This window comes from Streptomyces lomondensis (assembly GCF_014651035.1).
GTDB classification, from domain to species: Bacteria; Actinomycetota; Actinomycetes; order Streptomycetales; family Streptomycetaceae; genus Streptomyces; species Streptomyces lomondensis.
In genome coordinates, this window is record NZ_BMWC01000005.1 from 169,929 (window position 1) to 285,271 (window position 115,343).

Annotated in this window: 100 protein-coding genes (2 of these 100 cut by a window edge); 52 read left to right on the plus strand and 48 right to left on the minus strand. The window is 73.0% G+C overall.

The window, feature by feature from the left end:
* The 7 genes from IE255_RS19105 to IE255_RS19135 all read left to right on the plus strand — a co-directional run.
* Positions 1-491: the 3' portion of an ABC transporter substrate-binding protein gene (locus IE255_RS19105; protein ID WP_190051525.1), read on the plus strand. The gene continues 847 nt to the left of window position 1, outside the view; 491 of the gene's 1,338 nt are visible here — the last part of the coding sequence; its start codon lies off the left edge, out of view; the stop codon is at positions 489-491.
* Positions 492-500: 9 nt separating this feature from the next.
* Entirely contained in the window at positions 501-1,385 is an 885-nt protein-coding gene (locus IE255_RS19110) for a carbohydrate ABC transporter permease (RefSeq protein WP_190051526.1), read from the plus strand.
* The gene (locus IE255_RS19115) at positions 1,385-2,299 is read left to right on the plus strand and encodes a carbohydrate ABC transporter permease (RefSeq protein WP_190051527.1); all 915 of its coding nucleotides are present in this window, start codon (positions 1,385-1,387) and stop codon (positions 2,297-2,299) included. The genes IE255_RS19110 and IE255_RS19115 overlap by 1 nt, the downstream gene beginning before the upstream one ends.
* A gap of 92 nt (positions 2,300-2,391) precedes the next feature.
* Positions 2,392-3,993, plus strand: a complete 1,602-nt coding sequence (locus IE255_RS19120; protein WP_190051528.1) for a glycoside hydrolase family 43 protein — start codon at positions 2,392-2,394, stop codon at positions 3,991-3,993.
* A 184-nt stretch (positions 3,994-4,177) separates the two neighbouring features.
* Entirely contained in the window at positions 4,178-5,221 is a 1,044-nt protein-coding gene (locus IE255_RS19125) for a LacI family DNA-binding transcriptional regulator (protein ID WP_190051529.1), read from the plus strand.
* A 233-nt stretch (positions 5,222-5,454) separates the two neighbouring features.
* Positions 5,455-5,877 carry a RidA family protein gene (locus IE255_RS19130; protein ID WP_190051530.1) on the plus strand — a complete coding sequence of 141 codons (423 nt, stop codon included), beginning with the start codon at positions 5,455-5,457 and terminating at the stop codon, positions 5,875-5,877.
* A 191-nt stretch (positions 5,878-6,068) separates the two neighbouring features.
* Positions 6,069-6,548: a helix-turn-helix domain-containing protein gene (locus tag IE255_RS19135; RefSeq protein ID WP_190051531.1), complete on the plus strand. Its 480-nt coding sequence runs from the start codon at positions 6,069-6,071 to the stop codon at positions 6,546-6,548.
* Here IE255_RS19135 and IE255_RS19140 read toward each other — a convergent pair.
* Together IE255_RS19140 and IE255_RS19145 are read right to left on the minus strand one after the other, a co-directional pair.
* Entirely contained in the window at positions 6,530-7,069 is a 540-nt protein-coding gene (locus tag IE255_RS19140; RefSeq protein ID WP_190051532.1) for a peptidoglycan-binding domain-containing protein, read from the minus strand. The genes IE255_RS19135 and IE255_RS19140 overlap by 19 nt on opposite strands.
* A 254-nt stretch (positions 7,070-7,323) precedes the next feature.
* Positions 7,324-8,001, minus strand: coding sequence for a ThuA domain-containing protein (locus tag IE255_RS19145; protein WP_190051533.1), 678 nt, complete (start codon positions 7,999-8,001; stop codon positions 7,324-7,326).
* Positions 8,002-8,204: 203 nt separating this feature from the next.
* On the opposite strand from IE255_RS19145, the gene IE255_RS19150 reads away from it, so the two are divergent.
* A complete protein-coding gene (locus IE255_RS19150; protein WP_190051534.1) occupies positions 8,205-8,609 on the plus strand; it encodes a VOC family protein in 405 nt (134 codons plus the stop codon).
* Here IE255_RS19150 and IE255_RS19155 read toward each other — a convergent pair.
* Positions 8,589-9,278 (minus strand): DUF6597 domain-containing transcriptional factor, encoded by a 690-nt coding sequence (locus IE255_RS19155; RefSeq protein WP_190051535.1) that lies wholly within the window; start codon positions 9,276-9,278, stop codon positions 8,589-8,591. The genes IE255_RS19150 and IE255_RS19155 overlap by 21 nt on opposite strands.
* A gap of 81 nt (positions 9,279-9,359) precedes the next feature.
* Positions 9,360-10,304, minus strand: a complete 945-nt coding sequence (locus IE255_RS19160) for an AraC family transcriptional regulator (protein WP_190051536.1) — start codon at positions 10,302-10,304, stop codon at positions 9,360-9,362.
* A gap of 81 nt (positions 10,305-10,385) precedes the next feature.
* Between IE255_RS19160 and IE255_RS19165 the strand changes: the two genes are divergently transcribed.
* Entirely contained in the window at positions 10,386-11,255 is an 870-nt protein-coding gene (locus tag IE255_RS19165; RefSeq protein ID WP_190051537.1) for a Rossmann-fold NAD(P)-binding domain-containing protein, read from the plus strand.
* 33 nt (positions 11,256-11,288) lie between these two features.
* Here the strand turns inward: IE255_RS19165 and IE255_RS19170 are convergent, their stop codons facing one another.
* Entirely contained in the window at positions 11,289-12,455 is a 1,167-nt protein-coding gene (locus IE255_RS19170; RefSeq protein ID WP_190051538.1) for a YihY/virulence factor BrkB family protein, read from the minus strand.
* A 109-nt stretch (positions 12,456-12,564) separates the two neighbouring features.
* On the opposite strand from IE255_RS19170, the gene IE255_RS19175 reads away from it, so the two are divergent.
* From IE255_RS19175 to IE255_RS19240, 15 genes are all read left to right on the plus strand, one after another.
* Positions 12,565-14,199 (plus strand): acyl-CoA dehydrogenase family protein, encoded by a 1,635-nt coding sequence (locus IE255_RS19175; protein WP_190051539.1) that lies wholly within the window; start codon positions 12,565-12,567, stop codon positions 14,197-14,199.
* Between the two features lie 244 nt (positions 14,200-14,443).
* The gene (locus IE255_RS19180) at positions 14,444-15,745 is read left to right on the plus strand and encodes a GAF domain-containing protein (RefSeq protein ID WP_190051540.1); all 1,302 of its coding nucleotides are present in this window, start codon (positions 14,444-14,446) and stop codon (positions 15,743-15,745) included.
* A gap of 175 nt (positions 15,746-15,920) precedes the next feature.
* A complete protein-coding gene (locus tag IE255_RS19185; RefSeq protein WP_190051541.1) occupies positions 15,921-17,234 on the plus strand; it encodes a hypothetical protein in 1,314 nt (437 codons plus the stop codon).
* Positions 17,235-17,291: 57 nt separating this feature from the next.
* Entirely contained in the window at positions 17,292-17,864 is a 573-nt protein-coding gene (locus tag IE255_RS19190; protein ID WP_190051542.1) for a GNAT family N-acetyltransferase, read from the plus strand.
* 126 nt (positions 17,865-17,990) lie between these two features.
* A complete protein-coding gene (locus IE255_RS40380) occupies positions 17,991-18,074 on the plus strand; it encodes a putative leader peptide (protein ID WP_310591794.1) in 84 nt (27 codons plus the stop codon).
* A 128-nt stretch (positions 18,075-18,202) separates the two neighbouring features.
* Positions 18,203-19,900, plus strand: coding sequence for a nitrite/sulfite reductase (locus IE255_RS19195; RefSeq protein WP_190051543.1), 1,698 nt, complete (start codon positions 18,203-18,205; stop codon positions 19,898-19,900).
* Positions 19,897-20,076, plus strand: coding sequence for a hypothetical protein (locus IE255_RS39245; RefSeq protein WP_229906478.1), 180 nt, complete (start codon positions 19,897-19,899; stop codon positions 20,074-20,076). Before IE255_RS19195 ends, IE255_RS39245 begins: the two co-directional genes overlap by 4 nt.
* A complete protein-coding gene (locus tag IE255_RS19200; protein WP_190051544.1) occupies positions 20,073-20,783 on the plus strand; it encodes a phosphoadenylyl-sulfate reductase in 711 nt (236 codons plus the stop codon). Before IE255_RS39245 ends, IE255_RS19200 begins: the two co-directional genes overlap by 4 nt.
* Positions 20,784-20,806: 23 nt before the next feature.
* A complete protein-coding gene (gene cysC / locus IE255_RS19205; protein ID WP_190051545.1) occupies positions 20,807-21,343 on the plus strand; it encodes an adenylyl-sulfate kinase in 537 nt (178 codons plus the stop codon).
* Positions 21,340-22,275 carry a sulfate adenylyltransferase subunit CysD gene (cysD, locus tag IE255_RS19210; protein WP_190051546.1) on the plus strand — a complete coding sequence of 312 codons (936 nt, stop codon included), beginning with the start codon at positions 21,340-21,342 and terminating at the stop codon, positions 22,273-22,275. Before cysC ends, cysD begins: the two co-directional genes overlap by 4 nt.
* A 2-nt stretch (positions 22,276-22,277) precedes the next feature.
* On the plus strand, positions 22,278-23,612 hold the full coding sequence (locus IE255_RS19215) for a sulfate adenylyltransferase subunit 1 (RefSeq protein WP_190051547.1): 1,335 nt from the start codon (positions 22,278-22,280) through the stop codon (positions 23,610-23,612).
* Between the two features lie 226 nt (positions 23,613-23,838).
* Entirely contained in the window at positions 23,839-24,942 is a 1,104-nt protein-coding gene (locus IE255_RS19225; protein ID WP_190051548.1) for an aliphatic sulfonate ABC transporter substrate-binding protein, read from the plus strand.
* Positions 24,943-24,978: 36 nt separating this feature from the next.
* Complete coding sequence (locus tag IE255_RS19230; RefSeq protein WP_190051549.1) at positions 24,979-25,767, plus strand: ABC transporter ATP-binding protein; 789 nt, start codon at positions 24,979-24,981, stop codon at positions 25,765-25,767.
* Positions 25,754-26,650: an ABC transporter permease gene (locus tag IE255_RS19235; protein WP_190051550.1), complete on the plus strand. Its 897-nt coding sequence runs from the start codon at positions 25,754-25,756 to the stop codon at positions 26,648-26,650. The genes IE255_RS19230 and IE255_RS19235 overlap by 14 nt, the downstream gene beginning before the upstream one ends.
* 5 nt (positions 26,651-26,655) lie before the next feature.
* Positions 26,656-27,396, plus strand: a complete 741-nt coding sequence (locus tag IE255_RS19240; RefSeq protein WP_190051551.1) for a sirohydrochlorin chelatase — start codon at positions 26,656-26,658, stop codon at positions 27,394-27,396.
* Between the two features lie 33 nt (positions 27,397-27,429).
* Here the strand turns inward: IE255_RS19240 and IE255_RS19245 are convergent, their stop codons facing one another.
* Positions 27,430-28,254, minus strand: coding sequence for a GvpL/GvpF family gas vesicle protein (locus IE255_RS19245; RefSeq protein ID WP_190051552.1), 825 nt, complete (start codon positions 28,252-28,254; stop codon positions 27,430-27,432).
* A gap of 117 nt (positions 28,255-28,371) precedes the next feature.
* Here IE255_RS19245 and IE255_RS19250 point away from each other — a divergent pair, with 117 nt between their 5' ends.
* Complete coding sequence (locus IE255_RS19250) at positions 28,372-29,238, plus strand: transglutaminase-like domain-containing protein (protein WP_190051553.1); 867 nt, start codon at positions 28,372-28,374, stop codon at positions 29,236-29,238.
* Here the strand turns inward: IE255_RS19250 and IE255_RS19255 are convergent.
* From IE255_RS19255 to IE255_RS19275, 5 genes are all read right to left on the minus strand, one after another.
* Positions 29,210-29,758 carry a DUF1697 domain-containing protein gene (locus IE255_RS19255; protein ID WP_190051554.1) on the minus strand — a complete coding sequence of 183 codons (549 nt, stop codon included), beginning with the start codon at positions 29,756-29,758 and terminating at the stop codon, positions 29,210-29,212. The genes IE255_RS19250 and IE255_RS19255 overlap by 29 nt on opposite strands.
* 113 nt (positions 29,759-29,871) lie before the next feature.
* The gene (locus tag IE255_RS19260; protein WP_190051555.1) at positions 29,872-31,077 is read right to left on the minus strand and encodes a glycosyltransferase; all 1,206 of its coding nucleotides are present in this window, start codon (positions 31,075-31,077) and stop codon (positions 29,872-29,874) included.
* A 98-nt stretch (positions 31,078-31,175) separates the two neighbouring features.
* Complete coding sequence (locus IE255_RS19265; RefSeq protein ID WP_190051556.1) at positions 31,176-32,450, minus strand: ABC transporter substrate-binding protein; 1,275 nt, start codon at positions 32,448-32,450, stop codon at positions 31,176-31,178.
* On the minus strand, positions 32,450-33,283 hold the full coding sequence (locus IE255_RS19270) for a carbohydrate ABC transporter permease (protein WP_190051557.1): 834 nt from the start codon (positions 33,281-33,283) through the stop codon (positions 32,450-32,452). The genes IE255_RS19265 and IE255_RS19270 overlap by 1 nt, the downstream gene beginning before the upstream one ends.
* On the minus strand, positions 33,280-34,233 hold the full coding sequence (locus tag IE255_RS19275; protein WP_190051558.1) for a carbohydrate ABC transporter permease: 954 nt from the start codon (positions 34,231-34,233) through the stop codon (positions 33,280-33,282). Before IE255_RS19275 ends, IE255_RS19270 begins: the two co-directional genes overlap by 4 nt.
* A 160-nt stretch (positions 34,234-34,393) precedes the next feature.
* Between IE255_RS19275 and IE255_RS19280 the strand changes: the two genes are divergently transcribed.
* A complete protein-coding gene (locus tag IE255_RS19280; protein WP_190051559.1) occupies positions 34,394-35,257 on the plus strand; it encodes a phosphotransferase enzyme family protein in 864 nt (287 codons plus the stop codon).
* 14 nt (positions 35,258-35,271) lie between these two features.
* Here IE255_RS19280 and IE255_RS19285 read toward each other — a convergent pair whose 3' ends face one another.
* The 4 genes from IE255_RS19285 to IE255_RS19300 form a co-directional block, all read right to left on the minus strand.
* Positions 35,272-35,997, minus strand: a complete 726-nt coding sequence (locus tag IE255_RS19285) for a 3'-5' exonuclease (RefSeq protein WP_190051560.1) — start codon at positions 35,995-35,997, stop codon at positions 35,272-35,274.
* A gap of 141 nt (positions 35,998-36,138) precedes the next feature.
* Entirely contained in the window at positions 36,139-37,380 is a 1,242-nt protein-coding gene (locus IE255_RS19290; RefSeq protein WP_229906479.1) for a DUF5919 domain-containing protein, read from the minus strand.
* A gap of 90 nt (positions 37,381-37,470) precedes the next feature.
* Positions 37,471-38,844 (minus strand): copper amine oxidase, encoded by a 1,374-nt coding sequence (locus IE255_RS19295; RefSeq protein ID WP_229906480.1) that lies wholly within the window; start codon positions 38,842-38,844, stop codon positions 37,471-37,473.
* A gap of 57 nt (positions 38,845-38,901) precedes the next feature.
* Positions 38,902-39,723 carry a TrbL/VirB6 family protein gene (locus tag IE255_RS19300; protein WP_190051563.1) on the minus strand — a complete coding sequence of 274 codons (822 nt, stop codon included), beginning with the start codon at positions 39,721-39,723 and terminating at the stop codon, positions 38,902-38,904.
* 181 nt (positions 39,724-39,904) lie between these two features.
* Here IE255_RS19300 and glgX point away from each other — a divergent pair, with 181 nt between their 5' ends.
* Positions 39,905-42,037 carry a glycogen debranching protein GlgX gene (gene glgX, locus IE255_RS19305; protein WP_190051564.1) on the plus strand — a complete coding sequence of 711 codons (2,133 nt, stop codon included), beginning with the start codon at positions 39,905-39,907 and terminating at the stop codon, positions 42,035-42,037.
* Between the two features lie 115 nt (positions 42,038-42,152).
* Entirely contained in the window at positions 42,153-44,522 is a 2,370-nt protein-coding gene (gene treY / locus IE255_RS19310) for a malto-oligosyltrehalose synthase (protein WP_190051565.1), read from the plus strand.
* Between the two features lie 2 nt (positions 44,523-44,524).
* On the opposite strand, the gene IE255_RS19315 is transcribed toward treY, so the two are convergent.
* Positions 44,525-45,463 (minus strand): LysR family transcriptional regulator, encoded by a 939-nt coding sequence (locus tag IE255_RS19315; RefSeq protein ID WP_190051566.1) that lies wholly within the window; start codon positions 45,461-45,463, stop codon positions 44,525-44,527.
* Between the two features lie 84 nt (positions 45,464-45,547).
* Between IE255_RS19315 and IE255_RS19320 the strand changes: the two genes are divergently transcribed.
* Both IE255_RS19320 and IE255_RS19325 read left to right on the plus strand, forming a co-directional pair.
* Positions 45,548-47,077, plus strand: a complete 1,530-nt coding sequence (locus tag IE255_RS19320) for a dihydrolipoyl dehydrogenase (RefSeq protein ID WP_190051567.1) — start codon at positions 45,548-45,550, stop codon at positions 47,075-47,077.
* A gap of 140 nt (positions 47,078-47,217) precedes the next feature.
* Positions 47,218-48,468, plus strand: coding sequence for a M14 family zinc carboxypeptidase (locus tag IE255_RS19325; protein WP_190051568.1), 1,251 nt, complete (start codon positions 47,218-47,220; stop codon positions 48,466-48,468).
* Positions 48,469-48,520: 52 nt separating this feature from the next.
* Here the strand turns inward: IE255_RS19325 and IE255_RS19330 are convergent, their stop codons facing one another.
* Together IE255_RS19330 and IE255_RS19335 are read right to left on the minus strand one after the other, a co-directional pair.
* Entirely contained in the window at positions 48,521-49,903 is a 1,383-nt protein-coding gene (locus IE255_RS19330) for a M14 family zinc carboxypeptidase (protein WP_190051836.1), read from the minus strand.
* Between the two features lie 201 nt (positions 49,904-50,104).
* Positions 50,105-50,656, minus strand: coding sequence for an FHA domain-containing protein (locus IE255_RS19335; RefSeq protein WP_190051569.1), 552 nt, complete (start codon positions 50,654-50,656; stop codon positions 50,105-50,107).
* Between the two features lie 173 nt (positions 50,657-50,829).
* Here IE255_RS19335 and treZ point away from each other — a divergent pair, with 173 nt between their 5' ends.
* Positions 50,830-52,575: a malto-oligosyltrehalose trehalohydrolase gene (gene treZ, locus IE255_RS19340; protein ID WP_190051570.1), complete on the plus strand. Its 1,746-nt coding sequence runs from the start codon at positions 50,830-50,832 to the stop codon at positions 52,573-52,575.
* Positions 52,576-52,596: 21 nt separating this feature from the next.
* Here the strand turns inward: treZ and IE255_RS19345 are convergent, their stop codons facing one another.
* Positions 52,597-53,598, minus strand: coding sequence for an aminoglycoside phosphotransferase family protein (locus tag IE255_RS19345; RefSeq protein ID WP_190051837.1), 1,002 nt, complete (start codon positions 53,596-53,598; stop codon positions 52,597-52,599).
* 46 nt (positions 53,599-53,644) lie between these two features.
* Positions 53,645-54,772 (minus strand): aminopeptidase P family protein, encoded by a 1,128-nt coding sequence (locus IE255_RS19350; RefSeq protein WP_190051571.1) that lies wholly within the window; start codon positions 54,770-54,772, stop codon positions 53,645-53,647.
* 184 nt (positions 54,773-54,956) lie between these two features.
* Between IE255_RS19350 and IE255_RS19355 the strand changes: the two genes are divergently transcribed.
* Positions 54,957-55,712, plus strand: a complete 756-nt coding sequence (locus tag IE255_RS19355; RefSeq protein ID WP_190051572.1) for a phosphodiesterase — start codon at positions 54,957-54,959, stop codon at positions 55,710-55,712.
* On the opposite strand, the gene IE255_RS19360 is transcribed toward IE255_RS19355, so the two are convergent.
* The 3 genes from IE255_RS19360 to cyc2 form a co-directional block, all read right to left on the minus strand.
* Entirely contained in the window at positions 55,705-56,265 is a 561-nt protein-coding gene (locus tag IE255_RS19360) for a PDZ domain-containing protein (RefSeq protein ID WP_190051573.1), read from the minus strand. The two genes, IE255_RS19355 and IE255_RS19360, sit on opposite strands and share 8 nt — an antisense overlap.
* A gap of 208 nt (positions 56,266-56,473) precedes the next feature.
* Positions 56,474-58,357 (minus strand): O-aminophenol oxidase PhsA, encoded by a 1,884-nt coding sequence (phsA, locus tag IE255_RS19365; RefSeq protein WP_267974376.1) that lies wholly within the window; start codon positions 58,355-58,357, stop codon positions 56,474-56,476.
* A 116-nt stretch (positions 58,358-58,473) separates the two neighbouring features.
* Positions 58,474-60,636 (minus strand): germacradienol/geosmin synthase Cyc2, encoded by a 2,163-nt coding sequence (cyc2, locus tag IE255_RS19370; protein WP_190051574.1) that lies wholly within the window; start codon positions 60,634-60,636, stop codon positions 58,474-58,476.
* A gap of 180 nt (positions 60,637-60,816) precedes the next feature.
* Here cyc2 and IE255_RS19375 point away from each other — a divergent pair, with 180 nt between their 5' ends.
* Positions 60,817-62,055, plus strand: coding sequence for an endonuclease/exonuclease/phosphatase family protein (locus IE255_RS19375; protein WP_190051575.1), 1,239 nt, complete (start codon positions 60,817-60,819; stop codon positions 62,053-62,055).
* Position 62,056: 1 nt separating this feature from the next.
* On the opposite strand, the gene IE255_RS19380 is transcribed toward IE255_RS19375, so the two are convergent.
* From IE255_RS19380 to IE255_RS19390, 3 genes are all read right to left on the minus strand, one after another.
* Complete coding sequence (locus tag IE255_RS19380) at positions 62,057-63,247, minus strand: damage-control phosphatase ARMT1 family protein (RefSeq protein ID WP_190051576.1); 1,191 nt, start codon at positions 63,245-63,247, stop codon at positions 62,057-62,059.
* A 56-nt stretch (positions 63,248-63,303) separates the two neighbouring features.
* Positions 63,304-63,951, minus strand: a complete 648-nt coding sequence (locus tag IE255_RS19385) for a ScbR family autoregulator-binding transcription factor (protein ID WP_190051577.1) — start codon at positions 63,949-63,951, stop codon at positions 63,304-63,306.
* Between the two features lie 280 nt (positions 63,952-64,231).
* Positions 64,232-66,031 (minus strand): S8 family peptidase, encoded by a 1,800-nt coding sequence (locus IE255_RS19390; RefSeq protein ID WP_190051578.1) that lies wholly within the window; start codon positions 66,029-66,031, stop codon positions 64,232-64,234.
* A 361-nt stretch (positions 66,032-66,392) separates the two neighbouring features.
* On the opposite strand from IE255_RS19390, the gene IE255_RS19395 reads away from it, so the two are divergent.
* Complete coding sequence (locus tag IE255_RS19395) at positions 66,393-67,241, plus strand: lytic polysaccharide monooxygenase auxiliary activity family 9 protein (protein WP_190051579.1); 849 nt, start codon at positions 66,393-66,395, stop codon at positions 67,239-67,241.
* 12 nt (positions 67,242-67,253) lie between these two features.
* Here the strand turns inward: IE255_RS19395 and IE255_RS19400 are convergent, their stop codons facing one another.
* The gene (locus IE255_RS19400; protein WP_190051580.1) at positions 67,254-67,901 is read right to left on the minus strand and encodes a Tat pathway signal sequence domain protein; all 648 of its coding nucleotides are present in this window, start codon (positions 67,899-67,901) and stop codon (positions 67,254-67,256) included.
* 644 nt (positions 67,902-68,545) lie between these two features.
* Between IE255_RS19400 and IE255_RS19405 the strand changes: the two genes are divergently transcribed.
* On the plus strand, positions 68,546-69,217 hold the full coding sequence (locus IE255_RS19405; RefSeq protein WP_190051581.1) for a DUF6230 family protein: 672 nt from the start codon (positions 68,546-68,548) through the stop codon (positions 69,215-69,217).
* Positions 69,217-69,645: a DUF6114 domain-containing protein gene (locus IE255_RS19410; protein ID WP_190051582.1), complete on the plus strand. Its 429-nt coding sequence runs from the start codon at positions 69,217-69,219 to the stop codon at positions 69,643-69,645. Before IE255_RS19405 ends, IE255_RS19410 begins: the two co-directional genes overlap by 1 nt.
* Here the strand turns inward: IE255_RS19410 and tatA are convergent.
* Positions 69,642-69,857 carry a Sec-independent protein translocase subunit TatA gene (tatA, locus tag IE255_RS19415; protein WP_190051583.1) on the minus strand — a complete coding sequence of 72 codons (216 nt, stop codon included), beginning with the start codon at positions 69,855-69,857 and terminating at the stop codon, positions 69,642-69,644. The two genes, IE255_RS19410 and tatA, sit on opposite strands and share 4 nt — an antisense overlap.
* Positions 69,858-69,934: 77 nt before the next feature.
* Here tatA and IE255_RS19420 point away from each other — a divergent pair, with 77 nt between their 5' ends.
* Positions 69,935-71,488 carry an LCP family protein gene (locus IE255_RS19420; RefSeq protein ID WP_190051584.1) on the plus strand — a complete coding sequence of 518 codons (1,554 nt, stop codon included), beginning with the start codon at positions 69,935-69,937 and terminating at the stop codon, positions 71,486-71,488.
* Here IE255_RS19420 and mgtA read toward each other — a convergent pair.
* On the minus strand, positions 71,479-73,959 hold the full coding sequence (gene mgtA / locus IE255_RS19425) for a magnesium-translocating P-type ATPase (protein ID WP_190051585.1): 2,481 nt from the start codon (positions 73,957-73,959) through the stop codon (positions 71,479-71,481). The two genes, IE255_RS19420 and mgtA, sit on opposite strands and share 10 nt — an antisense overlap.
* Positions 73,949-74,296, minus strand: a complete 348-nt coding sequence (locus IE255_RS19430) for an ArsR/SmtB family transcription factor (protein ID WP_190051586.1) — start codon at positions 74,294-74,296, stop codon at positions 73,949-73,951. Before IE255_RS19430 ends, mgtA begins: the two co-directional genes overlap by 11 nt.
* Before the next feature lie 400 nt (positions 74,297-74,696).
* Between IE255_RS19430 and IE255_RS19435 the strand changes: the two genes are divergently transcribed.
* The 5 genes from IE255_RS19435 (at position 74,697) to IE255_RS19455 (ending at position 79,766) form a co-directional block, all read left to right on the plus strand.
* On the plus strand, positions 74,697-75,707 hold the full coding sequence (locus IE255_RS19435) for a substrate-binding domain-containing protein (protein WP_190051587.1): 1,011 nt from the start codon (positions 74,697-74,699) through the stop codon (positions 75,705-75,707).
* A gap of 191 nt (positions 75,708-75,898) precedes the next feature.
* Positions 75,899-78,388 (plus strand): sensor histidine kinase, encoded by a 2,490-nt coding sequence (locus IE255_RS19440; RefSeq protein ID WP_190051588.1) that lies wholly within the window; start codon positions 75,899-75,901, stop codon positions 78,386-78,388.
* Between the two features lie 14 nt (positions 78,389-78,402).
* Positions 78,403-78,834 carry a roadblock/LC7 domain-containing protein gene (locus IE255_RS19445; protein WP_003993789.1) on the plus strand — a complete coding sequence of 144 codons (432 nt, stop codon included), beginning with the start codon at positions 78,403-78,405 and terminating at the stop codon, positions 78,832-78,834.
* A gap of 1 nt (position 78,835) precedes the next feature.
* Positions 78,836-79,195 carry a DUF742 domain-containing protein gene (locus tag IE255_RS19450; RefSeq protein ID WP_190051589.1) on the plus strand — a complete coding sequence of 120 codons (360 nt, stop codon included), beginning with the start codon at positions 78,836-78,838 and terminating at the stop codon, positions 79,193-79,195.
* Positions 79,182-79,766: a GTP-binding protein gene (locus IE255_RS19455; protein WP_190051590.1), complete on the plus strand. Its 585-nt coding sequence runs from the start codon at positions 79,182-79,184 to the stop codon at positions 79,764-79,766. The genes IE255_RS19450 and IE255_RS19455 overlap by 14 nt, the downstream gene beginning before the upstream one ends.
* 10 nt (positions 79,767-79,776) lie before the next feature.
* Here IE255_RS19455 and IE255_RS19460 read toward each other — a convergent pair whose 3' ends face one another.
* The 7 genes from IE255_RS19460 to IE255_RS19490 form a co-directional block, all read right to left on the minus strand.
* Entirely contained in the window at positions 79,777-80,694 is a 918-nt protein-coding gene (locus tag IE255_RS19460) for a hypothetical protein (protein ID WP_190051591.1), read from the minus strand.
* A gap of 125 nt (positions 80,695-80,819) precedes the next feature.
* A complete protein-coding gene (locus IE255_RS19465; RefSeq protein WP_190051592.1) occupies positions 80,820-81,776 on the minus strand; it encodes an ABC transporter substrate-binding protein in 957 nt (318 codons plus the stop codon).
* A gap of 77 nt (positions 81,777-81,853) precedes the next feature.
* Positions 81,854-82,519 (minus strand): ABC transporter permease, encoded by a 666-nt coding sequence (locus IE255_RS19470; protein WP_190051593.1) that lies wholly within the window; start codon positions 82,517-82,519, stop codon positions 81,854-81,856.
* Positions 82,516-83,232: an ABC transporter permease gene (locus IE255_RS19475; protein ID WP_190051594.1), complete on the minus strand. Its 717-nt coding sequence runs from the start codon at positions 83,230-83,232 to the stop codon at positions 82,516-82,518. Before IE255_RS19475 ends, IE255_RS19470 begins: the two co-directional genes overlap by 4 nt.
* On the minus strand, positions 83,229-84,353 hold the full coding sequence (locus IE255_RS19480) for an ABC transporter ATP-binding protein (protein ID WP_190051595.1): 1,125 nt from the start codon (positions 84,351-84,353) through the stop codon (positions 83,229-83,231). Before IE255_RS19480 ends, IE255_RS19475 begins: the two co-directional genes overlap by 4 nt.
* An 81-nt stretch (positions 84,354-84,434) precedes the next feature.
* A complete protein-coding gene (locus tag IE255_RS19485) occupies positions 84,435-85,892 on the minus strand; it encodes a sensor histidine kinase (RefSeq protein ID WP_190051596.1) in 1,458 nt (485 codons plus the stop codon).
* Positions 85,889-86,587: a response regulator transcription factor gene (locus IE255_RS19490; protein WP_190051597.1), complete on the minus strand. Its 699-nt coding sequence runs from the start codon at positions 86,585-86,587 to the stop codon at positions 85,889-85,891. The genes IE255_RS19485 and IE255_RS19490 overlap by 4 nt, the downstream gene beginning before the upstream one ends.
* Before the next feature lie 206 nt (positions 86,588-86,793).
* On the opposite strand from IE255_RS19490, the gene IE255_RS19495 reads away from it, so the two are divergent.
* The 4 genes from IE255_RS19495 to IE255_RS19510 all read left to right on the plus strand — a co-directional run bounded on the left by IE255_RS19495 (position 86,794) and on the right by IE255_RS19510 (position 90,548).
* On the plus strand, positions 86,794-88,080 hold the full coding sequence (locus tag IE255_RS19495; RefSeq protein WP_190051839.1) for a ferredoxin reductase family protein: 1,287 nt from the start codon (positions 86,794-86,796) through the stop codon (positions 88,078-88,080).
* A gap of 13 nt (positions 88,081-88,093) precedes the next feature.
* Complete coding sequence (locus IE255_RS19500; protein ID WP_190051598.1) at positions 88,094-88,516, plus strand: FMN-binding protein; 423 nt, start codon at positions 88,094-88,096, stop codon at positions 88,514-88,516.
* Between the two features lie 3 nt (positions 88,517-88,519).
* Entirely contained in the window at positions 88,520-89,248 is a 729-nt protein-coding gene (locus IE255_RS19505; RefSeq protein WP_190051599.1) for an FAD:protein FMN transferase, read from the plus strand.
* Positions 89,249-89,540: 292 nt separating this feature from the next.
* On the plus strand, positions 89,541-90,548 hold the full coding sequence (locus IE255_RS19510; RefSeq protein WP_229906481.1) for a lysylphosphatidylglycerol synthase transmembrane domain-containing protein: 1,008 nt from the start codon (positions 89,541-89,543) through the stop codon (positions 90,546-90,548).
* A gap of 3 nt (positions 90,549-90,551) precedes the next feature.
* Here IE255_RS19510 and IE255_RS19515 read toward each other — a convergent pair whose 3' ends face one another.
* The 4 genes from IE255_RS19515 to IE255_RS19530 are packed head-to-tail and all read right to left on the minus strand — an operon-like array spanning position 90,552 to position 95,605.
* Positions 90,552-92,132 (minus strand): ABC transporter ATP-binding protein, encoded by a 1,581-nt coding sequence (locus IE255_RS19515; RefSeq protein ID WP_229906482.1) that lies wholly within the window; start codon positions 92,130-92,132, stop codon positions 90,552-90,554.
* 26 nt (positions 92,133-92,158) lie between these two features.
* Positions 92,159-93,019 carry an ABC transporter permease gene (locus IE255_RS19520; protein ID WP_372487532.1) on the minus strand — a complete coding sequence of 287 codons (861 nt, stop codon included), beginning with the start codon at positions 93,017-93,019 and terminating at the stop codon, positions 92,159-92,161.
* A gap of 49 nt (positions 93,020-93,068) precedes the next feature.
* Positions 93,069-94,067 carry an ABC transporter permease gene (locus IE255_RS19525; protein ID WP_190051600.1) on the minus strand — a complete coding sequence of 333 codons (999 nt, stop codon included), beginning with the start codon at positions 94,065-94,067 and terminating at the stop codon, positions 93,069-93,071.
* The gene (locus IE255_RS19530; RefSeq protein WP_190051601.1) at positions 94,052-95,605 is read right to left on the minus strand and encodes an ABC transporter substrate-binding protein; all 1,554 of its coding nucleotides are present in this window, start codon (positions 95,603-95,605) and stop codon (positions 94,052-94,054) included. The genes IE255_RS19525 and IE255_RS19530 overlap by 16 nt, the downstream gene beginning before the upstream one ends.
* A gap of 304 nt (positions 95,606-95,909) precedes the next feature.
* Here IE255_RS19530 and IE255_RS19535 point away from each other — a divergent pair, with 304 nt between their 5' ends.
* Genes IE255_RS19535 through IE255_RS19555 form a run of 5 tightly spaced genes read left to right on the plus strand, consistent with a single transcriptional unit; the run spans position 95,910 to position 101,763 of the window.
* The gene (locus IE255_RS19535) at positions 95,910-96,899 is read left to right on the plus strand and encodes a TauD/TfdA family dioxygenase (protein ID WP_190051602.1); all 990 of its coding nucleotides are present in this window, start codon (positions 95,910-95,912) and stop codon (positions 96,897-96,899) included.
* 52 nt (positions 96,900-96,951) lie between these two features.
* Positions 96,952-97,941 carry an ornithine cyclodeaminase family protein gene (locus tag IE255_RS19540; protein WP_229906483.1) on the plus strand — a complete coding sequence of 330 codons (990 nt, stop codon included), beginning with the start codon at positions 96,952-96,954 and terminating at the stop codon, positions 97,939-97,941.
* A complete protein-coding gene (locus IE255_RS19545) occupies positions 97,932-99,287 on the plus strand; it encodes a Y4yA family PLP-dependent enzyme (protein ID WP_190051603.1) in 1,356 nt (451 codons plus the stop codon). The genes IE255_RS19540 and IE255_RS19545 overlap by 10 nt, the downstream gene beginning before the upstream one ends.
* A gap of 26 nt (positions 99,288-99,313) precedes the next feature.
* The gene (locus tag IE255_RS19550) at positions 99,314-100,342 is read left to right on the plus strand and encodes a cysteine synthase family protein (protein ID WP_190051604.1); all 1,029 of its coding nucleotides are present in this window, start codon (positions 99,314-99,316) and stop codon (positions 100,340-100,342) included.
* Positions 100,343-100,356: 14 nt separating this feature from the next.
* Positions 100,357-101,763 (plus strand): MATE family efflux transporter, encoded by a 1,407-nt coding sequence (locus IE255_RS19555; protein WP_190051605.1) that lies wholly within the window; start codon positions 100,357-100,359, stop codon positions 101,761-101,763.
* Here IE255_RS19555 and IE255_RS19560 read toward each other — a convergent pair.
* The 6 genes from IE255_RS19560 to IE255_RS19585 form a co-directional block, all read right to left on the minus strand.
* Positions 101,709-103,874 (minus strand): beta-galactosidase, encoded by a 2,166-nt coding sequence (locus IE255_RS19560; protein WP_229906484.1) that lies wholly within the window; start codon positions 103,872-103,874, stop codon positions 101,709-101,711. The two genes, IE255_RS19555 and IE255_RS19560, sit on opposite strands and share 55 nt — an antisense overlap.
* 28 nt (positions 103,875-103,902) lie before the next feature.
* Positions 103,903-104,721 carry a carbohydrate ABC transporter permease gene (locus IE255_RS19565; protein ID WP_190051606.1) on the minus strand — a complete coding sequence of 273 codons (819 nt, stop codon included), beginning with the start codon at positions 104,719-104,721 and terminating at the stop codon, positions 103,903-103,905.
* Complete coding sequence (locus IE255_RS19570; protein ID WP_190051607.1) at positions 104,718-105,659, minus strand: carbohydrate ABC transporter permease; 942 nt, start codon at positions 105,657-105,659, stop codon at positions 104,718-104,720. The genes IE255_RS19565 and IE255_RS19570 overlap by 4 nt, the downstream gene beginning before the upstream one ends.
* Positions 105,660-105,773: 114 nt before the next feature.
* Positions 105,774-107,123, minus strand: coding sequence for an ABC transporter substrate-binding protein (locus IE255_RS19575; protein WP_190051608.1), 1,350 nt, complete (start codon positions 107,121-107,123; stop codon positions 105,774-105,776).
* A 166-nt stretch (positions 107,124-107,289) separates the two neighbouring features.
* Complete coding sequence (locus IE255_RS19580; RefSeq protein WP_229906513.1) at positions 107,290-108,309, minus strand: LacI family DNA-binding transcriptional regulator; 1,020 nt, start codon at positions 108,307-108,309, stop codon at positions 107,290-107,292.
* A 248-nt stretch (positions 108,310-108,557) separates the two neighbouring features.
* Positions 108,558-111,443 carry a SpoIIE family protein phosphatase gene (locus IE255_RS19585; RefSeq protein ID WP_229906485.1) on the minus strand — a complete coding sequence of 962 codons (2,886 nt, stop codon included), beginning with the start codon at positions 111,441-111,443 and terminating at the stop codon, positions 108,558-108,560.
* A gap of 217 nt (positions 111,444-111,660) precedes the next feature.
* On the opposite strand from IE255_RS19585, the gene IE255_RS19590 reads away from it, so the two are divergent.
* Complete coding sequence (locus IE255_RS19590; protein WP_229906486.1) at positions 111,661-114,810, plus strand: beta-N-acetylglucosaminidase domain-containing protein; 3,150 nt, start codon at positions 111,661-111,663, stop codon at positions 114,808-114,810.
* Positions 114,811-114,868: 58 nt separating this feature from the next.
* Here IE255_RS19590 and IE255_RS19595 read toward each other — a convergent pair whose 3' ends face one another.
* A protein-coding gene (locus tag IE255_RS19595) for a sugar isomerase domain-containing protein (protein WP_190051611.1) crosses the window boundary here: on the minus strand, positions 114,869-115,343 show its 3' portion. Its footprint extends 290 nt past the window's final position; only the last 475 of its 765 coding nucleotides appear in the window; its start codon lies off the right edge, out of view — the gene reads right to left on this strand; the stop codon is at positions 114,869-114,871.

A 115,343-nucleotide genomic window follows, 5' to 3' on the forward strand; every position in this document is an offset into this window, starting at 1 on the left:
AGTCCTTCGGCGACTGGGCCCTGGCCCCGTGGCCGACGTACAAGGGCGAGGCGCCCAAGACGCCGGCGGGTACCAACCTGACCGGCAGCGTGACCCTGGTGACCGAGCAGTGCGAGAACCAGGAGCAGGCGGCCCAGGCGGCGCTGTGGATGTCGACGAACCAGGACGCGGTCAAGACGATGGCGAGCCCGGAGACCGGCAACGGCGTGATGCCGGCGCTGAAGGACAGCGAATCCTACGTGGGTGAGTCGATCTCGCAGAAGCTGCTCGGCAAGAACTACGAGCCGGCGCAGAAAATCGTGACGGACAGCCTGGGAACGGTTACCACCGACTGGACCTTCGGACCCAACTGGACCGCGATGTTCACCGAACTCCAGGCGGGCTGGGCCAAGGTCGTCAACAAGGAGCAGAAGGTCACCGACCTGCTCGCGCACATGCAGGAGTGGACGGTCAAGGACCTGAAGTCCCGCGGTATCAGCGTCAAGGGCTGAGGCATCTCGATGATTCGCTCCATGCGCTGGAAGGGTGCCGCGTTCACGGTGCCCTTCCAGCTCGGCTTCGTCTTTCTGTATCTGCTCCCCATCGGTTACGCCGTCTACGAGTCGCTGTACACGGAGAAGCAGTCCGGGCTGGGGCTCGGCGGCGCCACGACGGAGTTCGTCGGGCTCGACAACTACACCCAGGGGCTGACGGACTCGGCGTTCATGAACTCCATCCTGCGGGTGGTGCTCTTCGCCTGTGTCCAGATCCCGTTCATGCTGCTGATCAGCCTGCTGCTGGCGCTGTTCCTGGACGCGCTCACCTCCCGGGCGGCGAGCCGGTTCCGGATCCTGCTGCTGGTGCCGTACATGATCCCCGGCGTGGTGGCGGCGATCGTGTGGGTGAACCTCTACAGCCCGGACGTCGGTCCGCTCACCCCGATCGGCAAGGCGCTCGGCTTCGACTGGAACTTCTTCGCGCCGTCGATGGTGTGGCCGTCCATCGGCAACCTGCTGACCTGGCACGGCATCGGCTACAACATGGTGATCATCTACTCGGCGCTCCAGGGCGTGCCCCGGGAGCTGTTCGAGGCGGCGCGGCTGGACGGCGCCTCCGAGCTGCGGATCGCGCGCAGTATCAAGATCCCGTACGTGCGCGGGGCGCTCGTCCTGACGGGTCTGCTGTCGATCATCCAAATGCTCCAGATCTTCAACGAGCCGGCCCTGTTCCGGAACATCACGCCGCAGACGGTCAGCGACAGCTTCACCCCGATCATGATCATCTACAACCAGGCGTTCAACGCGGGCAACTACAACTACGCGGCCGCCCTGTCCGTGCTGCTGGCGTTGATCCTCGGCGTGGCCTCCTTCCTCTTCTACCGGCTCACCTCGAAGGAGGCCGACTGATGGTGCTGACCGAGCAGACCACCGAGCGGCCCGAAGTCCGCGGTGTCCGGCGGCTGTCCCGGCCGGATCCGGCCTCCCGCGGGCGGGGCGGTCAGCGCTTCCTCCTCGTCGGGCTGATCCTGGCCAGCGTCTACAGCCTGTTCCCGGTGTGGTGGCTGATCGTCGCCGCGACGAAGGACCGCACTGCGCTCTACCAGAGCAACGGCCTGTGGTTCTCCGGCTGGCATCTGTGGGACAACCTGGAGCAGGTGTTCACCTACCAGGACGGCATCTTCCTGCGGTGGACGGCCAACTCGTTCCTGTACGCGGGCGTCGGCTCCCTCGGCGGCACGCTGATCGCGCTCGCAACCGGTTACGGCCTGGCCCGGTTCGAGTTCCCCGGTCGCAACCTGATCTTCGCGTGTGTCGTGGGCTCGTTCCTGATCCCGATCGCGCTGCTCACGCTGCCGCTGTATCTGCTGTTCTCCGCGCTCGGCATGGTGGACACCCCGTGGGCGATGCTGATCCCCTGCCTGATCAACCCGTTCAGCGTGTACCTGGCCAAGGTGTACACCGAGGCGACGATCCCCTACGAGCTGCTGGAGGCGGCCCGGATCGACGGCGCCGGCGAGCTGCGGATCTTCTTCAGCATCGTGCTGCGGATGATGACGACGGGCGGCGCGACCGTGTTCCTGCTGGCGTTCGTGAACACCTGGAACGCCTTCTTCCTGCCGCTGACCGTGCTGCGCGGCAAGGAGAACTGGACGCTCAACCTGGGCCTGTACAACTGGACGGGCACCCGCCTGGAGTCCGGTATCGACCTGACGGGCCTGGTGCTGACGGGCGCGCTGCTGTCCATCGTCCCGATGGCGATCATGATGGTCGCGATGCGCCGCTACTGGCGGACGGGTGTGACGCTCGGCGCCCTCAAGTAACCCCATCGCCCGCCTCTTTCGACTCCGGGGGCCGCAGGTGACCCTGACTCCCTGCGGCTCCCGGGTGACCGATCCCACCTCGGAGCCCTCACGTGACCGTGCTGCGCAACCCCGTCCTCCGCGGCTTCGCCCCCGACCCCTCGCTGGTCCGGGTCGGCGACTGGTACTACGTGGCGACCAGTTCCTTCGAGTGGTTCCCGACGATCCCCCTCCACCGCTCCCGGGACCTGGCCCACTGGGAGTACGCGGGGCACGTCCAGGGGGCGGCCCCCGGGAACTCGCTGGCCGGCGTGCCCGACTCGGGCGGCATCTGGGCGCCGTCGCTGAGCTGGGACGGGGAGCGGTTCTGGGTGGCGTACACCGTGGTGCGCTCGGTCGGCACGCCGTACTTCGATCTCGACACGTACGTCTCGACGGCCACCGCCATCGGCGGCGAGTGGAGCGCGCCGCGCCGGGTCGCGAGCCACGGTTTCGACCCGGCCCTGTTCCACGAGGACGGCCGGCTCTGGCTGCTGAACCTGCAGAACGACCACCGGCCGGGCGGTGCGCGGTTCGCCGGGATCGTCCTCACGGAGCTGGACCGGGACACGCTGACACCGGTGGGGGAAACGCACCTGCTCCTCCAGCACGACCGGCTGATCGAGGGGCCGAAGCTGCTGCGGCACGACGGCTGGTACCACCTGGTGCTCGCGGAGGGCGGCACGGGCTGGGAGCACGGGGTGCGGGTGGCCCGCGGCAAGGAGCTGACCGGGCCGTACGAACTCGACGAACTGCCCCTGCTGACCACCCGGGACGACCCGGACCTGCCGCTGCAGAAGGCCGGGCACGGCGAGTTGGTCGAGATGCCGGACGGGCAGTGGCTGCTCAGTCATCTGACGGCCCGGCCGCTGCACACCCCGCGGGGCCGCCGCTGCACCCTCGGCCGGGAGACCGCGATCCAGGCCGTGACCTGGGACGCGGACGGCCGGCCCCGGCTGCGGCACGGGGGTTGGCATCCGGCCGTCGAGGTCGACGTACCGACGCGTCCGCACCCCCTGCCGCCCGCCGCCCCGCCCGCGGACCTGTCCTGGCCGTGGAGCACGCTGCGCGAGCCGCCGGACCCGTCCTGGGCCGACGCGGCGGTCCGCCCCGGCTGGATCCGGCTGCGCGGCCGGCACGGGCCGGAGTCGCGGTGGGCGGCCAGCCTGCTGGCCCAGCGCGTCACCGAGCACCGCGCCGAGGCCGAAGTGACCGTCGAGGCGCGGCCGGTCACCTTCACGCAGGCCGCCGGGCTGGTGCTCTGGTACAACCCCGAGGCGTATCTCAGCCTGGACCTGACGTGGGCGGAGCCCGCGGGCGAGCCGCAGCGCGGGCAGCAGTGGCGGGGCACGGCGGGCGAGGGCGGCCGTACGGTGCTCAGTCTCGTGGAGCGCGACGAGGAAGGGCTGCGGCAGGTCGCGGTCGTGGACGTGGCGGTGGACGCGCCGGTGACGCTGGGGGTGACGGTCGAGGGCGCCGACGCCCGGTTCTGGTACGTGCGCGACGGGGTGCGCACGGCGGTCGGACCGGCGCTGGACTTCAGCCGGCTGTCGGACGACCACGGCTCCCGGTTGCGGTTCACCGGCGCGATGGCGGGCGTCCACGCCCGGGACCTCGTCGACGCGGCGTTCACGGCGGACTTCACGGGTTTCCGGCTGACCTGCACACCCGACTGAGCCGTTGTTCGGGGTTTCGAAAGTTTTGACCGGCGAGAACCCGTGAATTCACTTGTCTTCCCGCCGTCCTGCGCCCCACCTACAGTAGGAAGCGCTTTCTGCCCGGTCGGTCCTCCGACCGCCGTGGGCAGCGCTGGTCGAAACTTTCCACGGCCCTCGGGCGGGCCGGAGAGGTGGGTTCCCGATGGTCCGTACGGCGAGTGCGAGCGTGGCGGCCGGTCCGACGCTGGCGGTCGTGGCCCGCGAGGCGGGGGTGTCGGTGCCGACCGCGTCGAAGGTGGTCAACGGCCGGGAGGACGTGGCGCCCGAGACGCGCCGCCGGGTCACCGAGGCGCTCGACCGGCTCGGCTATGTGCGCAGACCCCGGTTCGACGCGGCGAAGGCGCCCCGGCTGGTGGACCTGGTCGTGCACTCGCTGGAGAGCTCGTGGTCGGGCGCGGTGCTGCACGGGGCGGAGGAGGCGGCGCACGACGCGGGCCTGGAGGTCGTGGTGTCGGCGGCGCTGACCCGTTCCCGGGTGGGCCGCCCGGAGCGCGGCTGGCTGGACAAGCTGGTCGCCCGGGGCTCCTCCGGGGTGCTGTTCAACCTGGCCGAGCTGAGCGAGTCGCAGTACGCCTGGCTGGAGCAGCACCGCATCCCGTTCGTGATGATCGACCCGGTGCAGGAGCCGCCGGAGGGCGTGGTGTCGGTGGGCGCGGCGAACTGGCAGGGCGGCCTGACGGCCACCGAGCACCTGCTGAACCTGGGCCACGAGCGGGTCGCCGTCATCGCCGGTGCCCGGCGCACGATGTGCAGCAGCGCGCGGGTCGCCGGGTACCGTTCGGCGCTCGCGTCGGCCGGGATCCGGCACCGCGCCGAGTACGTCCGGCATGCCGGCTTCGACGAGAGCGCGGCCCATCGCCGCATGCTGGAGCTCCTCGACCTGCCCGAGCCGCCGACGGCCGTGTTCGTCTGCTCGGACCGGATGGCGCTCGGGGTGTACCAGGCGCTGGCCGAGCGGGGGTTGAGCGTGCCGGACGACATGAGTGTGGTGGGCTTCGACGACCTGCCCGAGGCCCGCTGGGCCTCCCCCGCGCTGACCACCGTCCGCCAGCCGCTGTCGGAGATGGCCGCGACGGCCCTGCGGTCGCTGCTGCGCCTGATGGACGGCCATCACCCGGAGAGCACGCGGACGGAGCTGTCGACGCGGCTGGTGGAACGGGCGAGTACGGCGGCGCCGCGCGCGTAGCCGGGGACGGGGTCCCGCGTGGGCGCGGACGGTCGATCGCGCGTTCGGGTTGTACGGAGATGGACGCCTTGACCCGGGCCTGTCCTGGGCCACGAATGTGGCGGCCGGGGACACCGACAGCACGTTCGATGTCGCCGTCGGGCGGAATAAGCGTACGGGCGTGGGGAGTTGGTGGAGTGTCCGGGCCGTCGCCGTGGGGCGGCGGCCGTACTCAGCGAAAGGACCGCCCGGTCATGGCGAGAGACACCCGCACGATCACCAACCCGGCCACGCTGCACGATCCCACGCCCTTCGGCTACAGCCACGCCGTCTCGGCCCCCGGCGAAACCGTCCACATCGGCGGCCAGTACGCCTCCGACGACACGGGCACACCGGTGCCGGGCGACTTCGCCACGCAGGTGGAACTCGCCTTCGACCGGCTGCGGTCGGCGCTGGAGGGGGTCGGGCTCGGCTACGAGCACGTCGTACGCCTCGGCACGTTCATCGTCGACCACGACCTCGACAAACTGCAGATCCTGGGCAAGGCCCTGCACGCCCGCTTCGGGGACCGCCTCCCGGCCCAGACCCTGAGCGGCGTCGCGACCCTGGCCCTCCCGGGCATGCTGTTCGAGGTCGACGCGGTCGCGGTACGGCCTGTCGGGCCGGCCACGGACTGACGGCCCGCCGGTCGGCAGGCCGGTCGGCGGGCCGGCGTGCCGGGGCCGGACGGCGGGCGCCGGACGGTGGGTTCGCGCTCCTTGTGCGCGTCGCGCGCCCTCCCGCGTGGGGAACTGGGCGGGTCGGGGCGGCGTCGAACGATGCGGCGGGGAGGGGCCGGTGCCCAGGGGTGGGCAGTTGGGGGACGACCATGACACGCTGGCGGCCGCTTCCGGACATCCTGCCGAGGGAGGCGCGGCACCTGGTCGAGCAGCTGCGGGCCCTGAAGGACCGCACAGGTCTGAGCCTGGCCGAGCTGGCGCGGCGGACGGCGTACAGCAAGTCGTCGTGGCAGCGGTACCTCAGCGGGGCCAAGCAGCCGCCGAGGGGAGCGGTGCAGGCGCTGTGCCGGGTGGCGGGGGCGGACCAGGCGCGGCTGCTGGCGCTGTGGGACCTGGCCGACCCGACGTGGCCACGGGGTGTGGCGGGGCCGGCCGGGCAACCGGTGGACGCCGCCGCGCCCCCAGGTGCCGCGCACCGGCGCTGGCGGGCGGCGGCGCTGGTCTCCTTCGCGGTCATCGCCGTGCTGCTGGCCGGGCTGCTGTGGGTGCTGCCCGCGCGCGGAGCGGGTGACCGCGACGGCCACCCGCTCCCCGACGTGCCGGCGTCCGCTCAGCCGACGGTGCGGTAGTGCGCGTACTTCCAGGGCCCGACGTTCCTGAGCTTCACCTGGTACTTGCCGCCCACGCGCTTGAAGGTGACGTTCCGCGCGAGGCCCTTGTACTGGACGATGTTGCCCGGGAGGCTCTGCAGCCGGGTCTGGGCGAAGTCCCAGCTCTCGCTGACGACGGTGCCGTCGGTCTCGGGCAGGTTGTGCCGGCTCTGCCACCACTGCGTGGCCGACTCGGTCTCCGGCCCGAACGACCCGTCGATCTGGCTCTTCCTGAAGGGCCGCCACTCCCCCTCGTCGTCCTCCCACAGGGCGCCGTCCGCCCACAGGACGGTCTCCCACAGGGCGACGGCGTTGCCCCTGGAGTACGCCTCCACGCCGAGGTTCTCCTCGTCCTCCCAGTCGTTGGTCACGGCACCGCCGCCGTCGATGCCGAAGTACGCGGGAGCGGCGTTCGCGGCCGGCGCCAGGGCGATTCCGGTGCCCCCGGCCCCCAGCAGCGCGGCCGTCGCCATCGCCACGGCCCGATTGCGCATGTTCATGCGGTCTTCCTTTCCGAACCGCCGTCCCCCGTGGGTTGCCCCTGGGGCGGCTCGTCTCGTCTGGCACGGCACAGCGTCACGGCCCGGCGGCGGCCGCGGCGAGCCCTGCCGCCGTACACGGACCGTCCAGGGACGGTTCACGCCCGGGGCAGCGGCGTCCCGGCCGCGCGTGGGTCGCGCAGGGCCCGAGGGGCCGGGGTGGGTCTGCCCCGGCGTGCCCTGGGAGCCGGAGGAGGCCGTGCGCTCGCGCGCCGTTACGAGGCCCTCGGGCGGTAGTGCAGGGGCAGGGGGAGCGCGGCCGCCCAGAGGATGCCGCCCAGGAGGTGCGCCCGGAAGGCGGGGTCCTCGTAGGCTTCCGGGGCGTGGCCGAGGGCCGTGTAGAAGACGCGGCCCTCGCCGTGGTCGCGGCACCAGACCAGGGGGTGGTCGGCGCCCATGCCGCCGCCCTCGTAGGAGGACTCGTCGGCGGTGGCCAGGACGCGGACGGTGCCGCGCGGGTTGGTGCGGAAGTCGTACCACTCGTCGGTGAAGTCCCAGACGGCGGGCAGGTGCCGGGTCGCCGGATGGTCGTGGTCCTCGACCACGGCCTTGCCGGGCTGGTGGCGGGGGTGCCGGGCGAACCACGTGCCCAGCAGCTCGCCGTAGTACGGCCAGTCGTACTCGGTGCAGGCCGCCGCGTGCACGCCGACGAAGCCGCCGCCCGCCTCCACGTACGCGGCGAGCCGCTCCCGGCCGGCCGGGGTGAGAACCTCGCCGCTGGTGGACAGGAAGACCACCGCCGCGTACCCGCCGAGGGGCTGTTCCAGGGCCGCCGGGTCCTCGGTGGCGTGGACGTCGAAGTCGCCGAGGCTGCGCAGGGCGGCGACGCCGGCCGGGATGGACTCGTGCCGGTAGCCGGTGGTGCGGGTGTAGACGAGCAGTCGTGGTGCCATGGCATCCGACCCTAGGAGACCGGGGGCCGCCCCGGAGGAGCCTCCGGTGACCGAAAAATTTCGGTCACCGTCCCCGGGGAACCGGCCCCGGCGGTGTTTCCGCGGACGGCCGGGGACGGTGGCGGGGTCCGGGACGTAGTCGTGGACAGCCGGTGTCCGATTCCTTCAAGACCGGTCGTCGCTGGCCTGCCTACCGTGGGCCCATGACCGCACGATTCGATGCCATCGGCCTGGTCGTCTCCGACATGGCCGCCTCCGTCGCCTTCTACCGCCGGCTCGGGTTCGCCTTCCCGGACGGCGCCGAGAACCAGCCGCACGCCGAGGCGGAACTGCCCGGCGGGCTGCGGCTGTTGCTCGACACCGAGGAAACCGTCCGGTCCTTCCACGCCGCGTGGGAGCCGCCCAGCGGCGGGGGCCGGGCCTCGCTGGCCCTGCGGTGCGACGGGCCGGAGGAGGTGGACGCGCTGTACGAGGAGCTGGTCGGCTCCGGTTGCCACGGCGAGCTCAAGCCCTGGGACGCCTTCTGGGGGCAGCGGTACGCGGTGGTGCTCGACCCGGACGGCAACGGCGTGGACCTGTTCGCCCCGCTAGCCGCTGCCGGCGAGTAGCTTCCCCAGCGGCAGGCCCGTCAACTCCCGTACGTCACGGGCGAGGTGGGCCTGGTCGGCGTAGCCGGCCCGGGCGGCCGTGTCGGCGAAGGGCACGCCGTCCCGGGCCAGCGCGAGGGCGCGGCGCAGCCGCAGGATGCGGGCCAGGGTCTTGGGGCCGTAGCCGAAGGCGGCCAGTGAGCGGCGGTGCAACTGGCGGGCGCCGAGGCCGAGTTCGTCGGCGGTCGCGGCGACCGGGCGGCCCGCGTCCAGGGCGGTGACGACCTGCCGCAGCAGCGGGTCCGGAGGTCCGGCACCGGCCGCCTGCCGCAGGGCCAGGTCCTCGAGACCGCTCGCCGGGTCGGGGGCCGCGTTCACACGGCCGGCCAGGCGCCGTACCTCCGAGGCCGGCCACAGGTCCGCGAGTTCGACGCGGCGGTCGCGCAGCTCGTGCGCGGGGACGCCCAGGAGCGCCGGGGCCGTGCCCGGGTAGAAGCGGACCCCGGCCCAGGCGCCGGTCTCGCCGTCCGTGACGTACGCGTGGGTGTCCGGTCCGGCGACCAGCAGCCGCCCGTCGTGCCACAGCAGGTCCATGCAGCCGTCGGGCAGGACCCGCCCCACCCCGGACCGGTCCGGGGTGTTGGTCCACACCACCGCCCCGGCCAGTCGTGACGCCCGCTCCACGTACACGCACGCCAGGCTACGCCGCCGGGTGTGCGGGTGCGCGGGCGTCAGTCCGGCCGGGCCGCCCGGTGTGCGGGTGCGCGGGCGTCAGTCCCGGCGGGCCGCCCGCCCCCGGTACTCCACCGGGCTCATCCCGTACACCCGCTTGAACGCCGTCGACAGGGCGAACGCGCTGCTGTAGCCGACGCGGCGGGCCACCGCGTCGAGCGTGTCGTCGGTGTCGCGCAGGCGGTCGGCGGCGAGGGCGAGGCGCCAGCCGGTGAGGTACGTCATCGGGGGCTCGCCCACCAGGGCGGTGAAGCGGCGGGCCAGCGCGGCCCTGGACACCCCTGCCTTCGCGGCGAGCGCGGCGACCGTCCAGGGGTGGGCCGGGTCGTCCTGGAGCAGGCGCAGGACGCCGCCCACGACCGGGTCGGCCAGGGCCCGGTACCAGGCGGGCGCCTCCGCCTCGGGGCGCGCGAACCAGGCCCGCAGCGCGGCGATGACCAGCAGGTCCAGCAGCCGGTCCAGGACGACCTCCTGGCCCGGCTCGTCCCGCACGATCTCCGCGGAGAGGTACGGCGTGAGCGGGCAGTCCCACACGTCGGAGGTGAGGGTGAGCAGCGGCGGCAGGGCGTCCAGCAGCCGCCCGCCGATCTCGCCCCGCATCGGGTACGTGCCGATCAGCAGCACCGTCGCGCCGTCGAGCCGGTCGCCCCAGGTGCGCACGCCCAGGTCCATGGAGCCGTTCAGGGGCCGTCCGTCGGGATAGCGGCACTCCTGGTCCGGCAGGATCAGCGCCTGCGGTGCCGTACCGGGGTCGTCGGCGCAGGTGTACGGGTCCGGGCCGCGGGCGATGGCGAGGTCCCCGGCCCGCAGCCGGGTCCGCTCGCCCCGGTCGGGCAGGACCCAGGCGTCGCCGCGGACGACGAGCATCACGGTGAGCGGGGCCCGGTCCTCCACGCGGACCGCCCAGGGCGGGTCGAAGCACGCCCTGATCATGAACGCGCCCCGGGCGCGGGGGCCTTCCAGCAGGCCTGCGAGAGCGTCCATGGGGCCAGGGTAGACGCGGGCGTATGGGAATGAGCCGATCGGCGATGGTTCCGTGCCGCGCGCGGCAGTTGACTCGACGGCATGACGAACACGACGCAGAACACGGCAGGGAACACGGCCCGGGAGACGCGGCGCACGACGGTGGTGGTGACGGGCGCCTCGGGCCGTACGGGCAGCCGGGTGGCGCGGGCCGCGGAGGCCGCCGGGCTCACCGTGCGGGCGGCGTCGCGAGGGACCGGTTTCGACTGGTGGGACGCCTCGACCTGGGCGGACACCCTGCGCGGCGCCGACGCGGCCTATCTGGCCCACCCCGTGGACGTCGGCGCGCCGGGCGCCGCCGAGGTGATCGGCGCCCTCGCCCGGGAGGCGGTCGGGCTCGGCGTGCGGCGGCTGGTGCTGCTGTCCGGGCGGGGCGAGGACCAGGCGCTGCCCACCGAGGAGGCGCTGCACGCGTCGAGCGCGGAGTGGACGGTCGTGCGGGCCGCGTGGTTCGCGCAGAACTTCAGCGAGGGGCCGCTGGTGGCGGAGCTGCGGGAGCGCGGGGAGCTGGTGTTCCCGGCTGACGAGGTGCGCGAGCCGTTCCTCGACGTGCGGGACATCGCGGACGTGGTGGTGACCGCCCTGACGGCCGGTGACCGGTACGCGCGGCGGACGCTCACCCTCTCCGGCCCGCGGCTGCTGACCTTCGGGGAGGCCGTCGCGGAGATCGCCGAGGCGACGGGGCGCCCGCTGCGGTACCGGGCGGTGACGACGCGGGAGTACGGCGAGGCGCTGGCCGGCTTCGGGGTGCCCGAGGCGGAGGTCGCCGCCCTGACCGAAATCTTCGACACCCTCCTCGACGGCCGCAACGCGCACCTGTCCGACGGGGTGCGGGAGGTCCTGGGCCGGGCGCCCCGGGACTTCACCGACTTCGTGCGGGAGGAGGCGGCGGCCGGCACCTGGCGGGCCTGAGACCGGCGCCGGTCACTTCTCCCCGGTCGCCGGTCACTTCTCCCCCGGCGGCTGCCCCTCCCCGTTGGTCCGGCCGCTCTTGGCGTGGGTGGGCTTGGCGTGGGCGGGCTTGGTGTGCGTGCGCAGCCGGGCCGTGACGTCCTCCGGGGGCAGGAAGCGGGACCAGCGTTCCGGGAACTCGGAGGGCATGTCGGGGTCGGCCTCGCCCCGGGCGGCGGCGCGGGCCACGTACTCGGCGACCTGCGCCTGCCGCAGCCGCTCGTTGGCCTCGCGGGCCGCGGCCGTGGCGGCGGCCGGCCAGACCCGGTCGATGGCGGCGTTGACCGCGGCCCCGACGAGCACGGCGAACGCGGACACGCCGATCCACAGCAGCACGGCGACCGGCGCGGCCAGGGAGCCGTAGATCGTCGGGCCCTCGACCGTGCTGGTCAGGTAGATCCGCAGCAGGAAGCTGCCGAGCACCCACATGCCGAGGGCGACCAGCGCGCCCGGCACGTCCTCGATCCACGGGGAGCGGACGGGGACGGACACGTGGTACAGCGTCGTCAGGAAGGCGATCGACAGCAGGATCACGACCGGCCAGTAGAGGACCTGTACGACGGTCGTCGACCAGGGCACGATCCGCACCACCGCGTCCGGCCCGGCCACCATCAGCGGCAGTGCGACGGAGCCGATCAGCAGGGCGACGATGAACAGCAGGAAGGCCAGCAGCCGGGTCTTGACGATGCCGCGGACGCCGTCGAGGCCGTACATCACGGTGATGGTGTCGATGAAGACGTTCACCGCGCGGGAGCCGGACCACAGGGCGAACAGGAAGCCGAGGGAGATGACGTCGGGCCGGCCGCCCTTCATGACGTCGTGCAGGATCGGCTCCGCCATCTCCCTGACACCCCGGTCGGACAGCACCGTGCGAGAAGCCTCCAGGATGTTGGTCTGGAGGCTCTGGATGGTGTCGGCGCCGGTCCAGGCGTCGACGTAGCCGAGCAGTCCGATCATGCTGAGCAGCAGCGGCGGCACCGACAGCAGCGTGAAGAACGCGGCCTCGGCCGCCAGGCCCAGGATGCGGTACTCGATGCAGGAGTTGACGGTGTCCTTCAGCAACAGCCAGGCGGTCCTGCGCTTGGAGACGTTCCGGTAGAGGGCACGAGCCCGGTGGAGGCGCCCGGAGGGTGTGTCGGGGGTTTCACTTGCTGGCTGCACCCCCTAACGGTATCCGTCGCGCCTCGCCCCACTCACCCACAGGCCGGTCTCCGGCGCCCCGGTCCGGTCCGCTGGTGACCAGGGGGGTACCGCGGGGTAGGTTCGCAGCATGGCTGGCAGCACCCACTCCGTGACGAACCAGGTCCCGCCGCTGGTCGGGTACGACGTCTTCTCCGCCGACCGGGCCCTGGCCGCCGCGGTCGAACGGCATCTGGAGCCGGACCTGCACGCGGAAGTGCTCGGCGAGCTGGCGGCGCTCGGGCGGACCTCCGGGTCGGTCCAGGTCCAGGAGTGGGGAGCGCACGCCAACGACAATCCGCCGCGGCTGCGCACGCACGACCGGTACGGCCACCGGATCGACGAGGTCGAGTTCCACCCGTCCTGGCACCGGCTGCTCGGCAAGGGCGTCTCGGCCGGTCTGACGGCGGCCTGGGACCGGCCGGGCGGTCATGTCCGGCGGGCCGCCGCCTTCCTGGTGTGGGCGCAGGTCGACGCCGGCAACGGCTGCCCGCTGTCCATGACGCACGCGGCGGTGCCCGCCCTGCGCACGGACCCGGACCTGGCCGCCGAGTGGGTACCGCGGCTGACGTCCCGGATCTACGACCGCGACCTCAGGCCCGCGCACCGGAAGGCCGGGGCGCTGTTCGGGATGGGCATGACGGAGAAGCAGGGCGGCAGCGACGTCCGGGCGAACACCACGTCCGCGCGGCCGCTCGCCGAGGACGGGACGTACGAGCTGACCGGGCACAAGTGGTTCTGCTCGGCGCCGATGTCCGACGGCTTCCTGGTGCTGGCGCAGGCGCCGGGCGGGCTGACCTGCTTCCTGGTGCCGCGGGTGCTGCGGGACGGCACGCGCAACGTGTTCCTGATCCAGCGGCTCAAGGACAAGCTCGGCAACCGGTCGAACGCCTCCGCCGAGGTGGAGTTCGACGGCACCTGGGCCCGCCGGGTCGGCGAGGAGGGGCGCGGGGTGCGCACCATCATCGAGATGGTCGCGGCGACCCGGCTCGACTGCGTGCTGGGCTCGGCGGGGCTGATGCGGCAGGCCGTGGCGCAGGCCGTGCACCACTGCACGTACCGGGAGGCGTTCGGCGGGAAGCTCGTCGACAAGCCGCTGATGCGCAACGTCCTCGCCGATCTCGCGATCGAGTCGGAGGCCGCGACGACCCTGGCGCTGCGGCTCGCGGCGGCCTACGACGACGGCGGCGAGCAGGAGCGGGCGCTGCTGCGGATCGCGGTGCCGGCCGCCAAGTACTGGGTGACCAAGCGGTGTCCGCCGGTGGCGGTGGAGGCGGCGGAGTGCCTGGGCGGCAACGGGTACGTCGAGGAGTCCGGGATGCCCCGGCTGGTGCGGGAGTCGCCGCTCAACTCGATCTGGGAGGGCGCGGGCAACGTCCAGGCGCTGGACGTGCTGCGGGCGCTGCGGCGGGAGCCGGGGGCGCTGGACGCGTATCTGCGGGAGGTCGGGCAGGCGCGCGGCGCGGATCACCGGCTCGACGCGGCCATCAAGAACCTGCTGACCGAACTGGCCGATCTGGAGGGCATCGAGGGGCGGGCGCGGCGGCTGGCGGAGCGGCTGGCGCTGGTGCTCCAGGGGTCGCTGCTCGTCAGGTTCGCGCCACCGCAGGTCGCCGACGCGTTCTGCGCGGCCCGGCTGGGCGGCGACGCGGGCGCGGCCTTCGGGACGCTGCCGCACACGCTGGACCTGGCGTCGGTGGTGGAACGGGCCCGGCCGGTGACCTGAGCCCGTTCCGGAAAGCGGAGGTGGTGCTGCGCCGACACGGCACCACCCCCGCCGCACTGGCCCGTTCGAGCCACTGAACGCCGCTCGGGACGGCGCCGCTCAAGTTTCAGACACCGCCGGGCCGTCCACCAGGGTTGCAAGGGGTTGCAACTTGCTGCTGACTGTGGGCGGACTGTGCGCGCCCCCGTGGGGCAGACGGCACTATGAGTCACACAGTCAGAAACCAGTCGGGGGGCGCACGCGTATGGACGTCACGCACTTGGCCGCCGTGGACTCCACGCGTGCGGCCCGGGTCCTCAGCGAGGTCCGTTCCGCCCGGCTCTCCGGACAGCCCGCCCCGGTGCCGCCGCGCCCCGTGATCGAGCAGTCCTGGGAGCGCATGCTGCGCAGCGGCGTCGACCCGGACCACGACTTCCGGGCGGATCTGCTCTCCCGCGAGGAGGTGCAGCGGCGCCGTGAGACGTCGGCGCTGCGCCATGTGCTGCCCGTGCTGCGGGAGGGGCTGCTGGCGGCCGCGGACGTCGCCCACCACATCATGGTGGTCGCCGACGAGGAGGGCCGGGTGCTGTGGCGGGAGGGCAGCGCGCCGGTGCTGCGCAGGGCCGACGGGCTCGGGTTCGAACTCGGCGCGGACTGGCGCGAGAACGTCGTCGGCACGAACGGCCTGGGCACCCCGGCGGTGGTGCGCCGGCCCGTGCAGGTCTTCGCCTCCGAGCACTTCGTGCGCTCCCAGGCCAACTGGACGTGCGCGGGCGCTCCCCTGACGGACCCGCGGGACGGCCGGCTGCTCGGCGTGGTGGACGTGAGCGGGCCGCTGGAGACGATGCATCCGGCCACGCTCGCCTGGGTCGACTCGGTGGCCAAGCTCGCCGAGGCCCGGCTGCGGGAGATGCACCTGGAGTCCCTGGAGCGGCTGCGCGCGGTGGCGGCGCCGGTGCTGGCCCGGCTCGGCGGGCGCGCCCTGGTCGTCGACCCGGACGGCTGGACCGCCGCGGTGAGCGGGATGCCGTACCTGCGGCGCGTGACCCTGCCGAAGTCGCTGTCGCCGGGCCTGAGATGGCTGCCGGGGCTCGGGCTGTGCTCGTTGGAGCCGCTGGCCGGGGGCTGGCTGGTGCGGGCCGCGGCCGACGAGCCGGCGCCGCGCGGGGCGACCAGGATCGTGCTGGACCTTAGACAGGCGCGCCGCTGGTCGGTGGAGGTCTCCGGCGGGGCGGGCTCCTGGGTCCGGGAACTGAGCCCGCGGCACGCCGAGTTGCTGTACCTCCTCGCCGTCCACCGCACCGGCCGCAGCGCCTCGGACCTGGCCGGGGACGTGTTCGGCGACCCGGCCCGCACGGTGACGGTGCGCGCCGAGATGTCGCGGGTCCGGCGGTATCTGGGGGCGCTCCTGGAGCACCGGCCCTACCGGTTCGCCGAGGACACCGACGTCGAGGTGCTGCTCCCGGAGGACCCGCGCGATCTGCTGCCGCACTCGACGGCACCGGCGGTGGCCCGGCGGCGCACGTCCGCACCGGCGCCCTCAGGAACATCCGCACCGGCGCCCTGAGCATCACCCGGAGTGCCCTCCGGGCCACCCCGCGGGGTGCGTCTTTCGCATATTTGCGAGGTCTTCGTCCGCCACCCCGCCCACCTGCCGTAGCATCCCCCTACGGGCCACCCCACCTGCTCCTTGGTCAACGTACGGACCAACAGGCGCAGTTGACCCGCCTCGGGAGGACGGTATGAAGCATCGCGGCAGACACCGGCGGCGCAGGCGGGGCAGGGCGCTGCGCGCGACCCTGGCCGGGACGGCCCTCGCGCTCACCGCCGCCGCCACTGCGATCAGCGCCTCGCAGGCCACGGTCGCCGAGGCCGACGGGGCGCTGAAGCCGATCGGCGTGTCCACGGAGGCCGGGCGGCTGCCGCTGGCCGAGCACCGGGTGCCGGAGCGGTGGCTGGACCGACTCTCGTCCCAGATGGGCCGGCCGGTCGGCGTGGGCACGGTGCTGGACGACGCCGACCGCCCGCTGCGGGACGCGGCCGGCTGCCCGACCGCCGAGAAGCGCACCCTGCCGGTGGAACCGGCGGCCACGCGCGCGTACTGCTTCGACGCCGCCGACACCCGGGGCTGGCGGCCCGGCGCGGTCACGACCTCGGGGGACGCGGACGACGACGGCCGCTGGGGCGGGAACCGCGTGATCCTCTCCGGCTGGAGCCGCGGCGGCGCCGGGGGCGGCTCCCTGCACGGCCCGGACCCCGAACAGGGCCTGGCCAAGGTCGCCTTCGTCGACGCGGACGATCCCGCCCGGCTCCGCTACACCTGGGCCCTGCTGGCCGTCCCGGTGGACGGCGGGCGGGACTACCGGGGGCTGGTGTCCCCGCTGTCCGGCATGGTCTGGTACCAGGACAAGCTGCTGGTGACGACCCGCGAGGGCGACCGGGACGCGCTGTACGTGTACGACATGGACCGCATCCAGCGCGCCACCGTCGACTCCGACGCGGTCGGCCGGGTACGCGGCGGCTGGGCGGCGCACGGCTCCCGGTACGTGCTGCCCGCCGTCGGCTCGTACTCCCTGCCCGGCGGCGACGGCGTGCCGCGCCCGGCGAGCATCTCCCTGGACCGCAGCACCTCCCCCGACAGCCTGGTCGCGAGCGAGTGGGTGCCCGCGGACGCCGACCGGCGCACCCGGCTGTGGCGCTACGCGCTGAGCCGGGACCCGGCCCGGTCCGGCCTGCTCGCCACCGGCCCCGCCGGGCGCGCGGAGCCGGTCGAGGCGTACGAGACGAGGACGGCCGACGTGCGGGGCGTGCTGGCGTACCGCTCGGGCTGGTACCTCGACCGCGCCCCCTCCGCCCCGGACGGGCACGGGACGCTGTGGCGCCAGGACACCGAGGGCGCGCGGGCGACGGAGTGCGGGGCCGACGGGACCCGCCACTGCTGGAGCGGCCGGCCGGGCTCCCTGTCCTACTGGGAGCAGAGCGGGGAGGTCTGGTCCCAGTCCGGGCGGACGCTGTTCGCGCTGCCGCTGGCGTCGATCGACAGGGCGCTGAGCTGACCGGCGGCGGGCCGGGCCGATCGACAGACCGGTGGGCCGGATGGTTATCTGACCCGCATGACCACCATCGCCGTGACCACTTGGTCCCTGGAGCAGACCGCCCCGACCGACCTGCTGCCGGCCGCCGCGCCGGAGGGGGACGTCCGGATCGTCCGCTCCGAGGTGCCCTCGCCCGAGTTCAGCCGGTTCCTGTACGCGTCGGTGGGCGGCGACATCCGCTGGACGGACCGGCTCGCCTGGTCGTACGCGCGCTGGCTGGAGTACCTCCAGCGGCCGGGCGTGGAAACGTGGGTGGCGTACGACCGGGGCACGCCCGCCGGATACGTGGAGCTGGAGGCGCAGGACGACGCGGTCGTGGAGATCGTCTACTTCGGGCTGCTCCCCGCCTTCCGGGGTCGGCGCATCGGCGGCCACCTGCTGTCGTACGGCACGGCCCGCGCCTGGGACCTCGCCGACCGCTGGGCGGGACTGACCCCGACGAAGCGGGTCTGGCTGCACACCTGCAGCAAGGACGGCGAGCACGCGATGGACAACTACCAGCGCCGGGGCTTCAAGCTGTTCGACACCAAGGTCGAGGAGGAGCCGGAGGCCGCCACTCCGGGGCCGTGGCCTGGGGCGTTCCCCGTCTGACCTGGTCGGACACCCCCGGACGATCCAATGTGACCAAGGACACCCTTGTCTTGCTCTCCGAGACAAGGATGTCCGCATCTTGGACGAAGCTGGACTGTGTCCAGATCGCCATGACACGCTTCCGTCATGTCTGGAACTGGAATCGCCTTGGTGAGTCGACGGCACGTCGACCTCGGCCGCATGTCCAGCGCCATCTGTCCGGCGCGCTGAGCGTACTCACGCAGCGCCCGACACCCCCTTCCTCGTCTCATTCCCGCGCAATGACGCGCGATATGCCCATGCGCCCGCACGCGCAGGTCAGAGCCGCTTTCCCGCCTGTCCCGAAGGACGTATCAACCATGGCCGCCACCCCGCAGAAGCCTGCCGCCGCGACTCCCCGCCGCAAGGTGAGCCGTCACCGCGGTGAAGGCCAGTGGGCCGCGGGGCACTTCACCCCGCTGAACGGCAACGAGCAGTTCAAGAAGGACGACGACGGTCTCAATGTGCGGACACGTATTGAGACGATCTACTCCAAGCGGGGCTTCGACTCGATCGACCCGAACGACCTGCGCGGCCGGATGCGCTGGTGGGGCCTGTACACCCAGCGCAAGCCCGGGATCGACGGCGGCAAGACAGCGATCCTGGAGCCGGAGGAGCTGGACGACGAGTACTTCATGCTGCGCGTCCGCATCGACGGCGGTGCGCTGACCACGCGGCAGCTGCGCGTCGTCGGCGAGATCTCGCAGGAGTTCGCGCGCGGCACCGCCGACATCACCGACCGGCAGAACGTGCAGTACCACTGGATCCGGATCGAGGACGTGCCCGAGATCTGGAACCGGCTGGAGGGCGTCGGCCTGTCCACCACCGAGGCGTGCGGTGACACGCCCCGTGTGGTCATCGGCTCGCCGGTCGCGGGGATCGCCGAGGACGAGATCGTCGACGGCACCCCCGCCATCGAGGAGATCAACCGGCGGTACATCGGCAGCAAGGAGTTCTCCAACCTGCCGCGCAAGTTCAAGACGGCGATCTCCGGCTCCCCACTCCTCGACGTCGCGCACGAGATCAACGACGTCGCCTTCGTGGGCGTGCACCACCCCGAGCACGGGCCCGGCTTCGACCTGTGGGTCGGCGGCGGCCTGTCCACCAACCCGAAGATCGGCGTCCGGCTCGGCGCCTGGGTGCCGCTGGACGAGGTCCCGGACGTCTGGGCCGGCGTCATCGGCATCTTCCGCGACTACGGCTACCGGCGGCTGCGCACCCGCGCCCGCCTGAAGTTCCTGGTCGCCGACTGGGGCGCGGAGAAGTTCCGCCAGGTGCTGGAGGACGAGTACCTCAAGCGCAAGCTGGTCGACGGCCCCGCCCCCGCCCAGCCGCTCCAGCGCTGGCGCGACCACATCGGTGTGCACCGGCAGAAGGACGGCCGCTTCTACGTCGGGTTCGCCCCGCGCGTCGGCCGCGTGGACGGCACGACGCTGACGAAGATCGCCGACCTCGCCGAGGCGCACGGCTCGGGCCGGGTCCGGACCACCGTCGAGCAGAAGATGATCATCCTCGACGTCGAGGAGGGGCAGGTCGACTCCCTCGTGGAGTCCCTGGAGGCGCTGGACCTCACCGCCAAGCCCTCCCCGTTCCGGCGCGGCACCATGGCCTGCACCGGCATCGAGTACTGCAAGCTCGCCATCGTCGAGACCAAGGCGCGCGGCTCCCAGCTGATCGACGAACTGGAGCGCCGCATCCCGGACTTCGACGAGCCCATCACCATCAACATCAACGGCTGCCCGAACGCCTGCGCCCGTATCCAGGTCGCGGACATCGGTCTCAAGGGCCAGCTGGTCCTGAACGACCAGGGCGAGCAGGTCGAGGGCTTCCAGGTGCACCTCGGCGGCGCCCTCGGTCTGGAGGCCGGCTTCGGCCGCAAGGTGCGCGGCCTGAAGGTCACCTCGGAGGAGCTGCCGGACTACGTCGAACGCGTCCTGAAGCGGTTCCAGGCCGAGCGCGAGGACGGCGAGCGGTTCGCCGCCTGGGCGGCCCGCGCCGATGAGGAGGCCCTGTCGTGAGCGAGCGCGCGGCCCCCTTCTACTGCCCCTACTGCGGCGACGAGGACCTGCGCCCCAGCGAGGAGGGGCACGGCGCGTGGGAATGCGCGGCGTGCAGTCGAGCCTTTCAGCTGAAGTTCCTCGGGCTGCTGGCCCGGGGACCGAAGCGATCCGAGACCGGAGGGGCACGGATATGACGACGGTTCAGGAAGAGCGCACGACCGAGGATCTGAAGGCGCTCGCCGAGCAGGCGGGCCGCGACCTGGAGGACTCCTCCGCGCTGGAGATCCTCCAGTGGGCGGCCGAGACGTTCGGCAAGCGCTTCTGCGTGACCTCGTCCATGGAGGACGCGGTCGTCGCCCACCTCGCCTCCCGCGCGATGCCCGGCGTCGACGTGGTGTTCCTCGACACCGGCTATCACTTCGAGGAGACCATCGGCACCCGCGACGCGGTCGAGGCCGTGATGGACGTCAACGTCATCACGCTCACCCCGCGCCTGACGGTCGCCGAGCAGGACGCGGAGTACGGCCCGAAGCTGCACGACCGCAACCCCGACCTGTGCTGCGCGATGCGCAAGGTGGAGCCTCTGGAGCGAGGCCTGAAGAACTACCAGGCCTGGGCGACCGGCCTGCGCCGCGACGAGTCCCCGACCCGGGCGGACACCCCGGTGGTCGGCTGGGACGAGAAGCGGCAGAAGGTCAAGATCTCCCCCATAGCCCGCTGGACCCAGGACGACGTGGACGCGTACGTCACCGAGCACGGCGTCCTGACGAACCCGCTGCTGATGGACGGCTACGCCTCCGTCGGCTGCGCCCCCTGCACCCGCCGGGTCCTGGCGGGCGAGGACGCGCGCGCCGGCCGCTGGGCGGGACTGAGCAAGACCGAGTGCGGGCTGCACGGATGACGACGACGATTCAGGAGACTGACGTGACGACCGGAGCCACCGTCTGGCTCACGGGTCTGCCGAGCGCCGGCAAGACCACCATCGCCCACGAGCTGGCCGGCCGGCTGCGCGAGGAGGGCCACCGCGTCGAGGTCCTCGACGGCGACGAGATCCGCGAGTTCCTCTCGGCGGGCCTCGGCTTCAGCCGCGAGGACCGGCACACCAACGTGCAGCGCATCGGCTTCGTCGCCGAACTGCTCGCCCGCAACGGCGTGCTCGCCCTGGTCCCGGTGATCGCGCCGTACCAGGACAGCCGCGAGGCGGTGCGCAAGCGCCACCAGGCGAACGGCACGCCGTACCTGGAGATCCATGTGGCGACTCCGGTCGAGGTGTGCAGCGAGCGGGACGTGAAGGGTCTGTACGCCAAGCAGGCCGCCGGCGAGCTCACGGGGCTCACCGGGGTCGACGACCCGTACGAGGCGCCCGAGTCGCCCGATCTGCGCATCGAGTCGCAGAACCAGACCGTGCAGGAGTCCGCGGCGTCGGTGTACGCCCTGCTCAGCGAAAGGGGACTGGCATGACGACCGCCGCCACGGTTTCCGAGGAGACCGACAGCCCGTACGCCCTCTCCCACCTCGACGCCCTCGAGTCCGAGGCCGTGCACATCTTCCGCGAGGTGGCGGGCGAGTTCGAGCGGCCGGTGATCCTGTTCTCCGGCGGCAAGGACTCCATCGTCATGCTGCACCTGGCCCTGAAGGCGTTCCGGCCGGCGTCGGTGCCGTTCTCGCTGCTGCACGTGGACACCGGGCACAACTTCCCCGAGGTCCTCGACTACCGGGACCGCACGGTCGCCAAGCACGGGCTGCGGCTGCACGTCGCCTCGGTGCAGGACTACATCGACCGGGGTGTGCTCAAGGAGCGCCCGGACGGCACCCGCAACCCGCTGCAGACGCTGCCGCTGACCGAGAAGATCCAGGCGGAGAAGTTCGACGCGGTCTTCGGCGGCGGACGCCGGGACGAGGAGAAGGCCCGGGCCAAGGAGCGGGTGTTCTCGCTGCGCGACGAGTTCTCCCAGTGGGACCCGCGCCGCCAGCGCCCGGAGCTGTGGAACCTGTACAACGGCCGGCACGCGCCCGGCGAGCACGTCCGCGTCTTCCCGCTGTCCAACTGGACCGAGCTGGACGTGTGGCAGTACATCGCCCGCGAGGGCATCGAACTCCCGGAGATCTACTACGCGCACGAGCGCGAGGTGTTCAAGCGCGGCGGCATGTGGCTGACCGCCGGCGAGTGGGGCGGGCCGAAGGACGGCGAGACCGTCGAGAAGCGGCTCGTGCGCTACCGGACCGTGGGTGACATGTCCTGCACCGGCGCGGTGGACTCCGACGCCGACACCATCGAGAAGGTGATCGTGGAGATCGCCGCCTCCCGGCTCACCGAGCGCGGCGCCACCCGCGCCGACGACAAGCTCTCCGAGGCCGCGATGGAAGACCGCAAGCGCGAGGGGTACTTCTAGAGATGAGCACGATCACGACCGAGGAGCTCTCGGCCACCACCCTGCTGCGGTTCGCCACCGCCGGCTCCGTCGACGACGGCAAGTCCACCCTGGTGGGCCGGCTGCTGCACGACTCCAAGTCGGTCCTCACCGACCAGCTGGAGGCCGTGGAGCGCGCCTCCGCGAGCCGGGGCCAGGGCGCGCCGGACCTGGCGCTGCTCACGGACGGTCTGCGGGCCGAGCGGGAGCAGGGCATCACCATCGACGTGGCCTACCGCTACTTCGCCACGCCCCGGCGGCGGTTCATCCTCGCCGACACCCCCGGGCACGTGCAGTACACGCGGAACATGGTCACCGGCGCCTCCACGGCCGAGCTGACGGTGATCCTGGTCGACGCCCGCAACGGCGTCGTCGAGCAGACCCGCCGGCACGCCGCCATCGCCGCCCTGCTGCGCGTCCCGCATGCGGTCCTCGCCGTCAACAAGATGGACCTCGTCGGGTACGACGAGAAGGTGTTCGCCGCGATCGCCGAGGAGTTCACGGCGTACGCCACCGAGCTGGGCGTCCCCGAGGTCACCGCGATCCCGATCTCGGCGCTCGTCGGCGACAACGTGGTGGACCCGTCCGCGAACATGGACTGGTACGGCGGCCCGACCGTGCTGGAGCACCTGGAGACGGTCCCGGTCGCGCACGACCTGAGCCACTGCCACGCCCGGCTGCCCGTGCAGTACGTGATCCGGCCGCAGAGCGCGGACCACCCCGACTACCGGGGCTACGCCGGCCAGATCGCGGCCGGCTCCTTCCACGTCGGCGAGCAGGTCACCGTGCTGCCGTCGGGCCGCTCCACGAAGATCTCCGGCATCGACCTGCTCGGCGAGCCGGTCGACGTCGCCTGGACGACCCAGTCGGTGACCCTCCTGCTGGAGGACGACATCGACATCTCGCGCGGCGACCTGATCGTGCCCAGCAAGGACGCGCCGCCGACCACCCAGGACATCGAGGCGACCGTCTGCCACGTCGCCGACGCCCCGCTGACCGTCGGCCACCGGGTGCTGCTCAAGCACGGCACGCGCACGGTCAAGGCGATCGTCAAGGACATCCCGTCCCGGCTGACGCTCGACGACCTGTCCCTGCACCCGCACCCGGGACAGCTCGTCGCCAACGACATCGGCCGGGTGAAGATCCGTACCGCCGAGCCGCTCCCGGTCGACTCCTACGCGGACTCGCGGCGCACCGGCTCGTTCATCCTGATCGACCCCAACGACGGCACGACGCTGACCGCGGGCATGGTCGGCGAGTCCTTCGCCGCCCCGGAGCCGGTGAAGGACGAGTCCGAGGACGACGGGTGGGACTTCTGACATGAACTCCCCCGACTTCTACTCGATGTTCGCGAAGGAGGGCGGCCGCGTCGGCAGCGGTGCTCTCGGCAGCGGGCAGGGCGGAGTGGCGCGATGTGTGCGCTGACGTACGCGCACCGCTCGCGCGCCCTCACCCCCCACCGCCGCTGTAGACGAAAACCCGCCGACCTCCCGGCCACGACCTGATCGGACCGTGACCGCCGGGCCTCCGAGAGGAACACCTCCCGTGCCTGCATCACCCGCCCTCCGCCGCGGCCTCGCGGCCCTGGCCGCGCTCCCCCTGCTCACCTTGGCCGCCTGCGGCTACGGCTCCCAGGCCAAGGACGACGGCGCCGCCAAGGTCGCCGCCGGGGCGAAGAAGATCGACGGTCTCGACACCGTCAAGATCGGCTACTTCGGCAACCTCACCCACGGCACGGCGCTGGTGGGCCTGCAGAAGGGCTTCTTCCAGAAGGCCCTCGGCGCCACCAGGGTCGAGCCGGCCGTCTTCAACGCCGGGCCCTCGGAGATCGAGGCGCTCAACTCCGGTTCCATCGACATCGGCTGGATCGGCCCGTCCCCGGCGATCAACGGCTACGTCAAGTCGGACGGCAAGAACCTGCGCATCATCGGCGGTTCGGCCTCCGGCGGTGTGAAGCTCGTGGTGAACCCGGACAAGATCAAGTCGCTGAAGGACGTCAAGGGCAAGCGGATCGCGACCCCGCAGCTCGGCAACACGCAGGACGTGGCGTTCCTCAACTGGGTCGCGGACCAGGGCTGGAAGGTCGACCCGCAGAGCGGCCAGGGCGACGTCACGGTCGTCCGCAGCGACAACAAGGTCACCCCGGACGCCTTCAAGGCCGGGTCGGTCGACGGCGCCTGGGTGCCGGAGCCGACCGCGTCGAAGCTGGTCGCCGAGGGCGGCAAGGTGCTGCTGGACGAGGCGACGCTGTGGCCGGACAAGAAGTTCGTGATCACGAACATCATCGTGCGGCAGGACTTCCTGAAGAAGCACCCGAAGGTCGTCGAGGCCGTGCTCAAGGGCTCGGTCGAGACCAACAAGTGGATCAACGCCCACCCCGACGAGGCGAAGGCGGCGGCGAACAAGCAGCTGGCGGAGGTCTCCGGCAAGGCGCTGCCCGCCGATGTGCTGGACCCGGCGTGGAAGTCGATCCGGTTCACCGACGACCCGCTGGCCGCCACCCTCGGCACCGAGGCGGAGCACGCGGTGAAGGCGGGGCTGCTTCAGAAGCCGGACCTGAAGGGCATCTACGACCTCGCGCCGCTGAACAAGGTCCTCAAGGCCGAGGGCGAACCCACGGTCGACGACGCCGGTCTCGGCGCGAAGTAAGCCCGCATCCCGATCAGTTCCCAGGAGGTGACGACCATGGCCACGACCCTCGCCAAGGCCGCCGACGGCGCCGCGGCGGCCACGCATGCCGCCCGCATCGAACACGTCTCGAAGTCGTTCGCGGGCCCCGCCGGGCAGCAGCTCGTCCTGGACGACATCACGCTCGATGTCGCGCCCGGCGAGTTCGTCACCCTCCTGGGGGCCTCGGGCTGCGGCAAGTCCACGCTGCTCAACCTGGTGGCGGGGCTGGACCGGCCCACCGCGGGCGAGATCACCACGGACGGCCGCCCGGCGCTGATGTTCCAGGAGCACGCGCTGTTCCCGTGGCTGACCGCGGGCAAGAACATCGAACTCGCCCTGAAGCTGCGGGGCGTGCCGAAGGCCGAGCGCCGCGACCGTGCCGAGGAACTGCTCGAACTCGTCCGGCTGAAGGGCGCGTACGGCAAGCGGGTGCACGAGCTGTCGGGCGGTATGCGCCAGCGGGTCGCGCTGGCCCGGGCGCTCGCCCAGGAGAGCCGGCTGCTGCTGATGGACGAGCCGTTCGCGGCGCTCGACGCCATCACGCGGGACGTGCTGCACGACGAGCTGACCCGCATCTGGCGCGAGACGCGGCTGTCCGTCCTGTTCGTCACGCACAACGTGCGCGAGGCGGTCCGGCTCGCGCAGCGCGTGGTGCTGCTGTCCTCCCGGCCGGGGCGGATCGCGCGCGAGTGGACCGTGGACATCCCGCATCCGCGCCGTATCGAGGACACCGCCGTCGCGGAGCTGTCCGTCGAGATCACCGAAGAACTTCGTGGGGAGATCCGCCGTCATGGCCAGCACTGATTCGACGAACGTCGCCAAGGACGGCAGCGATCTCGCCGGACTGGAGGCGGGCCTCGACGCGCTGGAGACGGTGCAGACGGGCCGCAAGCCGTTCCGGCAGACCTTCACCGAGAAGATCCTGCCGCCGGTCCTCGCCGTCGCGCTGGTGCTGGCGGTCTGGCAGGCGCTGGTGTCATTCAAGGTGGTCGACGACCCGACCAAGCTGCCCGCGCCGTCCGCGGTGTGGGACGTCGTCCACACGGCGTGGCTCCAGGGCGAACTGCTCGGCTACATCTGGACCAGCGTCTCGCGCGGCCTGCTCGGCTTCTGCTTCGCCCTGCTGATCGGCACGCCGCTGGGCCTGATCGTGGCCCGCGTGAAATTCGTCCGGGCGGCGATCGGCCCGATCCTGTCGGGCCTGCAGTCCCTGCCGTCGGTCGCCTGGGTGCCGCCGGCGGTGATCTGGCTGGGCCTGAACAACTCGATGATGTACGCGGTGATCCTGCTCGGCGCGGTCCCGTCGATCGCCAACGGCCTGGTGTCGGGCGTCGACCAGGTGCCGCCGCTGTTCCTGCGCGCGGGCCGCACGCTGGGCGCCACGGGCCTGAGGGGCACCTGGCACATCGTCCTGCCCGCCGCCCTGCCCGGCTATGTGGCGGGCCTGAAGCAGGGCTGGGCCTTCTCCTGGCGCTCCCTGATGGCCGCGGAGATCATCGCGTCCTTCCCCGACCTCGGCGTGGGCCTCGGCCAGCTGCTGGAGAACGGCCGCAACGCCAGCGACATGGCGATGGTGTTCGAGGCGATCCTGCTGATCCTCATCGTCGGCATCGCCATCGACCTGCTGATCTTCAGCCCGCTGGAGCGGTGGGTGCTGCGCAGCCGCGGCCTGCTGGTGAAGAGCTGACGTCCATGACCCACAAGCCTGTCCTCCTCGTCATCGCCCACGGCAGCCGCGACCCGCGGCACGCCGCGACGGTGCACGCCCTGGTGCGCCGGGTGCGCTCCCTGCGCCCCGACGTCCGCGTGGAGACCGGCTTCCTGGACTTCAACGTGCCGTCCGCCCAAGGGGTGCTGGAGTCCCTGGCGGTCCAGGGCGTCCGCGACGTCGTCGCCCTGCCCCTCCTCCTCACCCGGGCGTTCCACGCGAAGGCGGACATCCCGGCGGTCCTCGCGGACGCGCCCCCGCAGCTCCGCATCCGCCAGGCGGAGGTCCTGGGCCCGTCGCCCCTGCTGCTGGGGGCCCTGGAACGGCGCCTGTACGAGGCGGGCCTGACCCCCGCCGACAAGTCCTCGACCGGGGTCGTGCTGGCCTCGGCGGGGTCCACCGACCCGGAGGCGATCGCAGTGATCGCAGCAATCGCGCGGGAGTGGCGGCACACCGGTTGGTGCGCCGTGCGGCCTGCGTTCGCCTCCGCATCCCTTCCCCGCACCGAGGACGCCGTCCGCGAACTCCGCGCCCTCGGCTGCTCCCGCGTAGCCGTCGCGCCCTACGTCCTCGCCCCCGGCTTCCTCCCGGACCGCATCGCCCGGGGCGCGGCGGAGGCGGACGTCCTGGCGGAGGTGCTGGGGGCGGCGCCGGAGGTGGCACGGGTGGTGCTGGAGCGGTACGAGGCGGCACGGGTACCGGCGTTGGCGGCGGTGAGCGCCTGACGCCTCCGCGGCCCTCCCTGGGCGAGGTGAGGGTCACGCGGCCGGCTCCTCGTGCGGTTGCGGCTGGAGGGCGAAGGAGTACGGGGCCCAGGGGCCGGTGACCTCCACGCGGAGGCCGGGGATGCCCTCGGCGGCCGTCAGTACGCCGGCGCGGAAGGCGTCGACGCGGTCGGCGCGGACGAGGTACGCGTCGTTGCCCACGTTGGTGCCGGGGGCCGAGCCGGCCAGGCTGCCGCGTTCGGGGGTGTGGGCGACACGGTCGACGGAGAGGGCGCCGGCGGTCTCGGTGAGGCGGGCGGCGGCCCGGGCGACCGTACGCCAGGCTTCCTCGTTCCGGCGCTGTCTGCGGCGGCGGATCGCCAGGTAGGCGCGGCCGACACCGACGCCGGTGGCCGGGTCCGGTGCGGTCTCCGTACCAGCTCCGGGCGGGGTGATGTCCGGCGTGGCGTAGATCTTGACGCCGAGTTCCACATGGCCGGTGAGGCGGTCCAGCAGGGAGAGGAAGTACCCGCGGCGGGTGTCGAGGGCCTGGCGGGCGCTGCCCTCGTCGGGGTAGACGGTGGCGAGGCGCAGGGGCAGGACGGCGGCGCCGGAGGCGACCAGGGCGGCCACCACGGCGTGGTGGGAGCGGACCGTGGACTCCAGCCAGTCCAGGTCGTCGAGATGGGCCTCGAGGGGCGCCTCGGCGTAGTCGGCGGCCGGGACGTGGCCGACGGCGAAGGCGAGCTGCGGTGTGCTCGTGGCCGGCTCCACCAGGTGGACGGGCTCTCCGGCGACCCCGCGCAGGGGCGCCACCGCCGCGCCGGCCTCGGGGGTGCGGCGCAGGACCGCGTAGGCGTAGACGAGGTCGACCGTCACGGTGCGATTCCTCTCGCGAGACTGCGTTCTCGTGCCGCCCGTAGGTACGGGGGCGGCGGTGGGAGCGTTCAGGGACGGCTTGACCTTGCCCCTGGGGCAGGGGCGAGCGTCCCGCCCATGGACGACGACTTCTATCTGAGGCAGACGCCGTACAGCGATCCCGGGGACCTGGACACCGGCGGACTGCCCCGCGATCCGCGCCGGCTCGCGGCGGCCGTGCGGGGCCTGGTCATGCACCGGGGCGAGGGCGGGCTCCTCGGCTACGCCGTGCCCGAGGAGCGGCTGAGCCACGACGCCGAGTCCCGCTACGTCACGGAGATGCTGCGGATCCTGCGGGAGCGCGGGGACGCCCCGCTCACCGAACGGCGGCCGCCCGAGGGCCGGTTCGTGGGGACGTGCCGGGACTTCTCGCTTTTGCTGTGCGCGCTGCTGCGGGCCACGGGGACACCGGCGCGGCTGCGCTGCGGCTTCGCCACCTACTTCGCCGAGGACTGGTACGAGGACCACTGGGTCACGGAGTACCGCGCGCCGGACGGCGGTTGGCGGCTGGCCGACGCGCAGGTCCACGCGGGGTACGACGTGCCGTTCGACCCGATGGACGTGCCGCGGGACGCCTTCCTGGTGGCCGGTGACGTCTGGCGGGGCTGCCGGGAGGGGCGGCTGGACCCGGAGACGTGCGGGTTCAGCCCCGTCGCGGGGCTGCGGGGTCTGTGGTTCGTCCGCGGCAACGTCCTGCGCGATCTGGCCGCGCTGAACGGTGTCGAACTGCTGCCCTGGGACGGCTGGGAGCCGGGGCTCGGCAAGGGCGCGCCGCTCACCGAGGACGACCTCGCGGCGGCCGACGCGGTCGCCGCGGCCCGCTCCGGGGAGGACGTGCGGCGGCTCTACGGGGACCCGCGGCTGACCGTGCCGGCCGAGATCACGTCGTACACGGCCGGCCTCGGCGACCGGAAGGTCAGGCTTCCGTCATCTCCACCAGCTTGACCACGGTGTTCCAGTTGCGGGTGGTGGCGATCACGCCCTTGGTGAGGCGCGGCTTCGACAGGTGCTCGGCCAGCTTGGAGCGGCCGAGGCCGTTCGGGGCGTACAGGTACAGGGCGCGGTCGCCGAGGCGGAACTCCTCGGGGAGGTAGGCGGCCTGGTCGATCTCCGCGAAGCGCTCGGGGGTGACGGGCGCGGAGAAGTACGTGACGTGGAGCTGCTTGGGCTCCAGGTCGGCGGCCGGGAACGGGCACGCGTCGGCGATCGCCTTCAGGTAGGCGTGGTCGCGCACGATCACGTCGACGCCGAAGCCGAAGTGCCGCTCGACGGCGTGCGTGATCTCGGCCGCCAGGGACTCCTCGTCGCCGTGGCCGGAGGCGAAGACGGCCTGGCCGCTCTGCAGGTAGGTGCGTACGGCCGTGTAGCCGAGGCCTTCCATGAGCGCGAGCAGGGCGGCCATCGGGACCTTTCTGCTGCCGCCCACGTTGATCCCGCGCAGCAGTGCCGCGTATGTCGTCGTCATCCGCTCACCCTAGGACGGCCGTCGTGCCCCGTGGGGGTGGGCACGACGGCCGGTGGGCGGCTGCCCGGGCCCCGTAAATTACTCATCGGTCACCGCGGGGCACAACCGTCTGCTCAGGATCCACACACCCGGGGCACTTCGGCCTCGATGAGGTCGGCCGCGCGGTGCGTGCCGCCCTCCTGGGCCATCTCCGCCTGGATCTCCTTCAGGCGGCGGGCGACCGCCGGATCCTCCACGAGCGCGAGTGCCGCCTCGCGCAGGACCTCGCCGGTCGCCTCCTCCGTGTCGATCCGCCGGGCGACACCGAGGCTCTGGAGCATGTCCGCGTTGCCGAACTGGTCCGCGGCCTGCGGTACGGCGATCATCGGCGTGGCCGTGGCCAGGCCCTCCTGGCTGCCGCCGGCGCCGGCGTGCGTGACGAACAGGTCAGCCTGCTCCAGGATCGCCGGCTGCGGCACCCAGGAGCGCACCTCGACGTTCGCGGGGACGTCCCCGAGCTCGGCCGGGTCGACGTGCCTGCCGACCGAGAGCACCAGGTGCCAGCCGGGGAGGTCGCCGAACGCCTTCACGCACTCCCGGTAGAAGTCCGGCTGCTTGGTGAAGGCGGAGCCGAGGGAGACGAGCGCGACCTTCTCGGCGCCGGCCGGCCGCTGCCAGTCGCCCTCGGCGGTGCGGTCGCCCTGGCAGGCGCCGACGAAGGAGTACACGCTCTGGTCGACCCGGTCGGCGTTCGGCTGGAGCGCCTTGGGGATCAGGACGATCGAGCGGTCGGGGCGGCCGCCGAACGCGTCGGGGTGCAGGGTGATCCCGTTCTCCTCCAGCCAGGCGTGGAAGCGGGCGTAGTAGGCGCGGCCGCGCTCGGTCTTCTTCGGCTCCTCCCACAGGGGCCGGGCGACCTCCTCCTCGTAGCCCTCCCAGGCGACCATGGCCGGTGAGAGGGAGATCGCGGGGACGCCCCAGCGGTGGGCGAGGACACGGCCCGGGTAGGCGGCGATGTCGTGCAGCACGAGGTCCGGCTCGTCGCCCTGGTACGACTCGATCAGCTGCGGGAGGGCCTGGATCGCGTCGTCGAGGAACGGCTCCACGTTGTCCAGCAGCGTGCTCCCCCACGCCTCCGGGTCGTCGTCGGGCGAGGGCAGCGTCGAGTTCCAGGGCTTCACCTCGGCACCGGTCTGCGCGACCTTCTCCGCGAAGACGGGCGGGATCGCGTACGTCACCCGGTGGCCCCGCGCGACGAGCTCGCGGATCACCTCCAGACTCGGGTTCACGTGGCCGTGGGCGGCGATGGAGAACATGGCGATATGGGCGCGACTGGTCATGCCCCGACCGTACGCGAGACGATACGTCTCGTGCAATCTGTACGGAGACTACGAGGTCAGCGACTCGCGCAGCCGCGGATGCCCCGGGGGCCGGCGAGTCAGCGCTGGTAGCGGGCGAGCACCAGGTTGCCGTCCTCCTCCAGCCGTTCGCGCAGTTCGCCGAGGCCGATCGCTCCGCTGTAGTACTCCTGGAGGGCCGGCGTCGCCACTTTGTCCTTCCACTCGGGGTAGCCCCGCACCGTCTGCGCGGGCGCCGGGCGCAGGTGCTCCGCGAGGGCGGTGCCGGTCGCCCAGCCGTGCCGCGTGGTGCGCAGGGCGGGGTCCTTCAGCGCCTGGGTGCCGGTGGGCAGCATCCAGTCGCCGAGGGCGAGGCGGACCATGTTCTCCGGTCCGAGGAGGAAGTCGATGAAGGCCGCGGCCTCCTTCTTGTGCGGGCTGTCCGCGGCGACGGAGAGGGTCTGCGGACTGACGCCCTGGGCCAGGCCCCCGGCACCCGCCGGGGCGGGCAGGACCTGCCAGTCGAAGCCCTTCGGGGCCTGCTGCACGATCTGCTGGCGGTAGGAGAAGCCGAGCGGGACCATCGCGTATCTGCCGCCGAAGAACCCGGGCAGGGTGTCGGAGCCGCCGCTGCCCAGGGTCGTGGGCGAGGCGCTGCGGTCGGTGGTGACCTGGTCGTGGATGGTGCGCGGCACCACCTGGTCGGCCGCCTGGAACCGGACCGTCACCTTGCCGTCCGCCCCGCGGTGGAAGAGCTGCCCGCCCGCCGACAGGGAAAGGTTGAGGGTGGCGGAGACCGGTTCCTTCAGGGGCCAGGCGACGCCGTACTTGCCCCGGCCGCTGAGGTGTTGGGTGATCCGGCGGAACTCGGTCCAGCTCCATGGCTTCTCCGGTGTCGGGATCCGTACCCCGGACCGCTTGAGCCATCTCGCGTTGGCGATCAGCACGCGCGGTTCCTGGAGGAACGGCACGCCGTAGACGCCGTCCCCGAAGGTGGTCGTCTCCCAACTGCGCTGCGGGATGTCCGCCTTGAGGCGGTCGGGCAGCAGGTCGGTGAGATCGGCGAGGTAGCCGCCGTAGGCGAAGTCCGCGAGGTCGTCGGAGGCGTCGTGGATGATGTCCGGCGCCTCGCCACCCTCGAAGGCGGTCAGGAGCTGGTCGTGGACGCTGTCCCAGCTGCCCTGGACGTACTCGACCCGGATGTCCGGGTGGGTGGCGTTCCACTCCGCCACCAGTTCCTTGTTGGCCCGGACGGACTCCTCCTGCCAGGCCAGGGACTGGAAGCGCAGGGTGATCCGGCCGTCGTCGCGGGTGCCGCCGGAGGAGCAGCCGGCGAGGAGCAGCAGGAGGACCAGGGCCAGCAGGCGGGCGCGCATCAGCTCTTCACCGCCCCGGTGAGCATGCCGCCCGTGATACGCCGCTGGATGAGCGCGAAGACGACCAGCGAGGGCAGGGTGGCGAGGAAGGCGGCCGCCGCGAGCGGGCCGAGGTCGGCGACGCCCTCGGCGCCGATGAAGTGGGTGAGCACCACCGGAAGGGTCTGTTTCTCCGGCGTCTTGAGGAGTACGAGCGCGAAGAAGAACTCGTTCCACGCGGTGATGAACGCGAACAGCCCGGTCGCCACGATGCCCGGCGCGAGCAGCGGCGCGGTCACCGACACCAGCGTCCGCACCCGGCCCGCCCCGTCGACGGCGGCGGCCTCCTCCAGCTCGGGCGGCACGGCCCGGACGTACCCGGCGAGCATCCACAGCGCGAACGGCAGCGCCCACACCACGTAGACCAGCACCAGACCGGGCACGGAGTTGATCATTCCGAGGTTCTTCAGCACGAGGAACAGCGGGATGATCAGCAGTACGAACGGGAAGGCCTGGCTGACCACGACCCAGCCCGTCACCGCCTTCGCGAGCCGGGTGCGGCGCCGGGCGACGACGTAGGCCATCGGCGTCGCGATCAGCACGGCGACGACGGCCGCCGCGAGCGCGGCCAGCAGGGAGTTGAGGGCCGCGTGCAGCAGCGGCTGCTCGTCGAAGGCCTGCCGGAAGTTGGCGAGGGTGGGGTCCTTGGGGATCCAGGTCGGATGCAGGCTGCCCAGCTCGCGCGGCGGCTTGAACGCGGTGGAGACCAGCCAGAGGAACGGGAAGGCGAGGAAGACGAGGTAGGCGAGCAGTGCGGTGTACTGGCCGACGCGGGCCGGTGCGCTGGTCCTCACGCGTCGTCACCTCCCTTCAGCCGGCCGGCGAGGAAGACGGCCAGGGCGATCGAGATCACGGCCACCATCACGCAGCCCATCGCCGCCGCGTAGCCGAACTGCCCGTAGCGGAAGGCCTCTTCGTAGGCGAAGAGCATGGGCAGGCGGGTCCGGCCGCCGGGGCCGCCGTTGGTGAGCACGTAGACCAGGGCGAAGGAGTTGAAGTTCCAGATCAGGTTGAGCGCCGTGATGGCGAGGGCGATGGGTCTGAGGGCGGGCCAGGTGACCGTGCGGAAGCGGCGCCAGGCGCCCGCTCCGTCGACCGCCGCCGCCTCGTGGAGTTCACGCGGGGTGTTCTGCAGCCCGGCGAGCAGTGCGACCGTCGTCTGCGGCATGCCCGCCCAGACGCCGACGACGATCACGGCGGGCAGGGCGGTGGCCAGCCCGCTGAGCCAGTCCCGGCCGCTGCCCAGGCCCAGGTCGCGCAGGGTCTCGTTGAGGACGCCCGCGTCCGGGTTGTAGACGAGCCGCCACATGATGCCGACGACGACCTCGGGCATGGCCCAGGGGATGATCGCCAGCGCGCGGGCCAGCCAGCGCAGCCGCAGGTCCTGGTTGAGCAGCAGGGCGAGGCCGAGCGCGAGCAGGAACTGCGGCACGGTCACGCCGACCGCCCAGACCAGCCCGATCCGGAACGACTCCCAGAACAGCGTGTCGTGCAGCAGGTCCCGGAAGTTGAGGCCGCCGATCCACTGGGTGGGCTTTGTGCGGCCCGACTGGGCGTCGGTGAAGGCCAGCAGGATCCCGTACAGCAGCGGGCCGGCGCTGAGGACGAGGATGGGGATCAGGGCGGGCAGCACCAGGAACCAGGCGCCGTGGTCGACGGCCCGCCGGGGCCGGCCCCCGCCGGGCCTCCGGCCGGCTGGTCTCCTCGGTGGCGAAGGTGGCGAAGCCTCGGTCACCAATGTCACGGAATCAGCCCCTTTGCACGGCTCGGGTGGCCACGTCATGCTCGTGAAGGCCGTGTGCCTCGTCAAGGCACCGCGCACGCACCGCGACCTGTGCCGATGCGACACTGACCGGCGGATGGCCGGAACGCGACGGCACCAGCGCGGACGACGGAGGCGGACGATGGACGAGGCACGGGCGCGGGACGTACTGGCGGCGGCCGGGGTGCTGCCCGGCGCCGCCCGGGAGGCGCGGCTGCTCGCGCTGGGCGAGAACGCGGTATTCGCCGCCGGTGACCTGGTCGTCAAGGTGGGCCGCGACGCCGAACTCCTCGACCGGGCGCGCCGCGAACTGGACGTCGCGGTGTGGCTCGCCGAGGCCGGGGTGCCGGCGGTGCGGGCGGCCGAGCCGAAGGCGCTGCTCGTGGACGGGCATCCGGTGACCGTGTGGCACCGGCTGCCCGAGGCCGTACGGCCCGCCGAGCCGCGGGATTTGGCCGAACTGCTACGGGTCGTGCATGCCACTCCTCTTCCCCCCTTCGAACTGCCGCCCCGCGATCTGCTGAGCGGTGTGGAGCGCTGGCTGCGGCTCGCGGGCGACACGATCGATCCCGCGGACGCGGCGTATCTGCGCGAGCGGCGGGACGGCTTCGCCGCGCGGGCCGCCGCGCTGACGCCGCATCTGCCGCCGGGGCCGATCCACGGCGACGCGCTGCCGCGCAATGTGCATGTCGGGCCGGACGGGCCGGTGCTGGTCGACCTGGAGACGGTCTCCTCGGACCTGCGCGAGCACGATCTGGTGGTGATGGCCCTCTCCCACGACCGGTACGGGCTCCCGGACGAGGCGTACGACTCCTTCACCCGGGCCTACGGCTGGGATGTACGCGCGTGGGAGGGGTGCTCGGTGCTGCGCGGGGCCCGGGAGACGGCCAGCTGCGCCTGGGTGGCCCAGCACGCGCCGGGCAACCCGAAGGCGCTGGCCGAGTTCGAGCGGCGGGTGAAGTCCTTGAGGGACGGGGACGAGTCGGTGCGCTGGTATCCGTTCTGAGGGCTGGAAAGCCCCTATCGGACCGGCTCGTCCGCCAACTCCCGCAGGGGCCAGGCCGGGTCGACCAGGGCCGTCGCATCGCCCTTCCCGCGCAGGAAGCTCTGGAAGTCCGCCGCCCACTGCGCGTACCACTCGATCTGGCGGCAGTGCAGGGCCGCCGGGCCGAGGGAGGCGATCTTGGGGTGGCGGCCGGCTATCGCGGAGGCCAGGCGGGCCGCCGCGAGGGCGTCGGCCATGGCGTCATGGGCGGAGTCGAGGACCACGCCGTACTCCGCGCAGACCGCTTCGAGGTTGCGTTTGCCGCGGCGGTAGCGGTCGACCCAGCGGTCGATCGTGTACGGGTCGATGACGGGGGCGGGGTCCGCGCCGCCCAGGCGGTCGCGCAGGGACGGCAGGCCGTACCGCCGCAACTCCGCGGACAGGAGGGTCAGGTCGAAGGCCGCGTTGTAGGCGACGACCGGTACGCCCGTCCTCCAGTAGGAGGTGAGGACGTCGGCAAGGGCGTCCGCCACCTGGTCGGCCGGTTTGCCCTCGGCCGCCGCCCGCTCGTTGCTGATGCCGTGCACCGCCACCGCGTCCTCGGGGATCGGCACCCCCGGGTCGGCCAGCCACTCCCGGCGCCCTATCGGCTCCCCGCCCCTGACCTCGATCACGGCTCCCGTGACGATGCGCGCCTCGCGCGGATCGGTGCCCGTCGTCTCCAGGTCGAAGCCGATCAGCAGCTCCCGGTGCCAGCCCATGGGCGGGCCCCCCTTCTTGTGGTGCGTTCCCCCAGTGGTCTCCACCTTCCCATGCACCACTGACAATCAGAGGACCGCATTCCGCTTGGCCCCGACGACCGCGACGGACCGCCGCGGAAACACCGCACAGTCAGGCACAGTTCACGACACGGGGCGCGAATCCGCCCACATCACCTCGAACTCCTCGCGATAGGTGGGGAAGAGACCGCTTTCGTCGATCTCGCCCGACTTGACCACCTTGCCGCTGTTGCGCAGGACGAACACCGGCGCCTCCATGCCGCGCGTCCGGCGCAGGTAGTTCTGCACGACGGCGACGCCGTCCGCCCCGTCGCCGTCGACGAGATACGCGGTGAAGCGGGGCGTCTCGTCGAAGACCTGGATCTCGAAGGCGCCCGGGTCCCGCAGCCGGGCCCGCACCCGGCGCATGTGCAGGATGTTCATCTCGACGGCGCGGCTGAGCTCGCCGCGCTTGATGCCGAGTTCGCGCTCGCGCCGCTTGACCGCGCTGGAGGCCGGGTTGAGGAACAGCAGCCGCACCCGGCAGCCGGACTCGGCCAGCCGCACCAGGCGACGGCCGGAGAAGTTCTGCACGAGCAGGTTGAGGCCGATGCCGATGGCGTCGAGGCGGCGGGCGCCGCCGAAGATGTCCTCGGCCGGGAACTGCCGCATCAGCCGCACCCGGTCCGGGTGGACGGCGACCACGTCGGCGTACCGGTCGCCCACCAGGTCCTCGACCGCGTCGACGGGCAGCCGCCGCGCGGACGGCACGTCACCGCCGGCGCCGAGCATCTCCAGCAGCCGGGCCGAGGCCCGCTCGGCCTGGTTCAGCACGGCCTCGGACAGGGCCCGGTTGCGGGAGACGACGTTCCGGGTGACCTCCAGCTCGTCCAGGGCGAGTTCGACGTCCCGGCGGTCGTCGAAGTACGGCTCGAAGCAGGGCCAGTGCTGCACCATCAGCTCGCGCAGCTGCGGCAGGGTGAGGAAGGACAGGACGTTGTCGTCGGCCGGGTCGAGCAGATAGCCCTTGCGGCGGCTGACCTCGCGCACCGCGACCGCGCGCTGCACCCACTCCTGCCCGGCGGGCCCGGCGGCGGCCACCACCCAGTCCTCGCCGTGGACGGGTTCGTAGACGGGCCGCAGGACGGCGGCGACGACCGCGCGCAGCCGCTGCTCGACGAGGTTCAGCCAGATGTAGGCCCGCCCGGCCCGCTGGGCGCGGGTGCGCACCTCGCGCCAGGCGTCGGCGTCCCAGTCCAGTTCCGGGCCGATCGAGCCCGCCGCGTCCATCGGCCGTGCCAGGGACACGGCACCGGTCGGGACGTCTGCGGAGTTCCCCTCGTGACCCTCGTCACCAGGGGGCAGCTCCAGCCCTCCCGAGCCCACCCGCGCACCGCCTTCCGCTCCCCTTGTCAACGATCAAGGAAGGGTACTCCGGGAGCGGTCGGCGGTGCAGCCGGATGGGCAGGGTCGTTCTCAACCGCGCGGCTGCCAGTGCCCGTTCTGCCAGCCGAGCTCGGCCGGAGTGAGCGGATTCATGGCGGTGACGTCGCGCGGGGCGATGGAGAACCCCTGCCAGTGGACGGGCATGGGTTGCTGGTCCTCGTCCCGGGCTATGTGGTGGAAGCCGATGTTCATCCAGACCACGGGGTGCTCGAGGGCCTGTCCGTTCACCCACTTGTCGACGGAGGTGCCGGCTCCGGGCCCACAGTCGTCGGGGTTGTGGCTGGCGAACAGCTCGCACTTGTTGTACTGGGTGACGTACATGTCGTGCTTGGTGTAGCTGCGGCCCGGGTACTTGGTGGTCGGCCCCGGGACGATCTCGTAGGAGCGCGCGTGCCCGTCCTTGTTCTTGCCGGCCGCGCTGACCACGCGCCACCAGCGGTAGTTCCTGCTGTCCCCGGCGAGTTCCTTGGTGATCTTGGTGCGGGTGGTCTTCGTGGTGGGGGCCTGCTGCCCCCTGGTGGGCGCGGTGACGGTGGAGTCGTACTGCTCGACGGTGTTCTTCGTGGAGCCGTCCAGCGCGAAGTCGAGCCGCCAGAAGGCGTTGTGGCTGTGGCTGGTGGCCTTGGCGCTCGCTCCCTTGCCGATCGGCCAGCCGCGGCCGTCGCCGGCGTCGTAGTCGTCGTAGGAGAGGCTGCCGGTGGCGCCGACGTTCATGGTGATCGCGCCGTCGTCCTGGAAGCGCCACTCGGTCATGTACTCGTACCAGCCGACCTGGTTCACGGTGTAGACGAGGAGGTCCCTGCCCTCGGCCTGGTAGACCTTGTTCGCGGTGTCGCCCTGCATGCGGTAGGCGTGGCCGCGGGAGCGGGTGGTGGTGCACAGGCCCCTGACGTTCGGGGTGTCGTTGACGGAGTCCGGGACCTTGACCGTCTTGATGGTGCCGCCGGGGCACTCGCCCGGCGCCAGGTCCATCAGGCCCTGGGCGAAGTCGAAGCCCGTCAGGTCGTCGTACTCGACGTTGCCGTCGTCGTAGGGGACGTGGATCTGGCCGAGCCGGGCGCTGTTGAGGACCTTGACCGGCCTGGGTTCGCCCTTGGGCTGGTAGGAGATGTCCTCCAGGACGAGGCCGGCCTTGCCGTCGTAGCGCCAGCACATCCGCCAGGTCGTTCCGGTCGAGAGCTTCTGCTCGATGCGGTGGGCGGCGCCGCAGTAGGCCGCGGCCGGCGCCGGGGCGCTCGCCGGCCGTGCGGTGGCCGGTCCCGCGCCGGCGGCGGCGCCGGCGGCGAGCGCGGCCACGGTCAGCCCCACGGCCGCCCCGGTGCGGGCCTTGCTTCTTCTGTTCACGCGGCTGTTTCCGTTCCCGCGGCCGGCTCGGTTCGGGCGGCTGTCTCGGTTCACGAGCATGACGAGGTGACTCCCTGACAGGAGGAGCGAGGTGGACGGGTGAGCGAAAAGGGCGGGTCAGAGGTCCAGCTCGGCGACCTTGCGGGCGCTCAGGTCGATCACGAGCGACCTGGCGTCGACCCACGGCCCGTTCTTGATCTTCGGGAAGAGCCGGACGCAGCGGTGCTCGCCGCACTGGTCGAGCACGGCGGGCTGGGCGCCCGGCGCGGCCCGGTAGACGGCGCCGCTGAGCCGCAGCTGGTCCGGGGAGGTCAGCTGCTCGCCGGTGGCGTCCTGGTAGTCGGCCTTCAGGCCCGCGCCCAGCGGGTCGGCGATCAGGAGCCGGGCCGCCTCGGCCTTCTCGGCGCGGCTGAGGGGCGGCTGGACGCCGCGCTGGGTGCCGGTCCGCACCACCGTGCCGGTGCCGAGGTCGACGGTCCGGGTGACGAGGGTGTCGTCCCGGTAGTCGTAGAACGTCACGTCGGCGCGCCGGGGCGCGTCCGGGTCGCCGGCCTCGTCGGCCTCCGGTTCGGCGAGGTCGACGCCGAGGGGCTGCGGCCCGCGGTCGCCGTCGACGCTCTCGCTGCCCTGGATGAGCTGCCGGCTCAGGGCGATCTTCTCGCCCCGTTCCCGCTCGTCGTCGGTGAGCGGATCGCGGCCGGTGCCCCGCTCGCCCTCGGCCGGCGCATCCTCGACGACTCCCGGCGCCACGGCCCGGCCCGGTGCGCCCTCCTGGCCCGGTGCGCCCTCCTGCCGGACGGACTGCCCCGCCCTGGTCGCCGTGTCGTCCGCACCCGCCGTGCCCGGCAGGGTGACGCCGATCATCACGGCGGTCCCGGCCACCGCGATGGCCGTACCGGCCACCACCTTGCCCAGGTGGCGATGCACTATGTTGCGCACATCTTCCCCCTACTCCCCCACAGCCCCGGGAGTACGTGTTTGCCCCGTTGAATTCGGCATACCGCGTATGCACTGGTCACTCGGTTAGAGGGAGATAAGTCATAGGAGGTTCCCTCACTTTCGGGGAGACTCGGGGCCCAGGCGTCCCCACCGGCGCCGTACACCTGAAAGAGTCGTATCCATGCAGGTCTGGCCTGGAGAGGCGTATCCACTCGGCGCCACGTACGACGGCGCCGGCACCAACTTCGCGGTCTTCACGGAGGCCGCGGACCGAGTAGAGCTGTGTCTGCTGCACGACGACGGCTCCGAGACGGCGATCGAGCTCCGGGAGAGCGACGCGTTCGTGCGGCACGCGTACCTGCCGGGCATCATGCCCGGGCAGCGGTACGGGTTCCGTGTGCACGGACCGTACGCACCGGAGCACGGGTTGCGCTGCAACTCCGCGAAGCTGCTGCTCGACCCGTACGCGCGTGCGATCAGCGGCTCGATCCACTGGGGCGAGGAGGTCTACGGCTACCACTTCGACGATCCCGACCGGCGCAACGACCTCGACTCGGCGCCGCACACGATGACGTCGGTCGTGGTCAACCCGTACTTCGACTGGGGCGACGACCGGCGCCCGCGCACCGAGTACCACCACACGGTGATCTACGAGGCCCACGTCAAGGGCCTCACGATGCGCCACCCGGGGCTGCCGGAGGAGCTGCGCGGCACCTACGCGGCCCTCGCCCACCCGGCGATCATCGAGCACCTCACCGAGCTCGGCGTCACGGCTTTGGAGCTGATGCCCGTACACCAGTTCGTGAACGATCACCGCCTGGTCGACATGGGCCTGAACAACTACTGGGGCTACAACACGATCGGTTTCTTCGCCCCGCACAACGCCTACGCCTCCTGGGGCGACCGGGGCCAGCAGGTGCTGGAGTTCAAGTCGGCGGTCAAGGCGCTGCACGAGGCGGGGATCGAGGTGATCCTCGACGTGGTCTACAACCACACCGCCGAGGGCAACCACCTGGGCCCGACGCTGTCCTTCAAGGGCCTGGACAACCCGCGCTACTACCGGCTGACGGACGACCCCCGCTACTACATGGACACGACAGGGACGGGGAACTCCCTGCTCATGCGGTCCCCGCACGTGCTCCAGCTGATCATGGACTCGCTGCGGTACTGGGTCACGGACATGCACGTCGACGGGTTCCGCTTCGACCTGGCGGCGACCCTGGCGAGGCAGTTCCACGAGGTGGACCGGCTGTCGTCGTTCTTCGATCTGGTGCAGCAGGACCCGGTGGTCTCCCAGGTCAAGCTGATCGCCGAGCCGTGGGACGTGGGCGAGGGCGGCTACCAGGTGGGCAACTTCCCGCCGCTGTGGACCGAGTGGAACGGCAAGTACCGGGACACCGTGCGGGACCTGTGGCGGGGCGAGCAGCGCACGCTCGCGGAGTTCGCCTCGCGGCTGACCGGCTCGTCCGACCTGTACCAGGACGACGGGCGGCGCCCGCTGGCCTCGATCAACTTCGTGACCTGCCACGACGGCTTCACGCTGCACGATCTCGTGTCGTACAACGACAAGCACAACCAGGCCAACGGCGAGGACAACCGGGACGGCGAGAGCCACAACCGGTCCTGGAACTGCGGGGCCGAGGGCGACACGGACGACCCGGACGTGCTGCGGCTGCGGGCCCGGCAGATGCGGAACTTCATCGCGACGCTGATGCTGTCCCAGGGCGTGCCCATGATCAGCCACGGCGACGAGTTCGCCCGCACCCAGCGCGGCAACAACAACGCCTACTGCCAGGACAACGAGCTGGCCTGGGTGGAGTGGCCGGAGGGCGACGAGGAGACCGAGGGTGGCCTGAGCGGGGAGCTGCTGGCCTTCACGCGCGCGATGGTGTGGCTGCGCCGGGACCACCCGGTCTTCCGCAGGCGGCGCTTCTTCCACGGGCGGCCCGTGGAGGGCACGCACGACGACCTGTCCGACATCGCCTGGTTCACCCCGGAAGGCCGGGAGATGACCCAGCGGGACTGGGACTCGGCCCGGGCCTCGGCGCTGACGGTGTTCCTCAACGGCAACGCGATCTCGGAGCCGGACGCGCGCGGGGAGCGCATCACCGACGACTCGTTCCTGCTGATGTTCAACGCCTCGCCCAAGCCGCTGGAGTTCGTGGTGCCGGTCGACCACGGGCGGCAGTGGCAGGTCGTGGTCGACACGGCCCGCGCGGACGGCGTACCGCCCGGTACGGGCCCGAAGGTGCAGGCCGGAGACCGGCTGACCCTGACGGACCGGAGCCTGACGGTGCTCCAGCGGCCGGTGTGACCACCTCCCCGTGAGCCGCCGCGTCGTCCGGAAAGAGCCACGCGTCCGGGCGACGCGCGGCGCACCTGGCGCGGGGGATGACACGAACGGCGGCGGGGCGGGTACGTACGTCTCCATGACACCTGAGCGACCTGACCCGGTGGTGCCCACGGCCACGTACCGGCTGCAACTGCAGCCCGAGTTCCCGTTCGGGGCCGCGGCGGCCGTCGTGCCGTATCTGGCCTCGCTCGGCGTCTCGCACCTGCACCTGTCCCCCGTCCTGGAGGCCGTGCCCGGCTCGACGCACGGCTACGACGTCGTCGACCACGCGCGCGTGCGCGAGGAGCTGGGCGGCGAGGAGGGGCTGCGGGCGCTGGCGCGCACCGCGCGGGAGCACGGGCTCGGCCTGGTGGTGGACATCGTCCCGAACCACATGGCCATGGCCCCACGCCACAACCGGGCCCTGTGGGAGGTGCTGCGCGAGGGCCCGAAGTCGCCGTACGCGCGGTGGTTCGACATCGACTGGGAGGCGCAGGACGGCCAGGTGCTGCTGCCGGTGCTCGGCGGACCGCTGGGCGAGGTGCTCGACGAGCTGCGTGTCGACGGTGACGTGCTGCGCTACTACGACCACGTGTTCCCGCTGCGCGAGGGCACCGGGGACCTGCCGCTGCCGCATCTGCTGGACGCGCAGTGGTACCGCCCCGTGTGGTGGCGGCTGGCCCGGACCGAGCTCAACTACCGGCGGTTCTTCAGCATCTCGGAGCTCATCGGGGTGCGGGTGGAGGACCCCGAGGTCTTCGAGGCCACCCACGACAAGATCCTCCAGCTGCTCCACGAGGGCGTGATCGACGGGCTGCGCGTCGACCACCCCGACGGCCTCGCCGACCCCGACGGCTACCTCACGCGGCTGCACGAGGCGGCGGGCGGCCGCTGGACGGTCGTGGAGAAGATCCTGGCCGACGGCGAGCGGCTGCCGGCCTCCTGGCCGGTCGCGGGCACCACCGGCTACGACGCCCTGCGGCACGTGGACGGGCTCTTCACGGACCCGGCCGGGTTCGGGGACCTCCTGGGGCAGTACCGGCGGTTCGCGGCCCCGCAGACGGACCGGGGCGGGCAGTGGGAGGCGACGGTGCGGCGGGCGGCGTACAAGGTCCTCACGCACGAGCTGGCGACCGAGACCGACCGGCTGGTGCGGGTGGCGGCCCGGCTGTGCGCGACGTCGCCGGAGCCGGGGCTGCGCGACCGCGCGCCCTGGGCGCTGCGCACCGCCCTCCAGGAGCTGCTGGTGCGCATGGAGGTCTACCGGCCGTACGAGTCCGTGGACGCGGCGTCCGTGGTCACCGAGGAGGCCGCGGCCGAGGCCCGGCTCGCCTTCGCCGTGCCCGAGGAGGCCGGAGCGGTGGACGTCGTACGCGATCTGGTGCTCGGACGGTACGGCGACGGGCCCGCGCAGGTGGAGTTCCGGACGCGGTTCGCGCAGACCGCGTCGGCGCTGCGGGCGAAGTCCGTCGAGGACACGGCGTTCTACCGGTACGTGCCGCTGCTGTCGGCGACCGAGGTGGGCGGCAATCCGGGCAGTCCGGCGCTGTCGCCGGAGGAGTTCCACGCGTACTGCGCGCGCGTGCAGCGCGACTGGCCGGTGACCGGGACGGTCGCCTCGACGCACGACACCAAGCGCAGCGCCGACGTCCGGGCGGCGCTGCACGTGCTCACGGAGTGTCCGGACCGCTGGGCGGACGTCCTCGCCGAGGTGACGCGCACCGGCGAGGGCGTGCCGGACGCGCAGCTGGCGTGGGCGGCCTGGCAGACGGTGTTCGGGCTCGGCCCGGTCCCCGGGGCGCTGGAGCGGGTGCGGGGGGCGCTGCTGAAGCACGTGCGCGAGGCGGGCCTGTACACCAGCTGGACCGAGCAGGAGCCGCCGTACGAGGAGGCGGTGGCGCGGTTCGTGGCGGCCGGGCCGTGCGGGGCGCCGGGTGAGCGGATCGCCGCGTTCCGGGAGTCGCTGGAGCCGCACGTCCGGGCCAACGTGCTGGGCACGGCCCTGGTCCAGCTGACGATGCCGGGCGTCCCGGACGTCTACCAGGGCACCGAGGCCGAGTACCGGGCGCTGGTCGACCCGGACAACCGGCGGGCGGTGGGCTTCCCGCCCGAGGAGTCCGGCGGCGCGTCCGGGGACAAGGTGGCGGTGACGCGGGCGGCGCTGGGGCTGCGGGCCCGGCGGCCCGACGCGTTCGGCGACACGGCGACCTACATGCCGTTGCCGGCGGAGGGACCGGCGGCCGGGCACTGCCTGGCGTTCGCCCGCTCCGGTGCGGCGGTGACGGCCGTGACGCGCCTGTCGCTGCGGCTCGCCGAGGCGGGCGGCTGGCAGGACACGCGCCTGACGCTGCCGCCGGGGCGGTGGGCGGACCTACTGGATCCGGAGCGGGAGTTCACGGGGCACGCGCGCGTGGCGGAATTGTTCGCGGCACTCCCCGTGGCGCTGCTGGAGAGGGTGGGCGACTGAGCTCAGGCGACCGCCGGGCCGTCCTGGGCGCAGTCCTCGTACGCCCGCGGGAGGACGTGCGGGCGCGGCCAGGCCGTCCGCAGCAGGTCGGCGAAGGCCGCCGCCGCGCCGGTCGGCACCACGCGCGAGAAGACCGTCAGGGTGCGCTTCCAGGCCGGGTCGGGTGACAGGACGACACAGCCCTCGCCGACCGCGTCCCGGACGAGATGGGCGGGCGCGGCGCAGACGCCGACGCCCGCCGCGGCCATCCGCACCGCCGTCGAGGTGTGCTCGGTGAACACGGCCGTGCGCGGGGCGAAGCCGGCGCGGCCGCAGGCCCAGTCGAGGAAGCGCTCGCCGTGGACGACGGGTTCCATGGCGCAGCGCACCCAGGGGCGGTCGGCGAGTTCCGGCAGCGTCACCGTCGTACGGCCGGCGAACCGGTCGTCGAAGGGCACCACGAGGACGATGTCCTCCTCGCCGACGGGCACGACGGTGCCCTGCCAGCCACCGGGCACCGGACCGACGGCGAGGTCGGCCGTGCCGCGCTCGACCTGCTCCTCCAGGGCCTGCGAGGTGGCGTACTCGTGGAGGTGCAGCAGCACGTGCGGGTGCGCGGCGCGCCAGCGGGCGAAGACGTCCGGGAGGACGCCGACCGCGACGGAGTGCACGGCGGCGACATGGAGCTCGCCGCCCTCCGCGCCGGCGGCGGCCCGGGCCGCGCGGCGGGCCTGGACGGCGCTGCGCACGGCGAGTTCGGCGTGCGGCCGGAACGCGCGTCCCATCGGGGTCAGGCGCACGCCGCGCGGCATGCGCTCCAGGAGCGCGCCGCCGACCGACCGCTCCAGGGCCTTGATCTGGTGGGACAGCGCGGGCTGCGAGACGTGCAGGATCTCCGCCGCGCGGGTGAAGGACGCCTCCTCGACGACCGTCAGGAAGTACTCCATCTGCCGCAGGCTCAAGGCCCCTCCCCATAAACGCCCTGCATCGATTCCACAAGAACATTGCCTTGGACTCATGGCAAGGGCCGGGCGGAGGCTGAGGGCATGGACTCACCCGACGTCATCGTCATCGGCGGCGGCACCGGCGGTTACAGCACCGCCCTGCGCGCCGCGGCCCTCGGTCTGGAGGTCGTGCTCGTCGAGCGGGACAAGGTCGGCGGGACGTGTCTGCACCGCGGCTGCATCCCGAGCAAGGCGATGCTGCACGCGGCCGAACTCGTCGACGGCATCGCCGAGGCACGCGAACGCTGGGGCGTGAAGGCGACGCTGGACGCCGTGGACTGGCCGGCGCTGGTGGCCACCCGCGACGACATCGTGGCCCGCAACCACCGGGGCGTGCAGGCGCATCTCGCGCACGCGGGCGTACGGGTGATCGCGGGGAGCGCCCGGCTGACGGGGCCGCGGTCCGTGCGCGTGGAGGGCGTGCGCGGCGAACCCGGCGTGCACGACATCCCCAGGGGGCACGGCGAACCCGGCGCGCACGACAACCCCAGGGGGCACGGCGAACCCGGCGTGCACGACAACCCCAGGGGGCACGGTGAATCCGGCGCGCAAGACCTGTCCGCGCGCCGCGGCCTGGTGCTCGCGACCGGCTCACGGCCGCGCACGCTCCCGGGGCTCGAACCGGACGGGCGGCGCGTGGTGACGAGCGACGATGCCCTCTTCGCGCCCGGGCTCCCGGCGTCCGTGCTGGTGCTCGGCGGGGGCGCGATCGGGGTGGAGTACGCCTCCTTCCACCGCTCCCTGGGCGCCGAGGTCACCCTCGTGGAGGCCGCCGACCGGATCGTGCCGCTGGAGGACGCCGAGGTGAGCCGGCATCTGACGCGCGGTCTGAAGAAGCGCGGCATCGACGTCCGGGCCGGCGCCCGGCTCCTGGACGCCGAGGTCCTCGACGACGGGGTGCGCGCACGCGTGCGCACCGCCCGGGGCGAGACGCTCACGATCGCGGCCGAGCGGCTGCTGGTGGCGGTCGGGCGGACCCCGGTCACCGACGGCCTGGACGTGACCGCCGCGGGCCTCGCCACGGACGAGCGCGGTTTCGTCGTACCGGCCGACTGGGACCGGCTGGAGACGGCCGTGCCCGGCGTCCACGTCGTGGGCGACCTGCTGCCTCCGCCGTCGCTCGGGCTGGCCCACGCGTCGTTCGCGGAGGGGCTGCTGGTGGCCGAGACGCTGGCCGGTGTGCCCTCCGCGCCGGTGGACTACGCGGCGGTGCCCCGCGTCACGTACTCGTCGCCGCAGACCGCGGCCGTGGGTCTGAGCGAGGCCGAGGCACGCGCGCGTGGGCACGAGGTGGTGACCAACAGCATGCCGCTGACCGCCGTGGCGAAGGGCATGGTGCACGGGCAGGGCGGCATGGTGAAGGTCGTCGCCGAGGCCGGCGGCGGACGCGTGCTGGGCGTGCACCTGGTGGGTCCGCACGTGTCGGAGATGATCGCCGAGAGCCAGCTGGTCGTCGGCTGGGACGCCGAGCCGTCCGACGTGGCCCGCCACGTCCATCCGCACCCCACTCTGTCCGAGGCGGTCGGCGAGGCGTTCCTGACCCTGGCGGGACGGGGGCTGCACCAGCAGTAGTCACCTCGTACCGGTGACACAGCCCGCGCCGCCCGGGCCAGTGCTTCCGGGCGCCCCCTGGAGCCTCCCCCGTCGCGCCCTTGACACCGCACCATGGCCATGGGGTACTGCGATTGCGAACTCGGGCGGATGTGACGGGGGTGAGTGTCCTGCCGGAGCTGCGCTACCCGACGGTGACCGAACTGGTCTCTGCTGCCCGGGCGTTGACCGCCCACCGCCCCGGTGTGTGCACCCTGCGGCAGGTGGGTTCCTCGCGGGCGGGCAGACCTCTGCACCTGCTGTCCGTGGGCCGCGCCCGCCGCGCCGTGCTGGTGGTCGCCGGCGCCCACGCCAACGAGCCGACCGGCTCCTGCACCCTGCTCGCGCTGGCCCGGCGGGTGCTGGAGCAGCGGGAGTTGCGTGACGGCGTCTCCTGGCACTTCCTGCTGTGCGCGGACCCCGACGGGGCGAGCCTGCATGTGACGCCGGCGCCGCGCAGCCTGTTCGACTACCACCTCGGCTTCTTCCGCCCCGCCGGCCCGGAGCAGCCGGAGTGGGCCCCGTCGGTGCTGCCGCCGGACCGGCTGCCCCCCGAGACCCGGGCCCTGACCGGCGTCATCGACGAACTGCGCCCCTACCTCCAGGTGACCCTGCACGGCACGGATCTGGGCGGCAGCTGGGTGCAGTTGACGAAGGACGTGCCCGGGCTGGCCGAGCCGTTCGCCAAGTCCGCGGCGGAGCTGCACATCCCGGTGGAGACCGGCGCGTCGGACGCCGCGGGCTGGCCCGCGTCCGGGCCCGGGGTGCACGTGATGCCCGCCCCGGAGGCCGGACCGGCGTACCCGAGCCTGCCGGACGACGCGCGGCACAGCACCTGGTACCACGCCCACCGGTACGGCGGGCTGACGGCGGTGGTCGAGGTGCCGATGTGGGCCAGCGACCTGGTGGACGATCCGGCCCCGCATCCGGCTCCGGCTGCGGCGATCGGGCGGCTGGCGCGCCGGCTGCAACGCGACGCGCTGGAGGTGACGCGCGTGCTCGACGGCGCGCTGCCCCGGCTGGCGGAGCTGGACGGGCCGTTGCTGCGGGCCGCCCGGTGGGGGCTGGAACTGGTGCCGGGGCTGGCCGCCGACCTGGTCCACACCCCGCCCGCCGACCGCACCCGGGCCTACGTGGGCAGCGTGGACGCGTTCGCGCGGCGCGTGCCGCTGCGGGCGGCGGCCATGCTGCGGCGGGTGCTGCGCGGGACCGACGACCGGGCGGCGGAACAGCTGGAGGAACTCGTCGCGACCTGGAGCGACGCTTTCGCGGAACGTTTCCGCGCCCGCTGGGTGCCCTTGCAGCACCAGGTCGAGCACCAGTCCCGCACGGTGCTCGCGGCGGCGCTGCACGCGCGCGAGGAAGCCGACTAGAGCAAGTCGGTCAGAGAAGGCCGATCAGAGGAAGCCGACCGGACGCACCCCGTCAGGGCGTCATGCCCGCCGCGTCGGCGCCGCCGCCCCGCACCCCCACCCCTGGCTCGGCCGGACCGGAGCCCGGGCGCGGATGCCGTCCGGCCAGCTCGAACGCGGCGAGCACCACGCGCGCCTGGTACTCCGCCTGGCGGGCCACCGGGATCCAGCGCGCCCCGCAGCCGTCACGGTAGTCGGCGCACCACTCGTCGATGAGCCGGTCCAGCTCCGGCAGGGCCCCGGCCGGGTCGCGGCCGGCGCCGCGCACGAGCTGGCGCAGCAGTCCCGCGGTGCGCAGGGCCAGCCGTCGCCCGGAGATGCGCAGGGCGGCCAGGTGCGCGGTGCTCAGGGCCGGCAGGGGGTGGGCCGCGCCGTCGCCGGTGTCGGGGTCCCAGGCGTCGGCGAGGCCGGGGCAGACCAGTAAATAGTCGTCCACCGGGGCGAGCAGGCGCGCCGCGTCGGGCACGGCGGCGAGGTGCGGCCGGATCCGGGCCAGCACCTGCCGCAGCAGGCCCGTGTCGTGGCGCAGGGCGCGGCTGACGGACCGCAGCACCGCGTCCCGGTCCGCGGGCGGGGAGCCGTCCGACACGGCCGCCACGCCCCACATGGGCGCCTCGACGACCGCGGTGACGGTGCCGTGCCGGTGCGGGTGGAACCACGTCGACTCGACGGCGGCTTCCGTTATGGCCGCGGCCAGGTCGGCCCGGCGCGGCGGCGGGATCCGGTAGACGGCGGGCCCGAGGCCGGGCCAGTACAGGGCGTCGTAGGCGCCGAGTTCGCGCGGGATGCCGAGCCGCTCCGCGATCGGGGTGAGCCGCTGGGCGAGGCCGGGCAGGTCGTCGGTGAGCTCGACGAAGCCGCCGCCGACGTCGACGCCGTGCAGGGAGCACTGGAGGAACGGCCGCAGTTCGTCCTGGACGTCCAGCAGGGCCCGGGTCTCCGGCAGGGCGGCGCCGGCCGCGCCGTCGGGCAGCCATTCGGGCTGTTCCAGGAAGCCGGGCCGGAAGAAGTTCCGGAAGTACCGGCCGAGGGTGTACGGGCCGGTCAGCCAGCCCTCGTTGCGGCGCAGCCCGTCCGGGTCGAGGCACAGCAGCAGGTTCCAGGTGGCGTCGGCGCCCTCGGTGAGCCGCGGGTCGGCCAGGGTCCGCTCGGCCAGGCGCAGCACGGTGGCACCGCCCACGGGTTCGTTGGCGTGCGGGCCGGCGACGACGAGGGCCTGGCGGCTGCCGTGGCCGACGGAGAGCAGCCACATCGGGGTGCCGGCGCGGGACGTGCCGACCCGGCGCAGCCGGGCGTCACGGGGGTGGCGGGCGACGAGGGCGGCGGCCCGGGCGCCCAGTTCGTCGACGGTCGGGTAGCGCAGGAGGGGCGGCAGGACACACCTCCCCCGTGCGATGCCGTCGGTTCACCAGGTGTAGATGGCGTACGCACAGTCAGTCACGACTTCCGGGGTACGTCAACACCATGGAGAGCAAAGGCATTTGAGCCATGCCCCAGGGAACGACAACTGGTAAACCCCAGGCCAGAGGTGAGGTGAGGCTCGGTTTCCGGTCAGCCGGCCGACAACCGGAACGTCATCGGGCCGACAGCCGGAACATCATCCGGCCGACAGCCGGAACATCATCCGCCCGAAGCCCACCTGGTCGCCCTCGCGGACCACGGCCGCCCCGACGACCCGCCGTCCGTTGACCGTCGTGCCGTTGGTGGAGCCGAGGTCGCGCAGAACCCATATGCCGCCCTGGTGGCGCAGTTCGGCGTGCACGCGGGAGACCGTCTCGTGGTTCAGGCGCAGTCCGCTGGCGGGGTCGCGGCCTATGCGCAGCGGATGGCCGTGCGCCGGGTGGGGCAGCAGCAGCTTGGGCAGCTTCTCGGCCTGCCAGGCCCTGCGCAGCCGTACGGTGAACCCGGAGACCGCCTCGACGGTGCCGAACACGACGCGGGAGAACCGGCTCTCCGTCGGCAGGTCGGCGGTGAGCACCGCCAGCTCGTCCGGGCGGCGGGCGGCGAGCGCCAGCTCCATGCGGCGGACGAACGTGTCATGGGACAGGCGGCCCATGGCGGCGCCGTCGCGGAGCACCTTCAGCACCCTGTCGCGCTCCGCGTCGGAGAGCCGCGCGGGGTACGTGTTGAACTCGAAGGACGACGTCACGCTCGTGATTGTCGGGCAGCGCGGCCGGGCTGTCCAGAAAACGGGAGAACGGCCGCCACGCGCGCGTACCCGGCGACACCCGCCGCAAAAGGGAGGATGCGCCAGCGGATTGATCGCGTTTGACGCACCATGGACGGGCTACATCCCGGTGAGCAGACGAAGGGGAACCGTCCGTGCAGTTCGAGGTGTGGGCACCGCAGGCCGGCCGAGTGACGCTCCAGTGCGACGGCGTCACGCACGCGTTGGAGCGCGATCCGGAACGGGTGGGGTGGTGGCGGGGCGAGGCCGAGGCACGCGACGGATCCCGGTACGGCTTCGCGCTCGACGACGGTCCCGTGCGGCCCGATCCGCGCTCGCGCCGGCAGCCGGACGGCCCGGACGGGCTGAGCGCGGTCGTCGACCACGAGCGGTACGAGTGGCGCGCCCAGTGGCAGGGGCGGCCGCTGCCCGGCGCGGTGCTGTACGAGCTGCACGTGGGGACGTACACGCCCGAGGGCACCCTGGACGCGGCCGCCGAGCGGCTCGGCCATCTCGCCGAACTGGGCGTCACACACGTGCAGCTGATGCCGCTGTGCCCCTTCCCGGGCACGCACGGCTGGGGCTACGAGGGCGTCTCGCTGTGGGCGGTGCACGAGCCGTACGGCGGGCCGGAGGCGCTGAAACGCTTCGTCGACCGGGCCCACGAACTCGGCCTGGGCGTGGTGCTCGACGTGGTGCACAACCACTTCGGCCCGTCCGGCAACTACCTGCCCGTCTTCGGTCCGTACCTCACGGACACGCACCACACGCCCTGGGGCGCCGCGGTCAACCTGGACGCCCCCGGCTCGGACGAGGTGCGCGCCTTCCTGATCGGCAGCGCCCTGGCATGGCTGCGCGACTACCGGATCGACGGGCTGCGCCTGGACGCCGTGCACGCGCTGGTGGACACGCGCGCGTGCCACTTCCTGGAGGAGCTGTCGGCGGCCGTGGACGCCCTGGCCGCCGAGGTGGACCGGCCGCTGTTCCTGGTCGCCGAGTCGGACCTGAACGACCCGCGGCTCATCACCTCCCGCGACGAGGGCGGCTTCGGGCTGCACGCGCAGTGGAACGACGACTTCCACCACGCCCTGCACACCACGCTGACGGGCGAGTCGCAGGGCTACTACGCCGACTTCGCGCGCGCTCCCCTCGCCGGGCTCGCCAAGACGCTCACGGGCGGCTACTTCCACGACGGGTCGTACTCCAGCTTCCGTCAGCGGCACCACGGTCGCCCCCTGGACCGCACGCGCGTGGCCGGGCACCGGCTGCTCGGCTACAGCCAGACCCACGACCAGGTCGGCAACCGCGCGCAGGGAGACCGCCTTTCGGCCCTGGTCTCCCCCGGGCTGCTCGCCTGCGCGGCCACGCTGGTCCTGACGGCCCCCTTCACACCGATGCTCTTCATGGGCGAGGAGTGGGCGGCGGGCACGCCCTGGCAGTTCTTCACCGACCACACCGACCCGGAGCTGGCGGACGCCGTACGGCGGGGCAGGCGGCGGGAGTTCGCCGCGCACGGCTGGAAGGAGGAGGACGTGCCGGACCCACAGGACCCGGCGACCCGGGACCGCTCCTGCCTCGACTGGTCCGAGCCGGAACGCGAGCCCCACGCGCGCGTGCTGGCCTGGTACCGGCAGCTCCTCGCCCTGCGCCACGAGCAGCCCGACCTGACCGACCCCGACCTCGCCGACACCAAGGTGGCCTTCGACGAGGAGCTCCGCTGGATCGCCTTCCGGCGCGGGGACGTGCTCGTGGTGGTGAATCTGGCGCCGGAGCCGGCCGCGCTGCCGCTCGGCGTGCCCCACGCGCGCGTGCTGGCCGCGTGGGAGCCGGTGGAGGCGCCCGGGGCGGACGGGGTGGTCCGGGTGCCCGGGGAGTCGGGCGTGGTGCTGCTCCAGGATTGAGCCGCGCCCGGCGGCGCCCGGCTACAGGGCGTCGTCCGCGTCCCCCAGGTCCGTCACCCGTTCCAGCAGGATCGGCTCCCAGGCGTGGCGCAGTTGCGTCCGCAGCGGAGTGGCGTCCGTGCCGGCGGCGAGGGCCTCGGCGAGCTGGACGACGGTGTCGCAGCGGGCGAGCCACAGGCCGCGCAGGCAGGGGCGGGCGCCGTAGCCGGCGAGGGTGGCGGCGCGTACGGCGGCGGGTGAGCCGACGGCGAGCGCGAGGCCCGCGATGTCCTCGGCCGGGTCGCCGACGACCGCCCCGCCCCAGCCGAGCACGCCGCGCACCCGCCCGTCGGCGCTGACCACCAGGTGGCCGCCCGTGAGGGCGCGGTGGGTGAGGACCGCCGAGCCGGCCTGGGCGGCGAGCTGGGCCGCGGCGGGCGGGGTCAGCTGGTTCAGCCGGGCGGCGTCGAACTCGTCGGCCTCGGCGAGGCGCTCGGCGGCGCGGACGGCCGCCCGGCGCAGCGCCTCCAGGGAGCGCGGCGCGGTGCGCGGCACGCCGAGGGTCTCGGCCTGCCGGACCGGCACCTCGCGCAGGCCGGTGAGCAGCGCGGCGAGGTCGGCCTCGCCGACGGCGGACACGTCGTGCCGCTCCCCCGAGCCGCCGGGCACCTTGGTGTCCAGCGTGTAGGTCAGCCCGGGCGCCCACTCGCCGTGCGCCACGCTGGCCGGCACCGCCATCGGGACGTGCGGGCGGACGAGGTCGCGCAGGCGCAGTTCGCGGCGCTGGCGTGCGGTGGCCTCGCGGTCGGGGGCGAGGCGCAGCACATGGCGGGTGCCGACCCACCAGGTGGCGGGCTCGGCGCCCTCGGTGGCGGGCCGGACGTCGGGGCCGGTCCGCCGCTCGGTCTCCTGGGCGTCGCCGCCGTCCTCGGCGTTACGGCCGTTCCTGCCGTCCTTGCCGTCCTTGCCGTCCTTGCCGTCCTTGAGCAGGGAACGGACGAGCCGGCGGACGGTGTCCTCGGTGGGAGTGGGTGCCTGGGTCATGGTCGCGCCGTTGCCGTTCGGGAGGCGTGGTGGGGACATCGTGGCGTCACTCCACTATGACCAGCTCGCGGGTGGTGGTGTTCAGGCGCCGCCCGCCGTCCTCGGTGACGGTCACGATGTCCTCGATGCGCACGCCGAACCGGCCGGGCAGGTAGACGCCGGGTTCCACGGAGAAACACATGCCGGGCACGAGGAGCCGCTCCTCGCCCTCGATCATGTACGGCGGCTCGTGGGTGGTGACGCCGATGCCGTGCCCGGTGCGGTGGATGAAGTACGCGCCGTAGCCGGCGTCGGCGATGACCGCGCGGGCGGCCCGGTCGACGTCCTGGCAGGCGGCGCCCGGCCGCACGGCGCGGAAGCCGGCCTCCTGGGCCGCGCGCACGATGTCGTGGACGCGGCGTTCCTCGTCGGTGGGCTCGCCGACGTGGACCGTGCGGGAAGTGTCGGAGCCGTAGCCGTCCTTCAGGCCGCCGAAGTCGAGGACGACCATGTCGCCGCGTTCGATGACCCGGCCGCCGGCCTCGTGGTGCGGATCGGCGCCGTTCGGGCCGGAGGCGACGATGGTGAAGTCGACCTGCTCGTGGCCGTGCCGGCGCAGCAGCCGGTCGAGGTCCGCGGCCACCTCGGACTCCCGGCGGCCGGCGAAGGGGACGTTCCGGATCTCCTCGAACGTCGCGTCGGCGGCGGCTCCGGCGGCGGCCATGAGCTCCAGCTCGGCCGCGTCCTTGACGGCGCGCAGCATCGGCAGGGCCTCGGTGAGCGAGGCGTAGGAGCTGCCGGGCACGGCCTGCTGGAGGGCCAGCAGATGCAGCGCCCAGGCGTTGTCGCTGATGCCGAACCGGCCCGAGGCGTCGAGGAGGGCCGCGGTGGCGGCGTAGGGGTCCTTGCCGTCGGTCCAGTCGCGCAGGGTCAGCGCGGGCGCTCCGGCCGCCTTCCGCGCGTCCGGGGCCTCCAGGGCGGGGACGACGAGGACCGGGTCCTGTCCGGCGGCGAGGACCAGCAGGGTGAGCCGCTCGGTGACCGCCGGGGGCGTGTAGCCGGTGAGCCACACCAGGTCGGGTCCCGGGGCCACCAGCAGGCCCGCGAGACCGGCCTCGGCGGCCGTCCGCGCGGCGCGCTCCATGCGGGCCCGGTAGTCGTCGGCGGTGAAGGACGCGGCCGTGCTTCCGGTCATCCGGGCCTCCCAGGACGGACGTAGGGGCTACGGGCAGCATCCTGCCCGGCCGGAGGGGCCTGCGCGAGCCGTCTGCGGGTATCACTCGCGCATCTCCACTAACGGCAGAGGATTGCCCAGGCATTAGATCTAATGCTTAGATGCCGGTAATCCATTAGTTGTTCGATCGAGAGGGCGTACGACCGTGCTCGTACTCGCACACATCAGCGATCTGCACCTGGACGGGAGCGCGCGGGCGACGGAGCGCGCCGAGCGGGTGCGCGACCGGCTGCGGGAACTGTCCGGGCAGGTCGACGCGCTGCTCGTGACCGGGGACATCGCGGATCACGGCACCGAGCCGGAGTACGAGGAGGCCGCCCGCATCCTGGGGCTGCGCGAGGGCGACGGCCCGTTCCCGGTGCTGACCTGCCCGGGCAACCACGACAGCCGCGCGCCCTATCGCAAGGCACTGCTGGGCCTGCCGGGGGCCGAGGGGCCGGTCAACAGCGTGCAGGTCTTCGACGACGGTGCCGTGCTGATGTGCGACTCCTGCGTCCCGGGCAGCGACGACGGGGAGCTGGCCGGGGAGACGTACGACTGGATCGAGGCGACCCTCGACGAACTCGACGGCAGCCTTCCGGTGCTGCTCGCCTTCCACCACCCGCCGGTGGCCCTGCACCACCCGCTGCCCGACTCCTACCGGCTGCGCGACCCCGGCCGGCTGGCCGCTCTGCTGGACCGCCGCCCCGAGATCGCCGGTCTGGTCACCGGCCACGCGCACACCCCCGCCGCCACCTCGTTCGCGGGACGGCCGCTGGTCGTCGGACCCGGTGTGACGTGGACGCTGCGGCTGCCCTGGGAGGGCGAGCAGGTCGCGGACCGGGACGCGCCGCCCGGGCTGGCCTTCCACGTCCTGGACGACGCGGGGCGGCTGACGAGCCACTTCCGGGCCGTCATGTGACGACCGCCGGTACGACCGTCAGCTGCCGGTAGCCGCCGCTGCGGTGCCGCACCGTCAGTTTCACCTTCTGGCCGGGACGGGCGCCGGCGACGGCTCGCACCAGGTCCGCGGCCGTGTCGATCCGGGTCGTGCCGAAGGCGAGGAGGAGGTCGCCGCGCACCAGGCCGGCCTGCTGCGCCGGGCCGGGGACATGCAGCCCGACGACCAGGGCCCCGGGCTTGCGCGCGTCCATGACCTGCACGCCCAGGGTCACGGCGACGGGCGCGGACGGCACGGCGGACGGCGAGGGGCCGGGGAGCAACGTCGTGTGGCGCCCTCGCGGGTCGGTGACCCCGCCCTTGCCGACCACCGTGGCGGCCATCGCGCCGAGACCGATCCCGGACACCACCAGGACCGCGCCGGCGAACCCGGCGAGCAGCACGTTGAGAAGCCGCCGCCCGCGCCGCCGGGCGGCGCGCGGACGCGGCCGTGCAGCGCCGGACCCCGTCGCGGGCGCCGCCCCGTCCGGCTCCCGGCCCGGCATCGGCTTGGGTCGCAACGCGGTCTGTTCCATGGCTCGCCTCCGGGTGGTGCCCGATCGCCTCCGCCGGATGCGGAACGATCACGGCTGGTGCTCTACCCGGCACATCGGCGCCCGATGAGCCACGAACGAGTGAGACTGAGTGGCCTCGGACGGGACCGTCGTGAGCCGGGACGCGGGCGTGGCCCGCACCGCACCCGGCGTACGGGTGCGGTGCGAGCGGCCGGCCGGAAGGGGTCGGTCAGCCCGTGTGGCCCTCCCCGTGCCCGCCATGGGCGCCGCCGTGGTCGAACTTCAGCACCTGGGCGGGCATCACCACGAAGGGCCGCATCATGCCCATGTCCTCGTGCTCCAGCAGATGGCAGTGGTACATGAACCGGCCGTGCGCCCCGTCGAACTTGCCCATGACGCGCAGCGTCTGATTCCCGGGCACCCGGAAGACGTCCTTCCAGCCGAGCTCGTTGGGCGCGAGCGGGATGGCGGTGCCCGCGTCGTACCGGATCGGCGTGCGCGTGCCGCCCACCGCCGGGTCGAAGCCCGAGACGTCGTACGCGTCGCGGCCGAGGAGCTGGAAGTCGGCCAGGTGGATGTGCATGGGGTGGACGATCGGCGCGAGGTTGAGGAAGCTCCACTGCTCGTGGCTGCCCTCGGCGAGGGTGTAGCCGAGGGCGTCGTTGAACGTGCGTGCCGTGCGCCGGTACGTCCGGGTCTTGCCGTCCGGGCCCTGGATCTGGATGATCCCGTCCGTCGGGACCTGGATGTCGCCCGGGTGCTCGACCTCCGCCATCTCCCACATCTCCGGGTGGCCGCCGGCGCCCTTGGTGGCGGGCGGGGTGAGGACGACCAGGCGGTGGCCGTGCTCGATGGCGTGGGTGAGGCGGCGGAAGGAGCCCGAGAGCACCGTCGGCAGCTCGAAGGTGTCCGGCTCACAGGACTCGCCGATCCGGAACTCCATGACGGCCGGGTACGGCACGTCGCCCTGCGGGTCCGGCACGCCCGGCGGCTGGTTGCGGCCCTTGTTGACCAGGCGCAGGGTGCGGCCCGCCAGGCCCCGGAAGTCGGCCAGCAGGTCGAAGCGCTCGGCCGGGGCCGCGGTCAGGGCCGGCAGCGCCGCGTCGAAGTCGACCGGGACGGGGCGCGGCAGCAGGCCGCCGTCGCTGCCGATCTGGTGGAGGACGCCCGGCACCGGGTTGTTCTCCTCGTCGACGAGGACGAGGTCGTAGATGCGCGCGTTGGAGGCGTTGACCAGCCGGAACCGGTACCAGCCGGCGTCCACCCCGGCGTACGGCCAGATGCGGCCGTTGACGGTGGTGTACGGGCCGGTGAACGGGAGGGAGACCGGCTTGCCCGTCTCCGGGTTCTTCTCCTGGACGATGACCGTCTTGTGCAGCAGCCGGCCGTTGAGGCGGCCGTCCTCGTCGGTGTCGAGGTTGCGGTCGGCGAGCAGCAGCGGGATCTCCCGCTCCCCGGAGGGCAGACGCAGGGCGTCCTCCTCGTCGTCACGCACGAGGTAGGTGCCGTACAGGCCCGCCATCACGTTCCACCGGGTGATGTTCATGGCGTGGTCGTGGTACCACCACTGCACCGCCGCGTGGTCGTTCGGGTACTCGGAGAGCTGGGCGTCGCCGAAGGCGACCGCGTTGTCGGCCCAGCCGTCGTTGCCGCCGCCCGTCTGGGCGCCGTGCAGGTGGGTGACGGACCAGGCGGGCAGGGCGGCGACGTCCTTGTTCGGTTCGAATCCGTCGCGCCCCGGCTCGGTACTGGACTGCGGGCGGCCGTCCCGGCGCAGCTTCACCTCGACGGACGTGACCGGGTACTCGCTGTCCTTCGGGATCCGGTTGGTCCAGGCGATGCGCACGCGCTGCCCGCGCCGGACCTCGATGGTCGGGCCCGGCACCTGGCCGTCGTAGCCCCACATCAGGGTCGGCGGGAGCTGCGGGTGCAGGCGCACCCAGGCCGGGCGCAGGGCGATCTCGGTCTCGCGCAGGACGTCGCCGGACGCGGGGCGCAGGACGGGCGGGACGGGCAGCGGCGCGACGTACGGCGTGAGTTCGGCCGGTGCGGGTGCCTGTGCCCGCTCCTGCGGCTCTTCGATGCCGGCGGGCCTTTCGATGATGTCGGTCAAGGTGGTATCCCCCGTGTGGTGCGTTGTCTGTTCCCCTCAGCCGAGAAGACCCCCGGCGCACCGCCGGGGGTTCCCCGATGTCCCGTTCCGGATCGATCTGGCCGGAAAAGGACGGGTCAGCGGAGGGCGGGCACGGGTACGGCCGGCGGGCGGTCCGGGAGGAAGCCGTGGGCGCGGCGAGCGAGCCAGTCGGCCTTGTAGCGGTCCACCTCGCGGTGCCAGTTAAGGATGCCCGCCATCCAGTTCCGCAGGTCCTCCACGTAGGTGTCCATGACGGCGCGCGCCTCGTCCGTGAGCTTGAAGTCCTCGTACAGGACGGGCAGTTCGTGCTCGACCACGTGCTCGAACTGCCGCATGCGCTGGCTCATCAGGTCGTGCACGATGCGGAGCCCGGTCGGGTAGTCGCAGCCGAAGAAGGACTGCACGACGAGGATCGCGTTGTGGATCTCGCCCTCGTACTCGATCTCCTTCTGGTACGAGAAGACGTCGTTGAGCAGGCACGCGAAGTCGATCGCGGCGTTCTCCAGGGAGCGGACCGGGCCGCTGCGGTAGACCTCGGGCGGGACGGCCGGGCCGTGGCCCATCCGGCACATGCTGAGGGTGAGGTCGGAGCCGAAGGTGGCCCGGCGCATCTCCAGGTAGTCGACGGGGTCGGGGACGCGGTTCTGGAGCTGGTTGGACAGCTCCCACACCCAGCTCTCCGTCATGACGTTGACGGCGTCCTTGAGGGTGCGCCGCGCCTCGGGCGCCATGTCCGCGGTGGTGCGCAGCCACAGGTCGAGGAGGCCGCGCTCCATGGCGTTGACCGGGACCGGCGGCGCCTCTCCGGCGACGGGCATGCAGTCGGACAGGCGTGCCGTGGTGAGCCGGGCGGCGGCCAGGTCGCGGCGGTGGCCGTAGACCAGCGGGTAGTAGTCGTCGCCGTAGGTGCCCCAGGCGAGCCACTGCGAACTGAGGTCGAGGGCCTCGGGGGTGGCGTCCGGGTCGAGGCCGGCCGAGCAGAGCGGGAGGTCGTAGGCCCTGAGCTTGTCCTCGTCCCAGACGCCCTCGGCGAGGATGCCCATCCGGGCCACCCAGTCGCGCAGGTTGTGGCGGGCGTTGTCGAGGTGCGGGCTGAGCCCCAGCGGGAACGGCATGCGGATGTCGGGGATCTGTGACGGCCCGACCTTCTGGTAGGGCACGTGCGTGTAGGAGCGCAGCCGCTCGGCGCCGGCCGCCGTGAGCAGGGCGCGGACGTCGGCGGCGGAGGTGCCCATGCCGCTGCAGCCGGGCCAGGGCTTCGAGCCGCGCGCGTTCTCGTTCATGTAGCGGCTGGAGCGCAGATGCCACTCGTGGCCGCCGGACTGCCAGTCCTGGAGCCCCTTGGTGTACGCCGCCACGGCCGCGACCTCGTCCGGGGCGAGGCCCTTCTCCAGGGCCAGTGCGGGCACTTCGGTGAACGCCGTGTGCTCGAACTGGTGGAGGCGGGAGGTGAGGACGTCGTTGACGGTGTCGGCGGCCTCCTGGGTGGTGCAGCCGAAGAACGTCTCCAGGACGAGCACGCCGTTGCTGTTCTCGCCCTCGTCCTCGACCTCGCGCTGGTAGGAGAACAGGTCGTTGCGCAGGTGCACGGCGTCGGAGAACGTCTCCATCAGCACCCTGAGCGGCCTGGACCCGGCGACGGAGGCGGGCACTTCGGCCGTGGCGTACTCCACGAGCCCCGCCGACCAGGGCGCGCCGCCGACCTTGCGGCGCATCTCGATGTACTCGACGGGGTTGGCGATCCGCCCCTCGTTGATGTTGGACAGCTCCCACATCGACTCGTTCAGGAGGTGCTCGGTGGCCACGGCGAAGCGGTGGCGCCAGCCCTCGGACATCTTGGGCACCGTGCGCGCCCACAGGTCGGCGAGGCCCGCCTCGACCGGGTTCAGCGGTTCGGGTACGGGGGTCGAGAGGTCCAGCGGCATGAACAGGGGCAGCCGGTCCAGGTGGGCCTTGCCGGCGGCGCGGTCCTGGCTGCGCTTGTACATCTCCAGGAAGTGGTCGTCGAAGAAGAAGACCCACACGTACCAGTCGGTGATGAGGGAGAGGGCGGGGCCGTCGCAGTCGGGGTGGGTGTAGGCGCACAGCAGGCCGTAGTCGTGCGCGTCGAGGTCGGCCTGCTCCCAGACGCCGGATCCCTCCAGCATGCCCATCTCGCGCGCCCACCGGGTCGAATGGGCGCGGGCCTCGTCGACATGGGGGTTCAGCCGCGCGGGGTGCGGCATGTAGAAGTGCGGGAGTTCGAACGGCTGCGTCATGGCCGGGCCCTACCCTGCGCCCCGCGACGGCATCCACGAGCCCGGACATGATCACACCATCGCGTGAATCGAGGGTGAAGTCGGGAGTTCTGCCCGGACCTTGTGGCGTTCATCTCTACGCGCGCAGACTTACGCCCACACCCTGGCAGCTCATGTCCCTCTCGTTCACCGGAGTCCACCATGAAGCAGTCCCGAGCCCTGCCGCGCCGGGCCGCGCTCACCTCGCTCGCGGGGGCGGCGCTGGCCGGTGCGACGGCCCTGACCGCCTCGGCGGCCGAACGGCGCGGGCGTACCGTGCGGTTCGCCACGTTCAACGCGTCCCTGAACCGCTCCGCCCAGGGCGCCCTGGTCCGTGACCTGTCCACGCCGGACAACGCCCAGGCGCGCAACGCCGCCGAGACGATCCAGCGGATCGACCCGGACGTGCTGCTGATCAACGAGTTCGACTACGACGACCAGGGCGCGGCGGCCCGCCTGTTCCTGCGGAACTACCTCGCCGCCGGGCACAACGGGGCGCGCCCGGTGCGCTATCCGTACCGCTTCACCGCTCCGGTGAACACGGGCGTCGCCACGGGTGTGGACCTCGACGGGAAGAACGGCGCCGTGACGGCGCCCGGTTCGGACGCCTACGGGCAGGACGCCTTCGGGTACGGCTGGTTCCCCGGCCAGTACGGCATGCTCGTGCTGTCGAAGTACCCGATCGACACGCGCGCGGTGCGCACCTTCCAGCACTTCCTGTGGAAGGACATGCCGGGCAACGTCATGCCCGAGGGCTACTACAGCGACGAGGCCCGGGCGATCCTGCGGCTGTCGTCCAAGAGCCACTGGGACGTGCCGGTGCGGATCGGCCGCGAGACGGTGCACTTCCTGGTGTCGCACCCGACGCCGCCCACCTTCGACGGCCCCGAGGACCGCAACGGCCGCCGCAACCACGACGAGATCCGCCTGTGGGCCGACTACATCGGCGGGCGGCGGCGCGGCGCGTACCTGTACGACGACCGGGGCCGGCGCGGCGGGCTGCGGCCCGGGGCGCGGTTCGTGATCGCGGGAGACCTGAACGCCGATCCGTACGACGGCGACAGCTACGACCACGCCGTGCGGCAGCTGCTGGAGCACCCGGCGGTGCACCCCGCCGTCACACCGCCGGCGAGCAGGGGCGGTGTGGCGGCGACCCGGCTCCAGGGCGGCGCGAACACCTCGCACCTGGGCGACCCGGCGTACGACACCGCCGACTTCGGCGACACGGCCCCCGGCAATCTGCGGGTCGACCACGTCATCCCGTCCAGGGGGCTGATACCGGGCGCGAACGGCGTGTTCTGGCCGGAGCCGGGCGACCCGCTGTACCGGCTGGTCGGCGACGGCACGACGGTCCCGACGTCGGACCACCGCCTGGTGTGGCAGGACGTGCAGGTGATCTGACCTAGTCGGGGGTCCGCACCTGGATCAGCGCGTGCGTGCCGCTGGTGCGCCAGCGCTGGTCCTCCGCCGCGACCAGCTCCGCCTCCGTGCGGCTGTCGAGGCCGGTGATCACGTCGGACTTCAGGGTGCGCAGGGCGGCGACCGGCCCGGGGAAGTACGCGGTGACGTCCGCGAAGGGGGTGGTCGGCGCCCAGAGCCGGTCGCCCACCAGGCGGCGGTAGTTGAGGTCGCCCTTGACGAGGGTGAGGGTGGCCGAGGCGAATTCGGCGCGCAGGTCGCCGGGCATCTCCGCGTACGGCAGCGGGGCGCTGGAGAAGGGGTGGGCGCGCAGGGTGAGGCGGCCGTCGGCCAGGGCGGACCACAGCTGCCGGCCGTACGCGGCGGCCGCTCCCCCGGCGCCGGTCAGCCGGCGCAGCGCGTCGACGACGTCGGCGGTCGTGGCGTCGGAGACGTAGTAGGGGTAGGGCTTGACGTGCAGGACGGCTCGTCCGATGCGGCCGCTCGCCAGGAGGTGGGCGATGAGCAGCAGATCGGGGACGAGTTCGCGGCCCGCGTTGTCCGCGACCAGGCTCAGCGTGCCCGAGCCCCGGCCCGCGGTGTCGAGCAGTGACCAGAGCCGGTCGCTGTCGTCGGCCACCAGACCGGGGGCGGCTTGTGCGTACCGGGCTCCTTCGGCGGAGAGGCGGAAGCCGAGGTCGGCGCGGTTGCCCCAGAGGGAGCCGTGCAGCAGGGCCTGTTCCTGTTCGGCGGCGGGCCGGCCGGCGAGGTCGTCGAGCGCGGCCAGTTCCTCGTCGGTCTCGGCGGAGTCGAGTTCGGCCAGTTTGAAGGGGCGGAAGGGGTCGATGCCCTGCCAGGGGCCGGGGCCGAAGTAGCCGACGGCCTGGAGCAGTCGGCGGTAGAACCAGCTCTCGGACCACAGCCACGGCACGTCGAACCAGGACCGGCCGGCGTACGCGCGCATCCCCCAGGCCTCCCAGCGGTCCCGGTCGTGCGCGTCGGCGGGGAGCGGTTCGATCTCGCCCTTGGTGCAGTTCGCCAGCAGGTCGTCGAGCGCGCGGTGCTGCCCGGGTTCGTACGGGAAGGCCTCGCGGACCTGCCGGATGATCGCGGGGTGCCGCTCGGCCAGCACGCTGTGCGGGAAGGAGCCCGGCCGGTTGCCGAGGAGCACGGGTGCGGAGGAGGTGTCGACCATGCGCCTCACCGTAACGCGCGTGCCCTGCGCACCGGCCGATCGGCCCGATGCCCCCGTCACACCGGCGCGATCTCCCGCTCCAGGCGGGCCGCCAGGCTCAGGTAGCGGGCGCGGCGGGTCACCGGCACCAGGCCGCGGATGAGTATGTTCCACATCTCGGCCGTCCTGCGGGGCTGGCGCGCGACGGGCTCGCGGGAGCGGCCCACGACGCGGGTGCCGACGAAGAAGCAGACCAGGGAGTGGGCCACGACGTCGATATCGATGTCGGGATGGACGTCGGACTCCTTGACCGCGCCGACGAGCCGGGTCGTGACGATGTCCAGCCACTCCGTGAACGGGTGGCTCAGCGGCGGCCGGGGCCGGATGCCGCCGGTGGCGAGCCGCAGGCCGGCCCGCAGCACCGGGTCCTCGACGGACATCCGCGTGATGCCGAACGTGAGGCGCATCAGCGCCTCCAGGGAGGTGTGGCCGCGGTTGTCGGTCTCCGTCGCCAGCCGGCGGGCCGTGTGCGACTGGAGTTCGAGGATCGCGTGGGCGAGATCCTCCTTGGCCGCGAAGTGGAAGTACAGGGCGCCCTTGGTGACCTGGGCGTGCTCCACGATGTCGCTGAGACTGGTCGATTCGTAGCCGCGACGGTCGAACAGGTCAGCGGCGGCCGTGATGATCGTCGAGCGGGTCTGCTCGGCTCGCAACTGCCTCGCCATCGACTGAACTCTCCCGGTACGGAAATGAACGGGTCATGCCGTTTGTTTTTACCCCCCGTACACGATAACTCACCCTGAGACGGCCCTCATCACACCAGTGTGCCGGAGTGCGGGTGCACATCCGGCAAAACAAGCGCAACCGGTGAAAGAAAACAGCGCGTTCGGTATCTAACTGTGGGGGTTGTGCGGGCAGACGTAAAGGCGGGCCGGCCGGTGCCCCATCCGCACCGGCCGGCCCGCCCGCTGGTGGCCTGCTCCGTTCAGAGTTCCCGAAAGAGGATCAGAAAGTCAGCTTCCAGCCGTTGAGCGTGCCCGTGTCCTGCGCCGCGGTGTCCTGGACGCGCAGCTTCCAGGTGCCGTTGGCGGTCTCGCTGGAGGCGTTCACCGTGTACGTGGTGTTCACGTTGTCGGCCGAGTCGGAGGCGGCGGACTTCAGGCGGTACGCCGAACCGTCCGGTGCGACCAGGTCGATGACGAGGTCGCCGCGGTAGGTGTGGGTGATGTCGACGCCGACCTGGAGGGCCGACGGGGCGTTGCCGCTGCGGCCGGTGACGGTGATCGGCGACTCGATCGCGGCGCCGTTGTCCGGGATGGCGACGGCGGTGGTGCTGGAGAAGGTCGTGCCGGTGGACGTACCGCCCTTGACGGCCTGGACCGTCTTGGCGGCGTCCGCCAGGCCCGCGCCGCAGCCGCCGGAGCAGGTGCCGGGCAGCGGACGGGCGTTGGCCTTGATGGCCGACTCGATCTGGGCCGGGGTGAGCGCGGTGTTGGCCGACTTCATCAGGGCGGCGAGGCCCGCGACGTGCGGGGTGGCCATGCTGGTGCCCTGGTAGTAGGCGTAGTTCTCGCTCGACGGCGTCTTCGTGCCGGAGTTCAGCGTGGAGAGGATGCCGTTGGCGGTGGAGGTGCGGGTCTCGCCGCCGGGGGCGGAGATGTCCACGATCGAGCCGTAGTTGGAGTACGAGGCCCGGCTGCCGGCGCGGTTGGTCGCGGCGACGGTGATGACGTTGTTGCAGTTCGCCGGGGACGAGCTGGAGGCGTTCGTGTTCTCGTTGCCGGCCGCGACGACGACCGCGGTGCCCCGGTTCACGGCGCCGTTGATGGCGCTCTGGGTGGCGGTGGAGCAGGCGCCGCCCCCGCCGAGGCTCATGTTGATGACCTTGGCGACGTTGGTGTTGGCGGGCACGCCGGAGACGGTGCCGCCGGACGCCCAGGTGATGGCGTCGATGATGTCGGAGTCGTAGCCGCCGCACTTGCCGAGGACGCGGACCGGGGAGATCTTCGCGCCGTAGGCGATGCCGGCGACACCCTTGCCGTTGTTGGTGGCGGCGGCGATGGTGCCGGCCACGTGGGTGCCGTGCCAGGAGGAGTTGGACGCCGGGATGCCCGCGCCGCACTCGCCCGCGTTGTACCAGTCGCCCGGGTCGGCCGGGTTGCTGTCGCGGCCGTTGCCGTCGACGGAGACGGCGGTGTCGGAGATGAAGTCGTAGCCGCCGACGATGTTCGCGGCCAGGTCGGAGTGGGCGACGTAGCCGGTGTCGATGACGGCGACGGTGACGCCGGTGCCGGTGGTGGTGTCCCAGGCGGCCGGGACGTTCATGCCCGCGGTGGACTCGAACAGGTCCCACTGCTTGCTGTACTCGGTGTCGTTGGGGGTGACGGCCGTCGGCTTGTTCAGGCGGTCCGGCACGACGTAGGCGACCTGGGGGTCGGCCTGGTACGCGGCGACGACGTCGGCGACGGACGCCCGGGTGGGGTCGGTGCCCAGCTCGACGAGGGCGGCACCGGTGCCGAGGCGGCGCTGGAAGTCGACGTCCTCGCCGGTCTTCTCGGCCTTGGACGCGGCGTCGGCGGCGGCGGCCTTGTTGGACTTGGCCTCGGTGGCGCCCGACTTGTAGCCGACGATGAGCCGCTCGGCCGTGGTGCCGGGGGCGGCCTCGGTCTGCGCGGCCGGGACGGCGGCGGGCTTAGGGGCGGACTCCTGGGCGACGGCGACCGAGGCGGGGGCGGCGGTCAGCAGGGCGACGGAGACGGCGGCGACGGATATCAGCTTCCGTCTGAGCTCTGGGGAGGTACGCACGGTCGTTGCCTTTCGTGGCCGGACTCCGGGCTGGGCGGAGCGGCGGTGGTGTCGCTTCGTCGTCGAAGCGGAGGGGGGGTCGTTCGAAAAGCGAAGAGCGACGCGATGGCCGGCCAGGCGCGAGTGGGGAGCGGACCGTTCGGGGTTACCTGTGGGTCAGCTGTGCTGGAACGATAGGCAAAGGGAAGGTCATCGGGATACGGGGGAAACCCTCGATCCGGCCGGGACTCCACCCTCTATGGCGGGCCGCCGAGCGTGAATGGCCCCTTTTCGCACGGCTCGTGGCGGGGTGAACGCGCCGGGCCGGTTTCCCGTACTGCATGACCGACTGCTCCCATCCCGGCCGAGGAGACGCAGAGGCATGCCTCGTACGACCGCCCACCGCACCGCGCTCGCGGCCGCCTTCGTGACTGCGCTGCTGCTGCCGCTGTGGGCGGCGGGCCCGGCGCGGGCGCACGGTGCGCCGACGGATCCGGTGAGCCGGGTGGTGGCCTGCTCCCCGGAGGGCGGCGACCGCGCCGGCTCGGCGGCGTGCCGGGCGGCCGTCGCCGCGAACGGCGCGCCCTTCACGGCGTGGGACAACCTGCGGGTGGCGAACGTGGCCGGCCGGGACCGGCAGGTGATCCCCGACGGCAAGCTGTGCAGCGGGGGCCTGCCCGCCTACCGGGGCCTCGACCTCGCCCGCGCCGACTGGCCGGCGACCGAGGTGGCGCCCGGCGCGACGCTGACCATGCGGTACGTCTCCACGATCCCGCACACGGGCACGTTCCGGATGTACCTGACGAAGCCGGGCTACGACCCCGCCGGGCCGCTGTCCTGGGCCGACCTGCCCGAGCGGCCGTTCGCGGAGGTGACGGACCCGGCCCTGACGGACGGCGCGTACGGCATGAAGGTGACGCTGCCGTCCGACCGCGCCGGGCGGCACGTGCTGTACACGGTGTGGCAGAACAGCAGTACGCCGGACACCTATTACTCGTGCTCGGACGTGGTGTTCCCGGACCGGGAAGAAGGGGGGAAGGAGAAGGGGGAGGAGGCGAAGGGGGAGGAGGCGAAGGGCCGGGCTGTCAGTCCGTCACCGCTGGCCTCCGCATCCGCCTCCACCTCCGCCCCCGACTCCGGCCCGTCCACGCCCATGCTGGCGGGCGGCGCCGCGGCGGTGCTGCTGCTCACCGGCGGCGCCGCCCTGGCCGTACACCTACGACGGCGCTGAACTCAGCGCCCATCAAGGTAAGTTCACGTTGACGGCGACGCCGCCCTTCGTCACCGGGGCGTACTTGGCGGTGAAGAAGGCGTTGCTGAAGCACAACGACGAACCGGACGTCTTGGTGAACTGCTGGTTGGTGAAGGAGATGCTGTTGTCGGCGTTGCTCGCCGTGCCGGTCAGGCCGGGGGCCTGGTAGACGCAGGTGATGGTGCCGAGCAGGGTGCGCAGCTTGACCGTGGACTGGACGGCGGAGCCGGCGGCCGGGGTCACGGAGACCGTGCCGTCGGAGGACACGCTGGTGGTGTAGGGCAGGTTGTCGACGGTGATGCCGCTGACGCCTAGGACACCCACGACGTTGGCGGTGCAGCCGCTGGTGTCGAAGCTGTGCGAGGTCAGGGACTCGGTGGCGGTGCCGGGCGCGGCCGGGTTGTCGGTGACGGTGGCGGCGAACGCCGACGAGGTGCACGAGATGCCGCTGGTGCCGGTCGCGCTGGAGTAGAAGGTGGCGGCGGTGCCGCTCGCCAGGGACGCGTCGAGGACGTCGCCGACCGCGACGGCCGCGCCGTCGGCGGTGGTCAGGACCGGGGTGTCGGCCGCCGAGGCGGGGGCGGCGAGGCCCAGGGTGGCGACGGCGGCGGTGAGAGCGAGGAGGGTGCGCGTACGCATGCGGGTGTACCTCTTCTCTGAAGCGGGGGTGAGGGTGGTGGCGGACGCGTCGGCGTCCGCCGTTGCCGGCCCGTCACGCCTTCTCCGTACGTGACGGACCGGCAACGGCAGGCCGGTGACCGGCCGGAGGCGCGCACGGGGACAGGCCTCCGGCCGGGCCGGGCGGGGGGTGGCCGGCGGCACGGCTCCGAAGCGGCCGTGCCGTGGGGATGGGGATCGGGCGATGGAAAGCCCGTGCGGACGCGTCGGGCCGCGAGATGCCCGTGCCGGACGGGAGGTCAGGGACGGCTGGTCCGGGACACGCGGACGGTGCCGCGCGGCGGATCCGGCGCCACGGATCCGGTGAGACGAGGAGAGTTGTAGACCTCGGTGTGGCCCAACGTCAAGGCATTGCAAGGGAGTTGTGCGCGTGATGAGGGTTTCCGGGCAGCGGTGACTCACACGCGGCGCACAACCGACACTCTTTGTTCACACTTCTCTTGACCCTTCATGTAACCCCCGGTAACTTCCTGGTCGGCTACTGCGGCGTAACGAGAAAGCCCTTGCAACCGCCGGGAGTTGCGAGGAGACATGCGCACGCGGTCGATGTCCGCGCCAGGGCAACGTGCCAACCCGATCCGCACCGACACGCACCTGGAGCAGACATGACCTCCTCCGCCGAGCACACCCCTGAAAGACCGGAAGGCCCCGTCGCCTCGGACGCCGGCGACGTCCCCGCGCGACGCGGGCGGGTCCGGGCGCGCCGGGCCGCGGTGATGGCGGTGCCGGCCACCGCGGTCGTCGCGGGCCTCGCGATCCTCACCTCCCAGGGGGCGCTGGGTGTGCAGTTCGCCATCTCCGGAATGCCCTTCACGGTCACGGCGACCGAGCTGAACGGCACCGGCTTCGCGCAGTTCGGCGGTCTGGACGAGATGGCCGAGGGCAGCCCCAACGCGGGTGACACCGGCGGCCAGGTACTGGTCGTCACGTCCGTGATCAAGAACGCGACGCTCACCAAGCTGTGCCAGAGCGTGGACCTGGGCGGCACGAACCTGGTCATCAGGGCCGGTGAAGGCGCGCAGAAGGTCACCGCCAGCGATCTGACGACCGACTCGACCCAGCTGTCCGGCGACGCCGCGTTCAACAACATCGAGATCGGCAACGACGCCAGCACGCTCGACAAGGCCGGGCCGCTCGGCCGCGGCCCGAAGGGCGTCTTCAGCCAGCAGTCCGACACCGTGCACATCGCCAACCTGCGGCAGACCAACTACGCCACGACCGCCGGTGTGTTCAAGCTGCCCGGGCTGAAACTGGGCTTCAGCGGGTCGGGTTGCTGATGCCCGGCCGCTCGCGCGGGGACTTCCGGCGGTGGCGGGCCGGCCGGCCGTTCTGGGGCGGGCTGCTGCTCGCCCTGGGCGGGGTGGAGATCCTGCTCACCCTGAAGGCGTCGCTGGACGTCATCCTGCACGTCGGCATGCAGGGGCTGGCGGGCTATCTGCTCCCGGCCGTGATGCTGCTGTGCGGGCTGCTGATCCTCTTCAACCCCGCCCAGCGCCTGTTCTACTCGGTCATCGGGGTGCTGGTCTCCCTGAGCAGCTGGCTGACGTCCAACCTGGGCGGCTTCTTCGTCGGCCTGCTCCTGGGCGTGGCCGGCAGCTGCCTCACCTTCGGCTGGCTCCCGGACCAGGAGCCGCGCGTCAGCCGCCGGCAGCGCCGGAAGGAGGCCCGGTCGGCGAAGGCCACGAGCCCGGCGCCGCAGGCCTAGGGGGTGTCCACGGGCGCGGCGGTCCGGGCCTGCTCACCGGGCGCCGCGTCCGCGGCGCCCTCCTCCTTCAGTGCCCTCGCCTCGCTCTTGAGGATCCGCATCGAGCGGCCGAGCGAACGCGCCGTGTCCGGCAGTTTCTTCGAGCCGAACAGGACGATCACGACGATCGCCACGATCAGCAGGTGCCAGGGCTCCAGTCCGTTGCGCAGCACGTCATACTCTCCCTCGCCTCGACAGTTGCTACATTGCGCAACTGTACAACCCCCGGGCGAGAGGCGAGCAGACGCCGATGACGGTCACCAGCAGCCGGACGACGGACCCGCCGCGGCACCGGAGCAGGGGTGCGGGCCACCGCGGCCGGGCGGCGCCCCCGGGCCGCGGGCGCCGGCGCGGTCGCCGCCGGGGCCGCGGCATACGCGCCACCCTCGCGGTGTGCCTCGCCCTGCTGGTGCTCGCCGCGGGCGGCGCAGGCTGGCTGTACCTGAAACTGGACGGCAACATCAGCACGTTCGACTCCGGCGGCCTCTCCGACCACCGCCCCGAGGCCGGCTCGTCGAAGGGCGAGAACGTGCTGGTCATCGGCTCCGACACCCGCACCGGCGGCAACAACGCCCTCGGCGGCGGCGACAAGGACGACGTGGGCCGCTCCGACACCGCGTTCCTGCTGCACGTGTACGCCGACCACCGGCACGCCCTCGCCGTCTCCATCCCCCGCGACACCCTGGTCACCATCCCGCCCTGCCGGCTGCCCGACGGCAGCTGGACCAAGGCCCAGCCGGACACGATGTTCAACGCGGCGTACTCGGTCGGCCAGACCGCCAAGGGCAACCCGGCCTGCACCCAGAACACGGTCGAACAGCTCACCGGGCTGCGCGTCGACCACACCGTCGTCGTCGACTTCAAGGGCTTCGCCCGGCTGACCGACGTGGTGGGCGGGGTGAAGGTCTGCCTGCCGCAGGACGTCTACGAGAACGACCTCGACCCGCACCTGACCGCCCCGGGCAAGCTGCTGTTCCACAAGGGCGAGCAGACGGTGTCGGGCCAGAAGGCCCTGGACTACGTCCGGATCCGGCACGGCATCGGCGACGGGTCCGACATCGGCCGCATCAAGCGCCAGCAGGCGTTCGTGGCGAGCCTCCTGAAAGAGGTGAAGAGCAAGGGCCTCACCCCGGCCAACCTGCTGCCGCTGGCCGAAGCCGCCACGCGGTCGTTGACCGTCGACCCCGGCCTCGGCTCCGCCGACAAGCTGATCTCCTTCGCCATGTCCCTGAAGGACATCGACCTGCACAACACCAAGTTCGTCACCCTGCCCTGGCGCTACGAGGGTTCCCGGGTGGCGATCGTGCAGCCGGACGCCGACGCGCTGTGGGCCGCGCTCCGGGCCGACCGCACGATCGACGGCGAGAACGCCGGCGGGAAGAAAACCGGAGCGTCCAGTTCCAGCACGCCCTCCGCGCCGGTCTCGGGTGACGGCATCGACGTCGCCGTCTACAACGGCACCTCCGTCCCCGGCCTGGCCGCCCGTGCCGCCGCCACCCTCACCGCGGACGGCTTCACCGTCACGGGCACGGCCACGGCGTCCGCGCAGGACCACACCACCACGCTCGTCGAGTACGGCCCCGGCCTGGAGAACCAGGCCCGGACCGTGGCGCAGGCCTTCCCCGGCGCCGGGCTCCGGTCAGTGACCGGCAGCGGAGTCAGTGTCGTCCTGGGGCAGTCGTACGCCGGCACCCCGGCGGCTGCCGCGTCCGCCTCCCCCACCCCGACCGCCGTGCCGTCGGAGGTCGCCGACGGGGCCCGGTCCGCGGCCGACAACCCCTGCTCGGACCTCACCTACGGCTGACGCCGCCGGTACCCGGCGCGGGCCGCGGTCAGGGCCAGGGCGTACAGACCGGGGACCAACGCCAGCAGGACGTAGTAGGCGGCGGGCAGGGCCGTCATGCCGAGGGCCGCGCCGAGGGGGCTCGGCGGGAGCAGCAGTCCGACGGCGGCGAGTCCGGCCGCCGCCATGGCGACCGGCCCCGGCGCGCGGCTGCCCTCGCCACGCCGGCCGGTGCGCAGCAGCAGCATCACCACGGCCTGGGTGAGCAGGTTCTCGGTGAACCAGGCGGAGTGGAACACGGCCTCGTCGTCGACGGCGTCGGGGCCGTGCAGCGCGAGCGTGAGGACGGCGAAGGTGGCGAGGTCGGCGACCGCGTTGAGCACGCCGAAGCCGGTGACGAACCGCAGGAAGGAGCGCGGCCGCAGCCCGGCCGGGCCGCGCAGCGCCACCGCGCCGGGACGGTCGTGGGCGAAGGCGAGCTGGGCCGCGTCGAAGCACAGGTTCTGCGCGAGGACCTGGGCCGGGAGCATCGGCAGGAAGGGCAGGAGCAGGCCCGCGGCGAGCATGGCGACGACGTTGCCCAGGTTCGAGGAGAGCGTGACGCGCAGGTACGAGGCGATGTTGCCGCTCGCGTGCCGGCCGGCCGTGATCGCGTGGCCGATCGCCGTGAGGTCCTTCTCGGCGAGCACCACATCCGCGCTGTCCCGTGCCACGCCGACGGCGGAGCGGGGCGCGATGCCGACGTCGGCGGCGCGCATCGCGGCCACGTCGTTCACGCCGTCGCCGAGGAAGCCGACGGTGTGCCCGGCGGCGCGCAGGGCGGCGACGGCGCGGGCCTTGTCCTCCGGGGTGCAGCGGGCGAGGACGGTCGCCGCGCCGATGTCCTCCGGTCGTCCGGCGGTCCGTACCTCGCCCGGGTCCAGGCCCAGTTCGCGGCAGGCCCGGGCCGCCGTGGCCGGGTGGTCGCCGGTGAGGACCTTCACGGTGACGCCGCGGTCGGCCAGGCCGCGCAGGGCCTCGGCGGCGGTCGGGGCGAGGGCGTCCCGGAAGGTGACCAGGCCCCGGAAGGCGAGGCCGCGGGCGTCGGCCGAAGCACCGGGGCCGGCGGGGCGGTCGGCCGTGGCGACGGCCAGTACCCGCAGCCCGGCGTCCGCCTCCCGGGCGGCGAGCGACAGCAGCCGCTCATGCTCGCCGGGCCGTGTCGCGCAGCGCTCCAGGACGGCCTCGACGGCACCGGTGACGACGACGGTGTGCCGCCCGAGGCCGCCTCGTACCACCGCCGTCGCGGTCCGCCGGACCGGGTCGAACGGCACGGCGTCCACCCCGTCGTACTCCTCGCCCACCGGCCCGGCCGCCTCCAGCAGGGCCTCGTCGAGGGCGTCCGGCGCGGGCAGTTCGGCGAGCTGGAGGGTCCACCAGGCGCCCACTGCGGCCCAGTTCAGCACCTCCGGGGCGTCCCGGCCGGCCGGGTCGAGGGAGCGTTCGACGACCGGACGGTCCTGGGTGAGGGTGCCGGTCTTGTCGACGCACAGCACATCGACGGCGCCCAGGTCGTGCAGTGCGGGCAGCCGTTTGACGATCACGCCCTGGGTACGGGCGAGGAGGGCGGCGCCCCGCGCCAGGCAGGTGATGACGATCACCGGCAGCATCTCGGGCGTCAGCCCGACGGCGACCGCGACGGCGAAGGGCAGTGTCTCCAGGCCGCGGTCGCGCAGCGCCGCGTTCGCCATCAGCACCAGCGGCGGGGTCAGCAGCATGAACCGGATCAGCACCCAGGAGATCCCGTGCACGGACCGGTCGAAGGCCCCGCCCTCCCGGCGCGCGTCCGGCGCCCGGTGGGCGGCGGCGAACCGGGTCCCGGCCCCGGTCGCGACCACGACGGCGGTGGCGCTTCCCGTGGCGACGGCACTGCCCTGGAAGCAGAGGTGGGACTCGTCGGGCGTCCCCGCGTCGGCCGCCGTCTTCCCCACCGGCGCCGACTCCCCGGTCAGGACCGCCTGGTGCACCGTGAGCCCCCGGGCGCGGAGCAGCCGTACGTCCGCCGGGACGAGGTCCCCGGGGCCGAGGCGGAGCACATCGCCGGGGACGAGTTCGGCGACCGGCACCTCCCGGGCCCGCGGCGGCTCCTGGGCGTCGGCGCGGCGCAGCACCGTGGCGGTGCCGGCGACCAGTTCGCGCAGGGCGGCCAGGGACCGGTCGGCCCGGTGCTCTCCGCTCGCGCGCAGCACGCAGCTGACCGCGACCAGGGCGAGGATCACCCCGGCGGTGCCCCAGGAGGCGACGGCGGCGGACACCAGGCCGAGGCAGAGCAGGACGGCGGTGAAGGGGTCGCGCAGGGCCCGTACGCACCGGCGGGGCCAGGTCGGTGTCCGCTCCTGCGGCAGCGTGTTCCCGCCGCAGGCGGCCAGCCGGGACGCGGCCTCCGTGTCGGTCAGTCCCCGCGGGCCCGACTCCAGCCGCCGCAGCACCCCGAGGGTGGTCTCAGAGGCCATGGAGGCGGCGGGGCGCCGGTGCGGCGCGGTCGGTGAGCCGGCCGACCAGGAGCCGTACGACGTCGACGATGTCCGGGTCGTCGACGTAGTAGACCTGCCGGCGGCCCTCGCGGCGGGAGCGGACGAGCCCGGCCAGCTTCAGTTTGGTGAGGTGCTGGCTGACCGCGGGCAGCGCGCCGCCGACCCGCTCCGCGAGGCCGGTGACGTCGCTCTCGCCCTGGGCCAGCGCCCAGACGATGTGCAGCCGGGCGGGCGAGGCGAGCAGTCCGAAGGCCGCGGCCGCCTGGGCGAGCACGTCGGCGGACGGGTCCTCGAAGCCACTGCCGGCTGCCGCCACCGTCGCCGCCCTTCCGTCGTCGCGCCCTGTCGTCCCGTGAGCCGCACCAGTCTAGGCGGGTCTCGCCCTTGTGGAGTCCGGCGTCGCGCGGGTGCACAAGGGGCGTCCGAACCGCATGGACGGTACGGAAAGCGCAGGCCAGACCATCCGCGGCGAGGAGCTCGCGAGGTACGGGGCGGTGGCGCGCAAGCCGTAAGCGGAATCTCGCTGTTCGGCCCGTCGGACGGATCATCACAATGCGGCAGCATCAACTCACGGCATGTGGCTGCTCACTTGACGACCAGTGGTCACACACGGTTGGCTCCGGGCCAGCGAGAGTCATCCGGTCGGTGCACATCATGCGGCCCCGCCTGCACTCTCACCCTGCTCTTGCTCGGCCGCACAGCGAGGTCCGCCCCTCATGAACACTCCTCCCCCGCCGCACGCCTCCGCGAGACTCCTCCGTCTCGCGGCCCTGGCGTCCGCCGTGTGTCTGCTGGTGTCCGGCTGCTCGGTCCTCGGCTCGGCCGGGGACGGATCGGACGCGGACCCGGTGGGCGGGTCCGGCTCCGGGATGAAGGTCGCCCTGGTCACGCACGGCGGCAAGGGCGACGCGTTCTGGGATCTGGTGCGCCGGGGCGCCGAGGCGGCGGCCGCCAAGGACGGCATCGACCTGACGTACGCCGGCGACGCCGACCCGGCCGCGCAGGCCGATCTGGTGCGGGACGCGGTCCGCGACAAGGTCGACGGCATCGCCGTGACGCTGGCCAAGCCGGCGGCGATGCGCGGCCCGGTCGCCCAGGCCAAGGCGGCCGGCATACCCGTCGTCGGGCTCAACTCCGGCATCGACGCCTGGCGGCCGGCCGGGCTCCTGGAGTACTTCGGGCAGGACGAGTCCGTCGCCGGCCGGGCCGTCGGCGACAAGCTGGACGACCTCAGGGCCAAGCACGCCCTGTGCGTGGTGCACGAGCGGGGCAACGTCGCGCTGGAGGCCCGCTGCGCCGGTGTGCGCAAGGCCTTCCGGGGCGACACCGACAACCTGTACGTGGACGGCAGCGACATGAACGCGGTGACCGCCACCATCGCGTCCCGGCTGCGGCAGGACTCCAGCATCGACGAGGTCGTCACCCTGGGCGCCCAGTACGGGCTCAGCGCCGTCAAGGCGGTGCGGCAGGCCGGCAGCAGGGCCGAGGTCGCCACCTTCGACCTCGACAAGGACGTGGTCAAGGCGGTGCGGAGCGGGCAGGTGCGGTTCGCCGTGGACCAGCAGCCGTACCTTCAGGGCTACCTCGCGGTGGACGCCCTGTGGCTGTACCGGACCAACGGCAACGTCAGCGGCGGCGGGGTGTCGCCGGTGCTCACCGGCCCGGCGTTCGTGACCAGGTCGAACGTGTCCGCTGTGGCCCGGTTCGCCGCCGCCGGGACCCGGTGACCGGGCACGTCCTGTGACGGTGTCGCCAAAGATTCGGTCAGGCCCGGCCCGTACGTCCACTTGTACGGATAACATCCTGCGCATCCCATGTGCCGTGCCCGGCACGCCACCATCCCCGCGCCCGTCCCCCAGCCCTCCCGACCGTTCCGCTTCCCCGTTCCTCGCTCCCCGCTGATCGCCCTAGGACGACGATGTCTCGACGGACAGGTGCCCGCCGCCGTCTCGGTTCCATACGCCTCTCCCTGGTCCTCCTGGCCCTGGTGCCCAGCGTCACCCTCGCCGCCATGTGGGGTGTGACGACGATCCAGATGTTCTCGGAGGGCCTGCGGCTGCGTGACCAGACGGAGCTGAGCCGGTCGACCGGTGCCATGGGCACCGACGCCGCGCTCGCGCTCCAGCGGGAGCGCAGCCTGTCGGCGGCCTGGCTGGCCTCGCCGCACGGCTCCCGGGCGGCGCTCGACGCGCAGCGCGAGGAGACCGACAAGGCGGTCGCGAAGCTGGTGGAGCAGGCGGACGCGATCGAGAAGGCACCCTCCCGCGTATCCGACCGGCTGTACTCGGTGCTGGGCTCGGTGGGCAGCCTGGAATACTACCGGGACCAGGTGGACAAGCCCACCGACATCACCCCCCAGCAGGCGCTGGACCAGTACTCCTCGATCATCGACGACCAGATCCACGCCTTCCAGGAGCTCTCCCAGGTCGACGACGGCGACCTCACCTCGAAGGCCGGGCCGCTGGTCGCGCTGGAGCACGCGGCGGAGCTGGTCTCCCGGGAGGACGCGCAGCTCACCCTGGCCTGGCCGTCCGGGCATCTGGACGACGCGGCGTGGGTGCGGTTCGCGGAGCTGGTGAACACGCGGCGCTGGCTGGTCCAGGACCAGGTCGTGCCGCAGCTGACGGGCAGCGCCAAGACGCAGACCGAGCGGATCCTGGCGAGCCCGGACTGGCAGACGCTGCAGTCCATCGAGGACCAGGTGCTGGCGGCCCGCAACTCCAGCGCGGCCGCGGACAAAATCGCCCTGCCGGACACGCAGAAGCGGTGGAACACCGCCATGGACAAGCTGTCCGAGCAGTACGCGGGCCTCATCCAGCAGCAGACGACGGCACTGCTCCAGCGCAGCGCCGACCAGGCGGACGCCCTGCTGCTCAAGGCGGCGCTGCTGAGCGCCGGCGGGCTGCTCGCGCTGCTGCTGTGCGTCGGCATGTCCTGGCGGATCACGCGCTCGCTGTCCCGGCGGCTGCGCGGACTGCGCCGGGCCGCCGTCAGCCTCGCGCAGGAGCGGCTGCCCGACGTGGTGGCCCGGCTGGAGCGGGGCGAGACGGTCGACCCGGAGTCGGCGACGACCCCGCTGGACTACGGGCACGACGAACTCGGCCAGGTGGCCCAGGCGTTCAACACCGCCCAGCGCACGGCCGTGCACACCGCGGTCGAACTCGCCGACACCCGGCGCGGGTTCCAGAAGATCATCCTGGGCATAGCGCGGCAGAGCCAGAACCTGGTCAACCTCCAGCTGAGCAAGCTCGACACGCTGGAGCGCGAGCACACCGACCCGGACATCCTCAAGGGCCTGTACGAACTGGACTCCACGGCCAGCCAGCTGCGCCGCTACGAGGAGAACCTCGTCATCGTCAGCGGCGAACGGCCCGGCCGCAGCTGGACCGAGCCGGTCGCGCTGATCGACATCCTGCGTAGCGCGATCGGCGAGGTCGCCGAGTACCAGCGGGTGGAGGTGCACACCGAGGAGGAGGTGTACGTCGCCCCGCCCGCGGTGGCCGACGTGATCCATCTGCTGGCCGAGCTCATCGACAACGCGACGGCGTACTCGCCCGCCCCGAGCCCCGTCAGCGTGCGGGCCGGGATGGTGGCCAAGGGCCTGGCCGTCGAGGTCGAGGACCGCGGCCTCGGCATGTCGGAGGAGGACTACGCGTCCTTCAACGAACAGCTGGCGGTGCCCCCGCAGTTCGACGTGGTGGCGCTCGCCGACGACCTGCGGCTCGGCATGTTCGTCATCGCCCAGCTGGCCCACCGGCACGGCATCGCCGTCACCCTGCGCTCCTCGCCGTACGGCGGGACCACGGCGATCGTGCTGATCCCGCACGAGATCGTGGTCCGGGAGGTCCCCGCCGGCGGGACGCCGGAGGCCCGGGACGCCAAGGACAGGGCCGTCGCGAACGGCCTGGCGGCCCCGGCGGGCACGGGCGGCGGCGCCAAGGACGGCAACGCCTCGAAGAACGGGAAGGCTTCGGTGGAGGGGCGGGGTGCGATGGACGACGCCGAGCAGGCCGACGCGCCTCAGGGCGCCGAGGCAGCACGGGGCGCCGAACGCGCCGCCGGGTCCGCCCGCGAGCCCCGGCCCCTCGTCACCGCCCGGACGGCCTCCGCCGCGCCCGCCGCCCGCACGGTCATCCCCCGCCGCGACGGTCTCGCCCCGCTCCCCCGCCGGGTGCCGCAGACCAGCCTGGTGGAGGAGCTGCGCGAGGAGGCAGCGCCCGCCGGCGACGGCGGCTCCCTCGACGACTTCACCGCGGAAGCCGCCGCCTCGTCCCTGGCCGGCTTCCAGCGCGGCACGCTCCGGGCCCGTGACGACGACGCCGAGCCGCCGCACGACCGGGAGACGGCCGCACCACCCCGGCCGGCCGCCGCCGATCCCGTCCCCTCGACTCCGCCCGCCGACAGCTGACGAAGGACACCGCAATGACACGCCCCATCCCCGCCACGCACACCCAGCTCGACCAGCTGCTGACCGGACTCGTGGAGCGGGTCGCCGACGTGAACCAGGCCGTGGTGCTCTCCGAGGACGGCCTGGTGGTCAGCAAGTCCACCGGATTCCTGCGCGACGACGCCGAGCGGCTCGCGGCGACCGCGTCCGGGCTGATGAGCCTCAGCAAGGGCGTCAGCATGGACTTCCGGGGCGGTCCGGTGCGCCAGGCGCTCATCGAGATGGCCAACAGCTACCTGATCCTTACCTCCGCAGGGCCGGGCGCCCACCTGGTCGTGCTGACCGGGCCGGGTGCGGACGTCGGTGTGGTGGCGTACCAGATGAACATGCTGGTGAAGAAGATCGGCGAGCACCTCAGCGCGGCACCGCGGGGCATGGCCGGACCCGTCGCCGACCCAGGCGTGTGAGGTGGGCGGAGGCGATTCGGCGGGCCGGCTCGTACGGCCGTTCGCACTGACCGGTGGCCGGACCCGGCCCAGCCGCGCCGACTTCACGCTCATCGCGACCGTGACCGCGGTCGATCCGCCGCCCGCCGCGGCGGCCCGGCCGCAGCCCGAGCACACCCGGATCCTCCGGCTGTGCGCCGAGCCGGTCGCCGTGGCGGAGCTGGCCGCCCGGCTCGACCTTCCGGTGAGCGTGGTCGTCATCCTGCTCTGCGATCTGCTGGAGGCGGGCCGGATCACCGTCCGCCCGCCGCGCCCCGTTTCCCGTACCACTCCCGACCTGGACCTGCTGCAGAAAGTGAGGGACGGCCTTGGCCGGCTCTGACGTCGCCACCGACGCGTCCTCGGCACCCGACACGGTCAAGATCCTCATCGCCGGGGGCTTCGGCGTCGGCAAGACCACCATGGTCGGGTCGGTCAGCGAGATCGTCCCGCTGCGCACCGAGGAACCCCTGACCATGGCCGGTCTGGGCGTCGACGACCTCGACGGCATCGAGGAGAAGCGGGCCACCACCGTGGCCCTGGACTTCGGCCGCATCACCATCAGCCAGGACCTGGTGCTGTACCTGTTCGGCACGCCGGGGCAGCAGCGGTTCTGGTTCATGTGGAACGACCTGGCCCTCGGCGCGCTGGGCGCCGTGGTCCTGGTCGACGTCCGCAGACCCGAGTCGAGCTTCGCCGCGATCGACTTCTTCGAACGCCGGGGCATCCCCTTCGTGGTCGGGGTCAACGGCTTCTTCGGGGAGCACCCGTATCCGCCCGAGGACATCCGGGAGGCCCTGGCGGTCCCGGAGCACGTGCAGTTGCTGCTGTGCGACGCGCGGGACCGGGAGTCGTGCCGGGACGTGCTGATCGCCCTGATCGACCAGCTGATCGCGTCGGCGGTGCAGGCCTGAACCAGGGGTGTCAGCGCGGGTTGTGCGCCTCCCCGGGCCACGCGGTGTACGGCACCGGGCGGCCCGTGAACGCGTCCAGGACGACGCGGTCGCCGACCGGCCGGTCCAGCTTCACCGTGACCCTCTTGCCGCGCAGTTCAGTGGTGCAGGGGCCCTCCTTGACCCCCGTCACGGCGGCGGACAGCACCACGCTGCCCTTGGTCTCCAGCGCCTCCACGACGGGGCCGTCGTCGCAGGCTCCGTGGTGGGCCATCACGGTGACGGACCGGCTGTTCCCCTCGATCCCCGTCAGGCCGCCGAGGGGCGCCAGCACATCGGAGGGGACGTTCTGCCCGAGCGGCCGGATCGGCGGCCTGGGGAGCTTGGACGGGCTCACCGCGGCGTGTTTGAGCGGGCTGTCGTAGCCCTCCAGCGTGAACAGCCAGGCGGGGACGGTCGCCGGGCCGCGGCTGGTGGCCACGGTCATCTCGCCGGGCTTCGCCCCGGTCACGGTCAGGCGCGGTCCGGGGCTGTCGGCGGTGTCCAGGGCCTTGTAGGCCTGCTCGGCGTCCATCAGCGGCGCCTTGAGGGAGCCCCCGCTGGGCCAGGTCACCCGTCCGCTCCCGCCCGGCGCGGCGGGGAGCTTGCCCCGCAGGTCGAAGTTCCCGATCTCGTAGGCGCGCCGGTCGGCGTCGTCGCGCAGGAGGCCGGTCCCGGGGAGTTGGACGACCGGCCCCATGGGGTGGTAGCCCGCGCGCCACTGCGCGGCCGCCCGGGAGCCGTCCCAGGCTTCGGCGACCTGCTGGGCCCGGTTCTCGGAGCGCGGGCGCGGAGCGGGTTCGGTGCCGCCGGCCTCCGTACTGCCGCACCCCGCGGCGGCTCCGGCTCCGGCGGCGGACAGGGCGAGGACGAGGAGCAGACGGGCCGTGCGGGTCATGTCGGTACGCATGACGCTCCCAGGGGTTTCGCGGTGACCGGGGATGGTTCCGTCCCTGTGACGCCCCACCCCCGGCCCGCGTTCGGTCCCCTGCGGATCCGGCCAGGCCCGTTACCGCATCGTGACGGGCCGCCGGGTCAGTCCAGACCCGCCGACTTCAGCCACGCCTTCGCCACGTCCAGCGGGTCCTTCTTCTCCAGCTGCACCTGCGCGTCCAGCTCCAGGAGCGTCTTGGTGTCGAGCTTGGCGGAGACGGCGTTGAGCGCGTCGACGCCCTTCTGGGGGAGGCCGCTCTTGTGGACCAGCGGGGTCACGTTCGCGAAGCCGAAGAGGTTCTCCGGGTCCTTCAGGACGACGAACTTCTCCTTCACGATGGTCGGGTCCGTGGTGAAGATGTCCGCGGCCTGCACGGTGTTCCGGGTCAGCGCCGCCTGGGTCAGCGGGCCGCCCGCGTCGAGCGCCTTGAAGGACTTGAACTCCAGCCCGTACACGGACTTCAGGCCCTCCAGGCCCTGGTGCCGGGTCTGGAACTCGGGCGAACCGCCGATCACCAGGTCCGGAGCGGCGTCCTTGAGATCGGCGAGGGTGGAGGAGGACGTCAGCTTGTACTTCTTCGCCGTCTGGGCGTTGACCGTGACCGAGTCCTTGTCCTCGGCGGGCGAGGACTGGAGGATCGTCAGCTTCTTGTCGAGCTTGGCCTTGACGGCCTCGTTCACCGCCTCGGCGGACTTCTGCTCGGCCTTGGGGTCCAGGTAGGCCAGCAGCGAGCCGTTGTACTCGGGCAGCACGGTGACGGAGCCGTTCTTCATCAGGCCGTACGTCGTCTCGCGGCTGCCGATGTTGTGCTTGTACGTGACCTTGACGCCCTTGGCCTTGAGGGCCTCGCCGTAGATGTCGGCGAGCAGGGTGCTCTCGGCGAAGTTGTTGGAGCCGACGACGACGGTGCCGTCCTGCGCCTTCTCGCCCGCCAGGGGGTTGTCGGAGGTGTCGCCGGACGAACAGCCCGCGAGCAGCGCCGCGGCGGCGGTGAGCGCGACGGCCGCCGCGCCGGTGTGCCTCGTCCTGGACCAGCTGCTCTTCGCGGTAGAAGTCATCCAACGATCCAATCCAGCCGCTTTACGGTCAGTCAAGAGCAGCCTGGTCACGGTTTCTTACGGACACTCTTCGGACATCAGCGCCTGCGCACCCCGGGCGACACGGCCAGGCGGCCCGCCGCCCAGAACACCGCCAGCGTGACGAGCGCGAGGACGGCGACCAGGGTGGCGCCGCCGACGACCTTCTCGTAGTCGCGCTGGTAGAGCCCGTCGACGATGTACCGGCCGAGGCCGCCGAGGCTGACGTAGGCGGCGATGGTGGCCGTCGACACGATCTGGATGGCCGCGGAGCGCAAGCCGCTCAGGATCAGGGGCAGGGCGACGGGCAGTTCGACCTGGAAGAGGATCCGCGACTCCCGCATGCCCATGCCGCGGGCGGCGTCCACCGGGGACGGGTCGACGGAGCGGACCGCCTCGTAGGTGGTCACCAGGATCGGCGGGACGGCGAGGATGACCAGCGGGATCATCACGGGCAGCAGGCCGAAGCCCATCATGATGACGATCAGCACCAGCAGGCCGAAGCTGGGCAGCGCGCGGGCGGCGGTGGCGATGAAGGCGAGGGCGTTGCCGCCCCGCCCGGTGTGCCCGGTCAGCAGGCCGACGGGCAGGCCGATCGCGGCGGCGAGGGCCAGGGCCAGCAGCGAGTACTGGACGTGTTCCAGGAGGCGTTGCGGGATGCCGTCGTAGCCGTGCCAGTGGGCGCTGTCGCTGAAGAAGGCGCTGACGAAGTTCAGTACGTTCACCGGATCACGTCCTGCGGTACGGGCCGCTGCCGCCGCCCGCCGGTCTTCGGGCGGCTGCGGGCGCCGTTCGGCATCCAGGGGGTGAGCACGACGCGGAGCAGCACGAGCAGGGCGTCGCACAGGATCGCCAGGACGGCCGTCGTGACCACGGAGTTCACGGCCAGCTCGGGCCGGTCGTACTTCTGCGCGGCGGCGAGCAGGTTGCCGAGCGCGCCCTGGTTGCCGATCAGGGCGCCGAGGCTGACCAGGGAGATGCTGGAGGCGGTGGCGACCCTGAGCCCGGCGAGGATGGCGGGCACGGCGATCGGCAACTGCACCTGGAGGTAGCGGCGTACGGGCCCGAAGCCCATGGCGGTGGCGGCGGCCAGGGTCTCCTGCGGCACGGACCGCACGCCGTCGACGATGGCCGGGACGAGCACCACGAGGCTGTAGACGGCCAGCGGGATCATCACGGTCAGCTCGGTTTGGCCGGTGTAGTCGATGAGGACGACGAAGAAGGCCAGCGAGGGGACGGCGTAGAGGATGGTGGTGGCGCCGAGCACGGGCGGGTACAGCCAGCGGAAGCGGACGCACAGCTGGGCGAGGGGCAGCGCGAGCAGCAGCCCGGCCAGGACCGGCAGCAGGGCCTCGCGCAGATGCAGCCCGATCAGGCCGAGCCAGCTGTGCTGGAGGTCGCTCGGGATGTCGAAGAAACCGTCGAGGAAGCCGTTCACGAGGAGACCTTGGCCTCGTCGGCGCGGTCGGCGGCGTGGGCGCTGCGGATCGCCTCCCCGATGGTCTGCTGCGAGACCACCCCGGTCACCCGTCCGCCGGCGTCCACGGCGACGGCCCAGCCGGTCGGGGAGAGCACGGCGCAGTCGAGGGCGGCCCGCAGCGAGTCGGTGCCGGGCACGAACGGCCGTCCATGCGGGAGGAGTTCGGCGGGCCGGATGTCCCCGGCCGTCAGGTCGCCCGGGGCGCCCCAGCCGAGCGGGCGGCCGTCCGCGTCGGTCACCAGGAGGTGGTCCGCGCCGGGGGCGGCGATCTGCTCGGCGGTGGCGTCGAGCGGGATCACCGGTCCCGTGGTCAACTCCAGTCGCGCGGACGGGAAGAACGACAGCCTGCGGATGCCTCGGTCGGCGCCGAGGAAGTCCTCGACGAAGGCGTCGGCGGGGTCGGACAGCAGCTCGGCGGGCGGGGCGTACTGGGCGAGGCGGCCGCCGGTGCGCATCACGGCGACCATCGTGCCGAGCTTGATCGCCTCGTCGATGTCGTGGGTGACGAAGACGATGGTCTTGCCCAACTCGTCCTGGATGCGGAGCAGTTCGTCCTGGAGCCCCTTGCGGACCACCGGGTCGACGGCCGAGAACGGCTCGTCCATGAGCAGCACCGGCGGGTCGGCGGCGAGCGCCCGGGCCACGCCGACGCGCTGCTGCTGGCCGCCGGAGAGCTGGTACGGGTACCGCTTGGCGAGCGCGGCGTCGAGGCCGACGCGCTCCATCAGCTCGGCCGCCCGGGCGCGGGCCTTCTGCTTGCCCCAGCCGAGCATGCGGGGCACGGTGGCGATGTTGTCGACGATCGTGCGGTGCTGGAAGAGACCGGCGTTCTGGATGACGTAACCCATGGACCGGCGCAGGGTGGTGACGGGCTGTCGCTGGATGTCCTCGCCGTCGAGGAGGATCGTTCCCTCGGTCGGTTCGACCATCCGGTTGATCATCCGCAGCGTGGTCGTCTTGCCGCAGCCCGAGGGTCCGACGAGGACGGTGATCGAGCCGTCGGGTATCTCCAGGGAGAGCCGGTCGACCGCCACCGTGCCGTCCGGGTACCGCTTGGTGACTGATTCCATCCGTATCAAGACGCCGGAGTCCTTCGGGTTGGCGGAGACTTTTGGCCATGGTCGTACGGGCTGTCGCCGGTCGAGTCTAGAGGGCCCAAGTCACCGGCCCGAAGGGCCCGCACCGTTCCAGGGCAGGCACACGGTGAACACCGTCGAGCCCGGCTCGCTGCTCAGCTCGATCCGGCCGCCGTGGGCGCGGACGAGGGACTGGGCGACCGCGAGGCCCAGTCCGCTGCCGCCGCGGTCGCGGCTGCGGGCCTTGTCGACGCGGTAGAAGCGGTCGAAGACGCGGTCCCGGTCGTCGGGCGGGATGCCCGGCCCGGTGTCGGTGACCCGCACCTCGGCCCAGCCGGGCGCGACGCCCACCTCCACGGACACCTTCGTCCCGGCGGGGGTGTGCACGGCGGCGTTGGTCAGGAGGTTGTCGACGACCTGCCGGATGCGCAGCGGGTCCATCCGCAGCATCACGGGACGCGGGCCCGCCGGCACGGTCAGGGGATGGTCGGGGCGTCCGGCACGGAAGGCGTCCGCGGCCTGGCACACCAGCTCCACCAGGTCGGCGTCCTGGAGCCGCAGCGGCGTCTCCACCTCGGCGGCGTCCAGCCGGGCGAGCAGCAGCAGGTCGTCCAGGAGCACGCCCATCCGGGCGGCCTCGGCGCGCAGCCGGGCCAGGTGCCGTTCGCGTTCCTCGGGGGCGTTGGCGGCGGCGTACTGGAAGAGGTCCGCGTAGCCGCGCACCGACATCAGCGGGGTGCGCAGTTCGTGGGAGGCGTCCGCGACGAACCGGCGCAGCCGCTGCTCGGCCTCCGCGCGCACGGCGAGGGAGTCGTCGATGTGCTCCAGCATCGTGTTGAAGGCGGTGCGCAGCTCGTCCACCTCGGGCCCGCCGTCGCGGCCGTCGGCGCGCAGCGGCAGCCGGGCCGCCGACTCGGTCAGGTCGTGCGAGGCGATGCCGTGGGCGGTGGTCGCCATGTCGCTGAGCGGCTTCAGGCCGCGGCGCAGCATCCGGCGGCCGAAGACCACCAGGGCGAGCAGGGCGAGCGCGAAGGTGACGACCTGGATGGTGATCAGCTGCCCGACCGTGTCCTGGATCTCGTCCATGGGCGCGGCGCTGACCAGGACCACCCCGGGCTTGACCTCGCAGGCGCGCAGCCGGTAGGTGCCCGCGCCCCTGAGGTACTCGGTGCGCAGCAGCTCCGTGTGCGCGGCGGTCTGCGCGGAGGCCAGGGCGGTGAGGTCGTCGACGTCCTTCGGCAGGTCCGCCGGGTCCTCGGGCCGGCGCAGCTCGGGCCCGCCGTCCTTCACGTCGTACACGGCGTAGTACCAGCTGTAGTACTTCTTGCCCGTGAGGGTGCCGTAGTCCGCGATGCTCTTGGACTGGGCGATCTGGGCCTGCGCCAGCTGGGTGTCGAGCTGGGCCGACAGGTAGTCCCGCATGTACGTGGTCAGAGCCGTGCCGACGACGGCGAACACGACCAGGGACAGGGCGCCGAGGCCCAGGGCCAGCCGGGTGCCCAGGCGCATCCCGCGGTAGGCCCGCCGCAGCCGGGCGATCACTCGGAAGCCTGTCGCAGCACGTACCCGAATCCGCGCACGGTGTGGATCAGCGGGGCGGCGCCGTCGTCGGTCTCGTCGAGCTTGCGGCGCAGCCGGCTGACGACCAGCTCGACGACGTTGGAGCGGCCGCCGAAGCCGTACTCCCACACGTGGTCGAGGATCTGTGCCTTGGTGAGCACGGTGGGCGACTTGCGCATCAGGTAGCGCAGCACCTCGTACTCGGTCGGGGTCAGCGACAGCAGCTTGTCGCCGCGCCGCACCTCGCGGGTGTCCTCGTCCATCGTCAGGTCGCCGACCTGGAGCACGGACCGCTGGAAGGCCGGTCCCGCGCTGCGCCGCAGCACGGTCCGCAGCCGCGCCATCAGCTCCTCCACGGCGAACGGCTTGACCAGGTAGTCGTCGCCGCCCCGGGTGAGGCCGGCGACCCGGTCGGCGACGCCGTCGCGGGCGGTGAGGAACACCACGGGCACCATCGTGCCGGAGGCGCGCAGCCGGTCCAGGACGCCGAAGCCGTCCACGCCGGGCAGCATCAGGTCGAGCACCACGATGTCCGGGTGGAACTCGGCGGCCCGCTGCAGCGCGTCCTCGCCGGTGTACGCCGTGACCGCCTCCCAGCCCTCGTAGCGGGCGACGGTCGCGACGAGATCGGCGATGGGCGGGTCGTCGTCGACGACGAGAAGTCGTACTTTTTCCACGACCTCATAGTGCGGCACGGCTGACGTGCCGCCATAGCCGCCCGGCCTCCCGCCGCGGGATCGATAAAAACTTGAAAGTTGAGCGACAGCTTTCCGACAGCTCCCCCGCGACAAGCTCGGTATCCCAGGATCCGATCAAGGAGCTGCCGACCGTGACGACACTCCATCAACCTCCCGTGGCGGCCCGCCCCGGCGTGCGCCCCACAGTGGTGGGCCGCACCGGCCTGTACGCGGTGCTGCTCGCCAACGTGGCCGTGGTGACCGTCTTCTTCGTCCAGGCCGGTTTCGCCTCGAACACGCTGATCGTGCTGGGCCGGCTGACCGGGCTGTTCGGGGCGCTGCTCATGGCGTTCCAGCTGCTGCTGGTGGCCCGGCTGCCGTGGTTCGACCGGCGGATCGGCATGGACCGGCTGACGTCCTGGCACCGCTGGACCGGCTTCTCGGTGCTGTGGCTGCTGCTGGCGCACGCCGTGTTCATCGTCTTCGGCTACGCCCAGGCCTCGTCGCTGGACCCGGTGAACCAGCTGGTGGACCTCGCCGAGACGGTCGAGGGCGTGCTGCGCGCGATCGTCGCGCTGGCGATCCTCATCGTGGTCGGCGTGGTCTCGGCCCGCTACGCCCGGCGCCGGCTGGCCTACGAGACCTGGCACTTCATCCACCTGTACACCTACGTGGCGGTGGTGCTGGCGTTCACGCACCAGGTCGCGGCGGGGACGACGTTCGCCTCGTCGGCCGCGGCGGCGGCGTACTGGTACGGCGTGTGGGGCGTGGCGCTCGCCTCGGTGTTCATCGGCCGGCTGGTGCTGCCGCTGTGGCGGAACTGGCGCCACCAGCTCCGCGTGACGGCGGTCGTCCCGGAGAACGACAACGTGGTCTCGGTCTACGTCACGGGCCGCGACCTGGACCGGCTGCCCGCGCGGGCCGGGCAGTTCTTCCTGTGGCGGTTCCTGACGAAGGACCGCTGGTGGCAGGCGAACCCGTTCTCCCTGTCCGCCGCCCCCGACGGCCGTACGCTCCGGCTCACCGCCAAGCGGGCCGGTGACGGCAGCGCGGCCCTGCGGCACCTGAAGGTCGGCACGCGCGTCTTCGCCGAGGGCCCCTACGGCGCCTTCACCACCCTGCACCGCACCCGCCCGGACGCCCTGCTCATCGCCGGCGGCGTCGGTGTCACGCCGATCCGGGCGCTGCTGGAGGAACTGAGCGGCCACACGGTCGTGATCTACCGGGTCGCCACGGACCAGGACGCGGTCCTCTACGACGAACTGCGCGATCTCGCGGCCGCCAAGGGCGCCGAACTGCACCTGGTCACGGGCCCGGCCGTGCCCGACCGGCTGGCGCCGCGGGAGCTGGCGCGGCTGGTGCCGGACATCACCGGCCGGGACGTCTACCTGTGCGGCCCGCCGCCGATGATGAACGCGGTGCTCGGCAGCCTGCGCGAGCTGGGCGTGCCCAAGCCGCAGATCCACTTCGAACGCTTCAGCCTGGCCGGATGACGAGGAGACTGTCGTGAAGCGAGCCATACCCGTCCTCGTCCTCAGCGTCGCGGGCCTCATCCCCGTCTGGCGCTACGCGCCCTCGCACGACACCGGGTCGTCCTCGACCGCCACGGAGGCCGCGGCGCCGGCGTCGACACCCTCGGTCTCGTCGTCCGCGGGGTCCGGTGGGACGACGTCCACGGTGGTGTCGGGGTCCACGATCGACACCGAGAAGGGACCGGTGCAGGTCGAGGTCACCTTCGATGGGGACAAGATCGCCTCCGTGCGGATGCTGCAGCAGCCGAACCACCCGCAGACCACGGCCGCCGTGCCGAAGCTGGTCGAGGAGACGCTCCAGGCGCAGAGCGCCGACATCGACACGGTGTCCGGCGCCACGATCACCAGCGACGGCTACAAGGAGTCGCTCCAGGCCGCCATCGACGCGAAGGGCTGACGGATGCGGCGCGTCGAGCACGTCATGGGGTTCCCGGTGTCGGTGCGGATCGACGACGAGGGCTTCCCCGAGGCGCCGGTGGACGACCTGTTCGCCTGGCTGCGCGAGGTCGACGCGCGGTTCAGCCCGTTCCGGCCGGACAGCGAGGTGTCACGGCTGGACCGGGGCGAGGTGCTGTCCCCCGGCCCGGAACTCCGCGAGGTCCTGGACCTGTGCGAGGAGTACCGGATCGCGACCGGGGGCGCCTTCGACGTCCGCCTGCCCGGCCGGGGCCTCGACCCCTGCGCCGTGGTGAAGGGCTGGTCGGTGCAGAAGGGAGCGGAACTGCTGTCGGCCGCCGGGGCGCGCCGCTTCTGCCTGAACGCCGGCGGCGACGTGGTCGCCGTCGGCGGCCCCTGGCGCGTGGGCGTACGCCACCCCGAACACGCCGACCGGCTGTGCGCGGTCCTGGACCTCACGGACCGGGCCGTCGCGACGTCCGCCCGCTACGAGCGCGGCGACCACATCCTCGACGCCCGCACGGGCCGCCCGGCGACCGGCCTCCTCAGCATGACCGTCGTCGCCCCGACCCTGACCGAGGCGGACACGGTCGCGACGGCGGCGTTCGCCCTGGGCGCGGAGGGCGTGCGGTGGGCGGCGGCCCGGGAGCACTGCGAGGTGTTCGCGGTGGACGCGGAGAGGCGGGTCCTGCGGAGCCCGGGGTTCCCGGTGGTGGGGACGGTGGCGGCGTAGGCCGTGAGGGCGGTGCGGGGCGCCGGGGTGAGCACCGGGCCGGGCGGTGGCATGCGTCGGACGGAGGGCGCAGCAAGGCGCCGGTAGTGTGACGCGGTCCGGTCGGCCGGACCGCCTTTCCTCGGCTCCGGGCCCGCCCGGGATCGCGCCGTGTCGTTCTCCCGCCCGCCTCGCTTTTTCTGCCGGACACCGGGCCGTCACACCGGACGGGCACGTTTCCGCCGTCCCCCTGCCTCGCCCTGCATCCGTCCGCCCTGTCCCCGGGGCGCGACGCGGAAGGACGACGTACGCCGTGTCCCAGCTCGAAACGCTCCCCGCCCCGCTCCCCGCCCCGCCCTGCCCCGCCACCCCGCGCCGCTTCCCCACCGCCGCACGCCTCGTCCGACCGGCCCTGGTCCTGCTCCCGCTGGTGCTGATCGGAGTGTGGGCCCTGGTCGACCGGGAGGCCGCGTACAAGGGGGTCGCGCGGCTGGCCGCGGCCGACCCCTGGTGGCTGCTCGCCGCGTTGCTGTTCACCTGCCTGACCTGGGTGGCCGCCGCCTGTGTCCGGCAGGGCGCCCTTCCGGAGCGGCTGCCGCCCGGGCTGCTGGTGGCCTCGCAGTTCGCCGCCGGCGCCGCGAACCAGGTGCTGCCCGCGGGCATCGGCGCGCACGCCGTCACCCTGCGCTTCCTCCAGCGCCGCGGCATCCCCCTCCCCCGGGCCACCGCCTCACTCGCCCTGTACTCCCTGGTCAAGCCGGTCGCCAGGACCCTGGTGCTGCTGGTGTTCCTGGTGGCGTTCCCGGACGTCCTGCGGCTCGGCGCGCTCGTCCCCGACGACCGCACGCTGCTCCTGGCGGCGGGCGGTGCCGTGCTCGCCCTCGCCGCGACCGCCGTGCTCCTGGTGGCCGTACGGGCACTGCGCCGCCCCGTCCTGGGCTTTCTGCGCACCGCCCTGACCGACGCCCGCGAGCTGCACACCCGCCCCAACCGCGTGCTCGCCCTGTGGGGCGGTGCGGCCGCCACCCCGCTGCTCCAGGGCAGTGTGATCGCCACGGTCGGCTTCTCGCTCGGTCTGCCGCTGTCCTGGACGCAGGTCATCCTCGCGCTGCTGGTGGCCGGCACCGCGGTCGGGGCCGTGCCCGCGCCGGGCGGGATCGGCCCCGTGGACGCGGCGCTCGTCTTCACGATGGCCGCGTTCGGGGCGCCCGTGGGCACGGCCACGGCCACCGTCATCGGCTACCGCGTCCTGACGGTGTGGCTGCCGCTGCTGCCGGGCGCCCTCGTCCTGTCGGCCCTCCTGCACCGCAAGGTGCTCTGACGGCTACTCGACCCCCGCCGCCGACGGGCTGGTGAGCCCCTCCGGCGAACCGAGCAACCGCCTCGTGGGGCCGGCCTCGGCCACCCGGCCCTCGGACATGACGATCAGCTCGTCGGTCCGGTCGGCGACCAGGCGCAGGTCGTGGCTGACCAGCACCAGGGCCAGGCCGCGCCGGTCCCGCAGCTCCGTCAGCAGGTCCATCACGGCGACGGCCGTCTCCGCGTCGAGCGCGGAGGTGACCTCGTCGCAGAACAGCACGTCGGGGTCGGCGGCCAGGGCCCGCGCGATGGCGACGCGCTGGCGCTGTCCGCCGGACAGCTCGTGGGGGTAGCGGTCGGCGGCCGTGGCGGGCAGGCCGACCTGCTCCAGGAGTTCCCGCACCCGGGCGGGCGCCCCCGCGCGGCCGGTCCGGCGGTGCAGCAGGAGCGGGCGCCGCAGGGCGGCCCCGACCGTGCGGCCCGGGTTGAGCGTGCCGAGCGGGTCCTGCGGCACCAGCTGGAGACGGCGGCGCTGGTCGCGGGAGCGGCGGGAGGCGCCGGGGGCGAGCGGTGTGCCGTTCAGGCTCACCGTGCCGGCCGTGGGGCGGTGCAGTCCGACGAGGGCGCGCAGCAGGGTCGTCTTGCCCGAGCCGGAGACCCCGACGACCCCCAGGCTGCTCCCGGCGGCGAGCCCGAGGTCGATGCCGTGGAGCACGGGGACGCGCCGGCCGCGGTGGGTGTGGGCGGCCTGGAGGCCGGTGGCGGTGAGCAGGGGCGGTGAGCCGGGCGCGGCCGCCTCGTCCACAGCCGGCCGCACGAGCGCCGGCTGCTCCCCGGCAACCGGCCGGCCGTGGGAACCCTCCCCGGTGTCGGGCACCGCCGAGGACGCCGGTCCGTCGGAAGCCGGGCGGGTGCGTGCGGCCGGCCGGGGGGTCGTGCCCGTCAGGTCCACGATGTCGTCGGCGAGCCGGGTGACCAGGTCGGTGTCGTGGCAGGACAGGGCGACGGCGATCCGGTGCCGTTCGGCGAGGTGGCGCAGGAGGCCGGCGATCTCGTCGCGCAGCACGGGGTCGAGTCCGGCGGTGGGCTCGTCGAGGAGCAGGACGGCGGGGCGGCGGGCCAGGGCGCGGGCGAGCGCGACGCGGCGTTGCTGGCCGCCGGACAGCGCGCCGATCCGGCGGTCCGGCAGCCCGTCGCCGGTGGGCAGCCGCACCTCGTCGAGCTGCCCGAGGATCGCCTCGGGGCTCGTGTCCGCGGCGACCTCGGCGAGCAGACGGCGCACCTTCATACGGGGATTGAGGGCGGAGCCCGGGTCCTGGGCGACGTAGGCGAGCCGGTCGCGGCGCAGGGCGCGCAGGGCGGGCGCGGGCAGGGTGAGCGGGTCCTGGCCGAGGACGGTGACGGTGCCCGCGGTGCGCTCGGTGCCCGGGGGCAGCGCACCGGTCACGGCCCGCAGCAGTGTCGTCTTGCCGCAGCCGGAGGGACCGACGACGGCGGTGACGCGGCCGGGGGCCAACTCCAGGCCGGCCCCGTCCAGCAGGAGACGGCCGCCGGGGGCGGAGACGGTCAGCCCGTGGATGCGGACCGCGTGCTCTCCCGGCGCCACGTCACTCTGAGAGGTCCAGTGCTGGTTCACAGCGTGGGCACCGCCTTCCGGCCGGTCGCGGGGACGAGGGCGGCGGCCGCGAGGTTGACGCTCATGGCGAGCAGGCCCACGGCGACGCTGGGGGCGAGGACGGCCCAGGGGTTGAGGAGGATGCCGCCGGAGTTCTCCCGGATCATCAACGCCCAGTCCGCGGCCGGGGGTTGCGGCCCGACCTGGAGGAAACCGGCGGTGGCGACGAGGTAGACGGCGGCGACGAAGCGCAGCCCGAACAGGGCGAGGAGGGTGGCCCGCAGGTTGGGCAGCACCTCCCGGGCCACCAGGTACCACAGGCGTTCGCCGCCGACGGACGCCGCCTCCACGTACCCGGAGGCCGCCACGGGCGTCGCCGCGCCGGCCACCAGACGCACCGCGTAGGGCACGCCGAGGACGACCGAGGCGGTGACGACGGCGAGCCGGCCGCCGTCCGGCCAGGACAGGGTGACGAGGAGGATGCCGAGCACGGCGGGCAGCAGCATCAGCACGTCGCAGGTGCGCTCCACGATCCGCCCGACGGCCGGGCGCAGGGCGCTGACCGCGCCGAGGACGGCGGCCAGGGCGGTCACCAGCACGGCCACGAGCAGGGAGGTGACGACGAGTTCGCGCCCTCCGGCGAGGACCCGGCTGAGGACGTCCCGGCCGAGCTGGTCGCCGCCGAGCGGGGCACCGCCGCCGGGTTCCGTGTAGGGCGCGGTGACGGGGGTGTCGATGGCGTGCGGGGCGAGCCAGGGACCGGCCAGGGCGAGGGCGGTGAGCAGCAGGGCCGGCAGCACCCGGACGGCGACCCGGAGGCGGGCCCGTCCCACCCGCGCGGCCGGGGCCGGCTCGATGGCGTCGACGACCGGGGTCACGTCCGGCCTCCCGGGACCCGGGCGCGTACGGCACCGGCGGTGTTCGGCGTCATGTCCGGCCTCCCGAGGCCCAGGTGCGTACGAGGTCGGCGAGCAGCAGCACTGCGGTGATCACGGCTCCCGTCACGGCGACGACCCCGGCGATGACCGGGCTGTCCCGGTCGGCGACCGCGCCGGCGAGGACGGAGCCGATGCCGGGGTAGTTGAAGATGGTCTCCACGACGACCGCGCCGCCGAGCAGCATGCCCGTGGAGGTGGCGACACCGGCCGCGATGGTGGGCAGGGCGCCGGGCAGCAGGTGGTGGGTGAGGATCCGGCGCCGGGGCAGCCCGTCGAGGACGGCGGTGTCGATGTGCGGTGCCCGGGCCTCGTCGGCGAGGGCGGCCCGCACGATCCGGGTGTTCCAGCCGATCTGGGGGATGGCCAGGGCCAGCACGGGCAGCACGAGCATCCGCCAGGAGGCGGGCGAGCCGTCCGAGTCGGTGAGGGTGACCGCGGGCAGCCAGCCGGTCCACTGCGCGAAGACGAGCACGAGGGCCACGGCGACGACGAACTCGGGCAGCGCGAGGATGCCGGTGGCGCTCGCCGACACGGCCCGGTCGAGCGGGCCGCCGGGCCGGGCCGCCGCCCAGCAGCCGAGCGCGACGGAGGCGGCGAGGGTGAGCAGCAGCGCGAGCCCGCCGAGCAGCAGGGTGTTGGGGAACGGCCGGGCGAGCAGGTCGGCGACCTGCTCACCGCGCGCCGAGGTGCCGAGGTCGCCGGTCGGCAGGCCGGTCATCCAGTCCCAGAACCGTTCCGCCACGGGCCGGTCCAGGCCCAGCAGTCGGCGCCGCTGGGCGAGGTCGGCCGCGCTCTCCCCGCGTTCGGAGGTGGCGTCGGCGGCGTCCCCCGGCAGCAGCTCCACGGCGGCGAAGACGGCGGCGAGCAGCCCGGCCAGCAGCAGGAGCCGGCGCACGAGCACTCCGGCCACGTACAGGGCTGTACGCGCCGGCTGCCGGGAGCCCGCCGCCGGTTCGGGCCGTGCCGTCGGGGTCAGCGTGCCAGCCATGCCCGCTCGAGCTGGACGCGCCCATAGCCGGGCAGGGTGGGCAGGTTGCGCACCGCGGCACCGGCCAGGTCGATGCCGTCGGCCATGCCCCACAGCAGGTAGCCGGATGCGTCGTGCTCGATCTGCTGCAGCTCGTGCAGGACCTTGGCCCGCTCCGCCGCGTCCTTGGTGGCCATGGCCTTGCGGTAGGCGGCGTCGAACTCCTTGTTCTTCCAGCCGGCCTCGTTCTGCCCGGAGTCGGAGACCATGGTCTTGCTGGCGAAGAACACCACCGAGTCGTTGGTGCCCCAGTAGGTCGTGTAGAGGTCGCCCTTGAGCCAGGTCTTGTCCCAGAAGGTCGCCGACTCCTGCCGGACGACCTCGACCTTCACCCCGGCCTCGCGGACCTGGGAGGCGAACAGCGTCGCCGACTCGGCGAGTCCGGCGATGTCCTCCGTGGTCAGCAGCTGGTACGTCTTCGAGGTGTCGAAGCCGGCCTCCTTCAGCAGCTGCTTGGCCCTGGCCAGGTCGCGGGTGCGCTGCGGGACGTCCTTGGCGTAGGCGGGGTCGCCGGTGCCGAGGATGTCGTTGGCGACCGTGCCGTAGCCGGAGAGGACCTGCTTGACCATGGCCTCGCGGTCCACGGCCAGCCGCAGCGCCTCCCGCACCTTCACGTCCGCGAACGGGCCGTCGGCGGTGCGCATGACGATCGGCATCGCCATGTCGTTGGGGCGGCGCACGACCTGGACGTCGCCGCGCTTCTCGGCCGTACGGGCCGCCACCGCGCCGACGTTGGAGGCGACGTCGATCTGCCCGGCCAGCAGGGCGTTGGCCATCGCCTGGGGGCTCTCGAAGATCTTGACCTCGATGGCGTCGAGGTGCACGTCGCCGCCGTACCAGTCGGCGTTGCGGACCAGGCGGGCGTTGCCGGAGCGGAACCAGTCGAGCTTGAAGGGGCCGGTGCCGGGCGCCTTGCCGAGGTCGGAGTCCTTGGTGTCCTTCTTCAGCACGAACGTCGTCAGCCGGGTCAGCTGGGGCAGTTCGGCGTTGGCGTAGTCGGAGACCAGGACGACGGTGTCCGTGCCCTCGGCCTTGATGTTCTCGGCCTTGATGCCGGGCAGCCGGGAGGCGCCGGAGGGGGTGTTCCGCAGTCGCTTCAGGGACCAGACGACGTCCTCGGCGGTGACCGGGGTGCCGTCGTGGAACGTCGCGCCCTTCGCGAGGGTGAAGCGCCAGGTCTTCAGGTCGTCCGATGCCTGCCAGCTCGCGGCGAGGCGGGGGACGGTGTTGGGCTTGGCGCCCGGGACGGTCAGGGTGTCGTGCACCAGCGAGATGATCAGGTAGTCGCTCTCGTTGGCCTGCGTGCCGTGCGGGTCGCGGGTGATGGCCGAGGCGCGGCCCAGGGCGCCGACCCGGAGCGTGCCCCCGCGGCGCGGCTTCTCGCCCTTGCCCGCCGGCGACTTCGCCGAGGTCTCGTCACCGCTGCCGCAGGCGGCGAGGAGCGCGGACGCGCCTATCGCACCGCCGGCCCACAGCACTTGGCGTCTGTTCACGTTCACTACGACCTCTTTCAGCCACGCGGGAGCACATTGCTTAGGCGTGCCTACCCTAAGAAGATCCCTCAGCGCAATGCCTGGACGTTCCCTGCGGGAGCGTCAAAGGGCGCACAGGCGCACGCATCACCCCTCTTGCTGCAAGGAATTCGCAACAGGAGCCTATCGCTCTGGTCAGGATTGCCTTACCTAAATTCGCCTGTTAGGTTTCGCAGCGATCACCGGCCGTCCCACAGGCAACACACAGGGTCGGCACTCCGAGCTCCATCCGCCCCGCACTCGCGCCCGCCCCGAAACGGATGTCTGCGCCATGCCCACGGGAGCCGCACCCCTACGCCAGTTCGCCCCGCACGACGTCGACGAGCTGACCGACATCGCCCACAAGATCCTTGCCGAGTCCGGCAGTTCGGCCGCACGCCCTGAGCTGCTCCGCCGGGTCGCGACCGCCGCGTCCCGCCTTGACGAAACGATCCTGCACACCTGCCGCCCGGTCGACACGGACGACGGCCTGTACGTCCTGCGCGGACTGCCCGTCGACGACGCGGGCATCGGCCCCACGCCCTCCGGCTGGGACACCGCCGGCGACCGTGCCGCCGCCTGGGACGTGCTCCTGCTGCTGCTCGCCGCGGCCATGGGCCACCCGATCGCCTGGGAGGGACAGCAGGAGGGCCGGTTCGTGCACAACATCGTGCCCGCGCCCGGCCACGAGCAGGAGCAGACGGGTGCGAGCAGCACCGTGCTGCTCAGCCCGCACACCGAGGACGCCTTCCACCCCGGCCGCGCCCATCTGCTGCTGCTCGCCTGCATGCGCAACCACGACGCCGTCGCCACCACCGCCGCCAGCATCCGCAAGGTCCGCCTCGCCGCGGACGACCTCGCGCTGCTGTCCCGCCCGGTCCTGCCGATCCTCCCGGACGACGCCTACGCCGAGGCGCGCACCTTCGCCGGAGAGCCTCCGAAGGTCCCGGTCCTGTGGCAGACCCAGGCCGGTCCCACCCTGCGCTACGACCCCGCCTACACCCCGCTCGACGAGGCACCGGCCGACTACCGCGCCGCCTACGACCGGCTGACCGCCGAGTTGGAACGCGTCTCGGTCGCCGTCGCTTTGGAGCCCGGTGACGTCCTGGTCGTCGACAACGACCTGGTCGTGCACGGCCGGGTGCCGTTCAAGGCCCGCTACGACGGCACCGACCGCTGGCTCAAGCGCGCCTCGGTGCGCGTGCCCGGCCGCCGCAGCCGTCCCCTTGCCGAGGCGGACGAGCACGGGTACGGGCAGGCCGCGCTGGTGGCCCACATCTGATCCGCCGCGGGGGCGAGCCGGCCCCCACCCACCCGCACTCGAAGGGAACGCCGTGACCGCGGACGACAGGACCCTGCGCATTCTCAGCACCAGCGACATCGCCGGCATCGAGATATCCCTCGCGGACGTCGTCGACGTCGTCGAGCAGGCCTACCGCACGCTCGCCGACGGCAGGTCGGCCAACCCCCGCAAGCTCACCGTCAAACCGGAGGACGGCCACTCCGTCTCGTACGCCATGCTCGGCCGGGACGGGGTCCGCGAGGTCGTCGCGATCAAGACCTCGTACAAGCACGGCCTGGACCGGCCGCGCGACGCGCAGCACTACTACACGACGCTCACGATCTACGACGACGTCACCGGACTGCCGGTCGCGATGATGGACTGCGGCCGGATCGGCTCCCTGCGCACCCCCGCGGTGTCGGCGCTGCTGGCCCGGGAGTGCGCGCGGCCCGGCGCCCGCAGCGCGCTCGTCATCGGCACCGGCACCCAGGGCCGGCTGGCGCTGCCCTTCCTGCTCACCACGCTGCCGGACCTGGACCGGCTCATGGTGTACGGCACCCACCCGGACGGCCTCGCCGCGGTACGGGATCAGCTCCACCACCACTTCCCGGAGCGGGAGGTGGAGGTCGTGGACGACGTACGGGCCGCCGCCGCGGACGCCGACGTGGTGGTCGCCACGGCCGGCCAGCACACGCCCGCCGCCGTCGAGGCGTCCGATCTGAAGCCGGGCGCGCTGTCGATCCTGGTCGGCCACGGCATCGCCCCGTCGACCCTGCACGAGGCGGACCGGGTGGTCGCGACCAGCGAGGCGCAGATGAAGGTCACCGGCACCGACATGGCCGACGCGGACGGCGGCTTCCCGCCGGTGGACGCGGAGTTCCCCGAGGTCGTGGCGGGCCGGGCCGGGGGCCGGAGCTCCGCCGACGAGCGGATCTTCGCCTACAACAGCGGTCTGGTCGTCACCGACATCGCGCTCGGGCACCGCTTCGCGCAGCTGGCCATCGAACAGGGCCGGGGAACGCGGGTGTCGCTGTGGCAGTGACCCGCACGTCCGCCGCGCCGCCGCTGCCCGCCCACCCGGATCCGGAGCTCGACGCGACCCTGGGCGGCGGACTGCCGCAGGAGCTGTCGTACGCGCTCGGCGGCCCCTTCCACCTCCTGCTGCCCGACCGCTTCGACGCCAACCTGGCCGCTTTCTCCGAGGTGTTGAGCGAGGCCGGCGTCGAAGGCCGTGTGTACTACGCCAAGAAGGCCAACAAGGCCGCCGTCTGGATGGACCGCTGCGCGCTGTCCGGGGCGGGCGTGGACGTGGCCGCCGCCGGTGAACTTCAGGACGCGCTCGGCCACGGCGTGCGCGGCGAGAACGTCGTGGTCACCGGGCCCGCCAAGGCCGAGGGCCTGCTGCGGGTCGCTGTCCTTCAGGGCTGCCTGATCGCCGTGGACGCGCTCGACGAGCTGGAGCACGTGATCGCCCTGGCGCGGACGACCGCGCGCCCGGCCCGGGTGCTGCTGCGGCGCCTGCCGCCCGCCCAGCCGCACAGCCGCTTCGGCCTCGACGACGGGCAGCTGGAGTCGGCCCTCGCCCGGTGCGCGGAGGCCGGGGAGGCCGTGGTGATGGAGGGCTTCTCCTTCCATCTGTCCGGCTACGACACCGAGCAGCGCGCGCAGTCGGCGGGCGAACTCGTCGACCTGTGCCTGAAGGCACGGGTGCGGGGGCTGCGCGCGGACCGGATCAGCATCGGCGGCGGATTCGCCGTCGACTACACCGACGCCGGGCACTGGGCGCGCTTCCTGCGGGAGCAGCGGCCCGAGCAGTACCACGCGGGCAAGTCCTTCGCCCCGGCGGACTTCTACCCGTACCACTCCCCCGTGGCGGGCGCCGGCGCGCTGCGGGCCGTCCTGGAGGCGCACGACCTCGCCGGACGGCTGCGCACGGCCGGGGTGCGGCTCCTGCTGGAGCCGGGCCGGGCGCTGCTGGACCGCGCGGGGTGCACGGTGTTCCGCGTCCAGGGCGTCAAGGACCGGCCCTCCGGCTACGGCATCGTCACCGTCGACGGCAGCAGCCTCAGCCTGTCCGAGCAGTGGTTCAACAGCGAGTACCTGCCGGATCCGGTGCTGCTGCCCGCGCGGCCGGACGGCGGCGCCGAGCCGTACGCGGCCTGCGTCGGCGGCGCCACCTGCCTGGAGTCCGACATGCTCACCTGGCGCAAGGTGCTGCTGCCCGCCCGCCCGGCCCCCGGCGACCTGCTCGTCTACCCCAACACCGCCGGATACCAGATGGACTCCAACGAGTCCCCCTTCCACGAACTGCCGCTCCCCCCGAAGGTCGTCGTCGACACCGACGGCGGCGGCACCCGCTGGCGGCTCGACCGCCACCCCCTCGCCTGACTCCCCACTCCCCCTGGAGCCATCCGATGGACAAGACGCTCACGCGTCCCGCCGTGGTCAGTCGCGTCTCCGACCTCATAGGCCACACGCCCCTGTTCGAGCTGTGCCGCACCGAGACGGGCAGCCGGCTGCTGCTGAAACTGGAGCAGTTCAACCCGACCGGCACCGCGAAGATCCGCATGGCCCGGCAGATGGTCCTGGACGCCGAGGAGCGGGGCGCGCTGCCCCCGGGCGGCCGGATCGTCGAGTCGACCTCCGGCAACACCGGGCTCGGCCTCGCCGTCATCGCCGCCGAGCGCGGCTACACCTTCACCGCGGTCGTCGACCACCACGCCTGCGCCGACAAGCTGCGCGGCATGAAGGCGCTGGGCGCCGAGCTCGTCTACGTCGCCGAGGAGGGCGACGAGGAGCTGGCGACCGCCGCCCGCGAGGAGTTCGCCGAGAAGCTGGCGGCCGAGGACGACACCGCCTTCTTCACCGAGCAGCACAACAACCCCGCCAACGCGGTCGGTTACCACGCCGTGGCCCATGAGCTCGACGCCGCCCTGGAGGGCCGCGTCGACGTCCTGGTCGGTGCCGTCGGCACCGGCGGGGGGCTGTGCGGGACCGGGCGGGAGCTGCGGAAGACCGTGCCGGACGTGCGGATCGTGGGCGTCGAGCCGAAGGGGTCCATCGCCTTCGGCGGGCCCGCGCACGACTACTACCAGTCCGGCACCGGCACCCCCGAGGGCGCCACGATCGGCCTGCTCGTCGACTTCGACCTGATCGACGAGGGCGTGAAGGTCGGTGACGTGGAGGCGTTCGCCACCGCCCGGGTGGTCGCCCGCCGCACCGGGCTGCTGATCGGCGGCTCGGCGGGCGGGGTCGTGTACGAGGCGCTGACCCGCGTGTCGGCGCTGCCGCCGGGCACGACTATGGTCGCCCTGGTCAACGACGGAGGCGAGAAGTACATGGACACCGTCTTCGACGACGACTGGATGAACGCGCGCAACCTCATCGACCCGGCCGTCGAGCGTGAGGTCGACGAGCTGCTGACCAAACTCCGCGAGAACTGACGAGACCCCCTCAGATGCCGACACCGCTCACCACCCTGCTCCGGGACAGCCGGGCCCTTGCGACCCTGGCCGTACCGCTCGCCCTGACCCAGCTCGCCCAGGTCGCCCTCACCACCACCGACACGGTGATGATGGGCCTGATGGGCGCCGAGGCACTGGCCGGCGGCGGCCTGGCGATGGTCGTCTTCAACCAGCTGCGGACCATGGGCGTCGGCCTGGTCACCGCGGTCGGCAACCAGGTCTCCGCGGCCTCCGCCCGCGACGACGACGAGGAGGAGCTGACCGAGGCGGCCGCCGAGGAGGTCCGGGACCTGGTCCGCGCCGCGCTGGCGCTGGCCACCCTGGCCGGGGTCGCCGGCGCCCTGGTCATCCTGCTGATCGGGCGCGCCCTGGCCTACCTCGGTCAGGACCCCGAGGTCGTGGACACGGCCTGGCCGCTGCTGCTCGCCCTCGCCCCCGGCCTCGTCCCCTGCCTGTGGTTCCAGGCGATACGCCAGTTCACCGTGGGCATGCGCCGCCCGCAGGCACTGCTGCAGATCACGATCGCGTCGGTCGCCGTCAACGCGGCCCTCAACTGGGTCTTCATCCACGGCACCTGGGGCCTGCCCAAGCTGGGCCTGCCCGGCATCGGACTCGCCACCTCGCTGGTGTACGCGCTGACCTGTGTGGCCCTGTACGCCTCCGCGCGCCGCGACCCGCGGCTCGCCCCGCTCCTCGACGTCCGGTTCTGGAAGGCCCGCCCGGCCACCCTGCGCCGACTGACCGGCCTGGGCGTGCCCATCGCCGCCACCTACGGCTCCGAGGCGGGCTTCTTCTCCGTCGTCGCCCTGCTGATCGGCACGTTCGGCAGTGCGGCGCTGGCCGCGCACACCGCCGTCAACCAGCTCATCTACATCGTGTTCCAGGTCGCGGTCGGACTGTCCCACGCCGCGTCCCTCAACGTCAGCAGGGAACTCGCCCTGGACCGGATCGCCGCCGCGCGGCGCATCAAGAACACCGCGCTGGCGTGCGCCGCGGCCGTGATGGCCGTGGTCGGGGTCGTCTACCTGACCGTGCCCGGCCTGGTACTGCGCCCGTTCATCGACCCGTCGGCGGCCGAGGGGCACACGGCGACGGATATCGCCACCGGCCTGCTGCTGGTCGCCGCCGTGCTCCAGTTCTTCGACTGCGCGCAGAACATCGGTGTCGGTCTGCTGCGCGGCCTCGACGACACGAAGAGCGGCTTCCGGATCACGCTCGTCGGCTACTGGCTGATCGGGCTGCCCGCCGCCTGGCTCCTCGGGCACCTCGCCGGCCTGGAGACCCTGGGCGTCTGGCTCGGCCTGCTCACCGGCCTCGCCGCGACCGCCCTGCTCCTGCTGCGCCGTTACGGCCGGGCGCTGTCCCTGCGGGCGGCGGACCGGCCGGCGGCCGTGGCCTGAGCGGGGGTCAGCCCTCGGGCAACGCCCGGCGACACGAAGAAGGACGGTCGCCAGTCGGCGTCCTCGCCGAGCACCTTCACGTCCCAGGGGCCGAGCGGTACCGCGTCGGCGTACACGGTGTCCGACAGCACGTCCCGCAGGGCCGTGGGCACCGGCACGGACACCTCCTGCCACGACCAGTTGTGCAGGAAGCGGACGCGGCGGCCGTCCCGGGCGGTCGCCGAGGTGGCCGTGACGCTCGGGTGGGCGGGGCGCCAGGCGCCGTCGGGGGCGTACCGGTCGAACAGGGCCCGGGCGAAGACCGGGTCGGGCACGGTGCCGACGTAGGTGATGCGCCCGGCACCGTGGCGGTGGCCGGTGACCGCGGGCCAGCGCCCGAAGTGCGGGTGCACGTACGCGGCCAGCGTCTCGGCGCCCTGCGGCCGCAGCCCGTCCGCCCAGTGCAGCGCGTGCGCGTCGGCCGGGAGGGGAAGGGCGTCCGTGCCGGTGACGGGCAGCGGGTCGCGCAGGTTGCTGAACTCGTCGTACGTCACCCCGGCCGCCTCGGCCAGCCGCCCCGGCTGGAGGTCGGTGCGGGCCCGGGCCTCGGTGTCGCCGTAGCCGGTGCGGGGGCCGAGCACGAGGTGGCCGCCGGCCTCGGCGTAGGCGCGCAGCCGGTCGAGGACGGTGTCGTCGGCGGCGTAGTAGGCGGGGACGACCAGGACGGGCGGCAGCTCGGCGTCCGCCAGCTGCCCGGGGTGCAGCACGCGCGCCTGGAGTCCCGCGTCGAAGGCGCCCCGGTAGAAGGCGTCGAAGATCCTCTCGTACGACCGCCCGTCCGGCTCCCCGGCGGCGTCGGCCAGCGGCGGCTGCCCCTGGAGCGCCCACTTGCTGGGGCCGTCGTACAGGAAGGCGACGTCGGCGTCCGGCGTGAGGGCCGACACGAGGTCCCCGGCCTTCTCCAACTCGGCTCCCAGCGCGGCCAGTTCGCGGTAGACGCGGCCGGGGCGCCCGTTGTGGGGAAGGATGCCGCCCCAGTAGGTCTCGGCGCCGAAGTGCAGGGTGTGCCAGTGCCAGTACTCGATCATCGACGCGCCGCGGGAGATCAGCGCCCAGGCGGCCTGGCGCCACTGGCCGTCGTAGGCGGGTCGGTTGTCCCAGGAGCCGCTGATGGCCTGCGCGTTGGTCTCCGTCACCAGGAAGGGCTCCTGGCGTGAGGAGTACATGCGGTCGGCGCTGCGGTACAGCGCCCAGGTGCCGTTCGTCGTCCAGTTCTGGCCGTCGCCGCCGGTGTCCGGGAGGGCGAGGGCGTCCTGCATCGTGTAGTACGGGTTGCCCGCGGTGACGTCGAGGCGGTCGGTGAGGCGGTCGTCCTCGACGCCCTGGCGGTCGTAGGAGATGCAGGTGGTGACGAACTGGCCGGGGCGGGCGTACTCGCGCACGATGTCTGCCTGCCAGGTGATGAACTCGGTGACGAGCCGGGCCTGGAAGCGCCGCCACGCCAGGTCGTACTGCGGCTGGGCGTTGCCGTCCGGGGTCCACAGGTCGGCCCAGGTGGACAGCCGGTGGGACCAGTAGACCAGGCCCCATTCCCGGTTGAGGGTCTCCACGTCGCCGTACCGCGCGCGCAGTTCGTCGGCGAAGCGCTGGAAGACGCCGTGGTTGTGCAGCAGGTGCAGGCCGGGCTCGTTGTCGACCTGGTAGCCGATGACCGCGGGGTGATCGGCGTACCGTTCGGTGATCCTGCGGATGATCCGCTCGGCGTGGAAGCGGAACGCCGGGTGGGTGAGGTCGACCTCCTGCCGGGCGCCCCAGCCGAGCCGCTCGCCCGTGCGGGTCTCCCCCGTGACCTCCGGGTACAGCCGGGCCAGCCACGGCGGCACCGCGTACGTCGGCGTCCCGAGGATCACCGAGATGCCCCGCTCGTGGGCGCCGTCCAGCACCGGCTGGAGCCAGTCGAGGTCGAAGCGGCCGTTCTCGGGCTCCCAGGTGGACCAGACGGACTCCCCGACGCGGATCACCGTGAAGCGGGCCTCGGCCATCAGGTCGAGGTCGTCCTTGAGGCGGTCGTAGGGCTGGTACTCGTGGTAGTAGGCGGCACCGAACAGGACGCGTCGGGGCAGCTCGAACATGCTTCTCCTTCAGGCGGGTGGGGGAACGTCAGCCCTTGACGGCGCCCGTGGACAGGCCTTCGAGGAGCTGCTTGCGCAGCAGCACGAAGAGGGCGACGGCGGGCAGGACGGCGAGGACGGCTCCGGCGAGCACGAGGTCGTACTGCCGCTGCTCCGACACGAACAGGGTCTGCAGGCCCAGCGGCAGGGTGTACTGGGAGCTGTCGGAGACCAGCACCAGCGGCCACAGGAAGCTGTTGTAGCTCTGCAGGAACTGCCAGACGGCCAGGGCGCCCAGCGAGGGCCGCAGCAGGGGCAGCACGATGGTCCGGAAGATGCCGAACTCGCTCGCCCCGTCGATCCGGGCGGCCTCCAGCACCGAGTCCGGGACGGACTGCACGATGTACTGCTGCATCATGAAGATCCCGAACGCGGGCGCCACCCAGGGCACGATCAGCGCGAACCAGGGGCTGCCCAGGCCGGTCTTGACGAGGATCACGAACAGCGGCACGAGGATCACCGCGAACGGGATCGACAGCGAGCTGAACATGACGTCGAACAGCAGCCGCTTCCCGGCGAAGCGGAACTTGGCGAAGCCGTAGCCGGCGAGCGCGCAGACGAAGACGGACACGGTGGTGGCGACGACGGCGACCACTGTGCTCATCAGGAACCAGCGGCCGAAGGGCTGGTCGGTGAGCAGGGTGCGGTAGTTGTCGAGCGTGAAGGGGTCCGGGACGAGTTCCGGCGGGTAGCCGAAGATGTCGCCGCGCGGTTTGAACGAGCCGCTCAGCGCCCACACCAGCGGGGCTAGGAAGCCCGCGAACAGCAGGGCGAGGAAGGCGTAGAGGGGCAGCCGGGCGCGTGTCATGAGGCGGCCTTCCCGATGCCGAGGAGACGGTTGACGAGTCGGCTGAGGCCGAAGACGAGGACGAAGAGGACGACGGCGGCGGCCGCCGCGTAGCCGAACTGCTGGCGCTGGAAGGCGGCCCGGTAGATGAACATCGTCACCGAGAGGGTGGACTCGGCCGGTCCGCCGCCGGTCAGCAGGTAGGGCTCCTCGAAGATCTGGGCCGCGCCGATGAAGGACGTGACGACGACGAACGCCGTCACCGGCTTGAGCGCCGGCAGGGTGACGGTGGTGAAGGTGTGCAGCCGTCCGGCTCCGTCGAGGGCGGCGGCCTCGTACAGCTCCCGGGGCACGTTCTGCAGCCCGGCGAGGAAGAAGACGGTGAGGTAGCCGGTCCAGCGCCACAGCATGACCAGGGCGATGCTCACCTTGGCCAGGCCCGGATCGCCCAGCCAGTCGACGCCGCCGGTGCCGAACAGGGAGCGCAGCACCGCGTTCGCCAGGCCGAACTGCCGGTCGAAGACCAGACCGAAGATGAGCGCGACCAGGATCGGGGAGACCACGATCGGCACGAAGTAGGCGGTGCGCCACAGGTCGCGCACGCGCAGGCCCCGGGTGTTGAGGCCCTGGGCGATCAGCAGGGCGAGCGGGACGACGAGGCAGACCGCGACCAGGACGAAGACGGCGGTGTTGCCGAGGGCCCGGTGAAAGCTTATGTCGGTGGCGAGGAGCCGGTAGTTGCGCAGCCCCACCCAGTGCGGCGTCCCGAGCCCGACCCACTCGGTGAGACTGAGCCACAGCGAGACACCGACCGGGACGAGCATGAACAGGACGTAGAGCAGATAGAAGGGCGAGATGAAGAGGTAGGGCGCCCAGGCCTTGCGGGGGCGGTGTTCCTCCCGGCCCTGAGTGCTGTGCGCACGGGCGGCGCCGGGCGGCCCGGCGACGGTGGTGGTCATGATGGGTTCCTCCTGATCCGCTGGGTTCGGCAGCGCCCCTAAGGGGCGCGGGGCTGTATCGATGTGCGGCTCCGCCGCGTGGGCGCGCCCAGCCACAACGGCGCCGCAGACGAACTACCGCCCGGCCTGATCACGAAAATCGGCCGCTGTCTGCTTCAGCGCCTGACGTGGGGTCAGGTCGCCGTGATACGCCCGCAGCAAGTTCCCCCCGAGCACGTCGTAGAGGATCGACTGATCGGGACTCTGATGGAACGGCGGCACATCCGGCAGCAGGGAGCGGTAGAGCCGGAAGAGCCGCTGCCCACCGCAGAAGTCGTCCCGGTACGCGCCCAGTCGGGGGTCGTCGAACACCGACCGCCGGGTGGGCAGATACCCGGTCTCGGTGAAGCGCCGGACCTGGCCGTCATGGGTGAGCCAGGTCCTGAACAGGAACTCCGTGGCCGCACGGGTGTTGGCCTTGTCCTTGATGACGCCGAAGCCGGTGCCGCCCGCCGCCGCGGTCACCCCGCCCCCGCCCGTGAACCGCGGCAGCGCCCGCACCCGCCACCTGCCCTTCTGCTCGGGCACGTTGGCCACCAGACCGTAGTTCTTGTACCAGATGGCCATGGGCAGGCCGATGACCCGGCCCTGCTTCAGCGCGGTCTGCATGGCGGCCCCGTAGTAGTCCGAGACGTCGACGACGAAGCCGCTGCGCAGCCCCTCGCACAGGAAGCGCAGCACCTCCTCGGCCTCCGGCGAGTCGAGGAGCAGCTGCCCATCGGCGTCGAAGAACGCCCCACCGCGCTGGTAGAGCAGCATCTGGAAGGACTGCACGACCTGGCCCGGGTCGCTGCCCACCGTGGAGACCACGCACATCGAGGCCCCGTGGTCGCGGTGCGCCCGGGCGCCCGCCTCGGCGAACTCCTCCCAGGTCTCGGCCTGTTCGGGGAGCCTGTACTTCGCGAAGAGGTCCTCGCGGTAGAAGTAGACGACCATCGGGGTGTCGGAGTCGAAGGCGTAGACGCTGCCGTCCTGGCTGAAGGGGGCGGTCCGGGCCGGCAGCAGGTCCTCCTTGAGGCCGGGCACGGCCTCGATGTCGGGGGTGAAGTCGTACAGCAGCCGCTCGGCGATGTCGCCGCGCAGCATGCGCGGGAAGCTGCCGATCTCGAAGCCCACCAGGTCGGGGGTGCCGCGTCCGGCGACGGCCTGGGCGAGCAGCTTGGTGACGATGTCCGAAGGCCCGGAGCGGGTGACCTTCAGGTGGTAGCGGAAGTCGGTGGCGCGGTCGGCCGCCGGGACGCCCTTGGCGAAGAACGCCTCGTAGCCCGGGTCGTGGGTCCACAGGGCGAGGGTGACGTCGCCGGAGGTGCGGGGCGTGGTGTCGGTGTCGCCGCAGGCGGCGAGGGCGGCGGCCGTGCCGAGGCCGAGGGCTCCGCGCAGCAGGGCGCGGCGGGTCGGCGGGGAGGGGCGTGGTGGGGTGTACACACGTGACTCCTCACGTGGTGCGGCTACGGGCGGGCAACGCGTGCGGCGGCGGTCCCGGACGGCGCACGCGGGCAGGGCGGCTCGGGCCGGCGGCGGGGTGCCGGGGCGGCCGTACCGCCGACGGTCGGCGGGTGGGTGGCGGGGTCGAGGTCGGGGTCGGAAGCGGTCAGGGGGCCGGGGCGGGGTGGGGCGCGGGGCCGGGCTCGCGTACCGGCCCGGTCGAGGCCCGCACGGTCAGTTCGACCGCCCGGTCGGCCGGTCCGGCCGGTGCGGGGCGGCCCTCGATCAGGGCGATCAGTACGTCGACGGCGCGGTCGGCGACGGCGGCGAAGTTCTGCCGGACGGTGGTCAGCGGCGGGGAGAGGTAGGCGGCGGCGGGGATGTCGTCGTAGCCGACGACGCTCACGTCGCCGGGGACGGCACGGCCGGCGTCGGCGAAGGCGCGCAGGGCGCCGATGGCCATGTCGTCGTTGGCGGCGAACACGGCGGTGACGTCGGAGAGTCCGGCGAGCTGCCGCCCGGCGGCGTATCCGGAGGCCGGGCTCCAGTCGCCGGGTGACGGCAGGGGCGGTTCGGGTGCGCCGGCGGCGGCGAGGGCCTCGCGCCAGCCGCGCAGGCGGTCGCGTGCGGCCCACCAGTCCTGCGGCCCGGGGAGGTGCCAGACGGTGCGGTGGCCGAGGGAGAGCAGGTGCTCGGTGGCGATCCGGGCGGCCGCGACGCCGTCGGCGCCGACCACGGCACTGGTGCCCGGCGTCAGCTCCACGCCCTCGCCGAGGCTGACCACCGGCACGTCCGCGCTCAGCCTGAGCGGGGTGCCGTCGTCGATGGGCTCGGACAGCACGATCCCGTCCACGCCCTGTTCCAGCAGCGCGTCCACGGCCGCCGAGATGCGCTGCCCCTCCAGGGTGGTGGCCAGAGCCACGGAGTACCCGGCCCGCCGCATGGCCCGCTCCAGGGCGATGAGCAGGGTCGACGGGCCGTAGAGCGTACTGCCGAGCGAGACCACGCCGATGCGGCGGTAGCGGCCGAGGAGCAGGGCGCGGGCCGCGGTGTTGGGACGGTAGTCCAGTTCGCGGATGGCCCGCAGGACGCGGTCGCGGACCTCCGGGCTGACATGAGGCTCCCCGTTGACGACCCGCGACACGGTCTTCTGCGACACCCCGGCGGCCCGGGCGACCTCGGTCATGCCGGGTCCACGGCGGCGCCGGCCACCGGCGGCCGAGGTGCCCTCGCCTCCGCTCGTGGTCATGGGCGCCCCCAGGGGTCCGGCCGGCTCTCTCGATGACGATGGTGACTACGTAGTCACCACCAGAGCATCGGATGCACGGCCCGGCATGACTACGTAGTCATGCCAGTGTGTGAGGCGGCGCGGGCCGCGTCAACGGCCCGGACGGAAACGATCGGAAACGATCCGCCGGTCGGCCGAAGCAGGGCTCACGGCAGCGGCTGCTCCGTCCAGATGATCTTGCCGTCGGGCGCGTAGCGGGTCCCCCAGCGCTCGGTGAGCTGGGCGACGAGGAACAGACCGCGGCCGCCCTCGTCCTCGGTGCGGGCGCGGCGCAGCCGGGGCGAGGTGCTGCTGCCGTCGGAGACTTCGCAGATCAGCGCGCGGTCGCGGAGCAGCCGCAGTTGCACGGGGCCGGTCGCGTGCCGGATGGCGTTGGTGACGAGTTCACTGGCGACCAGTTCGGTGGTGAAGGCGAGGTCGTCCAGGCCCCAGGCGGCGAGCTGCTCGGTGACGGCCGCGCGGGAGCGGGAGACCACCGCCGGATCGCTCGGCAGGTCCCACTGGGCGACCTGGTCCGGCCCCAGCGCGTGCGTCCGGGCGACCAGCAGGGCCACGTCGTCGCTCGGGCGGGCCGGCAGCAGCGCGTCCAGGACCGCCTCGCAGGTCTCCTCCGGCGCCCGGTCGGCCCGGGCCAGGACGGACCGCAGCAGGTCCAGGCCGCTGTCGATGTCCCGCATGCGGTCCTCGACGAGACCGTCGGTGTACAGCACCAGCTGGCTGCCCTCGGCCAGTTCGAGCTCGGCCGTCTCGAACGGCATGCCGCCGAGTCCGAGCGGCGGCCCGGACGGCAGGTCGACGAAGTCCACGGCGCCGTCCGGCCCGACGACCGCGGGGACGGGGTGCCCGGCGCGGGTGAGGGTGCAGCGCCGGGACACCGGGTCGTAGACGGCGTAGAGGCAGGTGGCTCCGACGATGCCGGAGTCGGGGGTGTTCTTCTCCACCGCCCAGCCCTCGCCCCGGTCGAGGCGTCCGACCAGGTCGTCGAGGTGGGTGAGGAGGTCGTCGGGCGGCAGGTCCAGGGAGCAGAAGTTGTGCACGGCGGTGCGCAGCCGGCCCATGGTGGCGGCGGCGTGCAGGCCGTGGCCGACGACGTCGCCGACGACCAGGGCCACGCGGGCGCCGGACAGCGGGATGACGTCGAACCAGTCGCCGCCCACCCCGGCCTGCGCGGGCAGGTAGCGGTAGGCGACCTCGACGGCGCTCTGCTCGGGCCGGCCCCGGGGCAGCAGACTGCGCTGGAGGGCGAGGGCGGTGTCGTGCTCGCGGGTGAAGCGGCGGGCGTTGTCGATGCAGATCGCGGCGCGGCCGACCAGTTCCTGGGCGAGGTAGAGGTCGTCGTCCTCGAAGGGGGTGGGCTTCTCGGAGCGGTAGAAGCTGACCACGCCGAGGGTCGTGCCCCGGGCCCGCAGCGGCACCGTGATCAGGGAGTGGATGCCGACGTCCAGCACCCGTTCCAGCCGTGGCGGGTCCTGGGCGATCCAGCCGCGCGCCTCGGCCAGCACGGGTTCGAGCACCGACTGCCGGGTCTCCAGGCTGCGGGCCTGCGGCGTGGACGGCACGTACTCGACCACCTCGCCGACACCGTAGAGCTGCGACTCCTCGTGCAGGGCGCCCAGCGCGACCCGGCGCAGCGGGGTGGCGGCGCCGAGCGGACCCGGTTCCTCGCCGCGCAGCACCAGGTCCGGCAGGTCCACGGCGGCGAAGTCGGCGAAGCGGGGCACGGTGACCTCCGCCAGTTCCTCGGCGGTGCGGGTGACGTCGAGGGTGGTGCCGATGCGGACCCCGGCGTCGTGCAGGAACTCCAGCCGCCTGCGCGCCAGCACGGCCAGCCGCCCCACGCCCGGCTCGCCCACCAGCAGGAGCCGGCCCTCGCCGTCGCTGTCCGCGGTGACGTGCGGGATCGGCCGCGGGGCGGAACCGGGGGGTGCCGGTACGAGGGCCGGGACGGCGGCGGCAGTCGCCGGGGCGGGCCTGGCGGGTGCGGTGGGCGCGGCGGTCGTCGGGGACGCCGCCGGCGGCGGGCCCGTTCCGGTCGGCGCCACCAACGGCAGGGGCCCGGTGGATCCGGCCGACGACACGAGGCCGCCCGTGCCGCTCGTCCGGCCGTCCCGCACGTGCCGCAGGCGCGGGCCGCCGATGATCCGCGCCTCGACCGCCACGCCGGTCTCTCCGTCCGGTCCGGTGATCTGGCGGCGCAGCAGGGTGGCGGTCCGGCCTCCGGGGAGCGCGACCTCGTCGAGGGTGAGGTGCGGTGAGGCGATGAGTTCCTCGGCCTTCTCCCGCAGCACGGCCAGGTCGATCCGCCCGAGGTCGGGGCCGCCGTCGTCGAGTCCCCGGCCCTGGGGCTGCCTCGGCCAGCCGCCCGGATCGCCGCCGGCCCTGCGGTAGGCGGCGAGCAGGGCCCGCTCGCGCTGCGTGGCCTGCTCCAGCATCCGCGCCTCGATGTCCCGGGCGGCCTCGCGGACCAGCCGCAGCATGGCCGGGTCGCCGTCGCCGCGCAGGCAGGTCAGGTCGAGGACGGCCTCGATCCGGCCGCTGAGGGGATCGCGCACGGGCGCGCCCGCGCAGGCGAACGGCGCCAGGCAGTCGGCGAAGTGCTCACGGCCCGCCACGTAGACGGCGCCTCGTTCGGCCAGCGCGGTGCCGACCCCGTTGGTGCCGGCGACGGGTTCGGAGGCGTCGAAGCCGGGGGCGAAGCTCACCTCGTCGAGCCTCTCGCGCAGCCGCCGTCCGCCGCCGAGCCGCTGCACCATGCGGCCCTGCGGGTCGCAGAGGGCGACCGTCATGCCGACGTCGGCGAGCGAGACGGTGAGGTCCTGGAGGACGGGATCGGCCGCGCGCAGGAAGCGTTCCTCGAGGGTCAGGTCGGGGGTGTAGGGCAGGACCAGCTGGTGCGGTTCCAGTCCGCCGGACCGGCACCGCTTCCAGGAGTCCAGCACCGGGCCCCGTACGTCCGCGTCGACGTGCGCGCCCGCCAGGAAACGCTCATGGGCATCGACGAGGCCGCCGATGTCGTCCCAGGTGACGGTCACCGGGATCACTTCCCTCACCGGAAGGAGACCCAAGTCATTTCACCCTAGTCCTGATGTGACGCCGATCACAAGATCGGAGCGACAGCGCCTCTCTCCCGGGAGGCACATGACGCCCCATTGATTGATCCATTCAGCATCTCTAGCATCACTCGGTGGCTCTATTCACCTCTTCCTCTCTGGCCACGGGCCCGTGCCCGCGGCACCCGGAAGGAGCACCGTGTTCTCAGCCACTCGTTTCAGACGCCTCGCCGCCGCCCTGCCACTGGCCCTGGGGCTCACCCTCACACAGGCGCCGCCCGCGCCCGCCGCCACGGACGAGCCCCCGAGGAGCGCCCTGCCCCAGGTGTGGCCGCAGCCGAAGAGCCTGCACGCAGGGCCCGGCCGGTTCACGGTCCCCGACCGGGTCGTGGCGGTCGTGGGACGCGGCACCGACCCGTCGGCCCGGCGCGTGGTCGAGACCGTCCTGCGCGACGCCGGGGCCCGGCGCATCGACACGGTCGCCGAGCCGCCCGCGCGGACCGGCTTCACCGTCTTCCTCGGCGGACCGGAGGAGAACGCCGCGACGGCCGCCGCCCTGAAGCGCCTGAAGGCCCCGTCCCCGGCCGGGCTGCCCTCCGGCGGCTACGTCCTCGCCGCCGGCCGCAGGGACGGCCGGACCCTCCTCGCCCTGTCCGGCACCGACCGCACCGGCACCTTCTACGCCGCCCAGACCCTGCGCCGACTGGTCACCCGGACCGTGCCCGAGGTGACCGTCCGGGACTGGCCCACGGCCGCGCTGCGCGGAGTGATCGAGGGCTTCTACGGCACCCCCTGGTCGCACGCCGAACGCCTGAGGCAGCTCGACTTCTACGGCCGCACCAAGCAGAACGTGTACGTCTACTCCCCCAAGGACGACCCGTACCTGCGCGAACGCTGGCGCGACGCGTACCCGCCCGCCGAACTGGGGCGGTTGAGGGAACTGGCCGACCGGGCCGCCGCCAACCACGTCCGCTTCACCTACGCCCTCTCCCCCGGCCTGTCCGTCTGCTACTCCTCGGACACCGACCTCCAGGCCCTGCTGCGCAAGCTGGACTCGCTGTACGCGATCGGGGTGCGCTCCTTCGCGATCCCGCTGGACGACATCAGCTACACCAAATGGAACTGCGCCGCCGACGAGCGGGAGTTCGGCACGGGAGGCGGCGCCGCCGGCACGGCCCAGGCCCAGCTGCTCAACCGGGTGTGGCGGGACTTCTCCGCCGGCCACCCGGGGCTGGAGCCGCTGGAGATGGTCCCCACCGAGTACTCCGACCTCGCCGACTCCCCGTACAAGAAGGCGCTGCGGGAGAAGCTCGACAAGTCCGTGGTCGTGGAGTGGACCGGCGTCGGCGTGATCGCCCCGGCCATCACCGCCGAGCAGGTCGCGCGGGCCCGCGAGGTCTACGGCCATCCGATCCTGGTCTGGGACAACTACCCGGTGAACGACTACGTCACCAGCCGCCTGCTGCTCGGCCCCTACACCGGCCGCGAGCCCGGCGTGGCGAAGGCGGCGACCGGGGTGACCGCCAACCCGATGGTGCAGGGCGAGGCGAGCCGAATCGCCCTGTTCACCTCCGCCGCCTATCTGTGGAACCCGGACGCCTACGACCCGCGGGCCGCCTTCCTCGCCTCCGTCCGCGACCTCGCCGGCGCGGACGCCGCCAAGTGGCTGCGGATCTTCGCCGAGAACAACTACTCGTCCCAGCTCGACCCGACCGAGTCCCCCACGCTGAGCGCGCTCATCGCCAGGTTCCGCACGGCCTACGACGAGGACTCCGGCCTCGACCGCGCCGCCGCCGCGCTCCGCTCCTACTTCACCGACATGGCGGCCACGCCCGCCGCACTCCGGGCCCGCCTGGACAACCCGGGCTTCCTCACGGAGACCGCGCCCTGGCTGGACAAGCTGGGCCGCTACGGCACCGCCGGGCAGACGGCCGTGGACCTGCTGCTCGCCGGCAAGCGGGGCGACACCGACGCGGTCACCACGTACTGGAACCGGCTCAGGGCCCAGCGCAAGGAGCTGGACGCGATACCCCAGCAGGTGGCCCCGGGCGTGATGGACCAGTTCCTCTACTCGGCGATGACCGAGCACGCACCCGACCCGGGAGTGGACGCCGCGTTCGCGCCCGGGTCCGTCAGCCTGAAGCCGGGCGGTTCCGCGCGGGTGACGCTCTCCTTCTCCGACACCGCCGCCCGGACGGTCGCGTGGCGGCTGACCGCCCCCGACGGCGTCACCGTCTCGCCCGCCCAGGGCACGGTGAACGTGCCGGCCGGGGGCAGCGCGTCAGCGACGGTGACCGTGACGGCCGCGGCCGGCGCGTCCGGCGGAGTGCGCTCCGTCGTGGTGTCGGGCGACGGCGTCCTGGACCGCGCGCTGCCCGTCCAGGTCACCGACGGCACCGGCACCCCGAGAGCGCTGACCGCCAACTTCAGTGGCGCGTCCGTCAGTTCGATCGACCTGGACACGAAGAAGACCACGGACATCCCCGTGGGCGCCAACCCCGGCGAGGTGATCACCAGCGCCGACGGGCGCACCGCCTACGCGGCCAACCAGGGCTCGAACACCGTCAGCGTGATCGACGTGGCGCAGGGGAAGGTCACCGCCACCGTCCCGGTCGGCAAGGTCCCCGCCGGGCTCGCCCTCACCCCGGACGGCCGCACCCTGTGGGTCGCCAACTACGGGGACGGCACGGTCCAGCCCGTCGACACGGCCTCCCTCACCCCGGGCCCGCCCGTCCGGGTCGGCAACGGGCCCGAAAACCTGGCGATCACGCCCGACGGCCGGACGCTCTACGTGCCCAACATCAAGGGCAACACGGTCACGCCGGTCGACCTGGCCACCCGCAAGGCCGGGACCGCCATTCCCGTGGGCCCGAGCCCCTTCAACATCGTCGCCGCGCCCGACGGGAAGAGGGTGTACGTGTCCAACTCCGGCAGCTCCACGGTCACGCCGATCGACACGGCCACGCAGGAGACCGAGCCGACACTCCTGGTCACCGGCCAGGCCTACGGTCTCGCCCTGTCGCCGGACGGCCGGACGCTGCGGGTCAGCCCGAGCACCGGCGACACTCTCACGCCCGTCGACACCGTCACCGGCGCCCCGGGCGAGAAGGTGACGGTCGGCAGGTCCGCCTTCGACGTCGCCCTGGACTGGAACGGCTCCACGGCGTACGTCACCACGGCCGACGCGGGCGCCCTGGTCCCCGTCGACACGGCGTCCGGTGCCGTCGGGACACCGCTGACGACCGGCGCCTATCCGCTGGCCGCGGCGCTGACGCCCGTACCGGTGAGGGTGACACGAAACGGCCCGTACCGGTGGGGTGACACGAAACGGCCCGTACTGGTGGGGTGACACGAAACGGCCGGGGCCCGATGAGGGGCCCCGGCCGTCCGGTCCGGGCGGGTCCGGCTCAGCTCGCCGTGCGGCGGATCCGGCCCGCGTACTTCTTCTCCAGCTCCAGGTTGCCCTCGAAACCGCCGGGCACGTTGGCCGAGACGTAGACCGGGGGGCGCTCGCCGGCAGCGAGGAGGCGGCCGGCCGCCTCGGCGACCGTCATCTGGACCAGCATCACGCCGGTGAGGGTGGACAGGGCGCAGACCGAGCCGCCGCCGGGCAGTTCGAGCAGCGAGTCGCCGCGCGGGGCCGCGTTGTCGAGGACGACGTCGGCGATGTCGGCCAGCTTCCGGCCGCTGGGATGGGCGGCGGGGACGGCCCGGGTGTGGGCGAGGGAGGTGAGGGCCAGGACGCGGTGGCCGTGCTCCTTGGCGTGCAGGGCCATCTCCACGATGACGCTGTTGACGCCGGAGTTGGAGATGACGACGAACAGGTCCTCGGGGCGCGGGGCGGCGAGGTCGTAGAGCCGCGCGGCCACCCCGGCCCGGCGT

Excerpts from the sequence above, each read along its gene's own strand:
- IE255_RS19135 (WP_190051531.1), top strand. The coding sequence starts at position 6,069 with ATGACACGCTGGCGGCCGCTTCCGGACATCCTGCCGAGGGAGGCGCGG.
- mgtA (WP_190051585.1), bottom strand. The coding sequence starts at position 73,959 with ATGGCCTCTGAGACCACCCTCGGGGTGCTGCGGCGGCTGGAGTCGGGC.
- treY (WP_190051565.1), top strand. The coding sequence starts at position 42,153 with ATGACACCTGAGCGACCTGACCCGGTGGTGCCCACGGCCACGTACCGG.
- IE255_RS19565 (WP_190051606.1), bottom strand. The coding sequence starts at position 104,721 with ATGACACGCGCCCGGCTGCCCCTCTACGCCTTCCTCGCCCTGCTGTTC.
- IE255_RS19175 (WP_190051539.1), top strand. The coding sequence starts at position 12,565 with ATGGCTGGCAGCACCCACTCCGTGACGAACCAGGTCCCGCCGCTGGTC.
- IE255_RS19265 (WP_190051556.1), bottom strand. The coding sequence starts at position 32,450 with ATGCGCGCCCGCCTGCTGGCCCTGGTCCTCCTGCTGCTCCTCGCCGGC.
- IE255_RS19445 (WP_003993789.1), top strand. The coding sequence starts at position 78,403 with ATGACACGCCCCATCCCCGCCACGCACACCCAGCTCGACCAGCTGCTG.
- IE255_RS19465 (WP_190051592.1), bottom strand. The coding sequence starts at position 81,776 with ATGACTTCTACCGCGAAGAGCAGCTGGTCCAGGACGAGGCACACCGGC.
- IE255_RS19285 (WP_190051560.1), bottom strand. The coding sequence starts at position 35,997 with ATGGGCTGGCACCGGGAGCTGCTGATCGGCTTCGACCTGGAGACGACG.
- IE255_RS19255 (WP_190051554.1), bottom strand. The coding sequence starts at position 29,758 with ATGACGACGACATACGCGGCACTGCTGCGCGGGATCAACGTGGGCGGC.
- IE255_RS19235 (WP_190051550.1), top strand. The coding sequence starts at position 25,754 with ATGGCCAGCACTGATTCGACGAACGTCGCCAAGGACGGCAGCGATCTC.
- IE255_RS19165 (WP_190051537.1), top strand. The coding sequence starts at position 10,386 with ATGACGAACACGACGCAGAACACGGCAGGGAACACGGCCCGGGAGACG.
- IE255_RS19505 (WP_190051599.1), top strand. The coding sequence starts at position 88,520 with ATGCGGCGCGTCGAGCACGTCATGGGGTTCCCGGTGTCGGTGCGGATC.
- IE255_RS19360 (WP_190051573.1), bottom strand. The coding sequence starts at position 56,265 with ATGGAACAGACCGCGTTGCGACCCAAGCCGATGCCGGGCCGGGAGCCG.
- IE255_RS19215 (WP_190051547.1), top strand. The coding sequence starts at position 22,278 with ATGAGCACGATCACGACCGAGGAGCTCTCGGCCACCACCCTGCTGCGG.
- IE255_RS19350 (WP_190051571.1), bottom strand. The coding sequence starts at position 54,772 with ATGACCGGAAGCACGGCCGCGTCCTTCACCGCCGACGACTACCGGGCC.
- glgX (WP_190051564.1), top strand. The coding sequence starts at position 39,905 with ATGCAGGTCTGGCCTGGAGAGGCGTATCCACTCGGCGCCACGTACGAC.
- IE255_RS40380 (WP_310591794.1), top strand. The coding sequence starts at position 17,991 with ATGTCTGGAACTGGAATCGCCTTGGTGAGTCGACGGCACGTCGACCTC.
- IE255_RS19145 (WP_190051533.1), bottom strand. The coding sequence starts at position 8,001 with ATGGCACCACGACTGCTCGTCTACACCCGCACCACCGGCTACCGGCAC.
- IE255_RS19160 (WP_190051536.1), bottom strand. The coding sequence starts at position 10,304 with ATGGACGCTCTCGCAGGCCTGCTGGAAGGCCCCCGCGCCCGGGGCGCG.
- IE255_RS19410 (WP_190051582.1), top strand. The coding sequence starts at position 69,217 with ATGCCCGGCCGCTCGCGCGGGGACTTCCGGCGGTGGCGGGCCGGCCGG.
- cyc2 (WP_190051574.1), bottom strand. The coding sequence starts at position 60,636 with ATGACGCAGCCGTTCGAACTCCCGCACTTCTACATGCCGCACCCCGCG.
- IE255_RS19550 (WP_190051604.1), top strand. The coding sequence starts at position 99,314 with ATGGACAAGACGCTCACGCGTCCCGCCGTGGTCAGTCGCGTCTCCGAC.
- IE255_RS19230 (WP_190051549.1), top strand. The coding sequence starts at position 24,979 with ATGGCCACGACCCTCGCCAAGGCCGCCGACGGCGCCGCGGCGGCCACG.
- IE255_RS19200 (WP_190051544.1), top strand. The coding sequence starts at position 20,073 with ATGACGACGGTTCAGGAAGAGCGCACGACCGAGGATCTGAAGGCGCTC.
- IE255_RS19190 (WP_190051542.1), top strand. The coding sequence starts at position 17,292 with ATGACCACCATCGCCGTGACCACTTGGTCCCTGGAGCAGACCGCCCCG.
- IE255_RS19525 (WP_190051600.1), bottom strand. The coding sequence starts at position 94,067 with ATGGCTGGCACGCTGACCCCGACGGCACGGCCCGAACCGGCGGCGGGC.
- IE255_RS19380 (WP_190051576.1), bottom strand. The coding sequence starts at position 63,247 with ATGGTCGACACCTCCTCCGCACCCGTGCTCCTCGGCAACCGGCCGGGC.
- IE255_RS19150 (WP_190051534.1), top strand. The coding sequence starts at position 8,205 with ATGACCGCACGATTCGATGCCATCGGCCTGGTCGTCTCCGACATGGCC.
- IE255_RS19140 (WP_190051532.1), bottom strand. The coding sequence starts at position 7,069 with ATGAACATGCGCAATCGGGCCGTGGCGATGGCGACGGCCGCGCTGCTG.
- IE255_RS19195 (WP_190051543.1), top strand. The coding sequence starts at position 18,203 with ATGGCCGCCACCCCGCAGAAGCCTGCCGCCGCGACTCCCCGCCGCAAG.
- IE255_RS19185 (WP_190051541.1), top strand. The coding sequence starts at position 15,921 with ATGAAGCATCGCGGCAGACACCGGCGGCGCAGGCGGGGCAGGGCGCTG.
- IE255_RS19385 (WP_190051577.1), bottom strand. The coding sequence starts at position 63,951 with ATGGCGAGGCAGTTGCGAGCCGAGCAGACCCGCTCGACGATCATCACG.
- IE255_RS19400 (WP_190051580.1), bottom strand. The coding sequence starts at position 67,901 with ATGCGTACGCGCACCCTCCTCGCTCTCACCGCCGCCGTCGCCACCCTG.
- IE255_RS19535 (WP_190051602.1), top strand. The coding sequence starts at position 95,910 with ATGCCCACGGGAGCCGCACCCCTACGCCAGTTCGCCCCGCACGACGTC.
- IE255_RS19460 (WP_190051591.1), bottom strand. The coding sequence starts at position 80,694 with ATGCGTACCGACATGACCCGCACGGCCCGTCTGCTCCTCGTCCTCGCC.
- IE255_RS19395 (WP_190051579.1), top strand. The coding sequence starts at position 66,393 with ATGCCTCGTACGACCGCCCACCGCACCGCGCTCGCGGCCGCCTTCGTG.
- IE255_RS19555 (WP_190051605.1), top strand. The coding sequence starts at position 100,357 with ATGCCGACACCGCTCACCACCCTGCTCCGGGACAGCCGGGCCCTTGCG.
- IE255_RS19580 (WP_229906513.1), bottom strand. The coding sequence starts at position 108,309 with ATGACCGAGGTCGCCCGGGCCGCCGGGGTGTCGCAGAAGACCGTGTCG.
- IE255_RS19560 (WP_229906484.1), bottom strand. The coding sequence starts at position 103,874 with ATGTTCGAGCTGCCCCGACGCGTCCTGTTCGGTGCCGCCTACTACCAC.
- IE255_RS19110 (WP_190051526.1), top strand. The coding sequence starts at position 501 with ATGATTCGCTCCATGCGCTGGAAGGGTGCCGCGTTCACGGTGCCCTTC.
- IE255_RS19405 (WP_190051581.1), top strand. The coding sequence starts at position 68,546 with ATGACCTCCTCCGCCGAGCACACCCCTGAAAGACCGGAAGGCCCCGTC.
- IE255_RS19345 (WP_190051837.1), bottom strand. The coding sequence starts at position 53,598 with ATGACCCAGGCACCCACTCCCACCGAGGACACCGTCCGCCGGCTCGTC.
- IE255_RS19240 (WP_190051551.1), top strand. The coding sequence starts at position 26,656 with ATGACCCACAAGCCTGTCCTCCTCGTCATCGCCCACGGCAGCCGCGAC.
- IE255_RS19435 (WP_190051587.1), top strand. The coding sequence starts at position 74,697 with ATGAACACTCCTCCCCCGCCGCACGCCTCCGCGAGACTCCTCCGTCTC.
- cysD (WP_190051546.1), top strand. The coding sequence starts at position 21,340 with ATGACGACCGCCGCCACGGTTTCCGAGGAGACCGACAGCCCGTACGCC.
- IE255_RS19130 (WP_190051530.1), top strand. The coding sequence starts at position 5,455 with ATGGCGAGAGACACCCGCACGATCACCAACCCGGCCACGCTGCACGAT.
- IE255_RS19260 (WP_190051555.1), bottom strand. The coding sequence starts at position 31,077 with ATGACCAGTCGCGCCCATATCGCCATGTTCTCCATCGCCGCCCACGGC.
- IE255_RS19250 (WP_190051553.1), top strand. The coding sequence starts at position 28,372 with ATGGACGACGACTTCTATCTGAGGCAGACGCCGTACAGCGATCCCGGG.
- IE255_RS19320 (WP_190051567.1), top strand. The coding sequence starts at position 45,548 with ATGGACTCACCCGACGTCATCGTCATCGGCGGCGGCACCGGCGGTTAC.
- IE255_RS19180 (WP_190051540.1), top strand. The coding sequence starts at position 14,444 with ATGGACGTCACGCACTTGGCCGCCGTGGACTCCACGCGTGCGGCCCGG.
- IE255_RS19125 (WP_190051529.1), top strand. The coding sequence starts at position 4,178 with ATGGTCCGTACGGCGAGTGCGAGCGTGGCGGCCGGTCCGACGCTGGCG.
- IE255_RS19440 (WP_190051588.1), top strand. The coding sequence starts at position 75,899 with ATGTCTCGACGGACAGGTGCCCGCCGCCGTCTCGGTTCCATACGCCTC.
- IE255_RS19295 (WP_229906480.1), bottom strand. The coding sequence starts at position 38,844 with ATGCTCGTGAACCGAGACAGCCGCCCGAACCGAGCCGGCCGCGGGAAC.
- IE255_RS19115 (WP_190051527.1), top strand. The coding sequence starts at position 1,385 with ATGGTGCTGACCGAGCAGACCACCGAGCGGCCCGAAGTCCGCGGTGTC.
- IE255_RS19280 (WP_190051559.1), top strand. The coding sequence starts at position 34,394 with ATGGACGAGGCACGGGCGCGGGACGTACTGGCGGCGGCCGGGGTGCTG.
- IE255_RS19570 (WP_190051607.1), bottom strand. The coding sequence starts at position 105,659 with ATGACCACCACCGTCGCCGGGCCGCCCGGCGCCGCCCGTGCGCACAGC.
- IE255_RS19375 (WP_190051575.1), top strand. The coding sequence starts at position 60,817 with ATGAAGCAGTCCCGAGCCCTGCCGCGCCGGGCCGCGCTCACCTCGCTC.
- IE255_RS19420 (WP_190051584.1), top strand. The coding sequence starts at position 69,935 with ATGACGGTCACCAGCAGCCGGACGACGGACCCGCCGCGGCACCGGAGC.